We start from the raw sequence: 115,343 nt of genomic DNA on the forward strand, positions 1-115,343 counted from the left end.
TGAAACTGCGTGACTACTACACCGGCATCAGCTGTGGTGGTCAGAGCCTGATCCGCACAGCGATGCTGAACAATGCGGTAGAGACAGGTGAACTGATGATTAAAAAGATGCCTAAGTCAGATTTGTCAGCGCCGGAAAAAGACGGCAAGACACTGGTGGCTTGGGTACAGGAAAACGGCCTGGCCGATTCACCGATTGCGCAAGTACTGAACGAGCGCATCTAAGTAAGGATTCAACGGGGGCAACCCCATTTAGTTGAAAGGATTTCAACATGGTTGCAGACGTGCGCTGTCTGCATTCGGAAAAACGGTACCCAATGGGTGCCGTTTTTTCTTGTTGGCGCCGTTGACGGGGCGTAGTGTCCCCGCGACGGGGTCTTGCGATTCCAACCCATAGATGCCCCATCGTCGGTCCTCGGCGCTTCCAATCAATGAGTGTTTTGTCCCAGCAATGAGCGCAAGGTGAGTTTGGCTGTCTGACTACGCTGACGACATAGTGCTTTTCAGGCTTTTTGGTCTTGCTGAATATAACTCACAGATACCGTCTCGTTAGCGCTTGCGGTTTTTTATCAAAGCGAGCGGTGTCGCGAAGATTTATCGGCGCCGTTGACGGGGCGTAGTATCCCCGCGACGGCGTCTCTCTGAACTTAACCTCCAGGCTCAGCAGGCCATGAGCCTGTTCGCGACGGCGTCTTACTGAGCTGAACCTTCAGATGCCGCATCGTCGATCCTCGGCGCTTCCAATCAATGAGTGTTTTGTCCCAGCAATGAGCGCAAGGGTGAGGCTCCGGTCTTTGTAGAAGACGCCGAGCAATAGGTAATTGCTCGGCGAGGAACGAACGACGCGACAGGACGTCGCGGCTGGAAACAAGCCACAGGGACGTGTTGATACATCTACGGTGCTCATTGACTGGGCGATGTATCCCAGCAATGAGCGCAAAAGAGTCTCGACCAATCTGACCAATTCAACAGCGCAGCTCTCAATGGGTATGCAGAGACCCGGCCTACGCCAGTAAACGACTGGACCACAGGGTAAAATCAACCCACCATTGTGCGTAAGGTAACGTGAGATAGAGGCCCACATTTATTATCCAGGCTATCGCAAAAAGGTATATTGGCGCGGTCAATTTGCGTTGCTGAGGGACTTTCCAAAGCAAGATGACGGCAATCAATGCGGGTATAGACATGGTAATCACAAACGGAGGTGATGATATGCCAATCATTTCTGTCGCGCTACCGACCGCCCGGCCAAGTCCGGGAATGAGAAAGACCATCGCCGTACAAACCATATAGCTGGCATGAAGCCGAGCATTTTTACGGTGTCTGAGCGCTTGAAAAAATAGCCATGTAAATAACACGGCCAGGAAAAGGCCGAACCAGTGAATGGCCAAAGCGCGTTCGGAAAATGGCTGTTTAACTTTCGCGATAAAATCAAAAGCCACATAGAAGGCAGCAATACTGACCAGCGGCCCTAACACAAATGCTATCTTTCCAACGCTGCGGTGGTATCGATTTCTACCCGTTTTCATTAACCACGCCTGGATAATCAACAACAGACACCAAAGGGTCATTGTTACGCCGTGAAAATGTTGACCGAACGTGATATCAGCAAAAAACTTTGAATAGTAACTGGGCCAGAAGCCGACGACCAGCACGGCCATCAACGCAATAAAATAGTAGACCGCATTCTTGTACATTGGGCACTCCCGACAAGGGTCTGAAAAGTGTAGGCCCCAGCCGGGAAAGTGTCGAGGAATGAGGCTATCCTCTCTCAGCATGTCACTGGTGAACTCAACCCTGCACTTTAACCCATCAAACACATAATCAGGTTGAAGCCTGACGTTCAAACCGCCATAGTAGTGACTTCGGAGATTTTTTACCCGCGGGTTAATACCCGTCAAGCGTGCAGCAGAGGATGATTTCGTGGCGATATTCAGGTGTTTGGCGTTTTTGCTGATATCGTTTTCCAGTGCAGCGCAAGGCCAACAAAAGCCGATCATTTACCTCTATACCTACCATGACAAACCGCCGTTTGTGGTGGATCTTGCCGCCCGCACGGGGTTGTATTTTGATTTGGCACAACGGTTCAACCAGTTGAGCGAGCACTATCAGTTTGTTACTGCCTACGTGCCCCGCAAGCGTCTGGACGTCATGATTGAACAGGGACGCATTGATGGGGTAGTGCTGGGGGCAAATCCGCTGTGGTTTGGTGACGCCGATCAAACCCGTTTCTTCTGGTTACCCCCGTATTTCGCAGACCAGGATGAGTTTGTCTCGTTAGCCCGGCAACCTTTTGAGTATCAGGGCCCGGAATCCTTCGTCAATACAACGGTCGCCGCAGTTGCCGGTTACTATTACAAAGGTGTCAATGAAGCGGTCAGTCGCGGCGCAGCGTTGCGGATTGATACGGTCAGTGAAGAAAGCGTCTTAACACTGGTCAAAAAAGGTCGTGCCGATGTCGGCCTGGTCAGTCGCTCGGTGTTCAAGTACCTGCGTCGACATGACAGGGTTGACGACATTTACCATTTCTCAGCCATCCCCCATGACCGCTTTGAACGCCAGGCATTTATGCCACGAGAGGACGTCATCCGCTGTGAAGCGCTGAACAGATTGTTTAGCCGCGTGTTGCAGGATGGCAGTTGGTCTGCCCTGGTCGCCCGCTACCAGTAGGGTTATTCAACCTTTATGATGTTTCAACAGGTGGAGATTGTGGCAGGTACTTGCTGAGCAATGCTTCGAGTTGCACCAGTTTAATCGGCTTGGTCAGGTAGTCATTCATGCCGGCAGCCAAGGCCTTGTCTTTGTCTTCCTGCATGGCATTGGCCGACAGGCCACAAATCAATAAGTCGGGGAAACCCCGTTCCCTGATCATGCGTGTGGCTTGATAACCGTCCATGTTTGGCATCTGAATGTCCATCAGCACGATGGAGTAGTGCGGAGAATTGACGATCTTTGTTACCGCTTGCTGACCATCCTCTGCCACATCAAAGGTCAGTCCCAGGCGGGTTAACATCTGCCCGGCGACCAGTTGATTGATGGCATTGTCCTCCACGAGTAACACGTGTCCTTCCAGTTGCTTGCTTGGGCGCTCAATGATGGCCAGCTCTGCACTGCTGTCGGTCTGCAGATTACGATCCAGCGCCTGTACCAGTTGGTTGGGAGTGAAGGGATGGCTGAGGACCGCCGTGTGCCATTTTTTGGCCAGCAGTTGACCAAGGTTGAGTGGTTGGGTGTCGGTGACAAACAAAAAATGAATGCTGCGTTGTTGCAGGGTTTCAATCTGGGCCTTCAGGGCCAGGTGTTGCTCCAAATCCTGTATATCGATGATGACCTCATCCCGCTCATCAATGTCCTCACACCGGTTGCCTAATTCGGCTTGCGGGAACTGTTTCACCTCAACAGGCAGTGCATCAAGATAACGTGTATCGAGCAATGCGTCGGGTTGCTTGCAAAAATACCACAGTGTCTTTTTATCCGTCGGTTTCCATTGCAGGACGGCGGGGCTCTTATCGGGGCGGGAGAGTGAAAACGTGACACTGAACGTGCTACCCACGTTTGGTGTGGATGTCACTGCCACACCACCACCCATCAATTCGGTCAGGTTTTTCACTATTGCCAAACCCAGGCCCGTCCCGCCATAGGTACGACTGGTCGAACCGTCTGCCTGGGTAAAGCTATCAAAGATAGTTGCCAGTTGTGTTTCGTTCATGCCGATGCCGGTGTCAGTGACATCGACGCGTATTTGGACACCATGCTCGGTGTCAGGGATAGGCTGGTGTTCCAGTCGAATATCGATAGCGCCGTTGCGGGTGAACTTGATCGCATTGGTACATAGGTTGAGCAATACCTGATTGATCCGTAAAGGGTCGCCGTTGAGCAGGCTTGGCAGGGTCGGTTCAACAAAGAAATGCACATTGAGGTTTTTCTCCCGCGCCCGGGTGGTGATGTTGGCTAACAGGTTGTCAAACAGTGACTGCACGGAAAACTCAATGGTTTCAATGTGTAGTTTGCCGGCTTCAATCTTGGAAAAGTCCAGGATGTCATTGATCAGGCTCATCAATATCTGACTGGACAGAGACAGCTTTTTCAAAAATTCCCGCTGTTCATCATTCAGCGGGGTGTTGCCCAGTAAGTCGAGTAGGCCGATGATGCCGTTCATCGGTGTGCGGATTTCGTGACTCATGTTGGCCAGGAACATGCTTTTGGATTGTGTTGCTTGCTCGGCTTTACGTTTGGCCAGACTCAATTCCTGGTTCATGGCGATTTGGCGCGAATTGAGCTCCTGAGCCCGACTCAGTAGCTCTTCTGTCTGCTGATTCTTATGGTGAAAAACCGCTGCAGCACGTGACAGTTCGCCTATTTCATCCTGACGGGAGCGGCCGGGAATCTTGTCAATATTTTCATCGTCGGCGAGTTTGTTGAACACCGAGGTGATGCGCTTGATCGGCAGCATTACCCGGTAACCAAAAAACAGCGCAATCAAAGCGGCGATGGTAATGGACAGTACCGAAGACCACAGCATCTGCCGATTGGTTTTTTCCAGCCCTTGCTTGATATGGGTGTTAGCCTCAATTAGCCGCTGTGTTTCCAGGCTATTAAGCTGTTTGGCGAGGTACAAAAACTCATTGGCCGAACCGGCCATTACCACGTTGACCAGATAAAGGTAGCCCCGGGTGATTTGGGTCAGTTGGAAAAAGTCATTTTCCACATCTTCAAAGGTGTGATCAATTGTGTCGCGTAGTTCAGCACTCCAGGCCAGTTCGGAAGTCTGTTGGCGGGCTACAGAAATGGCTTGCTGAAACGCTTCAACATACTGGTTTTCAGGCGACAGGACATAGCGAAACGCCGATGTCTTGGCCCTCGACAGGTAGAATTTGGCTTCGGTTAAGGTCAGTTGCTGTTGCGGCGTCTTCCACTGATAACGCTCCAATAACCGAAACAACTCATCCATCTCGAGTAACAGGTCATCTTCAAACACTTCTTTACGACGACTTCGGTCCATCACCACGGCGCTGAAATTGACCTGATAGTCATTCAGGTGACTTTGCATGTTAGCGATCCGTTGCAACTCTTCGTTGTCGTTGTTGTCGACCATTTGCGTGAGGGCGGCCAGGTTTGCTTTGATATTGGCCATGATCAGATCGAATCTGGACACCACCGAAGGGCTGGCGGTTTCCTTAAAGATCAGCACGTTGCGTTGTAGATCCAGGACATCACGCTCAAGCTCACGAACCAGGTTGACTTTCAGCACCGCTTGTTGCCCCTGACTCAGGCTCTGCTGGTATTCGTTTTGTGCCTGTCGTGCCAGGAAGCCTTGCCAAATCAACAAGCCAACCAGTACACCCAGCACCAAAAAGACCTGCACCCGCAAGGAACGAATGACAAGCAAGAACCAGTCTGGCATTGATTTCCTCCGTTGGTCAGGAACTGATAAATTCGTACCACTTTTGCAAGCTGTACTCGTAGGTAGGCATCACGGAGTTCCATACCGCGACATTGCTGAAACGTTTTTGGTAGCTTCCGCCGGTACGCCGCTGACCCCGCTTCACCACGATTTGACCATCGGTGCCTTTGAGATCGGTTTGGGCCGGTTCACCGCCGTACCAATAGTCCCATTCTGCATCACTCAGATAATCAGCTGAACGGGCCGGATTTGATATGTAATAACCCTGGCGAGCAATGAAGGCGCCTGGCCAGCCGGATAACCACCAGTTCATGTATTCATAGGCCGCATCGCGGTGACGACCTTCTGTGGCTGATGACAGGCACATCACACCGTGCCAGCCACGATAACCCTCTTTCGGCGCGGCGAAGCGGGCCGGTATACCTTCGCCGTTCAACTGGGTAATCCCCGGGCTGAACATGCTTTGAATGATTGTCCGGCCGCTACGCATGTAGTCAACAGACTCAGGAACCGAGGTCCAGAAACCGTTGAAGTGGCCAGCCTGCTTGAGTGCTATCAGCGTATTAAACATGGCGTCCAGCTCGTCTTTACGCAGCGAACCTACATCATCAAAGGTATGTAGACCCTTGGCTTGCAGTGCCAGCGCCAAATCAAACAGACCAATGGTCGGGGCATTGACGATAGCCACCTTGCCGCGGTATTGCTCATCGAGTAACCAGCCCCAACTTTCGGTAAGGTAGTCTTCACCCGCCGGTATGACGTCGGTGTTGTAGCCAAAAGAGTCCACATTATGCACGTAGGGCAAAAAGCTGATTTGACCGGTATGGTCTGGGCCGAGAGTACGTTTTTTTTGTACATGCAATAGCTTGAAGGGGGCGTCGCCGAAGCCAACCCGGGCGTCTGTAGTTAACTTGCCGGTTTTGGTCAGGTTATTGATTTCATCCCAGTAACGGATGCGCTTTTTATCGATGGGCTGAATTGCGCCACTACGCCAAAGTACCTGGATGCTGTTCGACCATTGTTCATACAAATCAAACGATTGAGGACGCATGGAGGCTTGCTGCAATACCGCTGCGCTACCACCAGGACTGAATTGTAAATCAATACCCAGGTCATGCATGGCACGCTGTCGCAATGACTCCTGCAGCGTAACGTGGGTGCCGAGTACCCGCAGCGTCACCGGGCGCTGACGGGCAAACACATACGGAGCCTTGATACAGGCTGTGGCGCTAATGCCTGCGCAGGCGATGTTCTTGATCAGTGTTCTTCGGCGGTTGTCCATAGCGTCCCATCATGGCCCAACAGGGCGTGCTTCACCTCTTCAAAGTAGGTGAATTCCCGCCGTTGCGCAACGCCATCGGGGGCGGCTTATTCGGCAAACAGCTTTTGTTCGAACTTCAACGTTTGTTGCTGGTTGCCTTGTTGGATGTCGATAGCGAAGCGGTAGTGTTCACGGTTGTCAATGTCCATCACCGCCAGATAGTAAATCGCATCTCCGTCGTTGACCTGCTTAAATGTCAGCGGGATCGTTGCGCCCATCAGGGTACGTGCCTGACCACTCACGCTCACATCCTGGGCAGCACTGCTGCGATGATCGAGAACGGAAATGTTGATCAGTACCTTATTTTTACTGCGCGTTATGTCGTAGGCTCGCGCCACTTCTGGGGTCAAAAAGGTGGTATTGACCGCCATGTAGTGCACATCCCACTTGCCCAGTTGTTTCATTTGTTCGGCATGCGCCGCTGATACAGTCAGCAGGCAGGCTACCAGGCCGATCAAAAGTGCTTTCATGATTTCTCCGTTGAGATAAAAGGCTTATGTAAGCATAGCTGAAGGGGGAAGGTTTTTCGTCCGCGCTAAGCCCAGTAAAGGCGCAGGCGTTGGCAATGAAAGCTGCCAACGCACTGTGGGATTACATGTAGCCGAGCAGGTCGCCAATCAGTTTTTGCAGGAAGATCAGCGCGATGATCGCCACCATGACGGACAGGTCTAATCCGCCCATTGGCGGCAGTATGCGTCTGATTGGCGCCAGGAAGGGCTCTGTCAGCTGGTGCATGACATACTCCAGCGGGTTTTGGCCCTGACTGACCCAGCTCAGGATGGCGCGGATGATCAATACCCACATGATCAACTGCAGTCCTTCACGCACCACTTCAACCGCCGACGCGATCAATAGCCCGACGGGGTTGGTGTAGACACTCCCTGCAATGGCACTGAGGGCGAGAATCTTAACCACACACACGGCCAACGCCAGCAGCAGGGTTGCGGTGTCCAGGCGTCCGATCGATGGGATCACCCGGCGCAGAGGTCCGACGATTGGGTGGGTTGCCTTGACGACAAACTGGCTAAAAGGGTTGTAGAAATCGGCTTGTGCCAATTGCAGCCACAGGCGCAATAGCACGACCATCAAATACAACCCGAACAAGGTATCGACAAGGAACATGGTGGAATTCATCAACGGTTTCCCTTAAAACAAATCTGACATTTCTTCGGCTCGGGCGATAGCGGCAGCCATCGCACCAGCGACCAGTTTATCTAAACCGTTTTTCTGGAAATGTTCAACGGCCTGTGCGGTTGTTCCGCCCTTGGATGTAACTTGGGCGCGCAACTCACTTAATTCAAGGTCTGGATTGTGACAAACCATTTCGGCGCTACCCAGCATGGCTTGTTGAACCATGCGTCGTGCGGTGTCTTTGTCAAATCCCTGGGTCATGGTGAATTCCTGCATGGCTTGCAAAAACAGGAAGAAATACGCCGGTGAACTGCCTGCCGCGGCAATAACGCCGTTGATCTGGGCTTCATCCTCAACCCAGACAATGTCGCCCACCTGTCCCATCAAGTCGCCAGCATAGGTTTTATCCTGTGCATCCAGGCTCGCGTCTGCGTAAAGTCCGGTCATTCCTTTGCCCAGCGCACTGGGGGTGTTCGGCATGGTGCGAACCACGTCGTACTCGCCACCTAACATTTGTTGCAAGCGTTTGTGTGGAATGCCTGCTGCAATTGAGACAAACAGTTTTCCTGATAAATCGCAGTGTTTTGCAAGGTCCTGACAGACCTGTTCCATCAGCTGAGGCTTGACCGCCAGCACCACCACCTCAGCATCGTTGACGGCGGCATGGTTGTCGTGGGTGATGTTAATGCCAAAGTGTTGCTGCAAATCGTCGAGTTTTGGGCGCGAAGGATTACTGGCGGTGATGCGGTCACTTGGATAACCGCTGCTGACCATGCCTGAAATGATCGATTTGGTCATGTTACCGGCGCCAATAAAGGCAATGTTGCGATGTTGCATAAAGCTCCCGTTTATCTATTCGTTACGATGGTTTAAGGGCGTGCACGCGGACCAAACAGCGCGGTGCCTAATCTCACCATGGTTGAGCCGGCTTTTATCGCCTGTTCCATATCGCCGCTCATGCCCATCGACAGTGTATCAACCTGAGGATAGCTTGCCTTCAAGTCGGTAAACGCCTGGTGCATGTGGGCAAAGCTTTGCTGTAGTTGCTGTTCACTTTGTGCGGCGGCAGGAATGGTCATCAACCCTCGCAGGATGAGATTGGGCAGCGCATCGATGTCTGCCGCCAAAGCCGCTATCTCTGTGGGGGCGACACCACTTTTGCTGTCTTCGTCGTTAATGTTGACCTGGATCAGCACGTTCAAGGGCTTGAACGGACTGCGTTGTTCGCTGAGTCGTCGGGCAATCTTCACCCGATCGATGCTTTGCACCCAATCGAAATGCTCCGCCACCAGGCGAGTTTTGTTTGACTGTAATGGGCCGATGAAATGCCATTCAATGTCTTTAAAATCCTGAAGTTGCTGGACTTTTTCGACACCTTCCTGGACATAGTTTTCACCAAACTTTCGTTGTCCCGCCTCATACGCAAGAACAATATCGGATACCGGTTTGGTTTTGCTCACCGCTAGCAATTGTACTGAATTTGGCGCACGATGAGCATCTACAGCAGATTGCTGCAGGCTTAAGAGTGCGCTTTTAAGTCGTTCTGCTATTGTTTCCATTACGCTAATACATAGACGGAGAAAGTGGCTGTGGATATTACCGAACTTTTGGCCTTCAGTGTTAAAAACAAAGCCTCGGATTTGCACTTGTCGGCCGGATTGCCACCGATCATTCGCGTTGACGGTGAGATGCGCCGACTCAACGTGGATTCCTTGGATCACAAACAGGTTCACGCGCTGGTGTATGAAATCATGAATGACCAGCAACGTAAAGAGTACGAAGAAAACCTCGAAGTGGATTTCTCGTTCGAGGTTAAAGATCTGTCCCGCTTCCGGGTAAATGCTTTTGTGCAGAACCGCGGTGCTGCGGCGGTGCTGCGTACCATTCCCAGCGAAGTATTGACCCTTGACGATCTGGGTGCTCCTGCGATCTTCAAAGACATCATCAATCAACCGACCGGGATCGTACTGGTAACCGGAGCCACCGGTTCGGGTAAGAGTACTACCCTGGCGGCGATGATTGACCATATCAATACCAACAAGCGTGAACACATCCTGACCATCGAAGACCCGATCGAATTCGTGCACGACAACAAGCTGTCGGTGATCAACCAGCGGGAAGTACACCGGGATACGCACAGTTTTAACAATGCACTGCGTAGTGCATTACGTGAAGACCCCGATGTCATCCTGGTGGGTGAGCTTCGTGACCTCGAAACCATTCGCCTGGCGATATCGGCGGCAGAAACAGGCCATTTGGTGTTTGGCACCCTGCACACCAACTCGGCACCGAAAACCATTGACCGGATCATTGACGTGTTCCCGGCTGAGGAAAAGTCGATGGTGCGTTCGATGTTGTCAGAGTCCTTGCGGGCGGTTATTTCCCAGACGCTGTTGAAAAAGGTCGGCGGTGGTCGGATTGCTGCCCATGAAATCATGGTGGGTATCCCGGCGATTCGAAACCTGATCCGTGAAGACAAGGTGCCGCAAATGTACTCCGTGATCCAGACCGGTCAGGCCCATGGCATGCAGACCATGGATCAGTGTTTGCAAAAACTGGTGGCCATGGGGGTTATTACTGCCCAGGATGCCGCTGCCAAGTCAATTGACAAGCAGCCCAAGCCTGGTTTTTAAGGAGGCATTATGGACATCAACCCGTTTTTACAGAAGATGGCCGATGAAGGGGCCTCGGATTTGTTCATCACCGCCGGCTTTCCGGTCAGTGCCAAAATTAATGGCCAGATGACGCCCATCAGCGAAGAATCACTGACGGATGAAATGGCGCTGGCATTGGTGCACAGCACCATGAATGAAAAGCAGCGCACGGAATTTGACGAAACCAAAGAGTGTAACTTTGCCATCGCCCGTGATCACATCGGTCGCTTCCGTTGCAGTGCCTTCTGGCAGCGCGATCAGGCCGGGATGGTTATCCGTCGGATTGTGACCCAGATCCCCAAAGTTGACAGCCTGGGACTGCCGTCCGTATTGAAAGACGTGATCATGTCCAAACGGGGCCTGGTATTGTTTGTGGGTGCCACCGGCACGGGTAAATCAACTTCTCTGGCGGCATTGATGGGCCATCGAAACCAGAATTCCCGTGGCCACATCCTGACCATTGAAGACCCGATTGAATTTGTCCATGAACACGCCGGCTGTGTGGTCACCCAGCGGGAAGTGGGGATTGATACCCGGACCTTTGATGATGCGCTGAAAAGCTCTCTGCGTCAGGCTCCGGATGTGATTCTGATTGGTGAGATCCGTTCGATGGAAACCATGGAATATGCCATGTCCTTTGCGGATACCGGTCACCTGTGTGTTGCCACCCTGCACGCCAACAACGCCAACCAGGCGATTGAACGGATCATGCACCTAGCACCGCCGGAGCAGCATGAAAAGCTGCGCTACGATCTGAGTCTTAACCTGCGCGCATTGGTGGCACAGCAACTGGTGCCGACCATTGATGGCAATGGCCGGGTGGCGGCAATCGAAATTTTGCTCAATTCACCGTTGGTCGCCGACATGATCCAGAAAGGCAATATCGGTGGCCTCAAAGAAGCGATGAAAAAGGGCAAAGAGGCGGGAATGCAAACCTTCGATATGGCGCTTTATGAGCATTATAAGAACGGCAAGATCAGTCTCGATCAGGCGCTGCACCATGCAGACTCGCCCAACGATCTGCGCCTGATGATCAAGCTGGATACCGATGAGGGCAGCAGCCTGGGCTCGTTGTCCAACGTCTCTATCGATATGGACTGATGGTACATCTTTTTTCTCACCAGGATCCGTTTTTGATCCAGCAAGTGTGCGATGCCCTGGAAAGCCGGGGCATCCCGTTCTGGGTTAAGAACCGCTATGCCGGTGGTGCCGTCGGTGAGCTGTCACCGCTGGATAGCTGGCCGGAAGTGTGGCTGACTGACGATGAGTGGTTACAGCGTGCTCAGCGGCTGGTGGACGATCTGAATACCGCGTCGCCACTGGCCCCTTGGGTCTGTGATGAATGTGGTGAAGAAAATGGCGGTGCGTTCGAGGTGTGCTGGCAATGTGCCCATGTCATCGGGGCTGACCCTTCCTGAGTCTGTCAGTCGTACAGAGTGTCCAGGTAGCTTTCAACGATTAAGCAGGCGGAAGCGCTGTCCACCAGGCCTTTTTGCAGCTTTTTGTAGCCGCCCATATCAAACAAACGGGCTTTTGCATCCACCGTGGTCAAGCGCTCATCGCAGGTTTCTACCGGTAGCCCCAGACGGCTGTGCAGACGATTAGCAAATTTGCGCGCTGCGTGAGTGAGGTGCTGGTCGCTGCCGTCCATGTTCAGCGGCAATCCCACTACGATGCGCTGAGGTTGCCATTCAGACGCCAGTTGTTCGATGACTGTCCAGTCAGGAATACCGTCCCGAGCCTTGAGCGCTGGCAGAGGGGCTGCCGTGCCTGTGATGGCTTGTCCGACGGCCACGCCGATACTCTTCATGCCAAAGTCAAAACCCAGTACGGTCAGGTTGTTGTCCATCAGGCGTGACCTGCATCCGGGCCCAGTTGCCAGGTATCGATACCGAGTTTGTGCACTGCGGCTTGCCATTTTTTATGGATCGGGACGTCAAACAGAATGTCGAGGTCTGCTTCAATGGTAAGCCAGGCGTTGTTTTGCAGTTCTTCTTCCAACTGACCGGCGGTCCATCCCGCATAGCCCAGTGTTACCAGTGATTTGTCCGGGGCTTTCTCGTTGCCCAATACCGACAGGATATCCCGCGAAGTGGTCACCATAATCTCGGGCGTCAGTGCTAGACTGGCGCTCCAACCCGGTTGAGTGGTGTGCAGAATGAAGCCTCGGTCGGTGTTCACCGGCCCACCGGCCAATACGATATTGTCGGCCTTTTCATCCAACACGATGGCGTCTTTGTCGGCCTGGTTGATCAGTTCTTTTAAGCTCATGCCCACGGGTTGATTGATCACCAGTCCCATTGCACCGTTCTCGTTGTGCTCGCACAAATAGGTCACGGAGCGATTAAAAAACGGGTCTTCCATGCTGGGCATGGCAATCAGAAAGTGATTTTCTAAGCTTTGCATGGTCCTGGTTTACTCCTGTCGGTTGGCGTGCAGTCGCTTTTCGATGGCATCCATCAGCATTGCACAGATGTTGACCGGGTAGGCGGCTTCAAGTTCCTGTACACAGGTTGGACTGGTGACATTGATTTCGGTGACCTTATCGCCAATCACGTCCAGCCCCACAAACAACAGGCCTTTTTCTTTCAGTGTCGGGGCAATTTCGCGGGCAATGGCAAGGTCGCTGTCGCTCAGCGGTTGCGGACGCCCGGTACCGCCTGCGGCCAGATTGCCGCGGGTCTCCGTGCCGGTGGGTAGGCGGGCGAGGGCATACGGCACCACCTCGCCATCGACAATCAGTATCCGCTTGTCGCCGTCTTTAATGGCCGGCTGGTACTGCTGTACCATGGCATATTGTTGCCCTCTGGCGGTCAGGGTTTCGATCACCACGCCGAGGTTATTGGCGTCTTCCTTAACCCGGAAGATGGATGTGCCACCCATGCCATCAAGGGGTTTACAGATGATGTCTTTGTGTTGCTGATGAAACGCCCTGATCAAGTCATCACGGCGGGTGACGAGGGTCGGCGGGATTAAATCCGGGAACCAGGAGGTAAACAGTTTCTCATTAAAATCGCGCAGACTCTGGGCCTTGTTGACCACCAGCGTGCCAGCTTGTTCCGCCAGCTCAAACATCTGGGTCGCATACAAAAACTCGCCATCGAAGGGGGGATCCTTACGCATCAGTAAGACATCCAACTCAGCCAGGCTGCGTTCTTCGGCATCGTCTAGGTCAAACCAGTGTTCGGCGTCCCGCTGCACCGACAACGGACGCATCCGTGCCATGGGTTGGCCATTGTTCAGATACAGGTCGGCCATTTCCATGTACATCAGCTGATAGCCACGATGCTGGGCCTCCAGCAGCATTGCAAAACTGGTGTCTTTTTTGATGTTGATGTCCCGGATTGGGTCCATCACGATGCCTAAAGTAATCTTCAATGCGGCAGTCCTTGTGTAATCGATACAGGGTGATATCCCCAATCAGTATACAAGGTAAGTGGTGGTGGTTTGACACTTTTCAAGGCAAGTGCGCCCCATGCTGCGACGAAAAAGGCGTCTTAGGAAACGTTTGATTCCGCTAACGGTTCAATCGATTGAGCAACATGGCGCGCAAGGTTCTGGCCTGGCGTTCGTCCATGTCACCCAGCGGGCCGAGCAGGTGGTCAGGCAGATGTGCAGTGGCCAGATCGTTGTCAGCAAAAATGTAATAGTCAAACAGTGCCAGCCAGCTTTGTCGTTGTGAGGCTGGCAGTTGGCGCAAACTTAACAACGCATGTTCCAAAGCCGCCATCGGCTGGCCAAGATAAGCGGGTTCGTCCCGCCACCAGTAGTTGATCAGCCCATTGACGGTGCTCAACCCTTCCACATGGTGCCACCACATTGACGGTACATACAGCGCATCTCCGGGCGATAAGTCGGCAATCAGACCGTGCTTGAGGGCCTCTTCAAAGCGCGGGAATCGCTCAAGATCCGGAGCGTGAAAATCCACCAGACTGATGGTTTGGCCTGCAGGCGTCAGGTGCACCGGGCCGGGATACAAATTGGCAATTTGTTCGGGCGGAAACAGGGTGAAGCGTCGTTGCCCTGCTACGCAACAGGCAAGGTTGCTGGGCGCATCAAAATGACAGGCGATGCGAGATTGATTACCCAGCCACAGGCTGACCAGAGGATTGGTTGTTGTCAGTGCCACATCATTGTTGTCACGAATGCCAGGTAAGCAGCTGTCCAGTGTCGTCGAACCGACATAAAAATGGGCCGGTTCATCTTCTTCAGGTGCCCGGCCCAACCGTTCCAAGACATCGGTAAAAGGCAAAGAGACGGAGTTGAAATTGAATCCGCTCATGTCGTCATTGTAGAAATAGCGTCCTTGCATACTGGCGTCACCACCAAATGCCTTGACCATTTTGCCGACATCGAAACGGCGCAGGTAGTCAAGCAATGCCGCATCACTGTCTCGGGCCGCACTGACCATCGGCCAGTCTGCCACCAACTGCTCGAGGACTACCGGGCCGGACTGTTGTTGTAACACTGACAGTAACGCCTGAGGATCGTCGAGAGAGATGCGCGGAACGGGTTGAGGCATGGTGCTAATCCTGTCACTGTAAAGGGCTGAACATGGTCATTTGTGTCGCGATTGTGGCAATTTAACGTGTGCAGCCGCATTCGTATTCATGTCGGCAACACTGGTGATCAATATCGACAAGGGCTAGATTAGCATGGAGTTGTGATCTGTTCACGAGCTGCAGCCGAACGCGCTTGTTGCCTTGGCACGCTGATCTTTTTAAGGAGAACCATTTTGCAATCGAATCAGGAAAACCTCGGATTGATCGTTCTGATCAGCTGTGTCGCCACCATCGGTGGTTTTTTGTTTGGCTTTGACAGCGGCGTAATCAATGGCACTGTCGACGGTCTGCAACAAGCATTCGGATCGGACAGCATCGGTACCGGATTTAACGTCGCCAGCATGCTGTTAGGTTGTGCGGTCGGAGCGTTCATGGCCGGTCGATTAGCGGATTGGTATGGCCGTAAGACCTTGCTGATCGTTACTGCGATGTTGTTCATTATCAGTGCATGGGGTTCGGGCGCCGCAGATACGTCATTTGGTTTTGTGGTGTATCGGATCCTGGGCGGTCTGGCGGTAGGGGCCGCGTCGGTCATGGCGCCGGCCTACATCAGCGAGATAGCCCCCGCGCGGATCCGGGGGACGCTGGCAACCGTGCAACAGATTGCCATCATTGGGGGCTTGTTCTGTGCGTTTGTGAGCAATTATCTGTTGGCCAACACGGCGGGGGTGTCGACGGCCGAATTCTGGTTGGGCTTTGAAGCCTGGCGCTGGATGTTCTGGATGGAACTGGTGCCGGCAGTGATTTTTCTGCTGGCGTTGATTGGGATCCCGGAAAGTCCCCGTTACCTGATGATCAAAAAGCGCCGCCAGGACGCCATGGCAGTGTTGCACCGACTGTACGGTGAGGCCGATGCCACACGCAAAATTGAGGACATTGAAGACTCGCTGGCAGACGACCATCAACCCACCTTTGCCGATTTGCTGGACCGCAACAGCGGCAAAGTCCGCAAGATTGTGTGGGTGGGGATAGGGCTGGCCACTTTTCAACAACTGGTCGGTATCAATGTGGTGTTTTACTACGGCGCGGTGCTGTGGCAGGCAGTCGGGTTTTCCGAAGGCGATGCATTGTTGATCAACGTGATCAGTGGTGCCGTGAGTATCGCCGCGTGTTTAATCACCCTGTACCTGATTGATAAGGTGGGACGTAAACCTTTCCTGATGTTGGGCTCTGTCGGTATGTCAATTACGCTGGGTTTGATGGTGGTGGCATTTCTCAGTGCTGATCTGGATGCAGCAGGTAAATTGCAGCTTGGGGATATGGGGCCGTTGGCGCTGGTGGCGGCGAATGCCTATGTGTTTTTCTTTAACATGTCATGGGGACCGGTGATGTGGGTGATGTTGGGAGAGATGTTCCCCAATCAGATCCGGGGATCAGGATTGGCCGTCAGCGGTCTGTTCCAGTGGGGCGCAAATTTTGCCATCACCATGACCTTCCCGATCATGCTGGGCGGCATTGGTCTGGCGGGAGCCTATGGTTTTTATACCGTTTGTGCGGTGTTGTCGATTGGTTTCGTCGGCCTGTTGGTGCATGAAACCAAAGGCAAGGAATTGGAGGAGATGGAAGGTTAGCGCGGTGAGTCCTGAATGGCGTCACTACGCACTCGCATCGTAACGCCCGGCAGTATTTGCCGGGCGCAGTCGTTCCACGTTCAGGACACTGCGGCAGCTGACGGCGATTGTTCACGCAATACGCCGCGGCGAAAAGCGACCAACAATACTCCCAGCAACCCCATGGGGAGCAGCATAAACAGAAACGCGGTATGGCCATCGGCGTACTCGAAAATCATGCCGGTGATGATGCTGCCAAGTGTGCCCCCCAGTGCTGAAAAGATAACGATCAACCCGGTCATGGCGGCTTGCTGTTGCTGCTTCAGTGCGCTGAGTACGACAGAATTGATGGCCGGATAAATCGGTGCCATAAACAATCCGATGGCCGGTAATACGAAGGCTGCCATCGGCACATCCTGCCAACCTTTAACACTGCCCACCTGTTGGCTGGGTTCAAGCAACGGCATGACGACCAGCAGCAGTACTGCCATGACAGTCAGACACACCAGCAACAGTGGAAACCAGCTTATCCAGCGCAGCACAGCACCGGCGCTTAGCCTGCCAATTGCAAGGCAGGCGGCAAACACACTGGTGATCTGCACACTGATGTTGGCGGGTAGGCCCAGCACTTCATTGTTAAACGTGGGTAGCCAGGTGCCCAGTCCCTGTTCAATCAGCACATACAGAAACGCACACAGCACAAAGGTGACCACAAACGGCAAGGTGGCCAGTTTCAGCATGTCGACAAAGCCACCTTCGGCATTGTCGCTTGTCTGTTGAGTGCGAATATCCGGCATACTGGTGAGAATAAAGATCAGATTAAGGCCACATGCCAGCGCCAATACCCAGTAGACATTCAACCAACTCAACGACGCCGGGGTGTGCTGATCAATAAAGGCGCCGAACAGCCAGTAGCCCGCCAGCACCCCGAGCATGAAGCAACCCTCCAGCACATTCATGTTGGCGGCGTGTTTGTCGGCACCGGTATTCACATACGACAACAACGAGTACACCGACACTTTTACCAGCGCGAAACTCACACCGACGGTCAGAAATAACACCTTGGTCATCCAGAAGCTACTGAGCAATGGCATTGCTACGCAAGCGGTTGCGACCAACACCATGGCCAGTACCAATGCCCGCCGGTAGCCCCAACGGGGAAGGTAGGCCGCAAACAGGAATGACACGACGGCAATTGGGATGTCTTTAAACCCTTCCAATACGCTTGCCTGTGGCTTGCTGACATCAAAGGACAGAATGCTCTGCAAAATGACACTGCCGACACTGTTGAGCAAAACCGCAAAGATCAGATAGGTGCTGACCAGAAGCAGCAGCAGACGAGGGCCATTGATGTGAGTGTGTTTTGTCATAGGGCGCCAAATGCTTGATGTTGATGAAATGTTAATGGAGGGCAGTGTACACCACAAATTTTGTTTTGCAAACGATTGCATAAGTTGTATGATGCCGACATTGTTACTGCCAAATGGGGAGAGATTCTGTGACCCTTGAGACCACTGAACGGCCATCAGACGAGGCCTGGCAACTGCGCCAATCGCTGCACGAGGACACCAACTGGCGTCACGTCGAAACCTTGTTTGCGCAGGCCAACGGCTACATTGGTACCCGTGGGACGCTGGAAGAGGGCGATCTTATCGGGACGACTGGCTGTGAAGGGGTTTATCTCAATGGTGTATTCAGTCAATCGCCGATCCCGTATGGCGAATCGGCGTACGGTTTTGCCACGCACAATCAGAAGCTGTTGCAGGTGCCCAATCCCAAAGCCATCTGGCTGGATAATATGCAGGCGGTCAGTGATCACAGCCGCTCGCTGGATTTCAGAAACGGCGTACTGACCCGGCAATTCACCGTGCAACTGGGCGGCGGAGGACGGGTTCAGGTCTGTATTGAGCGGTTAGTCAGTGTGGCACATCCACAACTGATGGCGTTGCAATACACCGTGACATCTGTGGACTATGACGGCCCGGTATCCTTGCTCACTGCCCTTGATGCCCGCTACGCCGAGTCTGGGGTAGATGCCAACGATCCCCGTGCCGGAGACTTGTCCATTCAACAGGCTTTGCACCCCGTCGCCTGCGATATCGATGCCTCGGCGTCCAGTATTACCCTGACCCATCAGGTCAAAGGTACGGACTTCTGGGTCAGGTCTCAGTGTCTGGATAGCTGCTCGGTGTCGACCCAGGTGGCAGCGGATCAGCAAACGGAGCAGCGCCCAGGGCTGGGCTATCAGTGGCACATGGTGGCAGGGCAGACCATTCGCTGGACCCGAAAGGTGGTGTACACCCATAGCCGTGATCCCGAAGCGCTCGACACACAACATGTAGCACGGGTGGACGCTGTTCGTTCATTGTCGTGGGACAATCTCATGGCGCAGCAACAGCAGGCGTTTGATGACTTTTGGCGCAATGCAACCCTGTCCATCGAAGGTGATGAAGCGACTCAGCAAGGGCTGCGCTTTTCCCAGTTTCATCTGTTTCAATCGGTGGGGCGGGACGGTCACAGTGCCATTGCGGCCAAAGGGCTGACCGGACCCGGCTATGACGGCCACTATTTCTGGGATACCGAAGTGTATATCATCCCGTTCTTTGCCCTGACCCAGCCGGACATCGCCCGCCAGTTGTTAATGTACCGCTACAATACTCTCGATGCGGCTCGCCAGAGAGCCCGCCAGATGTCTCATGACAGTGGCGCGCTATATGCCTGGCGAACCATCGGTGGTCAGGAATGCTCGGCCTACTACCCAGCCAGCACCGCGCAATACCACATCAATGCCGCGGTCGCTCATGCGATCAAAACCTACTGGCACAGCACCGGCGATTGGCAGTTTGTGGTGGACTATGGCGCCGAGATGCTGGTGGAGACCGCGCGACTGTGGCTGCAACTGGGTCACTTTACTGACACGGGGGACTTTTGCATTGACGGTGTGACCGGACCCGATGAATACACTGCGGTGGTAAACAACAATTTTTACACCAACTTCATGGCGCAGCAGCACCTGCGGTTTGCGATAGAGGTTTGTGAGCAATTACTCAAGTCAAACCCTTCATCGTTAAACGATTTGAAAGCCAGGGTTGGGCTGACTGAAGATGAACTTATGGCCTGGCAAAAGATCGCAGATGCGATGTATTTGCCCTATGATCAACAGCGCCAGATCCACCCTCAGGACGATACTTTCCTGAACAAAGCGCGCTGGGACCTGGCTAACCACCCGGCAGAGAAGCGTCCCTTACTGCTGCACTACCATCCGCTGGTGATCTATCGCCATCAGGTGATCAAGCAGGCCGATGTGGTGCTGGCCATGTACCTGGGTGACGATGCCTTCAGTCAGGCGCAGAAAGCCCGTAACCTGGCCTATTATGAACCGTTGACCACCCACGACTCGACGTTGTCGAGTTGTATCCACAGCATTGAATACTGTGAAACCGGTCAGTCAGAGGCCGCCTATCGCTATTTTGTCGATTCGGCGCGGATGGATCTGGACAATCTGCACCACAATACTGAATACGGTATCCACACCGCGTGCATGGCCGGAAGCTGGAGCTGTGTGGCGTTTGGTTTTCTTGGTATGCGGGTACGCGCGGATGGCTTGCACCTGGCCCCAAACATTCCTTCCTCCTGGGGGAATGTGTCGTTGAACTGTTGTGTTCGTCAGACGCGCATCAACATCAGTGCCAACAGTACAAACCGCGTAACACTGACGTGGCTGGAAGGCCCCCAAGCTGAAGTATTCTGTGCCGGCAAGCAACTCCACATCAGCGCCCAGCAGCCATCAGTGACGGTCGAGGTGGTGGCATGAACCGGGCGGTGATATTTGATTTGGATGGCGTGATCACCGATACCGCAGAGTTTCATTTCCAGGCCTGGTTGCAGTTGGCCCGGGAGGTTGATGCACCCTTTGACCGGCAGATGAACGAGGATCTGAAAGGCATCGACCGGATGACCTCGTTGGCGCGGATCCTGGCGCACAGCCCTCACAGGTTTGATGCGCAACAACGGGATGGGTTGGCGGCACGCAAGAATACTCACTATCAGCATCTGATCGAGGGGATAACGCCACAGGACGTGTTCCCCGGCGTCCCGGCGTTATTGTCGACCTTGCAAACCTCAGGTTATCGCCTGGGGGTTGCTTCGGTGAGCAAGAATGCCGCTGTTGTGCTAGAACGCCTTGCGCTGACCAGCCAATTTGATTTCATTGCCGATGCCAATCGTATCCAGAACCCTAAGCCGGATCCGGAAATCTTTCTCACCGTGGCCAAAGCATTGGGGGTTGAACCCCGCCATTGCGTCGGTGTTGAGGACGCCGCAGCCGGGGTTGAGGCGATTCGCGCGGCCGGTATGCCAGCCATTGGCGTGGGTCCGCGTTCGGCATTGCCGTTGGCGAACCACTGGGTGGACCGCACCGGTGATATCCGCATCAATGATATTGAGCGTTTACTGGTGTGATTGACCTCCGCGCTGACTCGACTGGCGAACAATTAACGGCGTATCCAGTAATGTGGACTGCACCGATTCGCCCGCCAGTTGCGCCAGCAGGGTATTGACCAGGCACGTGCCACCGGCACGGGTATCCTGGCGAATGGTGGTCAGAGACGGCTGCATGTACGCAGCCACGGCGATATCGTCGTAACCGGTGATCGCGACATCTTCAGGCACCCGTTTGCCGGCTTCAGACAAGGCGCGGATCATGCCCAGCGCAATGCTGTCACTGGCTGCCACCACGCCGTCGTAACTAAACTCATTATTGTCCAGTAGGGTTTTGGTCACCTGATAGGCGTCTTCGTAACTGAAATGAATGTCCAGGTGGTGGCTATTGCGTAAACCTGCGGCTTCTAATGCCTGTCGATAGCCCTGGTAACGTTGTGCCGTTTCGAACGACAGGTGACCGGCAAACGCAATGCGCTGACAACCCTGCTCGCGCAGGTGCTCTGTTACCCGGCGTCCACCCAGGACGTTGTCAGTACCGACGGTGACATAACTCGCTGCTGGTGTCTGCGCGCCCCACACCACCACGGGCAGGTTCTGGTTCAATAGTGCGGACAAATGTTCGCCACTGTCACCCTGGCCGAACACGATCAGGCCGTCTGCCCGTTTGGTGTCCAGGTACTGACGTATGTTCTTTGCATCCTTGGTCCGGTGTGACACCAGCAAGACATCATAACGGTGCTGACTGAGTTCATCGGCAATCACGCCGAGAATACTCAAAATAAACGGATCGCTGACGGATTGATCAGCATCCGAGTCAATCAACAACACCACGGCAATGGTATTGGATTTTTGCAGGCGTAAATTCCGCGCCGCGGTATTGAGTGTAAAATTATGCTCGTGCGCCAATGCCTGGATCCGATCGCGGGTCTTCTGACTGATCAGCGTGTTGTTGCTCAGGGCACGGGAGACCGTTGATTCTGAGACGCCGGCTTCACGGGCCAGGTCTGCCAGGGTTGAGAGTTTTTTGGTCATTGCCATCCTGCTTGGTAAACCTGAGGCTAGCGTATCGAAAAAGTGTTCACAGCGACAGTAAAAAAAGCACGTTAATGAAAAATTGCAATCGTTTGCAAAAAGGTATTGCAATCGATTGCATCTTTACATAGAGTTAACATAAACCACACAAACAAGTCCTCGGCTTTTTGCCGGTCGGGGAGCAGAACAGGACGAACACTATGAACACATCAGCTTTTAATCCGCTGCGTGCCAAGAACCCTGTGGCGCATTGCATCGCTTTGGCCCTGGCGTTGCCCGGTGCAGCCCTGGCGCAGGATGCTGACAATCAGAACAGCAAAGCCGAACAAGACTATTTTGAACAGATCATTGTGACCGGTACCGCCAGCGGTACGGCAATGCGCAAAGTGGATGCCAGCTATGCGTCCACCTCACTGAGCGAAGATCAAATTAAAAAGCTGGCACCCAAAGCAACGGTTGATTTGTTCAAAGCGGTTCCTGGTGTTTGGGCAGAAAGTTCCGGTGGCGTGTCCGGCGCGAACGTTTTCGTGCGTGGCTTCCCCGGTGGTGGCGATGCCCCTTTTCTGACCGTGCAGTTGCAAGGCGTGCCGGTATTCCAGCCTCCTACGTTATCATTTCTGGAAAATTCGACCCTGTTCCGGGTTGATGAGACGGTGTCTTTCATGGATGCCCTGCGTGGTGGCCCCAATGCCGTGGTCTCCAATGGCCAGCCTGGACTAACCACCAACTTCCTGCTCAAGGAAGGGGGCGAAAGTCTGGAAGGTAAGATCAAATACACCACCTCTGATTATGACTTGCAGCGCATCGACGGCGTACTCAGTGGCAAGCTGGCAGATGATCTGTATTTTATGGCCGGCGGTTATGTGCAGCAGAGCTCTGGATTGCGTGACGCAGGCTTCAACTCGGAAAAAGGCCAACAGTTCACCCTTAATATCACCAAAGTGCTCGACAACGGCAAAATCAATCTGTTTACCCGTATCACTGATGATCACGGTGCCTGGTACTTGCCGACCCCACTGGTTGACGGTGTGGACAACAGCTTCACCCAATTGGGCACACTGAACCGACAGGGCACCATCCAGTATGGCGCCGATGGCAAGTCTGAATCCTTTGACTTTGGCGAGGGCCGTGGCTGGGACGGCGCGATTACCGGGGGCAGTATCAATCTGGAACTGGGCAATGGCTGGACCTTTGTCGACCGCTTTGCGTATACCTCCGGTGATGCCGACACCTTGGGATTGGTGCCACAAGGCAGTCCGGTCAGTCTGTCTTCGGTGGCGGACAACGGCAGTTCTGCCACCGGTGCGGTGACCGGTGAAACCTATGCCGGAGACACGCTGGTACAACAAATCGGCCGTTGGGTGGTGCGCAAGGACATTGAAGCCTTTACCAATGATCTTGCGTTCACCAAAACCGGCGACCGTTTCGAAGCCACATTAGGCCTGTACACCTCGGACTATTCGGCCAACGACTGGTGGTCGCTGGGCAATCAGGCCTACCATGTGGTTGCTCAGGGGGGCGAGGCACTGACCGGCATTGATTGTAATGACAATGCCGACAGCTGCAGCTGGAACTACGACATTAATTCCACCGGTGACGGACAGACCCAGGCGTTCTACGGCGCGTTTGAGTACCAGTTTACTGATGCATTGAGCGGTGACATCGGGATCCGACGGGAAAACCATGAAATTCACTACACGGTGGATGAAGGACTGGACGGTGTGATCACCAAAGCCGTGGATTACGACAAGAGCGACACCGCCTGGACCGTCGGCATCAACTGGCAGTTTGAGCGTGACATGGGGCTCTTTGCCCGTGCCAGTGAAGGTTCAAAAATGCCTTACTTTGATGATTTCCGGGATAACTGGGGCGCCTATCAATCTGGCGAAGATCTGATTGCCGAAGTGACCCAATATGAGCTGGGCTACAAACTGGCACGCGCCAATTTTAATGTCTATGCGACCGGCTTTTTCAATGAAGTGAAAGGTGACACCTTTGTACGTCGCCCCGGTGACCCGGCAGAAATCCTTACCAATGAAGCGTATGGGGTGGAAATCGATGCGGCCTACTTCAATGACAGTGGTTTCTCAATCAACCTGAATGCCACTATTCAGGACACCGAAATCACCGAAAGTCCGGCCAACGAAGGCAATGAAGCCCAGCGTCAGCCCGGTTGGCAGTTGCGTCTGACCCCCAGTTACGACTTCGATGTGGGCGAGTATTACGCCACCTTGTATGGCACCTTGTCGGCAGTGGATGACCGATTTGCCAACAACGAAAATACCGTTGTACTGGACGGTTATGAAAAGCTTGATGTGGGCTTTGTGATCAGTAACGGTGATGGCCTGAAACTGGAGTTGGCGGTACAGAATCTGACCGACGAAGATGCACTGACCGAAGGGGATCCCCGTAACCCGACGGCACCGAACGGTCGGTTCATCATGCCCCGCAATGCAACCTTGAGTGTCAGCTACGAGTTCTACTGATCATCTCATCGGGCTGCTGTTAGCGGCCCAATCCTCTTTTCCTGACACTGTGTGTCGTGTGTACCTTTGGCGTCCTGATGGACGCCTTTTTTGTGCCTCTGGCTGGCCAACAACGCTCAGTTGTGGGCGATCACATAAAATTGCCAGGCATGGGCAAAGTGATAAATGCCTTTACGGCGATCCGAATGGGCAAAGTGGCCTTCCACAGACGTAAAATCCTCGTCATACAGGGCATCGATGGCACGAGCCGGAGTATGCCCTTTGACCGTCAGTACTAGCATGCCTCTGCCATTGGCAGGTTGAACTTGGCCCTGGTAGTCTCCGTTAATGATCAGGGTGGTGGACGGCTTACCACTTTCGACGCGGCCAGTGAAATTGTGACCAATCACGATGTTCGTGCTACTGCTGAGTCTGAGCGCCCCCTGCATATCTCCACCAATGTAGATATCGGCCATTCCCAGCGCTTGCACACGAACATTAGCTGCAATGTCGCCAGCAACCACCAGTTGTGCCATGGGTTCCAGTACAATGTCGTGGGTCAGGTTGCCTCTCACAATGAGAAATTGGCCGTCAGGAAAATAATCGCCATCTGCAGGTATATCATGTACTTGCGCAGTGTCAGGAATAGATTGACCGGAGAGGTAGCGCAGAACGATGTGGTAGCCTCTTCCATGCGCCATGGCAGCCTGACCGACCTCCATCGCCAGCGATTGTTGCGTGGAAAACTGGGTCGCGAACAGCGGTTTGGCAAGTACGCTGATGCAAAGGGACAGGAACAACGGTGCGATACGCATGACTAAAGGGACAATTGATTGGATATGCCGTATTCGTCGCGCGGCCAGTGACGAAGGTTTAAATCCAGCTTTTTGACTGGCGCTTTGCACAAACCGGACTGTCTGTCTCAGACAGCCCGAGCGGTTGAACTTGTGCAGCACAAAACAGCGGTACTAGTTGTTGTTGTTCACGCGCCCTGTGCTGAAGCGTTTGATGATAGAGCGAACGTTGAGCACCAGGGCCTGCAACTCTGTGCTGGCCTGCAGGGAATGTTCCGCCGCCTCTTTGGTGGTTTGGGCACTGTCAGCAATCTCCACGATTTGCTGATTGATGTGTTCTGCAACGTTGCTTTGTTGTTCCACTGCCGCCGACATATCCACGGTCAGGTGGGTTATGGTGGAAACCGCCTGATGGATGTCTTCAAGGGCGGTACTGGTGCGCTGTACAATGTCGACTCCCTGTGCAGCTGACGTTTCCCCCTGTTTGGAGACGGCAACGGCGTTTTCTGCCCGCTGGGTCAGCACATCCACAATTTCATGTATACGGTCGGTGGACTCGCGAGTTTTCGATGCCAGGGAACGCACTTCGTCGGCAACGACACTAAAGCCGCGGCCCTGTTCTCCAGCCCTGGCCGCTTCAATGGCGGCGTTCAATGCCAGCAGGTTGGTTTGTTCCGCGATGGTGGAGATAAGGCTGGCAGCCTGGCCGATTTCATGGGTCGACTCGGCCAGTTCTGCTACCGTTTTTGCGATAGAACTGACCGCGTTGTTTAGCTGATCAATCGCCAGCCGGGCTTCTTTGGCCCGGGCAGTGCCGGCATCGGTATTTTCCAGTGCGTCTCTGGCATTTTCGGCATTTTGCTCCACATTTCCAGCGACTTCCTGGATCGCGGCCGACATTTGTGTAATCGCCGAGGCGATTTGCTGGGTGGCCTGATTTTGCTGTTCTACCGCTGCGGCCGTGGACTCAGCCTGTTGATGGGTATTTTGCACGATGCCGTCAAGCTGGCGGGCAGCATCCTCAATACGGGTCAACGCGGTGCTTGAACGGGCCAGTGCACTGGCCATGGCAAGTTTGGCGCGGGCCTGCAGACCGCTGTCGGTGAAGTAGGTTTCTGCCACCACGGGGTCGGAAAAACTGTCTGTGCTGAAGTTGATCAGGCTCAGCCAGTCCTTGCGTTGACGATGCATAACCCAGCCCGTTGTTGCCAGCGTCATCAGCAGTCCGATGATGGCCGCAGTGCTATCGACAAACGCACCAAGGGCAACACTTCCGAGCAGTCCGGGCAGCAGGCTGGGGCCGACGGTGCGAAAAGCATGTCGCACACGGGTTGCCAGGTTGCGAGGGCCTTCACCGGCGAGTAGCCGCTGATAGATGTTTTCTGCCCGCTGTTTCTCTGCGCCAGATGCGGGCACTCTCACCGACTCGTAACCCACGATGCGGTTATCTTCAAACACGGGCGTCACGAAGGCACTGACCCAGTAGTGGTCGCCGTTTTTGCGTCGGTTTTTGACCAATCCCATCCATACCTTGCCCTGTGACAGGGTGTCCCACATGGCCTTGAACACGGCGGGGGGCATATCCGGATGACGGACGATATTGTGGTTTTTACCAATCAGTTCTTGTTGGGAAAATCCGCTGACTTCAACGAATGCCTTGTTGCAATAGGTAATGACGCCGCGGGTATCGGTACCGGAAATCAGGCGATAATCGCCGGGAAAGGTAAATTCTCTGTGGGTTACCGGTTGATTGTTTCTCATCAGCGACTCCTTTTGTGTTGTATCCTTACTCCAAGACAAACGTTGGCTTGCTGTACTGTTAAATAAAGTGCAGTCGGCGGCGCCTTGCAAGCCATGTCAGTAAGAATGGTGTGCGACGTTAGTGGTAGTCGAAAGTCGCATAGCAGGGGAATAGATTTTGGCGCATACTACACCTTGGTTTGATGAGCAGGCAACCAATGGGACAATTTTTTCTCGTGATCGCGTTATGGCTGGTAAGTGCTACCGCCATGGGACAACCACAGTCCGAACAAAGTTGGCTGGTCAGCTATGTGCCTCACCCTCAAGCCAAGCCCTTTAACGACCTGATTGCTCGCACCTATTCACGTCTTGGCATTGACATCCGTCTGGTGGAAGTCTCAGCAGACCGCCGTCTGCTGATGCTCAACCGTGGTATGACGGATGCTGATGTGTTGGGCAGGGCGGGTCTATCGTCATCATACCCGAACTTATTGCGCGTTGACCCTGCCATTGTCGAAGCTACCTTGTATTTGCTGTGCCATTCCGCCAAACCGTGCACCCCTGATATTCTCACTGATGAAAAGGTTCAGGTTTTCGGTATCAGAGGGGCGGTGGAAGAGATTCGTCAGCGCTTGTCGGTAAAAGCCACACTTTCGGTGGTGGATGTTTACCACGCGCCAACCGCGATGATCCAACAAGGGCGCGCTGACTATGTGTTGCTGATAGGGCGCTCCGAAGGCCTGCCTCCGGCCTTGCAACAGGAGACACGACACATTGCCCTGTATCCGGTTCCCCTGTACCACCATATCCACCGTCGGCACGCCCAGTGGCAGGAACGGATTTCCAATGCACTCAAGCAACAGTTGGCTACATTACCGGGTTACTCTTCAGACACCCGCTGAGCGTTACTAACCAGGCTATCCACTTGCTGCTGAACACTCGCGTGTATGGCTTTCCATTGCTCATCTCTCGTTTCCTGATACTCAATGAGTAGCTGTTGGGCTTGTCTTACGTGCCTTAGCTGTAGCTGAAGTTGGGCAAGTCTGAGGGCTGCCCAGGCTTTTGACGGCAAACGGCTGTCCTGTGGCGCGTGGACGATGTAGTGCCGCAAGGCGCTTGCCCCTTCTTCAACCGCTTGTTTACCGAGTACCGCATTCCGGCCGGTTTGATAGGTGGCTTGCCACAGCTCAAACCTCTGATTGCTGTTGTTACAATACCTCTTGGCGTCAGTAAATGCCTGATGAGCAGCAACAAAGTTCTCATGACGCTGTTGAAGAAAACCCAGCTCCAGATTGGTTTCACACGCCTTAGGGTATGCGTCAAAGGTTGCACGGATCAGTTGTTGTATGGCGTCGTCATCGTTATCTTGTCGTAACCAGGCGAGCTGGGCACGAAATGCGGTCATTGGTTGGGATAACCACCATGATGTCAGTAATCCACGGGCTCTGCTTTCATCGCCACCGGCAATTGCCGGTGCGTTGATCAGGTACATAAACAAGCCCAGGCGAAACGTCGGGTTTTCGGGGGCCAGGGCCAGGGCCTGTTCAAAATCCTGTTTGGCTTTGGGGGCCAGAAATGGTGCTTTTAACCAGTTCTGCGACGCTTTGCGAGACAGTACCCGTGCCCGCCAGTAGTAAGCATCTGCATTGATGGGAGAGGCATCAATGGCGCTATCCAGTTGGTCTTCCAGGGTATCTAATGCTTTCCCATCAAGGGTATTGAAGCTAGCTGGCAAGGTTTCCAATGGAATGCCTGGCGACGCCCCGTGAGCTGACATCAGACACCCGGCCATCACCATCACGCCGCTCAGAAAAAGAGCCTTTTTCATACGGCCTCCTGATGTTGTTTTGGTGCCGGTGTGTAGCGGCGACTAAGGCGGGCGATGGCTATGCCACCGATAATGCCTGGAGCAACCCAGAACAGGGTTTGCCATTGACCAAATTCACTGATCAGTTGGCGCCCACCGAAAGCCAGAAACGCAGTATGTGCGCCGATCCCTGAACCGATCATTGCGCCAAGGTGCTCTACCAGCCAGGCCTTGGCGTGAACCTGCTTGGCCCAGCAGTAACGTAACATGCCAAAGGCGATGAACAGCCCCAGTCCAGCAAAGATGATCAGTAAGGTGTGCTGACGGGTGATGCCCAGGTAAAGGCTCATCAGGGCGGCACAGGGTAAAACCAGCAACGGCGCCTGATAGTGCCATTGGCGAAGGGCTATACGGTTAGTTTTGTGACGCAACACTGCATTACCCTGACGCACACTGACGAAGGTGATCAATGACAGGTACAATAGAAAATACCAGAATGCCCGAATGGCTTGGGAGAATTGTTCGATGGACGTGTCCGCTCGGCGCAGATGACCTTTGATCGCAATCGGGTCCCACAACACCAGCAGTGCCATCATCGCCCCGCTGAAGGCCACGGTATACATCGCCACACTGTAATAGCGCCCAAAACGTCGATGGTCTAGACTGCCCTTACGGTTCATGGTGGGGATCCAAAACAGCAGCAGTGCCATGCTGCCAACCAGAACGTGCAAGATAAACAAGCCAGAATGTAAATATGTCATGTGTCTTTCCTCTATCAACGGGATAGAGGCAGCTTAATAAAACGGTTAAACAAGCCACAGTGCCAAAAGTCACGTTCGAAAAAATGACTTTTGGCCTATGGGCATGCCATGGTCTTTTCGGCATACTGCGAAACAGATCAGATGCAATGGATGACCTGTCCGCCGTGAAGCTTGCCTCAATCAACCTGGAAACCCTCAGCGCCTGGATTACTGCCTTTCTGGTCGCGGGCACGTCCTTGTACTTTATGTCCACCCAGGATCACATCAGCGACGCACAGACTGCGGCAGCTGGGTTGTCGATGGCGGCCTTTATGGGGCTCTGGCAGCTGTCAGTAACGGACTGGGTGCACCGAAAATCTGAGCGACTATGGGACGCAGTGCTGGTGTTGCAACTGGGCATCATCCTGCTGATTTACTGGTTGGTGCCGTTCACCTATGTGGCAATTTTTACCACCCTGTGGTCTGCGCTAATGCCCTACCGGTTTTCCATGCGAACCTGCTTGCTATTGTCTCCGCTGTGGTCGATGCCGTTGTGGATTATTTTTTCCTTTCACTGGCAGGAGTCGTATGCCTGGCTGTCTGCCCTGTTGTTCTGGGCCTTCAATGTCTTTGCACTGGTAATGGTGAACGCTACCCGTATGGCAAAAAACGCGCAGGAAGAAGCCCAGCGCCTTAACCAGGAACTGTTGGCCACCCAGCATTTGTTGGCCCATGCCAGTAAGGAAGCAGAACGTACCCGTATTGCACGTAATATTCATGATGTGCTGGGCCACCATCTGACGGCGCTGACCATTCACCTGCAAGTTGCGGTCAGGACCAGCGATGAACAGCAGCGCGCCAACCTGGAACAATGTCACAGTCTGGCCAAGCTGTTGCTCAGTGATGTACGCGAAGCGGTCAGTGATATGCGTGAAAACGCCTCATTCGATATACAGGACAGTCTCAGGGCGTTGATAGATAACACGCCACAGTTGACGATTGAGCTGGACTACAGCCCGGATGTTCGTATCGCCGATGTGTCTGAAGCAGAGGCGGTGCTGCGTTGTGTACAGGAAGGGATCACCAATTGCCTCAGGCACAGTTCGGCCCGCCATCTATGGATCACCATGAACCAGGACGGCAAACAAACCCGGTTGGCGTTGCAGGATGACGGAGGGACCACAAAATCTGTTGTAATGGGCAATGGTCTGACGGGAATGAAAGAGCGGTTCCGGGCGTTGGGCGGCGATATTCGTTGGCTGCAAAACGATCGGGGATTCAGGGTTGAAGGCTTTTTTAGTGGAGAGCACGGATGATTCGGGTCATGCTGGTGGATGATCAGGCGTTGGTACGCGGAGGCATATGCAGTTTATTGTCACTGGCTGAATCCATCGATGTGGTTGCCCAGGCCGGCGACGGTCAACAGGCGCTTGAACAACTGGCCGCTGCGGATGTCGATGTGATCCTGATGGATATTCGCATGCCGGTAATGGATGGCATCGAAACGGTTAAAGCTTTGCAGCAACAAGCAGGCGCTCCCCCGGTGATCATGTTGACCACCTTCGACGATCATCAGTTGGTGCTGGATGCTATTCAAGCCGGCGCCAAAGGCTATTTGCTCAAGGATGTGTCGCTGGAAACCCTGGTCGACAGCATCAAGCAGGTGGCCGAAGGGAGTACGTTGATTCAACCGGCCATTACCGAAAGGGTGTTGCAGGGACTGCGTAATCCTGAGGTGACTAGCGCTGCTCCGGCCATCGAACCCTTGTCTGAAAAAGAAAAAGGGGTGCTGCGATTAATGGCGTCAGGTTACAGTAACCGCGAAATCGCTCAGGCGACCTTCAAATCGGAAGGTACAGTGAAAAATCAGGTCTCGACAATCCTGGCCAAGCTAGGTTCTCGGGATCGCACCCAAGCGGTCCTGAAAGCCATAGAGTGGGGCTTACTGGGCTGATTTTACCGGTATGCGCAGGGTAAAGTGGACACCTTTGCCCGGTGTTGATGTACAGTCAATTTCCCCTTCCAGTACCTTGGTCACCAGGTTGTAGCAGATGTGCATGCCCATTCCACTGCCACCTTTATCACGGGCTTGGGTGAAAAAAGGTTTGTACAGGTTATCAATGGCGTGACGGCTCATTCCCTTCCCGTTGTCGCGATACTGCACAATCAGGTGTTCGTTGTCAGCCTGCGTCGACAGATTTGCCTGCAGTGTGATCCTTCCTGGGGCATTTTTTTCAAACCCATGCTGGGCTGAGTTCATGATCAGGTTGATCAGGACCTGACTGATGGCCCCCGGATGACTCAGCATGGTCAAGTCAGGATCGACATCGATGCAGAATTGCAGCCGGGTGCGTTTTAGCCGTGGTTTAAGCGACAACAGAATTTCATCAATGTAGCCACATAAATTGATACTTCGAATGTCTTCGCTGTGTTGGTCCAGGGACAACTGTTTGAACGTTTTGATCAGCTGTGTCGAGCGCTGCAGGTTACGCTCGATGATGTCGCAACTTTCTTCGCACTCCTGGTAATAACGCACCAAATCCGATTTTTTCAGTTGCCCTTGAGAGAACTTTTCATAACAGCGCTGCTGCAGTGTACGCAAGTGACTGATGGCGGTGATCGCCACACCGACCGGTGTGTTGATTTCATGGGTCAGGCTGGACATCATGGTGCCCAGTGACGCCATGTTTTCCAGTTCCAGCAGTTGATTCTGCACTTCATTGCGCTGTTCCAAGGCTTTTTTCAATAACACATTGGCTTGTGTCAGGGCCTTGGTACGCTCTTCAACCCGTGCTTCCAGTTCGTCATTGCTGCGCTTCAGCTGTTCCTGGGTGCGGAACCGCTCAATGATCAAGGCCGCCAGGCTGGCCTCATATTCGAGGGTGTTCAGGTGCTCCGTGGTGGGCGTCGTCGGTTGTGGGAAGTACACTGCAAAGGTGCCGTAGATCTCACCTTCCGGGGATACGATGGGTTGGGACCAGCACGCTTGCATGCCAGACAAAGCGACCAACTCCTGAAGTTCCTGACAGTTGGGATGTGTGGACATGTCGTCGCACACCACGACCTTGCCGGTGTATGCCGCTTCACCACAACTGCCCACTCCTTTGCCGATACTGAGATCATGAATGGCTGCAAGATACGCGTCGGGTAAGCCCGGGGCGATCAGCGGGGACAGGGTTTTGCGCGCCTGGTCCAATAACATGACTGAGCAGACCGCGTGCTCAATGGCGGATTCAACACTGGATACCAAGGCCAGCAGGATGTCCTGCAACGGATAGCCCTTGACCAACAAATCCAGGGCTTTGGCACGCCCCGACTCGATGGTCGCTGCCGGCGTGAGAGCGCCGGTTTTAGGGGGACCTTTTACGACCCGAAGTCTTGTCATTGTGCTCGCTTAATGGCATTGGAGGTGGTGATTATTTGGCCAATTTAGCAGAACCCGGGAGTCAGGGAAACGATAATAATTTTACCGTTATAAATCGCCATAGACCGCTTGCAACGCACTGATGGTGGCAATTGCAGCAGTCTCGGTTCGCATCACCCGGGGACCGAGGCGAACGGACTGAAATCCGCTCTCTTCAGTGGCGTACACTTCATTGTCATCAAAGCCGCCTTCAGGGCCAATCAGCAAGCGAACACCTTGCGGCGGTATGGCCAAATCCGTCATGCGTTTGTCGGCCCTGGGATGCAGGGTCAGGCGCAATTGTTGGGTGGACTCACCCATCCACTGATTCAATGAAACGGGGGAGTGCAGCACCGGCAAACAATTGCGGCCGCTTTGTTCACAGGCGCCTATGATGATTTTCTGCCATTGCTGGGTTTTCTTTTGCCACCGTTCCTGGGAGAGCTTTACTGCACAACGGGCGGTGATCAGCGGTGTAATCTCGGTAACGCCCAGTTCGACGGCTTTTTGTATCACCCATTCCATACGGTCGCCTTTGGAAACGCCCTGGCCCAGATGAATCGATAATGACGACTCCACGCTCAAGCTAAGCTTGGCGTCGACTTCGACGTCTACAGCCCGTTTACTGACCTCACTTAGCTGACCACTGTATTCATTGCCGTCGCCGTTAAACAAAACAACCGGGTGGCCCGGTTTGAGGCGTAACACGGTTGCCACATGATGGGCCGCATCAGGTGTCAGTGATAGCCGTTGTTCGGCGATGATCAGGTCGGGGTGATAAATTCGTGGTATGCGCATGGAAAATCAGACTGAACAAACGTGGCGCAATGATAGCAGGAGTGTGAAGACAGGAGAACCGTACTGAAACCCCGACTCCACCACTGGTTACGTTGATTAAATGCCAGCGGCGGAGCAGGATTTGGTATCAGATGACAAATGCTTGATCAACTGGCCTTAGCGATTTTGGCAGTACTAACATTGGCGGACTCTGAGATTTGGCGCTGGGCCGGGTGTCCGGTTCGTGCCATTGAGCTGCGGGCATGAATGGTGTGCTTACCGGTGTCCTTTGTAAGCGAAAAAATTAACAACACAAGCAATGTCAAAAACAACAAAGAGAGTATGAACATTTTCAATTCCTTTAAAAATATTACGCTGACCCTTTGAATCGGGAGGCGTATTCTATCACTCTGAGTGAGTAAAGTTTACTGTGATTTGTCAAAAAACACAGTTCTGGGTTCCAAGTCGTTGTATTTCGGACGGATACAGTTGTGGCTTTTTCAATGCTCAGGATATTACCGAGGATTGGTGACACAATTATGACTTTACTCACCCACTCAGTGTTGTTGCTGCAGGGGTTCTCCCACTGGGTTTTATCTTTTTTGTTCTCATCATCAAATCATTGGATTATGCTGAAAGCAGCGAGGAAACAAATGCTGTTTGTTGGGGCGCCTGGGTTCCCGCACAACACACATGCGTGATTGGGGAGATGTGAATCACGTTTGCACACTTAACAATAAAATGGAGTACACACCATGTTTGAGGATATCGACGTCTCTCAATTGATTGACACCTACGTGATCCCTTGGGGGATCAACATCGTTATGGCTTTGCTGGTATTTATCATCGGTAAGATGGTGGTCAAAGTGCTGGTCAATGTGTTCGGCAAGATCCTGTCGAAGTCGAAATACGACGACATGCTGGTCGATTTCCTGAAGTCTATCGTCAGCGCCGTGTTGATGCTGTTTGTCATCGTGGCAGCGCTTGATCAGTTGAACGTGGACACCACGTCGCTGGTTGCCATTCTTGGTGCTGCAGGTCTGGCCATCGGTTTGTCGCTGCAGGATTCACTGAAAAACTTTGCTTCAGGTGTGATGTTGTTGGTGTTCAGACCTTTCAAGCAGGGCGATTTTGTTGAAGCTGGCGGCACCGCAGGAACGGTGAAGTCTATCAGTATTTTCAACAGTATCTTCACCACCCCGGATAACAAGGAAATTATCGTACCGAACGGCAAAATTTACGGTGACAACATCGTCAATTTTTCGGCCAAACCCACTCGTCGTGTGGATATGATCGTCGGTATTGCGTATGACAGTGATCTGCTTAAAGCTAAATCCATCCTGGAAGAATTGTGTGCTGCAGATGAGCGTATTCTGAAAGATCCTGCACCGACCATTGCGGTCGCAGAACTGGCCGACAGCAGTGTGAACTTTGTGGTTCGCCCTTGGGTGAATACGCCAGATTTCTGGGCGGTTAAATTTGATTTCACCGAGAAAGTGAAGCTGCGCTTTGATCAGGAAGGCATTGGCATCCCGTTTCCGCAAATGGATGTGCATGTGCACAAAACAGCCGATTAAGGCGAAAACGAACACAAAAATGCCGCGTAAAGCGGCATTTTTTTTGCGGCATTATTTTGCTTTGCAGACAGGACGATGGGGGCTTTTCTGCTGCATGTTGAGTGCTGCGGGCATGTTTTTCTGCAGTTGTGTAATGCGCGTGTCAGGGGCTGGGTGTGTCGATAGAAACTCTGGTTGCGAGCGCTGATTGGCTGCCGCCATGTTGTGCCACAACGCGACGGATTCACGCGGATCAAAACCGGCTTGCGCCATCAGGGTCAAACCGATCAGATCCGCTTCCGACTCGTGGGTGCGACTGAAAGGCAGTTGAACGCCGACCTGAACCCCTAAACCGATGGCCGCCATGATGCTGCTGCTATGGCTGACTTCATTACTTTGTAAAAGCGCATTGGTGGCTTCCAGACCGATACCGATCAAGGCTGAATTCGACATCCGTTCATTGCCGTGTTCAGCAATAACGTGACCGACTTCATGCCCAAGTACGGCGGCCAGCTGGTGTTCATTTTTCGCGACGTTCAGCAATCCGGTGTAGACACCAATCTTACCGCCCGGCAACGCAAACGCATTGACCTGGTCATCTTCAAACACCACGACTTCCCATTCCCCACTGAAAACGGATGGGTTGACCTGGGCGGTGATGGCGCGGGCGACACATTCCACGTAGCTGTTCTGCACGGTTTGTTTGGCGATGGGTTGCTCGGATTTCATGCTGTCAAAGGCCTGACTGCCCATATTGGCCAACTGATCCTTGGAGAACAACTTGAGTTGCGAGCGTCCGGTTGGGGAGGTGGCGCAGCCTTGAATAAACAGACAACAGGTCAGGGCTAACGCACTAAAACGTAAGGATTTCATGCAATACTCGATTCAACTGTGTGAAGGGTATTGTTGAAGAAGTTGAGGTAAAAAGCCAGTGTTACGGAAAACGCCGGCGATGGCCTGCGCCATCGCCGCTCGGTGTTACAGTGCGTCGCGCAATGCGTCGACTTTGTCGGTGGCTTCCCAGGGGAATTCGCTGCGGCCGAAATGGCCATAGGCGGCGGTAGCCTGATAGATGGGCCGCTCCAGATCGAGCATCTGGATCAACCCGTACGGGCGCAGGTCGAACACACGACGTACTGCCTGGGTCAACGCCTCATCGGAGACTTTACCGGTACCGAAGGTTTCGATGTTGATTGACGTAGGCTCGGCAACACCAATGGCATAGGACACCTGGATTTCGCACCGATCCGCCAGTCCCGCTGCAACAATATTTTTGGCCACAAAGCGGCCCGCGTAGGCGGCACTGCGGTCAACTTTGGACGGATCTTTTCCGGAGAATGCCCCACCACCATGACGGGCCATGCCGCCGTAGGTGTCAACGATGATCTTACGTCCGGTCAAACCACAGTCGCCCATTGGGCCACCAATCACAAACCGTCCGGTGGGGTTGATGAAAAACTTGGTGCTTTGGTTCAGCCACTGAGCCGGTAGCACAGGTTTGATGATTTCTTCCATCACCGCTTCCTGCAAATCCGCTGTGCTGATGGAGTCACAATGTTGAGTGGACAATACCACAGCGTCGATACCGACAGGTTGATTGTCTTCGTAAACGAAGGTCACCTGGCTTTTGGCGTCCGGACGTAACCATGACAGTGTGCCGTTCTTGCGCACCTCAGCCTGACGCTTTACCAAGCGGTGGGAGTAGGTCACTGGCGCGGGCATCAGCACGTCGGTTTCGTTGCTGGCGTAGCCGAACATCAGGCCCTGGTCACCGGCACCCTGATCTTCGGGACGAGAACGATCAACCCCTTGGTTGATGTCGGGAGACTGTTTACCAATGGCATTCAGCACCGCACAGGAATCGGCATCAAAGCCCATGTCTGAGTGGGTGTATCCGATATTGCGCACAGTGCTGCGCGTCAGCTCTTCGATATCAACCCACGCTGATGTCGTGACTTCACCACCGACCAGCACCATGCCAGTTTTGACAAAGGTTTCACAGGCAACGCGTGCCTTGGGGTCCTGGGCAAGAATGGCATCCAGTACTGCATCAGAAATCTGATCGGCAATTTTGTCCGGATGGCCTTCAGAGACGGACTCGGAGGTGAATAAATGTTTCGCCATGTAGGTATCCTGTTATCTGTTATAGACCGTAAAAAAAACCTTGCTGGCAAGGTTATCGGTTCAATGGCTACGTAGTTTACCCAATCGGGATCATTTTTGCCAGTCTTTCCATCTAGACGTCCAAATGGCTGGCGTTACGTTTGCTTTCCATCCTGTGCGGTAACCGTCGGGGAATTGAGGTTAGGGGCAAAAACTGACGGTTATGAGATGAAAAAACGCATATGTAAAAACAATTTCATTAAAGATTAACCGTTGAAGTTCCCTGTTTGGTGGGTGAAAATGGCCGGCCTTACGTAACAGCGACACTTATTTTGTGGCTGACAGCTCGTCAGTCTACCCAGGAGAGACTATGCCTTCACGTCGAGAACTTGCCAACGCTATTCGGGCGTTGAGTATGGATGCCGTTCAAAAAGCCAAGTCGGGTCACCCCGGCGCGCCGATGGGGATGGCCGATATTGCCCAGGTGTTATGGGGAGATTTCCTGCAACATAACCCGGTCAACCCGGCGTGGCCAAATCGGGATCGTTTTGTACTGTCCAACGGGCATGGCTCGATGTTGATTTATTCGTTGTTACACCTGACCGGCTATGACTTGCCACTGGAAGAACTAAAGCAGTTCCGTCAATTGCACTCTAAGACACCAGGTCACCCTGAATACGGCTATGCACCGGGTGTAGAGACCACAACCGGCCCCCTGGGACAGGGGATCAGTAATGCCGTCGGTATGGCCATTGCTGAAAAAGCACTGGCCGCACAGTTTAACCGCCCTGGCCATAACATTGTTGATCATTACACCTATGCGTTCCTCGGTGACGGGTGTCTGATGGAAGGGATTTCCCATGAGAGCTGTTCACTGGCCGGTACGTTGGGGCTGGGCAAGTTAATCGCATTTTGGGATGACAATGGTATTTCTATCGACGGCGAAGTCGAAGGTTGGTTTACCGATGACACACCCGCTCGTTTCCGTGCCTACGGCTGGCACGTGATTGAGGCCGTCGATGGCCACGATCCCGAGCAGATCCGCAGTGCTATCGAAGCGGCTCGTGCAGAGTCCGATAAACCGACATTGATTTGCTGCAAGACCATCATTGGCTTTGGTTCCCCAAATAAGCAAGGTAAAGAGGATTGCCATGGTGCGCCGCTGGGTGAGGATGAAATTGCGTTGGCCCGTGAAGCCCTGAATTGGCCACACCCTGCGTTTGAAATACCGCAGGATATCTACGCTGGTTGGGATGCGAAAGCTGACGGTCAGCAACGTGAACAGGATTGGGCTAAGACCTTTGATGCCTACCAGACCGCCTACCCTGAGCTGGCGGCGGAATTCAATCGCCGGATGGGCGGTGAACTGCCTGCCGATTGGGACAGCAAGGCGTCTGCCTATATCCAGCAGTTGCAGGATACGCCTGAGAATGTGGCGACCCGTAAAGCCTCTCAGAATGCGCTCAACGCATTCGGTCCGTTATTGCCGGAATTGATGGGCGGTTCAGCGGATTTGGCCGGTTCAAACCTGACACTGTGGTCTGGCAGTAAGGGCCTGACCGCCGATGATGCCTCAGGTAACTATGTATTTTATGGCGTGCGCGAGTTCGGCATGTCAGCGATGATGAACGGTATCTGCCTGCACGGCGGTTTTAAAGCCTACGGTGCAACGTTCCTGATGTTCATGGAGTATGCCCGCAACGCAGTGCGTATGGCTGCCTTGATGAAGGTGCCGAGCATTTTCGTTTACACCCACGACTCGATTGGATTGGGCGAAGATGGCCCGACCCACCAACCGGTTGAACAACTGGTGGCACTGCGCGCGACGCCAAATCTGGATAACTGGCGCCCCTGTGATCAGGTAGAATCTGCGGTCGCATGGAAGGCCGCGATTGAACGGACCGACGGTCCAACATCGTTGATCTTCACCCGTCAGGGATTACCACAACAGGATAGAAACGCCCAGCAACTGGCGGATATCGCCAAGGGCGGTTACGTGCTCAAAGACTGTGATGGACAACCTGAGTTGTTGTTGATTGCGACCGGTTCTGAAGTGCAACTGGCGGTGGAAGCCTGTGATGCGCTGACGGCACAAGGACGTAAGGTGCGTGTTGTCTCAATGCCTTGTACCGATGTGTTTGAGCAGCAGGATACAGCCTACCAGAACAGTGTGTTGCCGCCGCAGGTGACCCATCGCGTGGCCGTCGAGGCGATGAGCAAAGATTTTTGGTACAAGTATGTTGGCCTGTCAGGTAAAATTATCGGCATGGACTCGTTTGGTGAGTCAGCGCCGGCCGGCGACTTGTTCAAGCACTTTAATATCACCACCGACGCGGTGTTGCAGGCTGCCAACGAACTGCTGGCAAGCTGACAGATAGTGGGCGCCTGAGGGCGCCCTTTTTACTTTGATGGGGTAACAACACAGCTATGTTGCGCATTGCAATTAACGGTTTTGGGCGGATTGGACGCAATGTTCTGCGCGCGTTGTATGAAACCGGACGCAATCAGGGGATAAAGGTGGTGGCCATTAACGAATTGGCCGAACCACAGGGCATCGCCCACCTCCTGAAATATGACACCTCTCATGGCCGGTTTGGCTTCGACGTTAGCTTGCAGGGTGATCAATTGTCGGTTGCAGGCGACCAGATTACGTTGTTGCAGCAGGCACAGATAGAGGACCTACCTTGGGGGGAGTTAGGCGTTGATTTGGTGCTGGAGTGCACCGGTGTCTATGGCGAGCGTCGTTTTGGTCAGCAACACCTGGATCAGGGCGCCCGCAAAGTGTTGTTTTCGCAACCTTGCAGTGCCGATGAAGATGTGGATGCCACGGTGATTTACGGGATCAATGATTGTGCTCTGCGACCCGAACATAAACTGGTCTCCGCCGGCTCCTGCACCACTAACTGTATCGTACCGGTGATTGAGGCGCTCGATAGGGCCTTCACCGTACAAAGTGGTACCATTACCACCATTCACTCGTCGATGCATGATCAGCAGGTGATTGATGCTTACCACAGTGATTTACGTCGCACCCGGGCTGCAAGCCAGTCGATCATCCCGGTGGATACCCGCCTGGCTCGGGGAATAGAGCGTATTTTGCCTAAATTTGCCGGTAAATTTGAAGCCATCGCCGTGCGTGTCCCGACCATCAATGTGACCGCCATGGATCTCAGTGTGACCCTGGCCAGTGAAGTCACCATTGACGAAGTTAATGGTGCCCTGCGGGACAGCCGCGAGGGTCGTCTCAGTGGCATATTGGGGTACACCGAAGAACCCCTGGTATCGATAGATTTTAACCACGATCCCCATTCGTGCATTGTTGATGGCACGCAAACCCGGGTTTCCCACAAGCAACTGGTGAAAACCCTGGTTTGGTGTGACAATGAATGGGGGTTTGCAAACCGTATGATCGACACCGCTATGGCCATGTTTGCCATGGAAAACGTGTCTTGATAACCACACTACGAGGACAGTATGGCCATTATTAATATGACCGATTTGGATCTGGCTGGGAAACGTGTATTGATCCGCCAGGACCTGAATGTGCCGGTGAAGGACGGCAAGGTAACCTCAGACGCGCGCATCAAAGCGTCACTGCCGACCTTACAACGTGCCTTGCAAGCCGGCGCCAAAGTCATGGTGATGTCTCACCTCGGACGTCCCACGGAAGGGCAGGCGGAAGCCGAGTTTTCCTTGCAGCCGGTAGTAGACTACCTCAATGACGCACTGGACTGCCCGGTACGTCTGGCTACGGACTATCTGAACGGCATCGACATCGCAGATGGCGAACTGGTAGTGCTTGAAAATGTCCGCTTCAATGTGGGTGAGAAGAAGGACGATGAAACCCTGTCCAAGCAATATGCAGCACTGTGTGATGTGTATGTAATGGATGCGTTTGGTACTGCTCATCGTGCCCAGGCTTCCACCCATGGCGCAGGGGTGCATGCGCCTGTGGCTTGTGCGGGACCGTTGCTGGCCGCTGAACTGGATGCGCTGGGTAAAGCGCTGGACAACCCCAAACGGCCTTTGCTGGCCATCGTTGGTGGCTCCAAAGTATCGACCAAACTGACGGTGCTGGATTCGTTGTCGACCAAAGTTGATCAACTGATCGTCGGCGGTGGTATCGCCAATACCTTTATCGCGGCTACCGGTCACCCGGTGGGCAAGTCGCTGTATGAAGCTGACTTGCAGGATGAAGCCCTGCGTCTGTTGGCGGCGGCAAAAGCCAATGGCGGCGATATTCCCGTACCGGTGGATGTGGTCACCGGCAAGGTGTTTGCCGAGGATGCCGAAGCAACCCTGAAGGGGGTCGATGCGGTGGCTGATGATGACATGATCTTTGATATCGGTCCTCAGACGGCGGCGCAGTTAGCCACCTACATCAAGAATGCCGGTACCATTGTCTGGAATGGTCCGGTAGGCGTGTTTGAATTTGATCAGTTTGGTGAAGGCACGAAGGCCATCGCACAGGCGATTGCCGACAGTGAGGCCTTCTCGATTGCCGGCGGTGGCGATACACTGGCGGCTGTCGACAAATACCAGATTGCCGACAAGGTATCGTACATTTCCACTGGCGGTGGTGCGTTTCTGGAATTTCTGGAAGGTAAGACCCTGCCAGCGGTGGCCATGCTGGAAAAGCGTGGCGCTTAAGCAGAATACATAAATAACAAGAGGGGCGATAAACGCCTCCCTATGAATAACCCTTTGTAACCTACACAAGCCGACAGGCTTGATCCGACAGTAAGGAATGTTGCCCATGGCATCACAAGCACAACGAGACATGCTGGACAAAGTGAAACAGCAAAATGGTTTCATCGCCGCGCTGGACCAAAGTGGTGGTAGTACACCCAAAGCATTGCGTCTTTACGGCGTGATGGAAAGCGAATACAACGGTGATGAGGAAATGTTCGCCAAAGTGCACGAAATGCGCACGCGGATCATTACCAGCCCGGCGTTTAACGGCGAGCGCGTGTTAGGTGCCATTCTGTTTGAAAACACCCTCGACCGTACGATCAAGGGTAAGTCTTCAGCCCAGTTCCTGTGGCAGGACAAACAGGTAGTGCCGTTTTTGAAAGTGGACAAAGGCCTGGCCGATGAGAGCAATGGCGTCCAGCTGATGAAAGACATGCCAGGCCTGGATGAGTTGCTGGCCAAAGCCAACGCACAGGACGTGTTTGGCACTAAAATGCGCTCGGTGGTCAAGCTCGCCAATGCCGAAGGTATCAACGCTGTGGTTGAGCAACAGTTCGCGGTTGGCAAGCAAATCATGGCTGCTGGTCTGGTGCCCATCATTGAGCCTGAAGTGGACATTCACAGTCCGGAGAAAGCGCAGGCTGAGGCGCTATTGCGTGACGCGTTGATGGCGCAGCTCGACGCCCTGCAACCGGATCAGTTGGTGATGCTGAAACTGACCTTGCCTGAGCAGGCAAATTTCTACAAGTCCTGTGTCGACCACCCCAATGTGTTGAAAGTGGTTGCGCTGTCCGGCGGCTATAGCCGTGATGATGCCAATGCCAAGTTGGCTGAGAACCATGGCATGATTGCCAGCTTCTCCCGTGCGCTGACCGAAGGTGTCAGTGCCCAGCAAAGCGATGACGAATTCAACGCCTCGCTGGATGCTGCGATTGAAAGCATTTATCAGGCGTCGCTGACCTGATAACGGAGCGCCTAAAAAAATAAGAAAGCCGGTGCCGACAGGCACCGGCTTTTTTGTGAGTAACGGCAAAATCCACCTAGATGCTGCCCTCGCCACGATCTTCGGCTATGCTGTCAGACACAACCGGTTTACAACGGATGACAATGACCGCACAACGACTGCCCCTGTATAAAAAACTCACCGTCACTTTTCGGGTAGAGCCCGGTTGTCTGGGACCGGACGGCAAAGATCATATCGAGGCATTCTGCCGCTATGCGAAAAATGCGGTTGCACCCCTACACAATGAGTTCGTGCGTTGGGTGATCACCCCTCGGTATGACAAATCCCTGCCGGAAACGGAATACAAGACCAATGGTAAACGACTCAGTGCCGAGCAGGCGGCCCAGTACCTGGGTATTTTCGAACAGTCGCTGTCTGAGTTTGAGGAGCACCTTGAGGAGCAGTTGTCAGAATTGATTGACGATTTTCACGGCCGCTAGGGTTACTTCACCACCAGTCGCAAATCCATCGCTAACCAGTACTGTTTTTCATAGCTCAGATCGGCGGCCAAGATGGGCTTATTTTTAAGCCAGCCAGTCGGGAAGGTCAGGTATAAGGTGCGCTTATGCGCGCGAATTTCCATCGGCGGCAACCAATCGTCCTGGCGTTTCTGGTTCATCAGTACCGCCAGTCGTAACAGTGCTATAAGGCGTACCACCATGGCGCTGTCATACTCGGAAAAATCCGGGATATCCTCAAGCCTGACTTTCTTGCGGTGAAACCGGGCCAACAGCGCAAGCAGTGTTTGTTGCTCCTGGTTGAAGCCGGGCAATTCGAGGTTTTGCAGGATATACGCGGAGTGGCGCTGCACCCCCCGCGAGTTGATGTGCAGACCGACTTCATGCAACAGCGCAGCCCACCCCAGCATCGGCATGCAATCGGGGTGGTTGAGCCCCCAGCCCTGATTGGCTGCCGTCAGTAGCAACTGCGCACTGGACAATACCCGTTTGGCGTGGGCAGTATCCACATCGTAGCGGGTCGCCAGACTTTCGGCCGTGCGCTCCCGGATATCATGATGTTGCAAGCGATCTTCCATTTCGTACAACACCCCTTCGCGCAAAGCGGCCGGAGAGTATTGCAACATGTCGAGGTTGAGGCTTTCAAAAGCGGCGGTCAGGATCGCCAGACCGGCTGCCAGCACCGGGCGCCGTTCTTCGGTTAACCCCTCTAACTGCAATGCGTCACAGTGGCCGGCTTTTTGTACGGCTTTGACCAGTGCATCCAGCGCGCTGCGAGACAGGGTGTCAGGCGCGAGCCAAGGCTCGAAATGCAATGCCAGTTGGGTGGCTATTTTTATCGTTCCGGAGGTGCCGATGACGTGCTGCCAGCCGACTCTGGGGAAGCGCTTGTCGATGCTTTCAAGCTCTTGTTGGGCGGCAGTAATGGCTTTCTTGAAGTGTTTACGCTGGCATTGGCCGTCAGCGAAAAAACGACGTGTGTAGCTGACACACCCCATCTGCAAACTGGATAACACTTTGGTGTCGAAACCCTTGCCGATGATGAATTCGGTTGAGCCACCGCCGATGTCCATCACCAGTCGCTGACCCTCATCATAATTGGTGTGTGCCACACCGGAATAGATCAATCGGGCTTCTTCACTGCCGGGTATGATCTCAATCGGGTAGGGAAGAATGTCTTTGGCGCCACGAATAAACGCCTTGGCGTTTTTGGCTTTGCGCAAGGTATAAGTGGCTACAATGCGCACCGTATCGGGTTCAAAGCCTTGTAAACTTTCGGCGATGACTCTCAGGGTTTGCCAGCCCCGCTGCATGGCTTCTTCGGATAGCATGCCCTGCTCGTTCAGGCCGTCGGCAAGACTCACCCGCTGTTTGACCCGATGCAGGATTTGCACGCTGCCAGCCACAATACGCGCCACCACCAGGTGAAAACTGTTGGAGCCGATATCCAGGGCGGCAACATTGCTGACTTCCCGGGTTTCTACGTTGTCAAAAGCAGTGGTGAAGGTTGCCATAGGGTTCCATTATCACAGGCAGTGGTTCGGTTATACCATTTACCGCCGAGGGCCTCTACTCCAGTCGTTTCAGGTAGGCATATATCTCTTCCTGAGAACGCAGCTTTTTGCGATTGCCCCGTTTTACATATCGGTTGATCTGGTCTTTGTCGATCACGCGGGCTTTCAGGGTGTCTCTGAATTGCAATTCCATGATGTCGATAATGCGTTGTTTCAACACCTCGTCAAACACCGGACATCCCACTTCAATGCGGTTGTCCATGTTGCGGGTCATCCAGTCCGCGGAGGAAATGAACACTTTTTTCTGCCCAGCGCTTTCAAAGATCATCACCCGCGGATGCTCAAGGAAACGGTCTACAATACTGATAATGCTGATGTTTTCACTCAGCCCTTTGATAGCCGGCACCAGTGAACACATGCCACGCACAATGGCGCGAACTTTCACTCCGGCCTGACTGACACGGTACAGATCGTCGATCAGCTCTTTATCCACCAGGTTGTTCACTTTCAGTGTGATCATGGCCGGCAGGCCTTCATTATAATTCTGGATTTCCTGACGCATCAGCAACTGGATCTTGGTACGTGCGTTTAAGGGCGATACCTGCAGGTGCTGGAATTTTGGCCGTCTGTAGGGCAGTTGGATCAATTCAAACACCGAAATGGCTTCCTGAGCCAACTCCTGATTGCGGGTAAACAAACTGAAGTCAGTATAGATTTTGGCGGTTTTTTCGTTGAAATTGCCGGTACCAAAATGGGCATAATTGATCAGTTCGCCGTTTTCCTCGCGACTGACGACACACAGTTTACTGTGAATTTTGAACGACGGGGAGCCCAAAACCACCCGTATGCCGGCATCGGTCATTTTCTTTGACCATTCGATGTTGGCTTCTTCGTCAAACCGGGCGCGCAGCTCGACAACTACCGTGACGGTTTTGCCGTTGTCGACCGCATCAATCAAAGAGTTGATGATGCGGGACTTGTCGGCGACCCGGTAGATGTTCATGCGGATGTGCTTGACGCTCGGGTCGAAGGCAGCCTGGCGCACAAATTCGGTGAAATGTAAGAAGCGGTGGTACGGATAATAAAGCAGTATGTCACTGTGGCCGATGGCATCAAAAACGGTATCAAAACTGGCAAACTGTGACGAATTGATCGCGGGAAGCGGCGTGTTTTCAAGGTAGTCACGGCCAACATTGGGAAAACCGATAAAGTCCTTGAAGTTACGGTATGCACCGCCGGCAATCAGGGTATCCAGCGAGGTGATTTTCAACCGCCGCTTGAGGTTTTTCAGCATTTCCTCTGGCATTTCAACATCGTGAATGACCCGCACCGGTTCAGCGATAAGGCGCTGTTTCATGCTCTCAGACATCTTCTCCACATAGCTTTCGTCGATTTCGTCATTGATTGAGTATTCCGAATCGCGGGTCATTTTGAAGGAATAGGCTTCAATGTGATCAAACTTCACAAAGCCGCGGAAAATGTCCTCAATGAACTGACGAATGATGTCATCCAGCAGGATGATGTGCTTTTTCTTGCGGCTTTTTTGCGGTGGTATCACCACAAAACGGGACATCGCTGTGGTCGGGATTTCGATGGTGGCGAATTTGCTGATCCGCTCATTACGGTAGATAGCGACGTACAAATACGTGGCGGAATCGTTCAGGCGCGACAATAAATCGACTTTGCTGTCCAGCAGGATCGGCGCGATATGACGGAGGATTTTGTTTTTGAAGTAATCCCGTAACCAGTCCCGTTGATAGTCGTCGAGCTGGTCTTTGGTGATCAGAAACACGTTGTAGCGGGCCAGACGGGCGACAACGTCTTTGTATATCCGGTCGAAATCATCGGTCATGCTGACCACTTTGTGCTGGATTTGCTCCATCAGTGCCATGGTCAGTTCGGCACCGTCTTCATCGCCCTTGTCCATGCACAGGTATATCTGGCGTTTGACCTCTGCGACCCGGACCCGATAGAACTCATCCATGTTGCTGGAAAAAATACCCAGAAAGCGGATCCGTTCGACGATGGGGTTTTTCTTATCGGCGGCCTCTTGTAAGACCCGCTCATTAAACGATAGCCAACTCAGCTCTTTGGGGTAATAGATCCCTTGCTGCAACATTGATAGCCCAGTTTCCAATTTTGACAATGAGGTGCGGGCCCCCATTACGCCATGTTGTTGTGACATTTATATGACACCGTCATTGTTTGATCATGGTTAGCGTTTATTGGTCCGATTCGATTAAGTCCACCATCAGGTCGTTGGCAATGTCTTCGAGCGCAGCGCGCAGTGCGTCGGTGTCGAAATTATCCGGCATGTCGATGCGCGCAGTGGCTTTGAACAGTTGACTGCCCCAGTTCGGCGCACTTTCACAACTGGTGTCGAAGCGTCGGATATTGATGTTGAAGCGGTTCAGGACGTTGGTCAGTTCCTGCACGATACCTGGCTTGTCATTGCCGGTCACTTCGACGATAGCAGTGGCGGGCAAGTGGGTTTGACTCGGTTCACCTTCTACCAGGTGAATGTCCAAATCCGGATGCTTTTCGAAGGTGTCGATCAGGGTCTGATGCTGCTCTGCTGGCAGTTCAATGTGCACAAAGCCTGCAAAATGTCCGGCCATGTGGGAGAAGTTACTGCCCAGCCAGTTGCCTCCCAACTGGTACACGGTGCGGGCTACAGAATCTATCAGGCCGGGTTTATCCTTTCCGACCAGGGTAAATATCAGTGTTTTCATGGTGCGACTTCCAAGGTTGTTTGTACTAAGGATAGTGCAATGCGGTTTAACAGTGCAGCGATTTTTGTAAGGAATTTCAGCAAGTAAGCATCTGCTCGCTGTGCCGGGGCTCGCTGCCGGTGAGGCACAGTTGCAGGTGTTGTTCTACCCTTTTGAAGAGACCGGTCCGAGCCCAGGCGAAGATAGGGGCGATCAATTTGCGTTTTGTCGGTACAGGATCGTTACATCTTGTTGTATGATGCGCGCCACATTGGCGTGTTTTGTCCATTGCACGCCATTAACCAGAGATTAGAAGATTATGCCAACTAACTCATTTTTAGGGGTTTTCGCGAAATCCCCGCTCAAACCTTTAGAGCAACACATCAATGTTGTTCATAAATGCAGCCAGGCTCTGATGCCGTTTTTTGACGCCGTATTTGCCGGCGACTGGAACAAGGCAGGCGAGCATCAAGCTGAAATTTCAAACCTGGAAAAACGTGCCGACGATTTGAAACGTGAATTACGTGTCAGTCTACCCGGTGGCATTTTCATGCCCATTCAACGTCAGGATTTGCTCGACTTGCTGACCCAGCAGGACAAAATCGCCAACAAGGCCAAAGACATTTCTGGTCGCGTGTTGGGGCGTCAGCTGGTGATCCCCGGTGAGTTGCAGGACAGCTTTCTGGCTTACCTGAAACGTTGCCTGGAAGCGACCAAGCAAGCCAAAAAAGTCATCAACGAACTGGATGATTTGCTCGAAACCGGGTTTAAAGGACGGGAAGTTCGTCTGGTCGAAGACATGATTGAACAGCTGGACAAAATCGAAGACGACACGGATAGCATGCAAGTCGACATTCGCAAACGTTTGTTGGATCTGGAGCCTACCCTGAATCCTGTCGACGTTATTTTCTTGTACAGCATCATCGAATGGGTCGGTGAGCTGGCCGATATCTCAGAACGCGTAGGTTCCCGTCTGGAACTGATGCTCGCCAACTAAGAGAACGCAGTATGGATATTTTTTTCGCAGATTACGGGACCATCCTGATCGTCACCGCGGCCATTGTTGGCTTCGTTATGGCGTGGGGTATTGGTGCCAATGATGTGGCAAATGCCATGGGAACGTCGGTGGGCTCAAAAGCCCTGACGATTAAACAAGCCATCATGATCGCCATGGTGTTCGAGTTTGCCGGTGCTTACCTGGCGGGCGGGGAAGTGACGTCCACCATCCGCAAAGGGATCATCGATGCAGCCTACTTTGTCGATGCACCAGACCTGTTGGTGTTTGGCATGATATCCGCGCTGTTAGCGGCGGGGATCTGGCTGGCAGTGGCATCCTACCTGGGCTGGCCAGTGTCGACCACTCACTCGATTGTGGGTGCTATCGTTGGCTTTGCTGCCGTGGGCGTCAGCATGGACTCGGTCGCCTGGGGCAAGGTTGGCGGCATTGTCGGTAGCTGGATCATCACCCCGGCCATTTCCGGTTTTATTGCCTATCTGATCTTCCAAAGTGCACAGAAGCTCATTTTCGATACCGACAAACCTTTTGACAATGCGAAGCGCTTCGTACCGTTTTACATGGGACTGGCCGGTTTTGTCATGGCGCTTGTCACGATCAAAAAAGGTCTGAAACACGTTGGTCTGGAAATTCCTGCCGCCGAAGGTTACTACATTGCGATTGGTCTGGCGGTACTGGTCGGGTTGCTTGGCCGTGTAGCGATCAGTCGGGTCAAATACGATCCCAAAGCCGACAAGAAAACCCATTACGCCAATGTTGAGAAGATCTTTGCCATTCTGATGGTGGTGACCGCCTGTTGTATGGCCTTTGCGCACGGTTCCAACGATGTGGCTAACGCCATCGGCCCCTTGGCCGCTGTAGTCAGTGTGGTCGAAAGTGGCGGTGAAATTGCCAAGAAAGCACCGTTGGTATGGTGGATCCTGCCACTGGGTGGTTTAGGTATCGTTGCCGGTCTGGCGCTGTTTGGTCATCGCGTGATCAAAACCATCGGCAAGGGCATCACACACCTGACGCCGAGCCGCGGTTTTGCCGCTGAACTGGCGGCAGCCTGTACTGTGGTTATTGCCTCCGGTACGGGGTTGCCAATCTCGACCACACAGACCCTGGTGGGGGCTGTACTGGGTGTGGGCATGGCTCGCGGGATTGCCGCGCTTAACCTGGGTGTGGTACGCAACATTGTCGTGTCCTGGGTGGTGACCTTGCCGGCCGGTGCGGGTTTGTCGATCCTGTTCTTCTTTACCATCAAGGGTATTTTTGCTGCCTGAGTGACCCTCTCGTAGTACCGAATCAATCTAAAACGGCACGTGAAAACGTGCCGTTTTTTTATGCCTCAGAGACAGTTATGAAACTTTTGTGACGATTATTTTACTGTAACAAAAGTGTCACTCATGTCGGGTACGCTGCCTGCGTTTTCACTATCCCATAACAATACCCGATTTGGAGAGCACGATGGAACTGAAGAACGTCTTTAAGGCGAGCGCCATTGCAACAGCACTGGTTTTGGCCGGTTGTGGCGGCGATATCAATATCAGCGAAGGCGACATTGACAATAGCGTGACGAATGTCGACAACAGCGTTGATAACGGCGGCGACAACGGTGGCGATAATGGCGGCAGCACTGACACACTGCCAGGCGAGCGTAGCTCGTTCCTGAGCACTCAGGTATCAGAAGCCTTCGGTACCACCATTGACGTGCGCGTGCTCTCCGGTCGATTGACCGATGCCGATGCAGACAGCAGTGGCAAAGTGGTGTTAACCAACGATACCGTCTGGGCCCTGGAAGGTCCGGTATTTGTGGGTGCAGATAAAGCCGACAGCGTCGTGGTTGAAGTCGAAGCGGGTACGGTGATATTTGGTCGTACCGGTGCCGATTACATGGTTGTCAGCCGTGACTCACAACTGGAAGTCAATGGTACTGCCAGCAACCCGGTGATCATGACGTCTTACAATGATGTGATTGGTGATGAAGTTGGTGCCGGACAGTGGGGCGGCCTGGTATTGCTGGGTAATGCGCCATCCACCAAGTGCCCACAAGACGGTTCAGATTGCTCACTGCAAGTTGAAGGTGCCGAAGAAGGTGCCGTATTCGGCGGTACAGACGAAACGGATAGCTCCGGTGTACTGAACTATCTGGTCGTGAAGTACGCAGGTTTTGAAATCGCCCCGGACAATGAATTGAACGGTATTACCTTCGGTGGTGTCGGTTCAGGCACGGTGGTCGACTATGTTCAGGTGCATGCCAATGCCGATGACGGTGTTGAGTTTTTTGGTGGTAACGTAAACGCCAAGCACTTGGTGTTGACCGGCAATCAGGATGACTCGGTTGACTGGGACAACGGCTACAAAGGTAAGCTACAGTATGTCTATATCGAACATGCTGGCGACAACAGTGATGCCAACCGTGGTATTGAAGGTGACGGCGACGGCGGTGATGGCCTGGCGTTCTCTGAGCCCATGGTGGCTAACCTGACAGTCGTTGGTAACAATTTCGCCTCTGCTGATGCGGCGTCTGAAGGGTTGCTGTTGCGCGACCAGACCGGTGGTCACCTGATGAACATTCTGCTGGCTGGCCCGGAAGGAATGGGTGAGTGTCTGGAAATGGACAACGACGATACCGTACAGGCGAACCTGAGCGACGGTGATCTGACCATGACCTATTCCGCTATCGCGTGTAGTGAACCGTTCAAATACGGTGCCAGCGACGTGAACCTGGAAACCTGGTTTACTGGCCAGGAAGGCAACCAGTTGATTGCGTTTGCCGACCGCGCCAACGTGGGTCTTAACCCGGATGGCACCCTGACCGCACAGAGCCCGATGCTGACCGCCGGTGGTGATGCATCAACCATGGACACGTTCTTTGAGGCCAACACCTTTGTCGGTGCGGTCGGTGAAACTGACTGGCGTGAAGGTTGGGCGTTTGGTTTCGGTGGCGGCACCATTGACTTGGTCGCGTCCAAGTCTGGTTGTCCTGCGGGCACAACCACCATCGCATCTGTTGATGGCTCCACGACTACCTGTGAACTGTCTGGCACCTTGACCGCAGACCTGACCCTGACCGCTGGCAACCTGTATGCCCTTTCCGGTCCGGTATTCGTCGGTGGCGACAAAGCCAACAGCGCCACACTGACGGTAGAACCGGGTGTTACCGTGTTTGGTGCATCGGGCAATGACTACCTGGTGGTTAGCCGTGACTCTAAGATTGAAGCCAATGGTACGGCCTCCAACCCAATCACCTTTACCTCTCGTGACCATGTTGTGGGTGGTCTGGAAGCCGGTACTGCAGGTCAGTGGGGCGGCATGATCATTCTGGGTAACGGTTACTCTACCAAGTGCCCCCAGGATAACTCACAGTGTTCACTGCAGGTTGAAGGTGCGCAGGAAGGTGCAGTATTTGGTGGTAACGACAATACTGACAATTCTGGCACCCTTCGCTATGTGCGCGTGATGCACGGTGGTTTCGAAATTGCACCCGACAACGAATTGAACGGCATCACTTTCGGTGGTGTTGGTTCTGGTACCACCGTTGAGTACGTGCAAATCCACAAAAACGCCGATGATGGTGTGGAATTCTTCGGCGGTGCCGTGAATGCCAAATACCTGACCATGACCGGTGTGCAGGACGACTCGGTGGACTGGGATAACGGTTATCAGGGCAAACTGCAGTTTGTACTGGTTAAGCACGCCGATGACAATTCCGATGCCAACCGCGCCATTGAAGGTGACGGTGATGGTGGTGACGGTACTGAGTTCTCCAACCCAATGGTTGCCAACATGACCGTGATTGGTAACACCTTCGACACTGCGGACGCCGACTCTGAAGGTATCCTGCTGCGTGACCAGACTAACGCTCAGTTGTACAACATCATTGTGACCGGTCCTGCCGGCATGGGTGAGTGCTTCGAAGCGGACCTGAGCGACGGTGATACCACACTGGAAGCGAACATGGACGGCAGCAATACACCACAACTGGTGTTCCAAAGCTCTGTTCTGGCCTGTGGCGAAAACATCAAGAACAGCGGTGCGTTTGACCAACAAGCCTGGTTCGCGGGCCAAACCGGTAACAGCCTGCTGGATGAAACCGCCAATGTGCTGAACGGTATCTACACCGTCGATGCTACCACCGCGACTGATGTATCAGCCCTCGACAGCTTCTTTACCCCGGTTGACTTCATCGGTGCCGTAAAAGACGCAGACAACGACTGGACCTCTGGCTGGACCGTAGGCCTGGAGTAAGTCACTGCTGAATCTATCGGCATAAAGCAAGTACGTCGCCTGGTGTGACGTACTTGCTTTCAAGCATATAAGGCGTCGAAAAGACGCTGTGTAGGAAATCGCTTTCAAAGAGGTTAATCATGAACAGACCTGCCAACCGGTTTTTCCTCAAGCCGCTCAGCATGGCCGTACTGACCGGGCTGTGTGTTCAGTCCCTGCCTGCTCTTGCTCAATCGGATGAGGAAAATGTGATTGAGGAAGTTGTTGCCACCGGTACGCGGCTCAAGGGCACCGCATCGGCCGTGATGGAAGAGCGTAAAAACCAGGCGTTCGTGGCAGATATCATGGGTGCAGAGCAAATCGCTCGCACCGGTGACAGTGACGCGGCATCGGCTTTGCGTCGTGTGACCGGCCTGACGCTGGTCGACGGTAAGTTTATCTATGTGCGTGGTCTGGGGGAGCGTTACTCGTCGACCCAGTTAAACGGCTCGATCGTGCCAAGCCCGGATCCCACCCGAAATGTTATCCCGTTGGATTTGTTTCCGTCAGACATCATCGAAAGTCTGTCAGTGCAAAAGTCTTATTCACCTTCCATGCCGGCATCGTTCGGTGGTGGTAATGTCGACATCCGCCTGAAAACCATTCCAACCCAGCAGGTGTTTAACCTGTCTGCCAATGTCGGCTACAACACCGAAAATAGCGGTGATGTGCTCGATTATCAGGGCGGCGGCAATGACTGGCGCGGTCAGGACGATGGAACCCGTGCGGCGCCCGATGCCATTCTGGCGCGCTGGGAAAACAAACAGTTTCTCGACAATCTGGATCCGGCCGAAGCGGTGGCGCTGTTGTCTGAGGTGAATCGCGATTACGGACCCGAGACCGCCAGCGCGGATCCGGACATCGGCCTGAATTTCACCTATGGCAACAGCTATGATCTGGATGATAGCTGGCGTATTGGCTTCCTTGCGGTTGCCGGTTACGACGCCGAGACCCGTGCCTCAGAAGAATATGAGTTGCAGGACCCGGATCGGATTGGTGATGAGATCACCCTGGTGCGCTTTTTTGACGACATTCAAAGTACCGAGCGCACGGTGAAATGGTCGGGCTTACTCAACCTTGGGGTTGACTACAACCGCAATCATCGCCTCGATTACAGCCTGATTGTGCTCAATGATACCCGTGATCAAATCAGCGAAAAGTTTGGTAACACCGAGAACCTGAGCCTGAGTGAAGGGGTACGCATTCGCGACATCGATGTCGAATACGAAGAGCGCACCATGTACACCAACCAGTTCAAGGGTATGCATACCTTCCCTGAACTGAATTTCATGGGCTTCGATTGGCGTTACTCCGAAGGCCGTTCAGTGCGCTACGCGCCGGGCAATATGGAAGCCCGTTTCGTGATCGCCGATGCCAACGAAGACGGTCAGTTCGATGCGTTGAATGAAATCGCCTTGTTGGATGCACAGACAGCAGGCCGCTACACGTTCCAGGACTTGCACGACCGACTGGAAAATTACGGCTATAACCTCAACATGCCTTATTCACTGGGCAAGTGGGAAATGGAATTCAAATTCGGCGCGGATTTTGTGACCAAAACCCGTTCAGCCGAGAACCGCCGGTTTGACGTCAACACCCTGGCGTTTGATGATCGGACCCTGCTAAAAGGCAGTGTGTTCGGTGACATTCTCAGCGACGATGTGTTGGCCAACGGCAGCTTCACCAACCGCGCGATTTTGCGTGATACCACCGTCGCCGGGGATGACTATGTTGCCGGTCAGAAAATCGATGCCTACTACGTTGAGGCTGACTTTTTCTTCGACAACAAATGGCGCTTTACCGGCGGGGTTCGTTGGGAAGATTTTCGTCAGGTGGTTGCACCGCTGGATCCCCGTTCCAATCAGTTTGACCTGAACGACGAGGACGATCGTGCGCAACTGGCGTTCCAGGAGGATGACTTCTACCCGGCTGCCGCGTTGACCTACTTCCTGTCTGACAACATGCAGCTTCGCGCCAGTGTTGGACAGACGGTGGTGCGTCCCGATTTGCGTGAGGTGTCATCGGCGACCTACATCGATCCGCTGACTGACTTCCCGATTGCCGGGACACCGGGTGTACAGACCACCGATATCATCAACTATGACTTGCGCTGGGAATGGTATCGCGAAGCGGGTAACAACCTGTCGGTAGGCGTGTTCTACAAAGACATGGATGCACCGATTGAATCGGTTCAGTCGCCCGCTCAGGATGGCCCGCCACTGATCCGTATTGCCAATGCTGAATCCGGCAAGGTCTATGGTGTTGAGGTTGAATTCCTGCAAGGACTGGAGGTGATTGGCGATGGTATCTGGGACAATCTGTTCTTGTCTGGCAACATTACGCTGAGTGACTCAGAGATTGTTCTGGACCGCCAGAACATTGTTGAGCAGACCGGCGTATCTGCCGCCATCACTAATACGACGCGGCGAATGACCGGCCACTCAGAGTACGTCGTCAATCTTCAGATGGGCTACGATTCTGACAATGGCGAACATTCCGCGTCAGTGGTGTACAACGTGTTTGGTGACCGCATCCTGATCCCGGGCATCGATGGGTTTGATGACAGCTATGAACAGCCGTTCCACTCGCTGGATGTGGTGTACAAGTTCTATCCTGACTTCAATACCACGGTGACCTTCAAAGCCCAGAATATTCTTGATGAAAAGAAACAACTGGAATTTGAAAACACACTGTTGCGTTCACAAACCAAAGGCGCCAGTTTCAGCCTGACCTACAAGTACGACTTCTAGGTTTTTAGCAGGCCGCTTCGGCGGCCTGTGTTTCCTCTTTACGCGGATTTGTCATGAATCTGCAATTAAAATGTCACATTGCACTCCTATCCTGCACGCAGTTTTTTCGGCGTCGGTTTACCGACCAAATACAGCACTCAGGGCCTTATCTATGATGTTTACCAAACGCGCCACTGTTGCTTTAACTGCGGGTGTTCTAGCGGCATCTGTTGCGACAGCTCAGCAAGATCAAGATCTCCAGCCTGTGATCAAATCAGCCAATGAAATTAATCAATCGGCTGAGCAATCTCAGGAAAAAATCAACAGCATTACGGATCAAATTGAAACCAAACTGCAAAAATTCAAGGCGATCAACAAAGAGATAGAAGGGCTGGATGTTTACAACGCGCAACTGCGCAAACAGATTGATAATCAGCAATCTGAAATGGCAGCCCTGAACAAGGCAATCGACGAAGTCAGTGTGGTTGAGCGTCAGATCACGCCATTGATGCTGCGCATGATCGACGGCCTTGCCCAGTTTGTTGAACTGGACGTTCCGTTCCTGCCCGACGAACGGGCTGAGCGTATCGCCGGTTTGCGCACCTTGATGGACCGTGCCGATGTGGCGCCGTCGGAAAAATTCCGTCGTGTGATGGAAGCCTACCAAGTTGAAATGGACTACGGCCGCACCATCGAAGCCTACTCAGGATTGCACACCATCAATGGTGAAGAACGTGAAGTGGACTTCCTGCGCATCGGTCGCACCGCCTTGGTGTATCAGACCCGTGATGCCGGCCTGCAAGGACGTTGGAACAAACAAACCAACCAGTGGGAAGAACTGCCAAGCAGCTACCGCACGCAAATCACCAAAGGGTTACGCATGGCCAAGAAACAGCTGGCCCCAGACCTGTTGATGTTGCCCGTTGCCATTACTGACTAAGTGAGTGAAAACATGAAGAATGCGATGAAAACGTTTTTGGTCACCCTGGCAACAACCCTGTTGTTTGCCCAGTCGGTGACCGCCCAGGAAAAAGCCCTTGATCTGGATGCGCTGTTGCAGCAACTGGAACAAGGTAAGTTTCAACAACGCCAGCAAAACGCTGAGCGTGAACAAGCCTTTATGCAGCAACGTTCAGAACAGGACCGTATTCTGGCAGAAACTGTCGCGCAGCGGGATGCCGCGCTGAAAACCTCTGAGCGTCTGGAAACCCAGTTTGAAGAAAATGAATTCAAGCTGGCGGATCTGAATGATGCATTGACCAAGCGACTGGGCTCGTTGAAAGAGCTGTTTGGCGTGCTTCAGCAGGTGGCCGGTGATACCAAAGGCAAATTCAGCACCTCGTTGATCTCTGCCCAAATCCCTGGCCGTGACCAGTTCCTCGATGAACTGGCTCAGTCGATGGGTTCCAGCTCCAAGCTGGCTTCAATTGCCGAGATCGAGCGTGTCTGGTTCGAAATGCAGCGCGAAATGACCGAGTCCGGCAAGGTCACTACCTTCAACCGTGATGTGGTCGAGGCCGGTGGCGTCAAAGTCACCAAAGACGTTGTACGGGTGGGAGCATTTGCGCTGGTATCCGATGGCAAATACCTCGACTACAACGGTGTAACGGGCACACTGGCCGAATTGGTGCGTCAGCCCGCTGAACGCTACGGTGATTCTGCCCGTGCATTGCAGGCGTCCAACGGTGAGGTGGTCGAATTTGGTCTGGACCCGACCGGAGGCTCAATTCTGGGCTTGCTGGTACAGGCGCCGACATTGCAAGAATATGTCGAACAGGGTGGCCTGGTGGGTTACATCATCCTCGCGGTTGGTGCAGTGGGTCTGTTGCTGGCGCTGGAGCGCATGCTGACCCTGACCATGGTGCGTGGCAAAGTGAACCGTCAGCTCAAATCCGACACCTTCAAAGACGATAATCCGCTGGGACGGGTGATGCAGGCCCGGGACAAGTTCCCTGAAGCCGACACCGAGGCACTGGAGCTGCACCTGACGGAAGCCATTTTGGGTGAAGTGCCGAAGCTGGGACGCAACCTGACGATCATCAAAATCATCTCCGTGGTTGCACCGCTGATGGGATTGCTGGGCACCGTGACCGGCATGATCGTGACGTTCCAGCAAATTACCCTGTTTGGTACGGGTGACCCTAAACTGATGGCCGGCGGTATTTCCACGGCATTGGTCACCACCGTGCTCGGACTGGTTGTCGCCATTCCTACCACCTTGTTGTTCGCGTTTTTGAATACCCAGAACCGCAACATCGTGGCGATTTTGCAAGAGCAGGCATCTGGCGTTATCGCCGAGCGTGCTGAACGTCAGGCAAAAGGCTAATCCCATGGTGTTGGTCGGAATTTTCGAAGCAATTCGGGATTTCATCGAGACCGGCGGCGGTGTGCTGCTGGTCATCGGGTTCCTCATCTTTTGCATGTGGATCCTCATCCTTGAGCGGGTGTTCTATGTGTTCGTGACCCACAAGGCTTATCGCGATGCGCTGCTGGCCAATTGGCGAGCCAGAGCAGATCGATCTTCCTGGAATGCAGAACAAATCCGTCAGGCAATGATTTCCCGGGTATCGCTGCGCATTAACAGCGGACTACCCATCATTCAGGCGCTGGTCGCCCTGTGTCCTCTGCTCGGATTGATGGGCACGGTCACGGGCATGATTGAGGTGTTCGAAGTGATGGCCATTTCCGGCTCCGGTAATGCCCGCTCGATGGCCTCCGGCGTTTCCAAAGCAACCATCCCGACAATGGCGGGCATGGTCGGCGCACTGTCTGGCGTGTTTGCCTCGACCTGGTTGGCGCGTAAAGCTCGACGTGAGCGCCTTCATCTGGAAGACGCGCTGGAATTAAAACGCCACTGATTGGCATAGCCTGACCCGGTGTAAAGGTCAGCAAATAGCATGAAGGTAAACCTGTTATGAAACAGCATTTTCAAAACCTGGTGGAAGAAGAAGAAGCCGCCATCGACATGACGCCCATGTTGGATGTGGTGTTCATCATGTTGATTTTCTTCATCGTGACGGCGTCATTTGTAAAAGAAGCCGGTATTGATGTAAACCGTCCCGAAGCGGCGACGGCGGTGCAAAAAGATCGTGCCAATATCCTGGTCGGGATCAGCGACAAGGGTGAAATCTGGATCAACAAACGTCGCATTGACGTGCGGGCCGTGCAAGCCAACATTGAACGCCTGCATGCTGAGAATCCGCAGGGCACGGTGGTGATCCAGGCCGATAAAAAGGCTACCACTGACACCTTGATCAAAGTGATGGATGCAGCCCGGGCTGCCGGTGTGTTTGACGTTTCCATTGCCGCTGAAGAGCCGTAAGCCATGCAAAGATTCATTGTTGCCATAGTGCTGTCCTTCCTGATCACGGCCGGGTTGTTCTACCTGATGCAGGCGCTGATCAAAAGTGGGGATGGCCAACTGAGCGAGCCACCCCAGGGCAGTGTGCTGGACTTTGTGCGGGTGAAGCAGGAAGAAACGGTACAAAAGAAAGATCGTAAGCCGAAGAAGCCACCCAAGCCGGAGCAGCCACCGCCGCAGATGGAGCAGCCGAGCCTGGACTCCCCCAGTCCCGAGGGCAAGGGCAGTGGTTTTGACTTTTCTGCCGATGCCGCGGCTGATGTTGCTTTGGACGGAGGATTAGCACTCGAGTCCGGCGACGGCGAGTATCTGCCTATCGTTAAGGTCGCACCGGTCTATCCGCGCCGTGCACTGTCGCGGGGCATCGAGGGCTATGTGATCGTTGAGTTTACGGTGACCAAGCAAGGATCGGTACGTGACCCGATGGTTATCGAGGCCGAGCCACAGGGCATTTTTGAACAGGCCGCGATGGATGCAGCAATGAAGTTCAAGTACAAGCCCCGAGTGGTGAACGGCGAAGCGGCCGAAGTGGCTGGTGTGCAGAACCGTATTACGTTTCAGATTGATGGTTGAGGGCAATGACAATGGCTAAAATGATGACTTATCCCGCATTCCTGAGCCTGATTGCAGTGCTCCTGACGACCACCACCGTCAGTGTGGTGCTGCCGTCGGGCCAGGCATTTGCCCAATCGGAGCAGCAGGAGCGTAAAACCCGCCGTACTCCGGCGCTGCGTGCGAAAGTGTATGATCAACTGGCACGGGCACAGGCATTGGCTGACGAAGATAAGACGGATGAAGCCATTGTTGCGCTGGATAACGTAAAAGAGAAAGCCGCATCGATGAACAGCTATGAGCTGGCGATGATGTACAACTTTTACGGGTTTATTTATTACAACATTGAAGACTACAACCAGGCGATTGCGGCCTTTGAACAGGTGGTTGAGCAACAGCCCATCCCCGAGTCTTTCGAACAAAGTACCTTGTTCAGTCTTGCCCAGTTGCACATGATGCAGGGCAACTACGATAAAACCATTCAGTTCCTGGAACGCTGGGAAGGGCTGCAAAAAGGCGACATTCCGGCCAAAAACCTGGTCCTGAAAGCCCAGGCGATGTATCAGAAAAAAGATTATCAGGCCGCATCCGATTATATCAACAAGGCCATCGAGCGGGTTGAAAGCGACCCGGAGAAAGGTGTTGCCGAAGAGAACTGGTATGTGCTGCAGCGGGCGGTTTACTACGAGTTGAAGCAGCCACGCAAGGTCACAGAAGTGTTGGTTAAATTGGTCAAACACTTCAATCAGCCCCAGTACTGGGTCCAGTTAGGCGGCATGTACGGTGAGATTGGTGAAGAAGAGAAGCAATTGGCGATTCTGGAGTCGGCGTATCAGCAAGGGTTTATTACCAGTGCGGGCGACATCTTCAATCTTGCACAACTGTATTACTATCATCAGGTGCCTTACAAAGCCGCTGCGCTGATGGAAAAGGCCATCAATGACGGGGTGCTGGAAGAAAACTTACGCAATCTGCGTTTTCTGGCCAATAGTTGGCAGGCCGCCAAGGAAAAAACACAGGCGATCACCACATTGCGCGCTGCCGCGCAGTTATCTGACGATGGCGAGCTGGATGCCCAGTTGGCTCAACTGTACCTGAATCAGGATGCCCACTCTGAGGCCATTGACGCCGGATTACGAGCATTGGAGAAAGGTGGATTGCGCAACCCCGGCATCACCCATCTGGTGCTGGGCATGGCGTACTTTAACCAGGGCGACTATGTGGATGCCCTGGATCAACTGGCCAGCGCCGAGTCTTTTGAACGCAGCAAAGCCATGGCCCAGCAATGGCGTCGCTACGTCGAAACAGAACGAACGACGCAACAACAGCGCGGGGATTTACTCTCCGCCGCATCAGAATAAGGGGCTCAGGCCCCTTTTTTTACGCCTCCTGCAGAACGAATTTTAACTTTCTTGCTGGCTGTAACATAAGTGTCATAAACCTGTCATATACTGGCCGCGTTTTCAAAGAACAACCGTTGGATATGACTATGAAAAAGCCATTATTGATTTCTGCAATTGCCTTGTCAGGCGTACTGATGAGTGGTGCTGCACAGGCAGCCCGTGACTACATCAACATCGTGGGTTCATCCACTGTATACCCATTTTCTACGGTAGTAGCAGAGCGTTTCGGCAAATCTACCCAGTATAAAACACCCAAGGTAGAGTCTACCGGTTCAGGTGGTGGCCTGAAATTGTTCTGTCAGGGTGTAGGTGTTCAACACCCGGACATCGCTAATGCCTCTCGCCGCATTAAAGCGACTGAAGTTGCGCTGTGTGCTGAGAACGGTGTGGAAGAAATCGTTGAAGTGCTGATTGGTTTTGACGGTATCGTGATTGGTAACTCTGTTGAAGGTACCCGTTTCAACCTGAGCCGTCGTGACCTGTTCCTGGCGTTGGCCAAAGAAGTGCCTAACCCGGATGGCTCTGAAACGCTGGTTGAAAACCCGTACACAACCTGGAAGCAAGTGAATGCTTCTTTACCTGACCTGGAAATTGAAGTGTTGGGTCCTCCTCCGACGTCCGGTACCCGTGATGCTTTCGCTGAGCTGGCACTGGAAGGTGGCTGTAAGACCTATGACTGGATTAAAGCGCTGAAAAAAGCCGACAAGAAGCGTTATAAAGGTATCTGTCATACCGTGCGTGAAGACGGTCCTTTCATCGAAGCCGGTGAGAACGACAACCTGATCGTACAGAAACTGAATGCAAACCCTGATGCATTGGGTATCTTCGGTTTCAGTTTCCTGGACCAGAACGCTGACCAAATTCAGGGTTCAATGATTGATGGCGTTGAGCCAACGTTTGATTCTATCTCTGACGGTGGCTATCCTGTGTCACGCCCGCTGTACTTCTACGTTAAGAAGGCCCATGTTGGCGTTATCCCGGGAATGAAAGAATACCTGGCTGAATTTACCAGTAACAAAGCCTTCGGCGAAGAAGGGTATCTGACTGAAAAAGGCATGATCCCGCTGGGTGATGAAAAACGTGCTGAAGTCAAAGCTAACGTTCAAGCGCTGAAAAAACTGGTACTGTAATCCGCCGCGCGCAGTACCTCGGTACTACGCTGCGAGACCAAGCCGGCCTGATAAACAACAGGCTGGCTTTTTTACACTTAGCCGGTTGCTTTTTTAAAGCGACCTGACCAATAACCAACAGAGAGTTATCATGACGACCTCGATGTTACTACTCGTTGCCCTGCTACTGGCTGCTTCGGCCTTTGTATTTGGTCGACAACGCTCCGTTGCTTTGGCCAAACCGCTGGGCGGACAACGTCATCTGGATTCGCTGCCGTTCTACTACGGCGCCCTGACAGCGTTGTGGTGTGGCGTACCTGCATTGATGCTGTTGAGCCTGTGGATCATGTTTGATGATGTGATCATTCGCCAGGTACTGATCAACGCACTGCCAATGGATGTGCAGGCGTTACCCGCCACTGACCTGAGCCTGGTGCTTAACACCATCAGCAATATTGCCGAAACCGGTTCTGCTGGCTTGCAACCAGAACCTTATGTCGTCGAGGCGGCAGAACGTTTGCGTGCACTGCACGGCATCAACCAGATGGCGATGACCGTCGGCGTTATCAGTGTGGCGTTGATCACCGCGTTATTTGCCTGGCAGCGCATTGGCGTAAAGCTTCAGGCCCGAATTAAGGTCGAAAAGGCGTTCAAAAATGGGCTGCTGGTGTGTGCTTCTATCGCCATTTTTACCACTGCCGGGATTGTTCTGTCGGTATTGTTCGAGTCGATCCGCTTTTTCCAATCGGTGCCCATCACCGAATTCCTGTTTGGACTTGAGTGGAGCCCGCAGATGGCAATCCGTGCCGATCAGGTCGGTGGCTCCGGTGCATTTGGTGCAGTTCCACTGTTTGCCGGTACGGTATTGATTTCAGTGCTTGCAATGCTGATTGCGGTACCTGCCGGTCTGATGGCAGCGATTTATTTGTCGGAATATGCCAGCCCCAAGGTGCGCAGCACGGTGAAGCCGATGCTGGAAGTACTGGCCGGTGTTCCGACCGTTGTTTACGGCTTTTTTGCCGCCCTGACTGTCGCACCGTTTATCCGCGACAGTGGCGGTCTGCTGGGACTGGACGTGTCGTCCGAAAGTGCCCTGGCCGCTGGCCTGGTCATGGGCGTCATGATCATTCCGTTCGTATCGTCTTTGTCAGATGACGTGATCAATGCGGTGCCTCAATCCTTGCGTGACGGTTCTTACGGCTTGGGTGCAACCCAGTCTGAAACCATTAAACAGGTGGTGATCCCTGCGGCGTTGCCAGGCATCGTCGGTGGTGTTTTGCTGGCCGTTTCCCGTGCCATCGGTGAAACCATGATTGTGGTCATGGCCGCCGGTCTGGCCGCCCATCTGACCGCAAATCCATTGGAGTCGGTGACGACTGTAACCGTACAAATTGTGACATTGCTGGTTGGTGACCAAGAGTTCAACAGTCCGAAAACCCTGTCTGCCTTTGCGCTGGGTCTGATGTTGTTCCTGGTGACTCTGGTGTTGAACTACGTGGCCTTGCATGTGGTGAAACGCTACCGCGAGCAGTATGAGTAAGGAGCCTGCAATGACTGATAAGCAAACTGAAATGACCACCATGGACAAGGTCAACCAGAGCCTGGCACGGCGTTACCGTGCTGAGCGTCGGTTCCGTGCCTACGGAATGGCGGCTATCCTGTTTGGACTGGCTTGTCTGGTGGTCTTGTTTACCGACATCATCGGCAAAGGCCACAGCGCCTTCCTGCAGACCTATGTCGCGATGGAGATTACGTACGACAGTGACGTGCTGGAACTGTCGGATCCATCCGACAGCAACGCAGTGGCGCGGGCGGATTTTCAGGGGCTGGTGAAACAGTCCTTGCGCGACACTTTCAGCGATGTCAGCGGCCGCCGCGACAAGCGAGCGTTATATGCGCTGATCAGCAACGGTGCGGGATTTGCGTTGCGTGACCGACTGGCCAACGATCCATCGTTGCTAAACCGTTCGGAGACCGTCTGGTTGCTGGCCGATGACGATGTTGACACCTACGTGAAAAGTCGTGACGACGAAGGTGGTGCGTTTACCGGCCGTCTGAACGAAAAGCAAATCGCCTGGGTTGAGCAACTGATCGCTGACAATGCGGTGGAAAAACGTTTCAACACCACATTGTTTACCGCCGGAGATTCCCGCGAGCCCGAACAGGCCGGTATCCTCGGTGCCATGATGGGTTCGTTGTTCACCTTACTGGTCACCATTGCGCTGTCGTTCCCGATTGGGGTTGCTGCGGCGGTTTACCTGGAAGAGTATGCACCGAAAAATCGTTTTACTGATTTTATCGAAGTGAACATCAATAACCTGGCGGCGGTTCCTTCGATCATCTTTGGTCTGTTGGGGCTGGCGATTTTCATTGGTTTCTTTGAAATGCACCGTTCTATTCCGCTGGTGGGCGGTCTGGTATTGACCCTGATGACATTGCCGACCATTATCATCAGTAGTCGTGCTGCCATTAAGGCTGTTCCTCCGTCGATCCGCGATGCGGCTTATGGTTTGGGTGCCTCGAAAATGCAGGTGGTGATGCACCACGTGCTGCCGCTGGCGATGCCGGGTATGTTGACCGGTGCCATCATTGGTTTCGCCCAGGCATTGGGTGAAACGGCGCCCCTGCTGATGATCGGTATGGTGGCCTTTATTGTGGATATTCCCGGTGGTGTCAGTGATCCTGCTACCGCATTACCGGTACAAATTTTCCTGTGGTCAGATAGCCCTGAACGGGCATTTGTCGAGCGAACGTCAGCTGCCATTATGGTGTTGCTCGCGTTCCTGATTTCAATGAATACCCTGGCCATTTGGCTGCGTAAGCGACTTGAGCGTCGCTGGTAACAGGAGACAAGAATTGTGGAAGCTGTAATGAAAGAGACTCAAACTGAAAACCTGACCGAGCGTGCTGAGCAGAAGGATCATTTGCAACAGGAGCACACGGGTGAAACGGTTGGCACCTCATTTTGCAATGATGCCAAAATGTCGATGCGCAATGTGAATGTGTACTACGGTGACAAGCAGGCGATTCACAATGTCAGCCTGGACATCGGTCGCAACGAAGTGGTAGCGATGATCGGTCCGTCAGGCTGTGGTAAGTCGACCTTCCTGCGTTGCATGAACCGCATGAATGACACCATAGAGTCCTGCCGGATCGACGGTGAATTCATCCTGGATGGCGCAGACATCTATCATGCCAAGCAGGATGTGGTGCCGTTGCGGGCCAAAGTTGGCATGGTATTCCAGAAGCCGAACCCGTTCCCCAAATCGATTTACGATAACGTTGCTTACGGGCCTCGTGTACACGGTCTGGCTGACCGTCGTTCTGATCTGGATGAAATCGTTGAGGTCAGCCTGCGTCGCGCGGGGTTGTGGGAAGAGGTTAAAGATCGACTAAACTCTCCTGGTACAGGGTTGTCAGGTGGTCAGCAGCAACGTCTGTGTATTGCCCGCACCATCGCGGTAAGTCCGGAAGTGATCCTGATGGACGAGCCGTGCTCAGCACTGGACCCTATTGCCACGGCGAAAATTGAAGAATTGATTGCAGAGCTGAGTGAGAACTTCACCATCGCTATCGTAACGCACTCAATGCAACAGGCGGCCCGTGTGTCTGACAGAACCGCTTATTTCCACATGGGTAAGCTGATTGAAGTGAATGACACCAAACGTGTGTTCACCAATCCAGAGCATGATTTGACCGAGGCTTACATTACCGGTCGCTTTGGGTAACAGGAGGAAGTATGGATAAGTTACATTTGGACAAACACATTTCTCAACAGTTTGACTCAGAGCTTGAAGATCTGAAAAGTCAGGTGCTGGAAATGGGTGGCATGGTTGAACAGCAGATCATCGATGCGGTTGAATCGCTGGAGTCTGCCGACAGCAAACTGGCGGAAAAAGTCATGCGTATCGAAGATGAAATCGATTTGCGTGAAGTGGCACTGGACGAAGCTTGTATGACAGTGTTGGCGTGTCGTCAACCGGCTGCCTCCGATTTGCGCATGGTGCTGACCGTGACCAAAATGACCCGCGATTTGGAACGCATGGGTGACGAAGCGCAGAAGATCGCCAAGATGGCCATCTCATTGACCCAGGACGGCGCAGCGCCGGGCGGGTATGAAGAGGTGCGTCACATGGGCACTCAGGTGCAGAACATGGTGCACTCGGTATTGGATGCATTTGCCCGTTTTGACGTAGAAAAGGCCCTGAATGTGGCCAAGGCCGATAAGCAGGTGGATCGTGAATACAAATCCGCGATGCGTGAAATCGTCACCTACATGATGGAAGACCCCCGTTCTATTGGTCGGGTAATGAATATCCTGTGGGCGCTACGTTCGCTGGAGCGCATTGGTGATCATACCCGCAATCTGGCCGAGCACATTATCTTCCTGGTCAAAGGCCTGGATGTTCGCCACGTGACCGTGAGCGAAATTGAGCGCAAAATTCAGAAAAGCCAGTAACAGCGTGATCTGAAATGGATTTAAAAAAGCCACCTTCGGGTGGCTTTTTTATTTCTCATTTTTGTCATATTTAGGCTAGGTTTATGTACGTTTATTGCTGTAAATCAAGGCGTTGCAAAGATTGATTGACACATAAATGTCATTCAATATTCATCTAATTGTCACGTTGTCACACAATTGTAATAAAAGTGCCATATAGTTGCGCGCAACTAGCCAATATGACACGTTTGAGGGCACACACATGAAAGCGACACACACGTTATTGGGCGCAATGATTGCGGCAGGTTCTTTGGTTCCGGCAATGGCTGAGCCATTGACCGTTTACGGTAAAGCCAACCTGTCTGCACAACTGGCCGACGAAGGTGAAGGCAGCTTCACTGAACTGAAAAGTAATGCGTCACGGTTCGGCGTTAAAGGTGAAACCGCACTGGAAAACGGTCTGGAAGTGTTTTACCAGATCGAGTGGCAGGTAGATCTGGCCGATTTGTCCGGTGATGACAACATCAAGTCTCGTGACCAGTATGTGGGTGTTCGTGGCGATTTCGGTTCCCTTTACGCAGGTCGAGCCAACACCGTGCTGAAAAACTGGAGCAAGCCGGTTGATCTGTTCAATGACTACGAAGCCGACCTGAAAGGTTTGTGGAAAGGTGAAAACCGTGTTTCTGACTCGGTGAATTACATCAGCCCGTCTTTTGGTGGATTCACCTTCGGTATCAACTACATGATGGAAGACGACGTTGACGGTGAAGACGGTGTTACTGTTGGTGTTCACTACGGTGATGCAAAGCTGAAGAAATCAGCCTTTTATGCAGCTGTGCTGGTCGAACAGGACATGGGCGGTTATGACACCCAGCGTGTGATTGTCAGCACCAAACTGGACAGCGTTACCCTGGGTGCTGCATTGCACTCTCAGGAGCCTGCTGCCGGTGGCGACAGCAAAAACGGTTATCTGGTCAGCGCCCAGTATGGTCTGGATGCGTGGAAATTCAAACTGCAGTATCAGACCCTGGAAGATGACAACAGTGTCAGCATCGGCGCTGACTACAAACTGGGCAAAAACACCAAAGCGTATGCCTGGTACACCGATCGCAGCCTGGACCAGAGCGAAGACAAGTCCTGGTTGGCGGTTGGACTGGAACACAAGTTCTAATCCATTGTTGATCAGTGAAAAGCCGCCTTTGGGCGGCTTTTTTTATGCCTGCAATGGTGCCTCGAATAATTGCTAATTTTGATGTAAAGTTTCTCAGTTAATCGCTTTTACAAATGAGAAACTTATGAAGTGGCCCAACCTTAAGCACCTCTACTACCTGGTGACTCTGCATCAGGAGCAACATTTCAATCGTGCCGCTCAGCACTGTCACGTCAGTCAATCTACCCTGTCGACCGCGATTCAGAACCTCGAAGAACAGTTTGGCACCCAGTTGTTGGAACGGGATCACAAGACCTTTGTGTTCACCCCTTTCGGTCTCGAATTGGTCGAGCGCAGTCGCAAATTGCTGAATGACGCCAGTGAATTGGTTGATTTTGCCCGTTCTGCAGGGAATTGGCAGGCCGGCACACTCAAGCTGGGGGTGATCCCTACCATTGCCCCGTTCTTATTTGAAGGCTTGATTGCCAAGGTCAACAGTGCCTTGCCGGAATTGAGCCTGCAGCTACAGGAAGATACCACCGCTAATCTGTTGTCACAGTTGAATGAAGGTATGCTGGATGTACTGATCCTGGCCCTGCCGATGGAAACGCCGGGCTGCAAACAGCTGGTGTTGGGCCACGACCCTTTTCACCTGATTGCCCATAGCGATCTGGTCGGTACCCTGCCCCAGCCGATGGATGTCGGTGCCTTGCCCAAACACAGCGTTTTCTTACTGCAGCAGGAACATTGCATGACCGGTCACGCGGTCAGCGCCTGTGGATTGCAGCACAAAGAGCAAGTCAGTTCATTGGCAGCCAGCAGCCTGTATACGCTGGTACAGCTTGCCAACAGCAAGCTGGGCTTTACCTTTATGCCGGAACTGGCGATTAAGCATCACATTCTGGGCAATACGCCACTGGTGTCGATGCCGGCCGAGGACAATGCTTACCGGGAAATCGGCCTGGTGTGGCGCAGCGGTACGACAAGAATGCGATTGTTTCGCTACCTGGCCGAGCTGCTTGCGCCCTTGATGCCGATGCCGACATTGGATAAATAAAAAAATGTGCAAAAAAACCAAACTATTTTTCCCATGCCATCGACTTACTTCACACCTATACACCACAACTGGAACCGTTCGTGTTTGAGAAAAGCGATGAAAAGCTGGTAACCCAAGCCCTGGAAGGCAACAAAAAGGCGTGGTTAAGCTTGCTCAAACGGTATGAAAAGCCGATTTACAACTACGGTGTCAGAATGACCGGTAATCCTGATGATGCGCTGGATCTGATGCAGGAAGTGTTTGTGTCAGTGTTTCGCAACCTCAGCCACTTTCGCGGTGAAGGCAGCTTTAAAAGCTGGTGTTTTAAAATTGCCCATTACCGTTGTATTGAGTTTTACCGCCGTAAGCGTCCAACCCAAGGCATGGATGATACGCCCGAACTGGTCTGTGATAGCGCCACACCGGAGCAAAACCTGTTAGCCGGCGCCGGCAATCAACAATTGGCCGGTGCCATGCAGCAATTACCATTGGCGCAGAAAGCGGTGGTTGAATTGAAATTTTTTGGTCAGTTTACCTTTGAGGAAATCGCCGACCAACTTGGCATTTCTGCCAACACGGCGAAATCCCGTCTGTACACCGGGTTGGCCAAACTGAAAACAATTATGGAGGTGGATTATGCCCAGGCATGACAATGAAACCTTATTGGCGGCATGGCTTGAAGGCCGTCTGGATGACGAGCAGCGCACACAGTTTGAACAGCGTTGCAGTGAAGATGCCGAGTTTGCCGCCCAGGTCGAGATGGCCAATCTGGCCGTGGTTGAGGCGGAGCAGTACAAACCCATGTCGGTGCCGAACTGGGATCGGGACAGCACCTTTGTGGCGCCAGAGCGTAAACGTTGGTGGCATTGGCAGGGGCTGCCGGTCGCGTCAATGGCGATGTCGATGGTGGCGATGGTGATGGTGGTCAGTGGCGCACAATTCACTGTGGATGATGGCAGTGTGACGTTACGGTTTGTATCGCCCATGGACAGCAAGGTGCTGACCGCCATGGTGGATGACAAACTGGCGACCTATCAGCAATCCCAGCAACTGGCATTGAACGACTTTGCGACGTCGATGCGCCAGCAACAGTTGGATGCCAGTACCCAGTTGACCAACTACCTGCTGACCTCGAGTCGACAGGAGCGGCGCGAAGATTTTGCTGAATTTATTAAGTTTATCAATCAACAACGCAGCGATGACCAACTGTTTTACGCACGTCAGTTGAACAAGTTGCAGGAACAGATGTATCAGGACCGTCCCGGCGATTGGGCAGAGCCGTCATCGACTAACAGTATTAACGAGTGAGGAAGTTATCATGAAACGATTCATGTCTATCAGTCTGGCAGCAGCCCTGTGCAGTGCATCCATGGGTCAGGCACAGGCGCAAACCGATTTGAGCACCCTGCATGATGAGCTGCAAATCATGTCCAACATCATGCAAACGGCATTGCAACAAAACAATGAGCGCAAGGGGATACGTTTCCGCAGTATTGAAGCCACATACCTGGCCAATCAGGGGGTTGTGTTTGACGTGTCTTCGGCGGGCAGCGGCTTTCAGTTCAGCTTCAATTTTGCCGAAATGCTCTCCGATCTCGACGTGCCGGTCGCTCCGGAACCGCCGGTACATGTCGGTGGAGATGGCAATACCTGGGTAATCGAATTTGACGAGGACTGGGAACAGCAGGTTGAAGAAGTGGCCGAGAGTGCGCGGGAAGCAATGCGGGAAACCAAACATCGGTTACGGGAATTGCGCGAGCGGGAACGTGAATACAGCTGGGAAATGCGCGAGTATGAACGTCGTCGCCGGGATCTTGAGTTTGAAAAGCGCAGTGCGGATAAAGAGAGCCGGGAGCGTCTCGAACAGCGCAGCACAGAACTGGAAAAAGAGCTGAGTAAGCTTAAAGCAAAACAGGCTGAAGTGGAGAAGTACGCCGCGCAAATCGAGAAAGAACAGGAAGAGAATGCCCGCAAGCAGAATGAAGCCAAGCAGCAGGCCTACAAACGCTATCTGGCCAAGTTCGAAGAAAGCGTTGCCGATGTTCTGTGCAAATATGGTGCGGGTCTGAAAGCCTTGCCGGACGATGAAAATGTCAGTTTTGTATTGTCCCGTCTGGGTGATATGAATGGTGCAACCAAACAGGACAAAGTGTATGTGTTTAAGCACAAGGACATCAAAGCCTGTGTCAAAGACAGCATTAATCCTAACCAGCTGTTAACCAAAGCGCAGACTTATTTGTTCTGAGCCGTTTCATCGAAGAGAAAAGAGCCAGCCAGCGTGCTGGCTTTTTTGTGTTTGTCGGCGACAGGTTTTTTCGCTCGCTTAGGTGATGGCTGTCATGACAATCGGCGCCAAAAGCGCTAAGCTAGCGGGGTTAAGAGGACACAGCTTTATGACAAATCCCGTAGTAATCAGTGGCGTTGGGTTATGGACGCCACCCAATAGTGTTAGCAACCAGGAACTGGTGGATAGCTACAATGCCTATGCCGACGCGTTTAACGCACAGCATCGTGAAGACATTGAAGCAGGCCGTGTCGAGGCCAAGCCCCATTCCAGCGCTGAATTCATCGAAAAAGCGTCCGGCATCAAGAGTCGCCATGTGTATATCAAAGAGGGCATTCTGGATATCGAACGGATGCGTCCGGCCATTCCAGAGCGTTCAGACGATGCGTTGTCGCATCAGGCTGAAATCGCTGTTGCCGCAGCGCGCTCTGCGTTAGCCGCAGCCAACAAGTCAGCCGCAGACGTTGATGCCGTTATCGTGTCCTGTGCCTACACCCAACGGGCGTATCCCGCCATTGCCATTGAAGTGCAGGCAGAGCTGGGAATCCAGGGGTTTGGCTTTGATATGCTGGTGGCGTGCAGTGCAGCAACTTTTGGCGTGCACCGCGCCTATGACATGGTCAAAGCCGGCAGCGCCGGATGTGTATTGGTGATCAATCCTGAACTGGTGTCACCGCAAATTAATTACACTGACCGGGACAGCCACTTCATCTTTGGTGACGTCGCAACTGCGATGCTGGTTGAATCGTCAACTACGGCCAATGCCGAGCACTGTTTTGAAATCCTCAGTACTAAGGCGGTTACCCAGTTTTCCAACAACATTCGTTCCAACTTTGGTTACATGAGCCGGGCCTTTGATGGCGACCCTTATGCGGCGGACAAGTTGTTTCATCAGGAAGGACGTAAGGTGTTCAAGGAGGTGTGTCCGATGGCTGCCGAGCATATCGCCGCCCATCTGGGGCAACATCAGCTTACCCCGGCCGATGTCAGACGTTGGTGGTTGCATCAGGCCAACATCAACATGAATACTCTGATCAGCAAGAAGCTGCTTGGCCGTTTGCCGGACAATAACGAAGCGCCAATTGTGTTGGATCGCTATGCGAATACCGCCTCGGCGGGTTCGATCATTGCCTTTGCATTGCATCATGAAGATTTGCAGGCTGGCGATTATGGGTTACTGTGTTCATTCGGTGCCGGTTATTCCATCGGCAGTCTGGTGTTACAAAAACAGGCATAATCCTTTGCAACAGCCTCAATGGGGTCAGCAGCAAGTGAGGGAAGCACAATGACAGGTATGTTTGCGGACGTAGGCTTTGCCCTGAGTGGTCTTGGCTATGGCCTGCTGCTGTTGCTGCTGTTTACGGTACGCAAATCGGGGCTGGCGAAATACCTGTTATTGCTGGCAACGGCCGCAACCGGCATCTGGGCGGTGCTGCACATCAGTGCATTGGCCGGTTTCCAGACCCTGCACAACATGCTCATCAGTGACAGTGTCAAACAAACCATGTGGATGGTGTTTGTGTTGTCGTGTCTGCGGGATGATTTCCACAACCTGAAACAGGTGATCTGGCGACCGGTTTCGCTGGTCATGCTCAGTATCCCTGTGCTGACCCTGGTGGCGCCGTACGTGGTGGATGTAAAAGACACCTGGCGATTCCTCGGCCAGACCATTATCGCGTTACAAATGCTGATCCTGCTGGAAGTGATTTACCGCCAGGCCGGTGACTCCAAATGGGCGTTCAAGCCACTGGTGCTGTATCTGGGTGCCACCAACCTGTTTGAATTTGTGACCTTCGCTAACGCCACCATGGTGGGTCATGTTGAGCCTGCTTACCTGTCAGCCCGCGGATATATTTACGCGTGTTTATTGCCGCTGTTGGTGCTAGCTATCCGTCGCATCAAACATTGGGGCGTCGACATCTTCATTTCCCGCGAGGTTGTGCTACACAGTTCACTGCTGATGGTGGCCGGCGCCTATCTGTTTGTGATGGCCTTGGTGGGGTATGCGGTTCGATACATCGGCGGCGAATGGGGCAGTACAGTGCAAATTGTGCTGTTTGTGTTGTCGCTGGTGTTGCTCATGACCCTGTTTATGTCGAATGCTTTTCGGGTCAAAATCAAGATATTCATCACCAAGCATTTCTTCGCCAACCAGTTTGACTATCGCATCGAATGGATCAAGCTGACGGAGATCCTGCGCAACCAGCAGGCCAGTTTACCCGAAGTTTATCACACCGCACTGAAAGGCTTTTCGCAGGCGATTGGATACCCGTCTGCGATGTTGGTAAAGCAAAATGGACCACACCTGAACGTGGTCGCCAGTATCGAGCATGAGCCGCTGACCGACGACGAACGGGCATTGCTGGAAAAGATCCACCAATGGTGCGGGCAAAAAAACTGGATCGTGGATATTGAAGAGCTGCGCACCAAGCCTTTTGCCTATGAGGGGTTCAAGGTCAACCACGCGTTGTTAAACGATTGTCGCTTTAAACTGGTGGTGCCCATTTATCAGGGCAAGAACCTGTGGGGCTCAGCCTTATTGCAGACCGATGAACAGGTCCGTCGCCTGAACTGGGAACTGCGTGACTACCTGTCGGCCGTCACCGCCCAGATCGCCAGTTACGTGTTTCATAATGAAGCCAGTCAGCAAGTGGCTGAAAACGCGCAATTTGCGGCGTTTAGCCGTATGTCAGCGTTTGTTCTGCACGACCTGAAAAATGTCATGGCCCAAATCGACCTGATCCTGTGCAACGCGCAGCAGCACAAAGACAATCCCGAATTTATCGCCGATACCTTTGAAACGCTGGAGTACACCAAAGCGCGGATGGACAAAATGCTCAAGCAGTTGACTGAGAAGCACGACAGCCAGGACTCCTCCGAGTCCTTGTGCCAGGTTTCCGACTTGATTGAGCAGGTGCTGGCCCTTAAGTGCGCTGCACTTCTGCCCAAGCCGACGTTGACAGTGATAAGTGAAAAACCCCTGGTGCTGGACGAGGAAAAGTTCAGTAACGTAATATACCATTTGGTAAGCAATGCTCAGCAAGCCACCGCTGATGATGGCAAGGTGACGTTAACGCTGGAACTGACCGTTGACGAGCGCTACCTGCAAGTGAGTATTGAGGACAATGGCAGTGGGATGAGTCGGCAGTTTATTGAACATCGCCTGTTCAAGCCGTTTGATACCACCAAAGGCAATGCCGGAATGGGCATTGGTGCCTATGACGCCAAGAACTACATGGAAAAGATAGGCGGGCGTCTGGACGTTGAAAGTGCTGAACAACAGGGCACGACCTTTACATTGTTGATACCCATAGAATAACAATATAACAAACACACAACAGGATAACGCGCAGTGGAAAAGATACTTGTCGTTGATGATGATCTCGGGATCCAAAAGCAACTGAAATGGAGTTTAAGTGGCTATGACGTTTTGTTTGCGGAAGACCGACAATCTGCCATTGCTCAGTTACGCCGATTTGAACCCAAGGTCGTAACACTGGATCTGGGACTGCCGCCGGACCCGGCCAATGCCAGTGAAGGGTTGATGGCCCTGGAAGAAATACTGGCGTTGGCACCGAAAACCAAAGTGATCGTGGTGACCGGTAACAACGATAAAGAAAATGCGCTGAAGGCTGTCGCACTGGGAGCCTATGACTTTTATCAGAAGCCGATTGATTCCGATACCATCCAAATTCTGATCAACCGCGCGGTCAACCTGTTTAATCTGGAAGAAGAGAACCGTCACCTGGCCATGGCAACCCCGGCGATGGGCAAGATCATCGGTAACTCAGAAAGCATCCAGGTGGCCAGTCGCAGGGCTGAAAAGATTGCCCAAACCGACATCAGTACATTGTTACTGGGCGAAAGTGGCACGGGTAAAGAGGTTTTTGCCCGCAGTATCCACGAGCATAGTCTGCGCCGTGACAAGCCTTTTGTGGCGATCAACTGTGCATCGATCCCTGAAAACCTGCTGGAAAGTGAGCTGTTCGGCTACGAAAAAGGCGCGTTTACCGGCGCTAACAAGACCACGCTGGGCAAGATTGAAACGGCCCAGGGCGGCACCCTGTTCCTGGACGAAATCGGTGATATGCCGCTCGGACTGCAAGCCAAGATGTTGCGTTTTTTGCAGGAGCGCGTGATTGAGCGTGTGGGTGGCCGGTCTGAAATTCCGGTGGATATCCGGGTCATTTGCGCGACCCACCGGGATCTGCAAACCATGGTTGCGGAACAGAGTTTCCGGGAAGATTTGTTTTACCGTATCGGTGAAATTGTGATCACGATACCGCCATTACGGGATCGTGATAACGACATCGTGCTGTTAGCCCGTACCTTCCTGAATCAGTACAACGAAGAGTTCAATACCAAGGTCAAAGGCTTCAGCGACTCTGCCATTCAGGCCATGTTGCAGCATAAATGGCCGGGCAACATCCGTGAACTGCAGAACAAACTCAAATCAGCGGTGATCCTGGCAGAAGGGAACACTATCCAGGCTGAAGACATGAGTCTGATGTACCATGGCGAAGAAGCCTCGATGGACACGCTCAATCTGCGCGAGGTCAGGGAACAGGCCGAAAGTCGCGCCATTCGACGGGCCTATCATCAGTCAGAGAAGAACATGTCACGTACCGCTGAGCTGCTGGGAGTGACACGTCCGACACTGTACTCACTGATTGATAAATACCACCTGGAAGACATCAAGACCGGGTCCTGAATTTCAGTCCGGTCAGTCGCTGGTGTCCCACACCAGTTCTTTGAAGTGTTTGCGGCACATCGACTCATAACTGTCGTTGCCGCCAACCTGAACCTGTTCACCGTGAGTGACCGGCGCACCGTTGGCGTCACGGCGTACCACGAAGTTGGCTTTACGACCGCAGTGGCATACGGTTTTCAGTTCAAACATCTTGTCCGCCCAAGCCAACAAGCTGTGGCTGCCCGCGAAAGTCTTGCCCAAAAAGTCCGTACGTAAGCCATAGGCAAGCACCGGAATGTCCCAGTCATCCACCACGGTGGTCAACTGGCGTACCTGCTGCTCAGTCAGAAACTGGGCTTCGTCGATGAACACACAGTCAATCTTGCCGCTGGCTTTCAGTGCCGCAATGGCATCGAGCATATCGGTTTCAGGATTGTACAGATGGGCTTCAGCCTGCAGGCCAATCCGCGAGGCGACTTTGCCCTGACCAAAACGGTCATCCAGTTCGGCAGTAAAGATTTCAGCGCGCATACCGCGCTCGCGATAGTTGTAGGCTGACTGCAGCAACGCCGTCGATTTACCGGCATTCATCGCCGAATAATAGAAATACAATTGTGCCATGAGGTTCACAACGGTGGCATTTGAAAAAGGTGGGGTATTGTGCCCTGATTGGCGTGGAAATGGAACGCTAAACGGGCTGGCGGGGCCCTTCCTGAAGGTCAGGCCCGCTGGCGTTGGTTGCTGTTGTGCTGGCTTATCCAGGCCGCCAGCTCGGTGTTCTTCATTGGCTTGGCATACAGGAAGCCCTGCAGGTAGTTGACCCCCAACGCGCGCATGTTATCGGCATCGGCTTCGGTTTCGATCCCCTCGGCGACCGTCTGGCTGCCAAACTCCTGGGCAATGAACAAGGTCGCGCGGATGATCGCTTCTCCCCCATCGGCCATGTTCTGTACAAAGGTTTTATCAATCTTGACGGTATCAACATTCAGGGTCTGCAATTGACTCAGGGAAGAATAGCCGGTGCCAAAATCATCGATGGAAACCTGAATGTTACGTTGCTTGATGGCGTCCAGCTGGGCGCGGATTTTTTTCTTGTTGTCGGCAAAAATCGACTCTGTTATCTCAATGTGCAGCCGTTGCGGCGGCAGACCACTGGTGACCAGCGCCCGATCCAGGGTACTGATAAAACCTTCGTCCATGAGCTGGATGACCGACACGTTGACAGACACTGATGCATCATCAACACCCTGCCACTGGCTGGCATCGATACAGGCGCGGTTGAGCACCCAGGCACCGATATCTTTTATGAAGCCGGATTGTTCGGCCAGCGGAATAAAGACGTCGGGGCTGATGAACTGCCCATTGAAGTCCCAGCGCAGCAGCGCTTCAAATGCCCACGGCTTTAAGCTGTTGCTGTCAAGAATGGGCTGATAGCAAAGGTAAAGCTGACGCTGGTTAATGGCTTGCTGCAGGCCATCACGCAGGTCTTGCACGTGTTTCAGGTTAAGGTACAGGTCATGACTGAAAATCCGTGGCTCAACCCGGCCTGATTTTTTCTGCTCAAACATGGCGAAATCGGCCAGCTGGATCAGTTCCAGCTCTTCAACACTGTGTTCCGGCGACATGGCGATACCGACGGAAGCCGTCAGATTTAGCTGGTTGGCCTCGATATCGATGGTCTGTGCAACCCGGGTCTGCAGCGCCGTTGCCACTGACATGGCGGTGGCCTGATCGGCGTAGGGCAGGGCGATGAGAAACTCGTCGCCACCCCATCGACCGGCAGGATAGTCATTGGCAAATGCTTCGATACGCTTGGATACCTCTACCAGCACACCGTCACCGATGCGATGGCCGAGGGTGTCGTTGATTTTTTTGAAACCATTCAGGTCGATGAACAGCAGCGCCAGCGAATGCCCGCGCTCCTGGCTGCGGGTCAATAACATGGCCAGCTGCTGGGTAAATGCTGAGCGGTTGAACAGGCCGGTCAAGGGGTCGCGACTGGACAGCAAGGAAATCTTTTCGGTGCGGCGGTTGACCTCTGCTTCCAGTGAGTCATGGGCGATATTGAGGCGCTTGTTGGCTTCGGATAACTCCTGATTGACCCGGTCGATATCGGCCTTTTCCTGGCGGATTTGCTCCATCAGCGCGCCATGTTCATTGCGCAGTTTGATGGTATCGGTGGTGTAGCTTGCACTGCGCCTGGCGGCGAGGCCAAGGATGCCACTTAACATCAAGGCCAGGCCACCAATCATGTTGTGATAAGGGGAGGGAGAAAACAACGCAATGGCACCAACCGGACAAAGGATCAATAGCACAAAGGCGGTAGCGGTGTTTTTATGTCCGGCCAGCACGGTGGAGGCACCACCTGCCAGTGCGCCGAGAATGATCAGGGTCAGCGCCAGTTCATCGTTGCTCATGTAATGGAACATGAACACCGCGTAACAACTCCACAAAAAGGCGGTACTGAGACTGCCAACGACGAAACGACGAATCGCCGACACGCCGTCGAAATCGCTGTGCCGTAAACGAAACTGCCAGAACAACGCGTCCATAAAGCGATAACCGAGGATACACAGCATGCACACAAACCACAGGTGTTTGGCAGACGCGGTAGATGGGGTGTCAAAGCCGAACACCAGCAACGTCGCTGCCACCAGAGAGCCCAGTACACTGCCGTAACTGTGCTGGTAGAGAATGCCGACGGCATCTCTGTCGTTCTGTTGTGCAATGGTATTTTCTGAACTGCTGATGGCTCTGCCCTCAAAATCCCCAGAGAGTATCCTATGTTATCGCACAGATTGGGGCAATTCGCGACAAAAATTACCGAATTGGTAGCGATTACAACGATGTCGCCAGCGGGACTGACGCTCCTTGGGAACGTCAGTCTACATTGCTTATTTCACCGCACTGTCGATGTAGTCGGCGAGGTCCTGATCCCGTTGCTGTTCCATCAGCCAGATTCGGATCAGGCGTGACTTGGCGATACCGGTTTTTTCCGACAGGTCGTTGAGGGCTCCAATGGCCTGCTCCGACAGGGTGAATGTGGCCCGTTTAAACGGCCCCTGTTCCTGCACTGCGCGGGTTTCGTGCAACACCACCACTTTGTCCAGTCCCCGGGCATACAAGGTAGCCTCGTCGATAAACTCGTCAACGCTGCGGGGTGCACGTTCAACCGATGGCGCGCACTTTTTCAAACTGGCTAACGTCATTGGCCTTACCTCGGGTCAACAGTTCTTCGATAATGCTGCGTATTTCCACGGCGGCCTTGCCATCAGGCTCACTCTCCATCACTGACAATCCGGATTCTTCACTGTCGTCGTACATGTTACGACTGAAGGTGACCGAATTCAGCACCGGCACGTCGAACGACCGGCAGACTTCCTTGGCCTCAATAATGCGGTTAGCCAATGAAGGCAATGACGGGCATTGGGTGATCACAAACGCGGCGTTCATGTGCGGGTTAACCATTTTACAGGTCGACAGAATGTCTTCCATGTGCGGCACTGTTTTCAGGTCCCGGCGTTTGGGGCGTAACGGGATCAGAATATGATCGGCAACCGCCATGGAAGAACGCAGGGCCAGGTTGTCCTGCCCGCCACAGTCTATGATGACGTAGTCATAATGATTTCGCAGTGACAGTAACTCGTTACGAATTTTACCGTACAACTGGACACAATTGATGTCAGGCAGACCGCCGGTGGCGTTACGCTCCTGGATCCAGTCCGAGGTCGTACGTTGGGGATCGCAGTCCACCATCAATACCGACGCCTGCTTTTCAGTTCGCAGGTATACGGCAATGTTTTGTGCCAGGCAGCTTTTACCGCTGCCGCCTTTTTCTCCACCCACCAAAATAATCATCTTTGGTTCCTCAATAACAACAGAGCGCCTGCTCATGATTGAAGTTATCTGCCTGCTTTTTGCGGGCATTACCGTTCGAAAAAGCCGTTGGGTGGCATACGATGTCGCGTACACCCGGCAGCCCCGCTATCCTAGTCAAAAACCGTAGACCGGAGGCTTTGCGTCCCAGGTTTTCACCTGGTTTGCCTTTTTCATTTACTCTGGCAGTGTAGTTCAGTGCTGTGTCGCAAATCCACGACTTGCTGGCATGGTGAATCATCATTGAGGATAAATATTTATACCTTACGAGGTCTTCGTATTGGCGATTTTGGCGGTGGACAAAAGCATGGTCTTTCCCTCGCCAGCCCTTTATAGTAGTGGTTTAGCATCAAGGAATATGAAAGCTTATGTTGCGTGTTTTAACGCTATCACTGTTGCTGCTCCATGGCGCAACCCTGGCTCGGACGCCAGACTGGCTGGCCCCCTTTGTCACTTTGTATGAGCAACAACTGGGGCAGGCAGAGCCCTGTGCGTTAAGTGCTTCAGGCCAACTAACGGTGTGTTCTCCCACCTTGTTGAACAACAGTATCGGTCCTTTCGTGTTACACCATGGGCAGCCACAGGGCCCGGTGGTGGTCTTGCTGCATGGTCTGAGTGACTCGCCGTTTTTCCTGCGCTCGATTGCCCCGGCGATACACCAGCAAGGCATGACGGTGATCGTCGGCCTGTTGCCTGGTCATGGCAAGCATGATGCAGATGCCGATATGGAGGATGAGCACCTTTCTGATCGATGGCGCACCCACCTTTCAGCACTGGTTGGGTATGCCAAGACATTGGGACAACCCGTGTTGTTGGGCGGATTCTCGACCGGCGGCGCGCTAGTGACCGAATATACCCTGCAGCATCCCGGCGAGATCTCGGGACTATTGTTGTTTTCCGGAGCGTTGGCATTGGATGATAGTGCTGAAAGCCTATCCCATTTCTGGGGGATGGGTTGGTTGGCCAGGTTGCTGGATGGCGAGTATCAGACCCGGGGACCGAATCCGTACAAATACCCCTCGGTATCGTCCTATTCTGCTATCGAACTAATGGAAGTGATTGATCACATTCGTGAATTGCAAAGCAACGAGGTACCATTGAACGTCCCCATCTTTGCTGCACACTCATTGGCAGATACGACCACACCTTACCATGGCGTGGCTTCCTTGCTGGACTACAACCGAGGCGACAACCTGACCTACCTGGTGGATGAAAGTGTCGGCGTGTGTCACGCCGATCTGGTGATCAACCCCTGGCATCTGGAGCAGATGGATTATAACGCGACCAAGGTCGACAGCACCGCATCATGCAAGGTACCGAGGGCGAACCCTGAGCACGATGACATGCTTAATGCGCTGGCGCTGTTTCTGCAGCGCTTTGCATCCACACACTGATAAGGTGGGTGACAACGATAACAAATTTTGTAACCAATCATGTGTACCTGGTGCGTTTGCATCCGGGCTTTGGCATAGTGGATAAAATAACAACGATAAGTGGGAGACGACATGAAAGCGTTTTTTAAAGGCCTGGGATACACTGTTCTGGCCATCCTCATCGCGGGGGGCGGTTTGGCAGCCCATGAGTGGTACGCGGAAAAACCGTTCTTTTTCCGGGTTTTACTTGACCGGGCAATGGTTAAATCGGCGCTGGATAAGCCCGAAGTGCTGACTTCATTGGGCGTGCTGGAACAATTCGGTATCAAAGGACACAACGCCGAACTGAATGATGACAGCCTGGCCGAAGGCGATCGCATGTACGAGGAGTTGAAGGGACTGCGCGAGACCCTGATGAGTTATGCCGATGAAGACCTCGATGCCGATCAGCGATTGTCGAAAGAAATCGCCATGTATCTGCTGGATACCGTGATTGAGGCGGAGCCCTATCGCTATCATGATTACCCGGTGAATCAGCTGTTTGGTCTGCAAAACGGGTTCCCCAGTTTCATGGACAGCCAGCACCGCATTGCAGAGCCTGAGGACGTGGAAAACTACATTTCACGTTTGCAAAAAATGCGCGTCAAGTTTGCGCAGAATATGGAAGGGCTGAAGCTACGCGAAGCGCGTAACATTATCCCGCCCCGTTTTGTGATTGAGCGTGTGCTGGATGAAATGCGCGGCTTTGTTGGTACGCCCGCCAAAGAAAACATTCTTTACACGTCCCTTGAAAAGCGGATTAACGACGCTGAAGATTTTCCGGTGGAAGAAAAAGCCCGTCTGCTGGCATTGGCCGAAGCGGAAATCAACGACACGGTTTATCCAACCTATCAGACCTACATTGACTATTTTGATGGCCTGAAAGCCAAAGCCGGTACCGATGACGGCCTGTGGCATCTGGAAGGTGGCGATATTGCCTATGAACAAGCGCTGCGTTTCTTCACCACCACCGATTACACTGCCGATCAGATCCATCGTATGGGTTTGTCTGAGGTGGCTCGTATCCAGGAAGAGATCCTGACCATTCTGGCAGAGCAAGGTTACGACATCAGCGAAGGCTTTACCGCTGCCATCGAAGCCATGAAAGCCGATCCGCGTTTTTACTATGAAGACAGCGACGCTGGACGGGAGCAGATCCTGGCAGATTATCAGACCATCCTGGATGAAATTGATGCCGGTCTGGATGATGCCTTCAATATTCGTCCTAAAGCGGGCATGGAAGTTGTGCGTATTCCTCTGTTCAAAGAGAAGACAGCACCGGGCGCCTACTATCAGCAACCGTCCATGGATGGCACCCGTCCGGGACGTTTCTTTGCCAACCTGTATGATATTCAGGCGACACCGAAGTACGGTATGCGTACGTTGGCTTACCACGAAGGTATCCCTGGCCACCACTTCCAGATTGCGATTTCGATGGAACTGGAAGGGTTACCTATCTTCCGCAAAATCCCGATGTTCACCGCCTACACCGAAGGTTGGGCACTGTATGCCGAGCGTCTGGCATGGGAGCTGGGTTTCCAGGACGATCCATTTGACAACATCGGTCGCTTGCAAGCCGAACTGTTCCGCGCTGTACGCCTGGTGGTCGATACCGGTATCCACGCCAAGCGCTGGACCCGTGAAGAAGCCATCGATTACATGCTGAAGAATACCGGCATGGCAGAGTCTGACGTGGTATCTGAAATCGAGCGCTACATCGTTATGCCCGGACAGGCGACGTCTTACAAAGTGGGTATGATGAAAATTCTCGAAGTGCGTGAAAAGGCCATGCAAGCACTGGGCGACGACTTCAGTCTGGCGGAATTCCATGATGTGGTGCTGAAAAACGGCGCTGTTCCGCTGGATGTACTGGAGCGGCTGGTGGATGAGTACATCGCCGAGAAGCAATCCTAACTCGCATGTTGTTGCGCTGAATTGAACCAAGCCCGTTGCTCTGCAGCGGGCTTTTTTCTTGTTGGTCTGCGTGCATTGCTCTACGCTTTATAAGCGTCCTTAGAAAACGGAAGCGTTAACCTGGACGCAGAGAATCTGTCTGAGTCTGTGCCGCTGTCAGGGAATTCGCGCCGTGCAACATCTTCAATCCGTTACCCATCGTCTACGTTTCCGCTATTTGCTCGCGCTGGGTATGATTGCGCTGGTGATCGGTATCTCTGTATTGGCCAGCCATTACGTCACCTATTTGCAGGCCAGTGACGCCAAAACCATCAATATTGCCGGTATGCAGCGAATGCTGTCGCAAAAGATCGCATTGAATGTTCATCGCCTGCAAGCACCGCAACAACCCACCAGTGTGGCATCAACCGCTGATGCGTTGCGTTTGGCCATCAATCGCTTTGAACAGAACCACCAGTTTTTGCTTGCCTCATTGTCCAGTGGTGAGGCCCGCTATGACAGTCAACATCCTGCCTACCCGTTGTATTTTGTTGGTGATCCCGACCCGCTGGAACAGCGTGTCAGGGATTACATTTCGGCTGCCCGTCGATGGGCGAGCGGTGATCCGCTTCCTCAGGACAGGGGTATGTTCATGCCCCGTCATACCGAAAAATTGCTCGGCGATCTCGACAGTGTGGTGTCGGCGTTTGAACACCAGGCCCAATTGCGGGTCAAGCTGTTATCCTGGGGGCAGTGGGCGTTGTTGCTGGTGGCATTGATGGTGTTGAGCGGCCAATACCTGTACCTGTTTCGGCCGATTGAGCGGCAAATCAGCGACAATCTGGCTTCGTTGGACAAGCAGCGTCAGGAAGCACTGGAACTGGAGCAGCAAGCTAACCAGGCGAGCATTGCCAAGTCACAGTTTCTGGCCACCATGAGCCATGAATTACGCACGCCGCTAAACGGTATCTTTGGCATGGTCGAGCTGGCGCAGTTGGAATCTCGTACCGGTACCCGCCAGCGCTACCTGAACCAGGCGTTAAAATCCGGACGGGAATTGTTGCATCTGATCGAAGAGATACTCGACATCGCACATATCGAGTCGGGCAAATTAGTGCTGAAAAATAATGACTTTAACTTGCCGTCGTTGTTGGATGAATGCCTGGCGCCACACTCGGTGGAAGCGCATAAAAAGGGCTTACAGTTTACTTCGCAACAATCGGACAACGTGCCGGAATGGGTGTACGGTGATCCAATCCGGATTAAACAGGTGCTCAACAACCTGCTCAGCAATGCGGTGAAATTTACCCCACAGGGCAGTGTTGATGTGGATATCCAATACCGTACCGACGAGGGCCGGGACTGGTTGCACATCGAGGTGACCGATACCGGTATTGGTATTGATAAAGCGAACCTGACGCGGATTTTTGAGCGCTTTACCCAGGTAGATGAACGTAGCCAGCGCAATTATCAGGGCGCGGGGCTGGGCCTGGCCATTTGCAAAGAGTGGGTGGATGTTATGGGGGGCAAATTGTCCGCCACCAGCATTGCCGGCAAAGGGAGCCGCTTTACCTGTCAGATCCCGTTGGGCAGTCCAAAAGCAGAGCACCTTGAGGGCATCATTGCCCGTGAGGGACGCATTGCCATCGTCGATGATCTGGACAGCAGTCGACGTTATCTGGGCCTTATTGTCGAGCAACTGGGCTTTCAGTGTGAGTGTTTTGGCAGCGCCAAAGCACTACTTGGCGCACTGGCGTCGGGTAGCCGCTTTGACGCGGTGTTGATTGATCAGCACATGCCCGATGTCGATGGCATATCCCTGGCCGAGCGTTTGCGCGATCAATACCATGGTCAGTGCCCACTGCGTATCCTTGTGTCAGCCAGTGATACCGCACTGAGCGCGTATGCCGAAGATGAAACGCTGTTCTGGCGGCGCTACCTTAAACCGGTCGACACCGCACAACTGGAACAGGACCTGCGGCTGCTACGTCGCGAAGATAAAGAGCCGGCAACGGCTAAAACAAGGTCTAGCGAGCCCCGCATACTGTTGGTGGAAGACAACGACATCAATGCCGAGGTGGTGTTGAATATGTTGCAAGTGGCTGGTTTTTTCTGTCAACGGGTGGACAATGGCGAGGAGGCGCTGAGCGCGCTGGAAAAAGCGTCCTTTGATTTGGTGCTGATGGACATCAATATGCCGGTCATGGATGGGCTACAAGCCTGTAAAGCAATGCGTGGCCGTGGCGACACGACACCGGTCGTGGCATTGACCGCCAATGCCTATGATGAAGACATTGAGCGTTCGCGTAGCGTGGGGATGCAAGCCCACCTGGTAAAACCTGTGAACCGTGAACACCTGATTAAAACCGTGAACCGTCTGATTGAACGGTCTTGACGCCGAATCGAAATTGCCGTCCGCGGACGTCAATTACGATTGAGTGTGGGATAGCCTCATGGCATGCTAACCCGGTCATCATTCAGGGAGCCTTGCCGTGCCGAAATACGTGCTTTATGGAACACCATTTTCGTTTTATACCGCCAAAGCGCGCGCCTATTTCCAGGTCAAAGGGATCCCGTTTGAGGAAGTGTTTGCCACCGCCAAAGTGTACAAATCGGTGATAAAACCGCGAACCGGCGTACAGATGATCCCGGTGGTTGCCACCCCTGACGGGGAATATTTACAGGATACGGCGGCGATTATCGATGCGTTGGAACAACGCCACCCTGAGCCGGCAATTTTGCCGTCAACGCCCCGTCAACGCATGCTGTGTCTTTTACTGGAAGCCTGGGCTGACGAATGGCTGTTGTTGCCTGCCATGCATTACCGTTGGAACCATGACAACACGCCCTACATATACGAGCAGTTTGGCCAGGTTGCCGGACCCTGGTTACCGGCTTTCATCAGGCGTCGCCTGGGCAAAAAACTGGCTGCCCGTTTCGCGGGGTTTGTGCCTAAGCTGGGTATCCATGGTCATGTTCCCCGCGCCTTGGAACATTGGTTTGAAAATACCATTCTGCCGGCCTTGCAACAGCACTTCAGTGACCATGATTTCGTGCTGGGTGAACGGCCAAGCCTCGCCGATGTCAGCTTGATGGGACCCTTTTACGCGCACCTGTATTCAGATCCTGCACCGGGTAAACTGTTGCGCGAGAAAGCTCCCGCATTGTGTGATTGGATTGAGCGTATGCGCAACGTTCAGCCGGATGAACAGTTGCAATGGTTGCCCGATGACGCCATACCCAACACGCTGGCACCGCTGGTGGCCGATGTTTTTGAACATTTGTGGCCGATGCTGGCAAATACCGTCGTTGCGGTGGAGGAATGGGCGCTGACCTATGCGGATGAGCGCGCGCTGCCAAGGGGGATTGGTGAGCACCAATTTCGTTTCGGTACCACCCAGGCCAATCGCGTCGTGTTACCGTTTCAGCAATGGAAAATGCAGCGCATACTCGACGCCTGGGCGCAGCTGTCCGAAGCGCAACAACGGGATGTTCAGGACTGGTTGCAACCCTACGTCGGCGAACAGGGACTGGCCTTTGCTATCCATCGGCCGGTCACCCGGCGGGACAACCGCATTTGGTTGCAATAGACAGCACAATTGCAGTGCAACTGCGGCAAGTTGCGCAGACTTGGACTATGGTTATTCCGTACAGGAAAGGGAAAGCCAATGGTCAGCATGTCTTCATTATCTTCACTTCTGCAATCGTCAACGGGACTCAGCTTACTGCGATCCATCGTTGACGGACGTTCGTATGGATTGGTGTTAGTCGACACCAAGGGTGACATTTTATTCGCCAATGCCTGGTTCAATGATGTGATGGGGTCATCGGGGCCGGCGTTACGCGGCAGGCGTTTGTATGACTTCTTTTGCGAAATGAGTCATGCCGAGTTGGATACCTTGCTGGACAATTGTCAACGGGGCGACGCTCACCACAGTGAGAGCGGTGAAATGTTCCTGATGACGCCACAGGGTGATAAACGTTGCGTCAAAATGACCGCTGATGGTGTGTTTAACGCCACTGCCCAGGGGAATGAATTGTTGTATATCGAGTGTCATTTGTCGGTCAGTTAGCCCAAACAGGCATTGCATTGCGTTTAACTTTAGGCTTTGATGAACACAGTGTTTTTATTGGGGCTTTATTTGTCGTTGGCAGCGCCGTTGGATAAGCATGAATAATTCGTCGCCTTCAGTACCGCGTCAAAACCTGGCCATCCGGCTGCTTCGGGTATTGCGCTACAACAAGGTGCGCAGTGAGCGCGCCATAGAACTGCTGGCACCTGAAAAGCGCCCTCTGTTTCATGCATTGCCGTTTTTGCTGCACATCAATCATCCACAATTTCCAGGCTTCGTCGACGACCCAGCTGTGCCCCACGGCCTGAGTAACTACTCCCTGCGCACCACGTTACAAGAAGCCCTGTACTTACTGTTTCCCGAGCAACGCAATCTGCTGGAAGACATGAAAAGGGTTTGGCCAAAGCAACGTAGCATCGATGCGCTGTTGTTGATGGGCAGCGTCGGTACGATTGCCCAGAGTGAAAAGTCGGATTTTGATTTTTGGGCCTGCGTGGATGCCGAGTCATTGGGCCCAGAGGGCATGAAGTTGTTGCAGATAAAGCTGCAGCGTATTGAACAATGGGCATGGCGTGAGTATCAGTTGGAAGTGCATTTTTTCCTGTCGGACATTACCCGGGTGCAACGCAATGACTTTGGTGAGGCCGATGGTGAGAGTGCCGGCTCCGCGCAGGCGTTGTTTCTCAAAGCGGAGTTTTACACCACCCATATCGTGGTCGCCGGTAAGGCACCCTTTTGGTGGTTGATGCCGGACGATATCGACGAGCAGGGGTATCAGCAACAGATCCACCAACTCAAACTGGGTACAACACCGGACCCGTCGTGGTTTATGGATTTGGGGCATCTGCAACAGCTGGATGCCGGCGAGTTATTCGGTGCCGCCATCTGGCAAATCGTCAAAGCCATGGACTCACCGTTCAAATCGGTGTTGAAGATGGCCAAGCTGGAAGTGTTTCTGCACAACATTGAACACGGTCAGCCGCTGTGCAATGTATTGCGCAGTAAAGTGCATAATGGCGCCAAAGCACCCGGCGATCTGGAACATGTCGACCCTTATGCGCTGATGTTTGACGAATTGATCAATCATTATCAGCACAGTGAACACAAAGACATCGTACAGTTACTGCGGATGTGCCTGTATATCAAGTGTGATACCAAGCTCAGTACCCCCGCAGATGCCAGTGAAAACACCTTTAAACGCACTATCATGAGCAGCTACGTGGCGCAGTGGGGCTGGAGCAAAGAGACGGTTCGTCGTCTGGATCGGATCAAATACTGGGATTTTCATGACAAGTCCCGCCTCAGCAAGCAGATACATCAATTCCTGATTGCGTGTTATCGACGCATTTCGACTCAGTTGAGTGAACATGAGCAGCAGGTCAGTCAGCAGGATATGACGGTGATTGGGCGTAAAATTGAAGCGTTCTACGCCAAAAAGCCGAATAAAGTCGACTATCTTCGCAGTGTTTTTGATAACGAACTTTACAGCAAGCGGGTGACCATCAAAGCCGACGTGGGCGCCAGTGATGATCGCTTGTGGCATTTGTACGATGGCGATCAGTTGCAGGGCAAAGAACACGAAATCCAGCGTTCAAAACTGCTGAGTCATCCGGATCCGATCCAGCTCATTGCCTGGGCGGTGTGGAACAAACTGATGGATCCCAAAACCCGTGTGTTGCTGGATTATCACACAGAGCCGGTCAATGAGAGTGAGTTGCAGACACTGACCCGGCACATTCACCAGATTTTCCCGCCGGTCAAAGTGGCTGATCTACCACGGGAGGTATTGCTTGAACCCAGCCGTATCGTCAACTGTCTGGTGGTTCTCAACTTTGAGTCTCGTCGCACCAGTACCGACATAAAATCGGTCACGGTGTTGTATTCCACCAGTTGGGGAGAGCTTTACATCACCCGAGGGCTGGATGCTGTCAAGGCATTGCAGTTCGATTTACTTGAGGTCAGCCCACGTCCCGGTACCTACCTGTATGCGCCGGCCGATGGCCATAAGCAGCGTCTGTATCAGGGCTTCGCGAATAAAACCGGATTGGATTTTCAGACCAAGTTGTAATTCACGCCCGTTGCTGCCCGTCGGCGATCGGATTGCGCGCTATGCCATGCCTTGATACTGTACTTTTTTTCCAACCGGGAAGCACTGGATGAAAGCTTTACTAATTGCGTGTGCGCTGTTGTGTGCCAGTCAGGTGATGGCCCAGAGCCATCCGTTACCAATGCGTGAACGTGCGGCAGTGATGGATGACATTCTGGATGATCGACTGACCAACCTTCTACCGACCCTGATGCGCCGTGAAGGGATTGAAATGTGGTTGCTGATTTCCCGTGAATACAATGAAGATCCGGTGCTGAAAACCCTGCTACCCAGCACCTGGCTGTCCGCTCGCCGACGCACCATATTAGCAATCTATACGCCTGCTGAAGGTCCCAGCGAGTACTATGCGATTGCCCGATACAAGGTCGGTGAACGGTTTGAAAAAGCCTGGGATAAGGAGCAACAGCCGGATCAGTGGCTGGCACTGGTGGACCTGATCAAGGCGAAAAATCCGACGTCTATCGGCATCAACCGCTCGGCGCAAACAGGTCTGGCCGACGGCATCACCGCCACCGAACATGACGAGCTGCTGGCCGCATTGGGTCCGATGCAGCAACGTATCGTGTCGGCCCATGGGCTGGCGATCGGATGGCTGGAAACCCGCAGCGCTAAAGAGTTGGCCCTATACCCGGACATTGTCGCGATGGGGCACCGGATCATTGCCGAAGCGTTTTCCAATGCGGTGGTCAGGCCCGGACAAACCACCACCGATGATGTGGTCTGGTGGCTGCGGGAGAAAACCCGTTCGATGAAGCTGACCAACTGGTTTCATCCCACGGTATCGATCCAGCGGGCTGACGCGGACAAGTTTGATCACCTGCAAGCCTTCAGTGAACGTCCCGGTGAGCAGGTGATCCTGCCCGGCGATTTGCTGCACGTGGATTTTGGTATCACCTATTTGCGCCTTAATACGGACCAGCAACAGCATGCCTACGTACTGCGCAGTGGCGAGACCCAGGTGCCGGCTTACCTGCAACAGGCGCTGGCGAATGCCAATCAGGTACAGGACATCTTTACTGCCAACTTTACCCCCGGGCGCAGCGGCAATGAGGTGTTGGCAATGTCGTTGGCGCAGGGGCGTGAAGCCGGTCTCAGACCACACATCTACACCCACCCCATCGGGTACCACGGTCATGCCGCCGGTACGACGCTGGGGATGTGGGATGCTCAGGAGGGCGTGCCGGGAGACGGCGATCATCCTTTGCACATCAATACGGCCTATTCCATTGAGCTGAATGCTGCCACGCACTTGCCACAGTGGGGCAAGGACATTCGCATCATGCTGGAAGAAAATGCCGTGTTTGAGGCGTCGGGTGTGCGCTACCTCGACGGGCGCCAGACCCGTTTTCATGTGATCAACAGCGATTGAGGTTTTTTTCATCATTTGCGCCAACTGTCGGGTGAATGTCGGGGCGTTGTCGTGCCTGACAGGGCAGGATGAACGGCACACTAACGACCAGGGATTGCAGGAGAGGCCCGCTATGAAACTCAAACAGTTGCGGCTCAGCCGACATTTGTCGCAGGAGCAGCTCGCTCAGATGGCAGGTCTGAATGTCAGAACCATTCAGCGTATCGAAAGTGGGCAAACCGCCAGTCTTGAGTCTCAGAAGTGCCTCGCTGCTGCCCTTGATATTGATATCAACACATTGAATCAAGAGGTCGTTATGTTGGATAAGCACTCTGAGGCATGGACATCATTGCCGCTGTTTGTGAAGTTGTGGTTTGCGGTCAACTTTCTGAACGTTCGCCCATTACGCCGTACCGCGGTGCGGGTTGAATATACCTGTCATGGATTTGGTTTCGTGTTTTGTGCGCTCGGCTGGTTCAGCGAGGCGGCACTGGCCGGAGGCCTGATATTGCTGGCAAGCGCCTACCTGTATCGCCTGTTGACGTGGCAGGGAGACAAATATGGCATCTGGTTTGACGATCCCGGCAGTGATCAGTCCCAGACCTGACCGCTATTCAGGCCGCTCAATTGGCCGGATGGCAACAAAGTCACTGACCAAGTCGGCTTTGTAGGCGCCGTTATGCTGATAGCGTTTGATCCTAGCCTGCCACACACTGTCGGGGTGTTGCTCAATCTGTGCTGTCAGCAGGTTGATGTGCGGGAAGGTCATGGTCTTAAGGGCATCCTCGACTGACAACCAACGGACCTCGCTGATGGCTTCGGGTAGTGTCGTTGTGCCACCTTGCACCACGGCCCGGTAAAAATAACGGGTGGAATCTGGGGTGTCGTTGGTAAACTGCAACACAAATTCACCGTGCAGTACCGGCGCGTTGATGGTTAACCCGTATTCCCCCGCGAGTGTGTGCAACCGGGACGGGGAGAAGTCCTCATCCGTGCTGTAAAGGCCGGGGGTCACCCAGAAATCAGTGCCTTTTATCTTAACTACCATCAGTTGCCCTTGCTGATTGAACATCAGCAGGCGATGAAAGGCTTTTTGTGGTGCGGCCCAAGCGGATGACATCAGCAGGATGACAAGGGCAATGTAACAGCGGGGCATGGCGAATTCCTTTTGCGGTAATGTGGCGTCAGTGTAGCCGCTGGTTGGCCTGTACTGTCAATGGACATTCGTTCGGTCAGCCAATTTGTTGGTTCAAAAGCCCGCACTGCGTATGAATTTTACCGCAGCCGGTTAGTCATCGGTCTGACATCGGCTTTCTATTTTCACCTTAGGGTGTAAAGTGGTGTGTTCAAGGTCGCTATGACGGGGGTTGTGGCGTATCGACACTGCCAACAAGGAATTCAGACCCGTGAAACCATTGCCCATCCTGCTGTTCACCCTGCTGGGTGTTTTGATTGCTCCTGCCATCCAGGCCAGAACCTACGATAAGGACAAGCCGCCGCGAACCCTGACCGCTGAACAGGCCGCGCGTGCCGAGGCCAATTACAACCGCTATTGTACCCTGTGCCATGGTGAAAACCGCGAGGGACACAAGAATGATCATGCGCCGTCACTGCGCAGCAAAAGTCTGTTTGAGTCCGGTGTTCCTCACGCCATTCTGCGTCCGCTGTCCTATGGCCGCGAGGGTACCGCGATGGGAGGGTACCTTGATGAAGTAGGCGGCCCACTGACACTGGATGAAACCTGGGACTTGACCTACTGGCTGTTCTGGCAGTCCGGTGCCGAGCGCATCAAGCTGAGCGAAGAACCGGTACTGGGGGATGTGGTGCGTGGCGAACAGGTCTATCAACAACACTGTGCCAGTTGTCACGGCAAGAACGGAGAGGGGGTGACCGCCCCGGCGCTGGGTAATCAGTCGGCGTTGGCGCACAACAAAGATGAATTTATTCGCTACGCCATTGAGAAAGGTCGCCAGGATACGCCAATGAAGGCGTTTGAAGACATACTGTCAGCCGAGGACATCGATAATGTCACGGCGTTTATTCGCAGCAAGGCCAGTGGCTGGACCCAGGAGAAGATGCCACTGCGTCCCATTCCCACTCCCGACCAGTACGTGATCAACCCGGACAGCGATAATCCACAGTGGACCCTGAGCGAAGACAAATTCATTACCTCTGAACAGTTGTTTGAGGCGATGCAGGCCAACAAGAAAATGGTCATTCTGGATACCCGGGTGACGTCAGTATGGCAGCGGGCCCACATAGAGGGCTCGATCCCTTTTCCTTATTACAGCAATCTGGATGAGCGAGTGAAAGACCTGCCGCGGGATGTGCAGATTGTGGCGTATTGTTCCTGTCCACGGGCGGCGGCGGTGTACATCACTGATCAGCTCCGTGACATGGGGTTTGACAATACGGCGGTATTGTACGAGGGGATTTTTGGTTGGATGAACCAGGGATTCCCAGTCACCCGCTCAGAATGAGCTGTGTTTAAGGGGCGATACCGGTTTATCACACTGGACGAATGGCGCGCAGTGGTTTTAACTGTGCAACATGATGCCTTTCAGTGACCCGCCATGCACGAACTTGTCGCCTTACTGCTTCTGACCGCCGCCGCAGGGGTGTGTATCCCCGTCGGTGGCCTGTTTGCGCGGGTAAAGCTGCTGTTCCCATCCTGGCTGGAGCGGGAATTCCGCCACTTTATCATCGCCTTTGGTGGCGGCATTTTACTCGGTGCGGTGTCGGTGGTACTGGTTCCCCAGGGGCTAAAAAGCATGCACAACTCCCTGTGGGCCATCCCGGTGATGCTCACCGGAGCATTGGTGTTTTTCGCCCTGGAGCGCTGGCTGGGCCTGCGCCGCCGGGCATCTCCACAATTGATGGGCATGGTCCTGGACTACATTCCCGAAGCCATTGCCCTTGGCGGGCTGGTGGCGGTTAACCTGCCGATGGCCACATTACTGGCCTGCCTGATTGGACTACAGAACATCCCCGAAGGGTTCAACGCCTACCGTGAGTTGCACAAGCTCAATCACAACAATGCCCGGCGCACATTGCTGACCATGTGCCTGTTAGTGCCGTTGGGCCCGGTGGCCGGGCTGATAGGGTACTTTTTCCTGTCCGCCCATGAAGCCATTCTGGGTGCCATCATGCTGTTTGCCTCTGGCGGTGTTATCTATCTGATCTTTCAGGACATCGCGCCCCAGTCTCGCTTGAGTAAACACTGGGCCCCGCCCATCGGTGCGGTGCTGGGGTTCTGTCTGGCCCTGTTCAGCGAGATGGTGGTGAGCCACGGGTGACTGCATTCAGCGGTCGCTCAGAAGGAGAAGTGGGAGGCTGCCTCTGTTTTAGCAACTTAAGGATTTTTCTTCCATACTGAACCTGATTGACGGTAACGACGGGATGATCCATTTGCGTATATTTCTGTTCCTTTGTTTCTACATGGTAGCGCAGGCTTGTTTTGGTACGACCCTTCATTTTGTTTCAATTGAAAATCTTGCTGAACAGAAAATCGGCAAAATTGTCCTGTCCCATATCTACCGCAAGCTTGGGATCGAGGTCACGATAACGCCATTACCGGGCCAAAGAGCACAGCGTCAAGCCGCTACGGGAAAAGACGATGGCGACATCATGAGGATTTATGCCTATGGCAAGGATAATCCCAATGTCATCCGCATACCGACACCCTACTTTCAATTAGAAACCATGGCCTTTACCAAAGCCGACAGCGGCATTCAGATCAACAGCAAGGCAGATTTGTTAAACTACGCCGTCGCCAAGGTTCGGGGCGTAAAACATACCGATAACCTTACAGCCAGCCTTAACAATGTGACCGATGTGAACAATACCCAAACGCTCATCAGGCTCGTTAATGAGGGGTTAGTTGATGTTGCCCTGACCAATACCATCGATGGTTTGCTGGCGATCCATCACCTCAATCTGGATACCGTTGTTGTGCCTGGCCCGCAGCCATTGGCGACATTTGACTTGTATCATTACCTTCATCAAGACCACCGAGACCTGGTTGAAAAAGTGGATGCCGTTATCCGTGAAATGAAAGCCAGCGGCGAATTGGAAAGGGTGATCCAACATGCCACACTCAGCGTCGTAAAAGGCTATCAGTAACGTCAGCTCCTACGTGTTTTACGTCAACATCGTCACCGCCGACTCAATGCTTCCGATTGTGATCTGCAAAGCGCCCGACGGGGTATAACTGAGCAGTCTTTCATTGTCTTAGCGAACAATCATCATGAGTTTTATGGCGTGGTACAACGCACTGGAAAAGCCATCCTGGACCCCGGAACCTGCATTCATTGGTCTGATGTGGCAGATCCTGTACCCGATCATTCTGGTCACCTTTGGCTATGTTTTCGTGCAGGCTATCCGGGGCAAGTTACCCCGTTATGTGGCCCTGCCGTTTGCCATCAATCTGGTGGCCAACCTGATCTTCACACCCATCCAGTTTGGCCTGCGTAATCTGCCACTGGCGACCCTCGACATCCTGTTGGTGTGGGGCACCATCGTGTGGATGATGGTGGCGGTATGGCGCTATTCACGGGTGATTGCGCTGGCGCAGATCCCCTATCTGGGTTGGGTGTCGGTGGCCACGGTACTGCAAATCGCCATCACGGTGATGAACCTGTAGCGATGAACGTTGGTTTGTGCCGCTTACGCCGTGCGGTTACCCGTCTTTGCCCTGGCCTTTGTTTTCCAGCGCAATGATGTCTGCCCACAGCGCTTCGGCTTTTTCGGTCAATGCCGCGTAGGCGCGCATGTCGCCGTTGCGTTGTGCGTGCATGCCCTGTTCCAGTAGTCGATTGTATTCAGCACGCAGTTTCTTTGCAGGGTCGGATTTGAGCCAGCCAAACATGGTGTCACTCCTTGTGTTTGTTAGTGAATTTCCTTACGTGTGATACAGGGTTTGAGACCACTCTTACCTGTTTTTTCATTCAACAGACGGTTGCGCTCATCTCATCCGACCAGTATCCTTCGGTGCAGTGTTTTGCCGCAGGACAAGTTATGCAGTTTCATCAGTTAGACGGTTATATCCAGAACATTTACCTGGTCGAGTACGATCACGGGTTGATGTTGTTGGACGGTTGCTGTCGTGCCGATGTTGCGCTGCTCAAGTCCTATATAACCGAGAACCTGGGGCGGCCGTTCAGCGATCTGAAGCTGGTGGTGGTGACCCATATGCACCCGGACCATGCTGGCGCTGCCCACCGGCTGCGGGAACTGACCGGTTGTCGCATTGCTTCGGCGGACAAAGACCAGCCCTGGTATCGGGGCTTTTCAGGCGCGCTGATGCATTGGACTGACATGCTGTTGGCCGGCTGGGTTGCCGGACGGTTGGGTAAACCGCGACGCAATTTGTGGTACAGCCCGGTGTTAAAACCCGATATTCGCTTGCGCGACGGGGCAACCTTGCCGGGATTTGAACAGTGGCAGGCATTGGAAACCCCCGGTCACACCGATCGGGATTTGTCGTTGTTGCACGTTCCGTCGGGGCGGGTATACGTGGCCGATCTGGTGGTGCGGGTCAAAGGGCATTACATTGCCCCGTTTCCGGTATTCCACCCGAATAAATACCGCGCATCCATCCAACGGATCATCGACATGGCGCCGCCCAGTATCTGGCTGGCCCACGGGGGGGAAGTCAGCCTGAGCGACAATGAATATGCCCATCTGCAGGCCAGTGCGCCGGCCAAGCCGAAAACCCACTGGCGTTCCACCAAAGGTAAGATCAAGCGGATCCTGTTGACCCGCCGTAAAGCGACACGTTAACTGGCCAGCGAGGCCTGCTGGGTCGGCTGATCGTTGGCCGGGGAGAGGCTCTTGGCCAACACCCTGTTTTGCAGATGATCGAGAATTTCCACTTCTTCGTCGGCCATGTCGCCATCGATATGGGAAATGCCCTGTGCCACTGCCAGGGCACGCTTGGCGTCCACACTCAGGGCGTCACGCAGGGCACTGACATAGGCTTTTTGCTCGCCCTGGCGCAGCACGTCGCGCACTTCCAGAATGGCCCGGCGTTGAAAATCTTCCAGGTCTTCTTCACCCTGCCAGTCAATCTTCTGTTGCAGGGCGTAAAAGTAGTCTTGTTCTTTGAGGGTAATCTTGCCATCTGCCTGATACAGCAGAATACAGAGTTTCATTAGCGCTTCGTTGAAAGCTTGTTGGTCCACCGTAGACTCCTTATTGTTGTTATGATGGATATGGGGACTGCCATACCCATCACAACTCGGAGCAGTGATCAGGCTTTGGGCAGTGCCACGGTTTCGCCAGGCTGCAGACCGCGCAGGATGACGACATATTCACCATCGGTGTTTCCAGTTCTGACCATGCGGCGGCTCAACAGTTCATTTTCAACCACCCAAACCATGTCCAATTGACCGTATTCCTGCACCAGCTTACGCGGAATTCTGATCACCGAGCGGGTGTCGACCGGCACATTGACATGGGCGCTCATGCCTTGTTTCAGCTGGCTTTGCTCTGGCAGCGACAGCTTGATCAGAAAACTGCGTGCGGCCAAATCGGCGGCCGGCACAATTTCCACAATATCCGCGTTAATGGTCTGAGCAATGGCGTCCACATGGACCTCCAGTGTCTGACCTTTTTGTAGCTGAACCGCCAACGATTCGCGCACGTTGGCCTGCACCTGCAAAGAACGGGGGTTGTACAAGGACAACAACGGATTGCCCGGGGTTGCCATGTTGCCCGGCTCGGCCAGACGGTCAATCACCACGCCGGCAATCGGTGCACGAATTTGACTGTACTCCAGCGCATTGTCCACTTCGCTGAGTTGCTGGCGGGCAGCATCCAGCTCGGCGCTGAGGCGCGACGCGGTAGCATTGACGCTGTCCTGTTCACTGGCAGAAGCCAGGCCCTGTTCGCGCAAACGACTGATGCGCTGTTGGTTGGCCTGGGCCTCCTGCAATGATGATTGGACGGCTTCAATACGGGCACTGGCCTGGGCTTTTTGTGCCAGCAGGCCGTCGTTCTCCAGCGTGATCAGCACATCCCCGGCATTGACACGGTCACCAGCGCGCACATTGATGGCGGTGATCCGTGCCAGCAATTGGCTGGAAATGCGGGTGATGTCTCTTGCTTCGATGCTGGCGACCACGGCTTCGGTGTGCAATGCCTCATCGGCCACCACGGTGAAGGTGTCGGTGTATTCGCTGGTGGGCAGGCTGTCAGTGCCCGGCGCCTGGGTGTCGCTGAACATGCCAGCCATCCAGGCCACCATTAACAACAAACCGACGATGGCCGCAACGGGAATAGCAGCTGGATGGAAGCGGGAAGTACTCATGACGCGTCTCCTTGTAACGCAGATTCGGGTGTGAACGGTCGGTTGCGGAATACCAGGTAGTACACCACAGGGACCACAAACAGGGTAAAGGCGGTAGAGGCCACGATGCCGAAGATGATCGCCAGCGCCAGGCCGGAGAACACCGGATCGAGGATGATCACCAGGTTGCCCAACAGGGTGGTGCCGGCGGTCAGCAGTACTGGCCGCATACGCACACTGCCGGCCTGCAACAAGGCTTCAACCATGTCCATGCCTTGTTGGCGGGCCAGGGTAATGAACTCCACCAGGATCAGGGCGTTACGCACCACGATGCCGGCCAGTGCGATCATGCCGATCATGGCGGTGGCGGTGAACAGCACCGGCTCGGGCGCGCCGGCTATCCAGCGCTCACCGAATTGGTTAAGCAACCAGAAGCCCGGCATAATTCCGATGATGGTCAGCGGTATGGCTGACATGATGATCAGTGCCAGTGCGGTGCTGCGGGTCTGGTATTTGAGCACCACGAAGATGGCTGCCAGGGCAAAGGCAAAGGCGATCCCCATGTCGCGGAACACTTTGACGGTGATGCGCCATTCCCCTTCACCGGAGAACACCAGCGAGGTGCCCTCGGGCATTGACCATGACTGGGTGCCGCCGGAGCTCAGGAAGGTTCTTGACTGCCAGTCGGACGCTTGAACGTCAGGGTTGTCCATGTCGGCCAGAATGTCGGCGATGACTTCGCCGGGTGGACGACCGGACAGCTCGGCAGTGACATAAATCACCTCTTGCAGATCTTTGCGCATGATTGGCTGGGATTGCACGGTCGATTGCCAGTGCCCCAATTCTGCCAGGCTGACCAGGGGTACTGGCGCGTTGGTCAGGCCGTCTGCGCTGCTTTGCTGACGGGCGCCTACCGGGCCGGTGATCATCAGGCTGTCCAGGGTGCTGGGATCCTGACGTTCGGTAAACGGCAGTTTGACCATCAGCGGAACCGGCTCAATGTCCTGCTCCTGCTGGAACACCCCTGCCATCAGACCATCGACCAGAAAGGCCAGCGATTGGTTGATGTCGTCAGTACTGACGCCAGAGGCAGCCGCTTTGGCTTTATCCAGTACAAAGCGCTTCACCGGTTGCTCGGCGGTCATGCTGGTATCCACTTCCACCACCAGGGGTTCGGCTTCAAAGCGTTGTTTCACTGCCAGCGCCGCTGCACGGTGCTCGCTGGCATCGACGTAAGGCTCGGCGTACACCTCGGCGACCAGTGTGCTCAACACCGGCGGCCCTGGCGGCACTTCAACCACCCGGATCACCGTGCCGTCACGGTTGTAGGGTGCCAGCAGTTCGCGCAGGCGCAGTACCACACCATGGGATTGGTGTTCGCGCTCGGTTTTGTCCATCAGCAGCAGGCGTAACTCACCCAGATACGGTGCCTGACGCTGATAATACTGACGCACCATGCCGTTAAAATCGATTGGCGAGGGCTGGCCCACGTAGGCCGCCACGGTTTCGACTTCGGGCAGGCGCTGGACCTGGTTGGCCAGGGTTCTGGCCAGTGCAGCGGTGTCTTCCAGTGATGCCGTTTCAGGCAAATCAATCAGCACCTGTACTTCGTTCTTGTTGTCGAACGGCAGCAGCTTGAGGGGGACCAGGCGGAACAGCGGCAAGGCGGCCGATAGCATGAACAGCACCAACATGATCCAGAGGACCTTTTTGGCCTGACGGGGTGACGACAGCATCGGTTGTAACAACCGGGTATACAGGTTGGTGCCACTGGCTTTGGCCAGTTCATCGTCGTTGGCCTTGAGCAATCGCCCCGCCAGCCAGGGGGTGACGGTAAACGCTACAACCGTTGACAGGATCACGCTGACCGGCACGTTAAATGCCATGGGCGCCATGTAAGGTCCCATCATGCCGGTGATAAAAGCCAATGGAATAAAGGCCAGAATGATGGTCAGGGTCGACATCAGCAGCGCCGGCCGTATCTCGGCCATGGCGGCGACGATGCGTTCGGACTTGTCTTTGCCGGGCATGCCAAGGAAGCGGGCGATGTTGTCGATGCCGGTGATGGGATCATCCACCAACAGACCCAGTGACAGGATCAGGGCAAACAGGGTCACCCGGTTAATGGTGTAGCCGAAGGTCAAATCCAGCAGCAGGGTCAGTCCGTAACATACCGGTACCGCCAGTGCGACGATGACAGCCGGGCGCCAGCCCAGAAACACACCGATAAACACCACCACGGTAAACACCGCAAAGGCCAGGCTGGAAGTCAGGTTGTTGACTTTTTCATTGGCGGTTTCGCCGTAATTTCGGATCACCTGCACACCCACATCGTCCGGCAACAAGGTGCTTTGCAATGTCTGCATGCGGTCAAGCACATCGTTGGCCACCGTCACGGCATTGCTGCCGCGCTGCTTGGCAATGCTCAGGGTGACCAGTGGCAGCTGACTGTCGGCATTATCACCGGTATTGTGGCTCAGCCACTGGTAATGGTCCGGCTCGGCAGGGCCATCGACAACCTCTGCGATGTCACGTATGTACACCAGCTTGCCATTGATGCTGGCGACCGCGAGGTTTTTGACATCCTCAGGGGTGCGTAAGACATCCCCCGACTCAATCTGAATTTGCTGATCGCCAAAACCCAGATGACCATGTTTGTGCAACAGGTTACTGCGTTGTAAGGCCTGCACAATTTGTGGCGCAGTGATCTGGCGGGCATTCATGGCCTGGCGGTCAAGCAGGATCTGCAATTGTCGCTCACGTCCGCCGACAATGTTCACTTCACTGGTATTTTCGATACGCTGCAACAGCGGCGCGATTTCCAGTGCCATTCGACGGAGCTCATAGTCGCTGTAACGATCCGGTACTTTGCTGTACAGCCCCAGCAGTACAATGGGTACATCATCCACTTCCACCGGGCGTACCATCCAGTTGTCCACCACCGCGGGGATCCGGTGCTGATTGGAAAACAGTTTGTTGTAGGTGTTGACCAGTGCTCGCTGGCGATCTTCACCCACGTAGAAGCGTAATGTGACGGTCAGTCGGGAGTCATGGCTGGCGGAATACACATGCTCGACACCGGGCAGTTGGGTGAGTAACTGCTCAAGGGGCTGGGTCACCTGACGGGCCACCTGTTGGGCCGACAGGTTGGGGGCCTGCACGTGAACGTCGATCATCGGTACCACGATTTGAGGTTCTTCCTCACGGGGGGTCATCACCAGCGCGAGGGCGCCCAGTAGCAGCGACGCGATAAACAACAGCTTGGGCAGCCCACCTTCCAGGGCACGCGCGACCACACGGTCCAAAGGATGGCTATGGGACGGGTGGCTCATTCGGCATCTCCATTACAGAACAGTGAGTACAGGGTATCGATCACCCGTTTTACCCGGGGATCGTTGATAGAATAGTAGATTGTCTGGGCTTCGCGACGGGTGGTCACCAGTCCGGCACTGCGCAGAGCGGCCAGATGCTGTGACAATGCTGACTGGGTCAGAGGAACGGTTTCGTTCAGTTCACTGACGGCACATTCTTTTTCCATCATTGCACACAGCACCATCAGGCGGTTTTTGTTCGCCAATAGTTTGAGGAATTGCTCTGCCTCTGTGGCATTGCGCTGCATTTCCTGCATGTCCATGTCACCCTCCGGTGTCATCTTGATTGATAAAAACTTGACCGATTATAACTTATATATTAGATTTGTCTAATATTAGTATTTTCTAATTTACTGTTTTGAGGTGTGTATGACTGTTGAACGTTTGCTGCGCTTAATTGCCGGTTTCTTCATTTTGGTGTCGATAGCGCTTACCGTGTGGGTTGACCAGCGCTGGATGTACTTTACCGCGTTCATTGGCCTGAACCTGTTACAATCGGCCTTCACCAACTGGTGTCCGATGATGACCATTTTGCGCAAACTGGGCGTGAAGGAGAGTGGCGCATGTTAAAAACCATTCCCGAACTGATGCAGGAAGTGAGTCCTCACGTGCGCTGTGTAGAGGGTGCTGTCGGTGCCGCTGAGCGTGCCCAGAACAATGGTTTATTGGTGGATGTGCGTGAAACCAGTGAGCATCTGGCCAAGCCGGTTGCCGGTGCGATCAACATGCCCCGCGGCGTGGTGGAAATGAAAATGCTCGAGCTGGAAAAAGATCCTGCCCGACCCATCTACCTGCATTGTGCGTCGGCAGTCCGCGCGCGTCTGGCTGCGGAGCAGTTGCAACGGATTGGCTACACCAATGTTACCGTACTGACCTGCGGTGTCGACACGCTGCAACAGTGCTTCTGATCGAGCTCACTCGGGGTCCGGCGTGATCCCGAGTTGCTCACACACCTGTGCCAGCTGGCGTTGTAAGCGCGCGACCTGTTGCTCCAGTGCATCGATGCGTTGTTGATCACTGCTTTCATCGTTCGCAGATGGCATTGCTGCCTGTGGCGCAGCAACCTGCGCCGCGGTATCAGCAAAACAATGGGCATAGCGCGACTCCCGCTTGCCCGGTTCCCGGGCCAGACAGACCACCACCGGGTCGGGCATGTGCTGTAACCCATCGAGGGCTTTTTCGACCTCAGCGACGCTGGTGAATTCAGCCATACGCTGACATCGGGTGCGTAACTCGCCAGGCGTCTGAGGGCCCCGCAATAACAACAGACATACGATTGCCCGTTGTTGCTCGGTCAGTTTCAGGTCGCCGAATTCGGTATTGCAGAAGCGTTGCTGGTATTTCACCACGCGGCTGCCAAATCCGGTTTCTTCGCGGATTTGTTTCTTGTCCCGCAAGCTGTCGAGTGCGTCCTGCACCTCGCCTTCACTGAGTGACATGACCGGTTCTCGGTTGCTTTTCTGGTTGCAACCGGTGGTCAGGCCATTCAACGACAGCGGGTATTGATCCGGGGTGGTGGTCTGTTTCTCCAGCATCACACCGATGATGCGCTGTTCGATGGGGGTCAGTGTTACAAGCATGGGCATTCCTATGATGATTGGGGGGTTACCAGCACTGCAACCGTCAGTGCGGGGACTTGTATGCTGTCGGCGCTGATCTGGGTGTCTTTTACCACCTCGTCACTGCCGTTCTGTAGCGCCGGGTGCAGCTGATACTGACTGGCTTCTGGTAACGCCAGGGAAATGGGATTCAGCGACTGGTTAAACAATAGCAGCATGGCGCTGACATTCGGATCAATATTGTCGTCGCTGTCCTTGATGTGCAACGCAATCATGCCTGGCTGATGCTGTTGACCGGTATTCAAAAAGCGCAGCGCTTGCTGGATCTGCTGTGCGTCGGTCAAGCGCAACAACGGACTCTGACTGCGCACCCGCAGCATATCCATAAACATAGCAGCCGATTGGCGGATGAGTGCCGGGCTGACCTGATCCCGTCCCTGATTGTCTTTCAACAGTCGCTGGATCAGTGGCCAATTCCTGCTGTCCTGATCGGCCGGTGGCAGACCGACATGGTAATTGTTGTGGGTCATACTGAAATCAACCCGGTTAAACCAGTCGCCATAATCAAAACTGTCGCGCAGGAATGATTTGGAGCGCAATAGCTCACTGCCCATGTGGAAAAACGGGATCCCCTGAGCATACATGGGGTACGCCAGTGACAGCAGTTGGGCGCGCATCCGCTGTTCTGGACTCAGTTCGGCCGGCAGGCGGTACTGATGATTGTCCCACAGGGTCTGATTGTCATGTTTCGACACGTAATTAATGGTATCGGCCGGATCAGCCGCGTAGGCCGTGGGTTCGCCACCAAAATCAACCTCCAGGCCCTGCATTTCCTCACCACTCTGCGCAGTGAAGGTAAAGGACGTCAGGTTACCGGCAAGGCCAACACGAAGCTGGTCCATCGACAGCTCGTATTCCTGTTGCATGTCATGGTTGTCTGCCCCTTGTTGTAATTCGTTAGGAAACACCTTGAGGCCATTCCCTATTCCCTGGCTGCGGCGAATGTCGTCGGCAAACAGGAAGGATGATCCACCGCGTACGGCGTCTCGCAATCGGTCGCTGAAGGTCCCGATCTGGGTGCCCGCCAGGGCGCGCTGACTGGCCTGTTCAAAACGCTGGTGGTCGGCAACTTCGCCGAAATTCCAGCCTTCACCGTAGAAATAGGTATCCGGGTCAACCGCTTGAACGGCCTCTCGGGCGGCAAGCATCAGGGCTTTGGGCTGATGGCCCATCAGGTCAAAACGAAAACCGTCGATGTGGTAGTCACGGGCCCAGGTGACCAGCGAGTCGACCATCAGTTTGCCCATCATCACCCGCTCGGTGGCGGTGTTTTCGCAGCAGGTGGAGCGCTCAATGTCGCCACTGATGGGGTTGCGGCGATGGTAATAGCCCGGTACCACTTTATCGAGCACCGATTTCTCATCCAATCCAGACGCAAACGTGTGGTTGTAGACCACATCCATGATCACCCGAAGGCCCATAGCGTGCAGGGATTGCACCATGCTGCGAAACTCTTTTAGCCGTGACATGCCTTCGGGGTCAAGGGCATAACTGCCTTCCGGGACGGTGTAGTGGTACGGATCATAACCCCAGTTAAACGCATCAAAGCCACGCAATGCATCGACCAATGCCTGAGCATCGTCACTGTCCGGCGACAGCGAGGCGAGGGCATCTCCGACGGTCATAGTCATCGGCCAAGCGGGTTCATCACAAATGGTGTTTACTGCGTAGCGTTCACACACGTCGGCAAAGGTAGTGTCCAGCGTGACGGGCCAGCCAGGGCGCTCATCCACGGTACTCATGTCGTAGGTCGGCAGCAGGTGAATGGTGTTCAGGCCGGCAGCCTGTAAGCGTTGCAGGTGTTGCATCGGGGCACTGTCCAGATCCGAGAATGCGGCATACTTGCCCCGCCATGATGGGTCCGAGAGGCTGGCATCGGTGGCACTGAAGTCGCGAATATGCACTTCATAAAGGATCTGATCTTCCAGGTTGGTAAGGGACGGGGATGCATCCTGCGACCAGCCATCGGGTTGGGTTTGGGGGTCATTGAGGTTCACAACCTGGCTGAAGTGGCTGTTGGTCGACAAGCTGAGGGAGTACGGGTCGGTGACCTGAACAGTGACCACTTCCTTTGGACGGTAGTGATAAGTCCTGATGCTGTATTGATAGTAAGTACCAACACTGGCGTTGCTGCTGGTGTGCCAGATACCGGTAACCGTGTCCTGGTTCAGCGGGATGGGATCCGACAGACTCTGTTTATCATTGTCGAACAGCCTCACCGACACCGCTTGGGCCGTGGGTGCCCATAGCGAAAACTGTGTTTGCTGGCCGTCGTTGCGTGCACCCAGTATGTCGTTTTCGTCAGCATCATTATCGCCGCTGGTGTACACATCGTCGATCACGCCGGCCGTTTGCAGGTAAGACAATCCCCTGGCTTCGCCGTGGCGATCCAATTGCAATACCGCGAGTTGGTGCTTGAGCAGTTCCTTACCGAGGTCTTCATCAACAGAGACTTCAAACGCATAAAAGTCTTTCAGGTGTGGCCAACGTGAGGCAACAAAAGGCGGCTGGTCGATAGGTTGCAAGGGAATGATCTGATCGGGCAGGGCGCCGTCATCGAGCTGTCCCGCGGCATTGCTGAGCAGATAAGCATCCGGCGTGGCACTGCGGGTCAGTATCAGTCGTCTGGAAACCCAATGGGCTGCGCTATCGTGTTGCAGCTCATCCAGTTCATAAACGGGCAATGGTGAACGGGGGGCTGATTTTTCACAACCACTGAGCAGGCACGCAGCGCCCACCAACGTCCAGGCAATCACAGATCTCAACATATTATCGTCAGTATTTAACGGGCAGGTCGATAGGCTAGAGCATCGATTGGCAGTCTGTCCAGTCCGTCAACAGGTCGGAGTTCAGGTTAAATCACTGTCTTGGCGAAAAATATTTGTGGTATTGGTTAAGTATCGTGCTATAGTGCAATCGTCGCGAAGAGCAGACCGAATACTACATTGTACTTAAGAAACCTTAGCTCCATCTGTTTTACCAGTTCGTTTTAAGTCATTCCTTTAGTAACATGCGTCGTACACTTCGATCCGCGCGACAACACTGGCGTGCATGCGCTGTTTATTAAAGAAATACTTAGGAGACATTTCATGTCTAAAACTACTGGCACAGTAAAATGGTTCAACGCGGACAAAGGTTTTGGTTTCATCACTCCAGACAATGGCGGTGCTGACGTATTCGTACACTTCCGTGCGATCCAAATCGAAGGTTACAAAACCCTGAATGAAGGCCAGCAAGTGTCTTTCGACATCGAGCAAGGTCAAAAGGGTCCTCAAGCTGCGAACGTTACTATCTAATCGCGCTTTGAATACCTGAAGAACGCCGGCTTATGCCGGCGTTTTTTTTTGCCACCTCACCATCCTCAGTGCCTTGTTACCAGAGCACATAGGGACTAAAATCCCGCCCACTTTTGATCAACGAGAATTGGCCCTTGTCTCAACAGCCCGTCGGCGTATTTGATTCCGGTGTCGGTGGCTTGTCCATCACCACTCGCCTGCACCAATGCCTGCCCCGGGAGTCGCTGTTGTATGTGGCTGACAATGCCCATGCGCCCTATGGCGAGAAGACGCCCCAGGCCATTTTGCAGCGCTGCCAGCGAGTGATTGACCATTTGTTGGCGGCGGGAGCGAAAGCGGTCGTGGTCGCGTGCAATACGGCGACGGTGTCATGCATTGCCCAATTGCGTGAGCAATATTCGATTCCGATCATTGGTGTTGAGCCGGGTATCAAGCCGGCCCTTACCGCCTCCCGAAGCGGTAAGGTGGGTGTGTTGGTGACCCAAAGGACCAGTGAGAGTGAGCGCTTTCTGCGCCTGGTTAACGCCCTGGCCGGTGATCGCAGTGTGTGGATCCAGCCTTGTCCAGGACTGGTGGAGCACATTGAAGCGCTGAACCTCGGCGGCAGTGCGGTGCGGGAGTGTTTGTCTGCATGGTTAACGCCCATGCTGGCGGAGGGCATCGATCAACTGGTGCTGGGGTGCACCCATTATGCATTGGTGACCGATGTGATCCGGGAACTGACCGGACCATCGGTGTCGATTGTGGACACCGGCGCCGCGGTTGCCCGTCAGACGGCGCGACGCCTTAAAGACGCCGGCCTGCTCAATACCACCCCCCGTGCCACGACGCTGACAGCATATACAAGCGGCGACAATGGCACCTTGCAGACGTTAGTACAGCAACTGGGTACCTTTGATGATATGACGGTGTGCTACCAGCCTCTGCCTGACTGAGTTCAGGACGCGGTGGCGACTTTGTTGCTACGGTTAAAGGCTTCCAGCGTGCTTTCCAGGGCCGCCATTCCGGCCGGTAAGTCAACATGCATACCCAATGAATCGCAGCTCGAACCCAGCGCGTGCAGGGTTCTGAACAGATTGTGGGTGCGGCATTGTTCGCCCATCTGACCAATTCGCACAATGTTGCGATTGCCAAAGGAGCCGGAGATTTCCACCCGGTGACGTTGTGACATGGTGCGCAGCAGATCGCTGGCCTGGATGTGCAACGGCACATCGATCCCGACCACCGAATTGAGCCGCGCCGGCGGCGCCACACAGAGTTTCAGTCCCATCGCTTCAATGCCCGCTTGCAACGCGGAAGAACAGCGCAAATGGCGCTCAAATCGTACCGGTAGTGTTTCAGTGCACACCAGTCGCAACGCTTCGTGAATGGCCAGAATACCACTGACCGGAGCAGTGTAATGATAGGATTTTTTGTACCAGAACTGCTCAGCCAGCTTGGCATCAAGGCACCAGTGGCGCAGCGTGTCTTTACGTTGGTGAATGTGTTGCCAGGCCGCCTCAGAGAAGGCCACCAAAGACACACCGGGAATACAGGACAAGCCTTTTTGCCCACCGGTGATCACCGCATCAATCCCCCACTCATCCATGTTCAGCGGCATGGTGCTCAAGGTACATACGGCATCCACTACCACCAGACAGCCACGGGATTTTGCCAACTGCGCAATCGCAGCAAGTTCGCCATTGCACACGGTGTTTGACGTTTCGCCCTGAACAATGGTCAGCACATCCGGGGTATAGGCATCCAAAGCTGCCGCGACTGCGTCGAGATCAGCGCTGTGTCCATCTGCCACTTCCAGGCGTTGGACGTTGGCTTCCAGGCGCTCGCTCATCTGCGCCAGGCGCTGACTGAAAAAGCCGTTCACCACGCTCAGCACCCGGCTACCGGGCACCACCAGATTCGCAATGGCCATTTCCATCGCTGCTGACCCCGGACCGGCAACCCCAAGAATGGTGCCTTTGTCGGTCTGGAACACGTAGCGGGACATGTTTTTCACCTGATCGATGATTTGCGCCATGGTATCGCCCAGGTGGTTGATCACGATGCCATTGGCGGCCGCGACTTTGGCAGGAATGGGCACAGGGCCGGCTCCCATCATCAGTAACGGTTCGTCGGGTAAAATGGCATCAAGGGGCATGATCTGCGGGGGCAAGTCAACGTGCACGGGGGCTCCTGCTTCGGGGTTGATAAGTGTTCGGGATTGCTTGCACTGTACTTGCGCGCCGTCTGCTGTGCAACCGCTGCGGCATCGGTGTCACGACTTTTTCGCGCTAAGGTATAAAAAAACCGGGCCGAAGCCCGGTTAAAACGGACGGCAACACCCGTCTAGGAAAGTGAAAACAGTTCGGTACTGAAGTAGCGTTCGGCGGTATCGGCCAGAATGGTGACGATGGATTTACCGGCAAACTGTGGTCGCTGGGCGATTTGTACGGCTGCACAGGCGGCAGCGCCGGATGAAATGCCCACCGGCAGTGCTTCGACCCGGGCCAGTTGGCGGGCCCAGTCAATGGCTTGCTGATCTTCGATACACAGCACTTCATCCAGTAAATCGCGATCCAGTACATCGGGCACATGGCCGGAGCTCAGGCCTTGGATCTTGTGCACACCGGCACGTCCCTGGCTCAGTACCGGGCATGAGGCTGGCTCTACCGCGACCACGTGCAGGTTGGGGTTACGGGCTTTGAGGGCGCCGGCAATACCGGTGATGGTACCACCAGTGCCGATCCCTGCCACCAGGACGTCAACGTGGCCGTCTGTGTCTCGCCAGATTTCCTGTGCCGTGCTGTTGAAATGCATGGTCGGGTTCGCGGGATTGGCAAACTGGTCGAGCATGACCGCATGGGGGTTGTCGGCCAGCATGGCTTTGGCTTTGTCGATAGCCCCTTTGGTGCCCAGCTCTTTGGGGGTGGTCACCACTGTGGCGCCGTAGTGGCTGATCAGTTTGCGGCGCTCGATGGACATGTGTTCCGGAATGACAATGGTCAGTGGGATCCCGCGAATGGCGCAAATCCACGCGCAGGCTACGCCATTGTTGCCGGAGGTGGCTTCGATAATTTCGGTTTTCTCGTTGAATGCATCAGAGCGCATCAATGCGTCGATCATTGCCAATGCCGGGCGGTCTTTGATAGAGCCGGCGGGATTGAAGTATTCCACTTTGGCCAGAATATCGCCCTTGCACTGGTGCAATTGCGCCAACCGTGACAAACGTACCAGCGGCGTATTACCGATGGTCTGGGTGATGTCGTCAAAAATGCGACCACGGGGTGCAGATGTGGGTACAACAGAGACGTTAGCGGTTGTCATGATGGCTCCTCCAGAAAGTGACACCATCATGCCAAGGGTTGACGAGAAAAGTATTTTAAAAAAATTGTTAAAAAGCGGTTAGAATAGAAAAATATTCTAACTTCTAATCTTACTGTGGATTATTTAACCATGGATAAAAAAGATAAAGAAATACTGTATTTGCTGCAACGGGATGCCACGTTGTCCGTCAATGACGTTGCCGAGCGGGTGGGCCTGAGTACCACACCCTGTTGGCGGCGTATCCAGAGTCTGGAAAAAAGCGGTGTCCTCACTCGTCGGGTGGCGCTGGCTGATCCGGAAAAGCTCGGCCTGGGAATGACCGTGTTTGTGCAGGTTAAGGCTGGTCGCCATGACAGTTCCTGGCTGGCGGCTTTTGCTGCCCATGCAGAGCAACTTGAAGAGGTGTTGGAGTTTTACCGCATGAGCGGTGAATACGACTACATGTTAAAAGTGGTGGTGGCCGACATGAAGGCGTTCGACGTGTTCTATAAAAAGCTGGTCAATGGCATTGCCCTGTCGGACGTGACGTCCAGTTTTGCGATGGAACAAATCAAATACACCACGGCGTTGCCGGTGTCTCAGATCGCCTGACGGGCATCGTCCTGCTGGCTCAGCCAGTGAAGGGCTTCATTTCGGTCGTCAAAAAAGGCATAGGTGATCCCGGTCTTGTCATAGCAGCGGCCGAGTTGCTGCTTTAACACCGCCTTGCCCTGAACATCGTCAATTAACACCGCGTTGTACCAGGGCAGCCGTTTCCAGCGCAGCAGACACTCCACCAGTGCTTGTTCGGCATCAGGGGTGAACAGACTCATGCCGTGCAGGGTGAGGAGCCCCTTGCACAGGCTTGTAGGCATGCGATCGGCGAACCGTTGCAGCTGTTGGTCATAATCCGCGATGACTTCACGGTTGAACGGGCCAACCGCGTCAATGTCCAATCTGTTGTCGTTGATCGCCAGGCTGAACTCGCCATGTTCATAAAACGCCATAACCGTCTATGCTCTGTCGTTGGTCTTTTAACCCTAGGCCGTAATTGAAACGGCGACAATTTTTTGCATGACTTTTTACGCCCGTTTTCCGGCGTTGGATCAGATGGTGGTTATTCGCCGAATGCCCCCGCCGGACCGGGAAACACCACCGGACTTTCCAGGCCGTTGTGACTGACGCTGGCAACACCGAAAAAGTAGTTGTCGATGACCACATTTTTCAGCGTGGCGTGAGTCACATTGCCGACCCAGCGGCTGAACTCCCATTGCGGCGCATCGGTGTTTCGCCAGTAAATTTTATAGCCCTTTAACTGCGGATTCTGGCTTGCATCCAGCGCCTGCCAGCGCAACGTGGTGTCCGGACTGACAGCACCTTCAATGGTCACGTCAGTGGGCGGATTGGGCGCCCAGGCCATGCTCGCAAGGGCAACCGCATTGAGGGCGGTCAGCTTGGCGGCATAGTCGAAATCCACACCGTCAAGGGTATCGCCGTAGGCGATGCCGTCTTCGGTACGTATATCCTGGTGTTGCCGGTGATAGTTCTCGTTGGTTTCCATGATGCGGATACCCGGATAACCCAAATCATTGAACGGACGATGGTGACCACCGCGGCGAAAACGATCCAGTCGGTAGATCACCCGAGTGTCCAGGTTATCGATGTAGCGGTCTGCCAGTTGGTCGATGTAGCGTGCCAGATTTCTGCTCGGTGAATCGACCTCTCCGCCGGTGAAGCGACGCAAGCGTGCATCATCGGCACTTTCGGTCATGCGAGTACCTTCCGCGAACAAGCGCGCGGTGGTGTTATTGATAACCCCGTTGATGCCTTCGATGTTACCGATCATGTCGTTATTGAGTACGGCTTTTAAGCGCCAGCCCTGTTGCTGGGCGTGACGAGCCAGAATTTTGCCGCCAAACAGGCCCTGTTCCTCACCGGCCAGTGCCGCATAGACGATACTGCCATTAAAGCGGTACTGACTCAGGATCCGTGCCGCTTCGAGCGTGCCTGCCACCCCGGATGCGTTATCATTCGCACCCGGTGCATCAGATGTGGCATCCATCACATCCGATACGCGGGAGTCGATGTCGCCTGACATCAGCACATAGCGACCCGGATCGGTGCTGCCACGTTGAATGGCGATCACACTGACCACCTCGGTAGGCTCCGGAATGCGCGGCTCGCCTTCAATCACCTCGGATTGAAAGAACACCTCAATGCAACCACCACAGTCAGCCGAAATACGCTCAAACTCAGCCTTGATCCAGCGCCGTGCAGCCCCGATACCCCGGGTGTCGGAGGTGGTGTCTGACAACGTATGCCGGGTGCCGAAACTGACCAGCGTCTCAATGTCCTGCTGAATGCGTTGGGGCGATGCCTGTGCAGCAATGGCATGCAAATCTTCGGCGCTGCCGACGGTATTGGCGACGGCCAGGTAAGGGGCGGCACAAAGGCCGACTGCTGCGGTCAGTAGGGTGGCTTTCATAACAACGGTTCCTGGTTCAGTGAAACGTTCAGCATGACAGTATTGTAGCGGATTGATAAGCACATCACGGTCAACGGTCAACGTGCGTCGACCAATGTCGTTGCCCGGTTGCCATTTTCAGCCTGACAAGGCATGGTGCTGACTGGTCATCGCTGTGAGAGAGAGTCGTTGTGGTTCCGCTGGTTTTCCACCCCATTTACAGTCAACTGTCGTTGCCGGTCAGGCATCGTTTTCCCATTCAGAAGTACCAGGCGTTGCGGGATGCGATGATCTCTGCAGGGGCGGTACAGCAGCAGTTCCATCAACCCCAGCCGCTGGTGGCTGAGCAATTAAAAAAGGTGTTTTCTCCTGCCTACATTGATGGGTTGGTGAGTGGCACGCTGGATCCCAAGGCCATGCGCAGAATTGGTTTTCCCTGGTCAGAGCAACTGATTGCACGGACACTGACCGCAGCCGGTGGCACAGTTCTGGCGGCGCAACTGGCCGTTGAGCAAGGAATGGCCATTAATCTGACCGGCGGTTATCACCATGCGTTTGCCCATTTTGGTTCGGGCTTTTGCATGGTCAATGATCTCTACCTGGCGGCGTTGAAAATGCTGACCTATCCGGGCATTGACCGGGTCCTGGTGTTTGATCTGGATGTGCATCAGGGCGACGGAACCGCGCAACTGGCGCAACACCGACAGGACATCGTCACCGTGTCGGTGCATGGCGAGAAAAACTTTCCCCACCGCAAACAACGCTCGGATCTGGATTTCGGTCTGGCCAAAGGCACCCAGGATGAAGAGTATCTGGACACGGTTGAGCATGCCCTTGATCTGGCGTTGCGTTATTACGCGCCGGACGCGGTGATTTACGACGCCGGTGTTGATGTGCATTGCAACGATGATTTGGGCCATCTGGAATTGACCACTGCAGGGGTGTTTGCCCGCGACTGTCGAGTGCTTGATGGTTGTAAACAGGCCGGCATACCGGTTGTCGCCGTGATCGGTGGTGGCTATCAGCGCGACATTGCCGCACTGGTGGACGTGCATCTGCAATTGTTTCGGGCCGCCGGTGTGATCCCGTAACGTTATGTGGGTTGATACCCGGATGGTACATCACGCCATTCGCAATGGTTTGTGATAAATCACTGTCAGGCTTTGGATTTTAGCGGCGAGTCAGGTCTTGAACGGGCTGGCATTTTAGGTATTTTTTACAATACTCAGGATAGATTTTGCTGCTGGCTAGGTCAGCTTGGCTGCTGTAGGCTATGCTCAGCATTCACAGGTTAACCTTTTAAACGTGGACATGGAAACGGTGCATTCTCTCTTTCGTCGCGCATGGGCGCTTGTCGCCACCCTTATACTCTTTTCAGTAAGCCACAGTGCCTTTGCTCAGGGAATGTTAAACCTTGACGCTGAAGCCGCCAACCTTGGCCTGGTTGCAGCGCTGGTCGCTGTGCTGGTGTGTGTCATCATGCTGGTGGTGTTCAAGCTTAAATTGAACGGTGCGGATAAACAGCGTGCAGCCAGTGATGACCAGGCACAACACAACCAGCAATTGCTGGACGGTTTCGATCAGGGCATGTTGCACCTCGACGACGAAGGACAGGTGCTCTATGCCAACAAAGTGGCAGCGGTTCTGCTGGGCAGCAGTCAGGGCGCCCTGCAGGGTAAGAGCCTGTCTTCCTTGTTGCCCGAGGATGCCCACAAGGTGGTTGCGCAGGCGATGTCGTCAAACATTCCGGCCGGTTTCCAGACCTCTCTCAAAGGCCAGCAAACCCTGTGGATGACCATTACACCAAAAGGCAAATCGAAAACCATGGCGGCGGTGATGTCGCTGGTTGATGTGTCCCGTTTCCAACGGAAAATTGATGATGCCCGTGGCAGTATCGCGACGTACAAGGGATTGTGTGACGCCGCCAGCATTGGTCAGTTTGACCTTGTACTGGCTGACGATAGCCTGACCCACAATGCCGTGGTGAGTGAATGGCTGGGTACAGACATTGCCGACTGGACAGGTTTGCAACAGCAGGTTCGCCATCAGGACTGGCACGAGTTTGTGCAGGCCCGCGCGGTGCTGGAGCAGGGCGAACAGGTTTCTTTTGTTGCCCAAATAGGCGAGCAGGAACACTGGCACAAGGTGCAGGTCGTGGGGCTGGTGAGTACCGTCGGTGATGACGGTAAGCCGGCCACCGTGCGCTGGCTACTGACGGACATTTCCGAGCAGCATACCCTCGAACGGCACAAGCAGGTCATTCAGCAGCGTATGCGAGGAGTACTGCATGCCATCAATACGGCCTGCTATCTGGTGGATGAAAACACGACAGTGGTGGACGTTAACCCTGCCTTTGACCGCTTATTTGGTACTAACGCCATGGCGTTGCGAGGGCAACCGGTAGACAGCATCGAAGCGTTGCCGGAAGCGATATTGGCGCTGCACCAGGGCAGTGATTTGATGGCCGCCAGCAGTGGCCCGAAAGAAATCACCGTGACCCTGGCCGATCAGCAGGAACACATTTTATCGCAGCGTTTGCTGCCGCTGAAAAGTGCTGAAGGGCAGCGGGTCGGCAGCATCGTCATGATTGAAGATGTGACCGAAAAGCGGGCCCAGGAAGCCGCCATGGAAGCCGAGCGACAACGCTTCACCCACATACTGGATATGGCGCCGTTGGCGATTGCGCTTATCGACAAAGACGATCACATCATTCAGGCCAACCAGGTAACTACCGAACGGTTGGGGCTGTCTGAGCAGGAATTGCAGTCGGTTTCCTTTTATGATCTGTTCAACGATGGCCACAATGCCGCCCGGGCTGCCAAACAACTGCAGCAGGATGGTCAGCTGCGCAATTATGCGGTGAAACTCAAAGGCAAAGACGGTCATCTGTTCCCCAGTGAACTGCATGTGGATGAATTTGACAGGAATGCCGGCCAGCATCTGGTGTGGATTGCTGATGTCAGCGACAAACAGCTGCATCAGGACAAGTTTGACAGTCTGCTGCAGCACTCCAGTATCCCGATGGCGGTGTTGTCAGAGCAGGGCTTCGAACACCTTAACCCGGCGGCGCTGGAATTCTTCCATGCCGATAGCGGTGAAGAGCTGGCCGGGTTGTTCCCGTATGATGAATCCCTCAACGTGGATGAGCAATCGGCCCAGCGCCTGCGCCAGAAAATCACCCAGATCCGCACCGACGGCCGCGCCCAGAGCATGCCGTGGCAGCACCAGCGCAAGGATCAAATCCTGCCGTGTCACGCTACCTTCGTGCCGATGTTCAAAGGCCGGCAACTGGAATCAATCCTGTGCATGTGGCTCGATATGCGCGCGGTCAAACAGGCCGATGCGGCTCGTCAGGAAGCCATCTCCCGACAAGCAGAAGCTGAACGCATTGCTCAGGAAAAACAACAGCAACTGGAGTCCAGCCAGGATCAGCTGGC

At 53.8% G+C, this 115,343-nt stretch carries 101 protein-coding genes and 1 riboswitch (1 of these 102 running past the window's edge); of the genes, 61 read left to right on the top strand and 40 right to left on the bottom strand.

The genetic code is table 11. The annotated features are described in order from the left end of the window. Nucleotides 1-224, top strand: a 224-nt coding sequence (locus LJ739_RS17265) for a DUF3718 domain-containing protein (RefSeq protein WP_229162503.1), incomplete at its 5' end; no start/stop codon positions are given. 779 nt (nt 225-1,003) lie between these two features. On the opposite strand, the gene LJ739_RS17270 is transcribed toward LJ739_RS17265, so the two are convergent. Continuing rightward, nucleotides 1,004-1,696, bottom strand: coding sequence for a hypothetical protein (locus tag LJ739_RS17270; protein WP_229162505.1), 693 nt, complete (start codon nt 1,694-1,696; stop codon nt 1,004-1,006). 226 nt (nt 1,697-1,922) lie between these two features. Here LJ739_RS17270 and LJ739_RS17275 point away from each other — a divergent pair, with 226 nt between their 5' ends. Continuing rightward, the gene (locus tag LJ739_RS17275; protein ID WP_229162506.1) at nt 1,923-2,669 is read left to right on the top strand and encodes a substrate-binding periplasmic protein; all 747 of its coding nucleotides are present in this window, start codon (nt 1,923-1,925) and stop codon (nt 2,667-2,669) included. A gap of 13 nt (nt 2,670-2,682) precedes the next feature. Here the strand turns inward: LJ739_RS17275 and LJ739_RS17280 are convergent, their stop codons facing one another. The 6 genes from LJ739_RS17280 to LJ739_RS17305 all read right to left on the bottom strand — a co-directional run bounded on the left by LJ739_RS17280 (nt 2,683) and on the right by LJ739_RS17305 (nt 9,414). After that, complete coding sequence (locus tag LJ739_RS17280) at nt 2,683-5,403, bottom strand: ATP-binding protein (protein WP_229162507.1); 2,721 nt, start codon at nt 5,401-5,403, stop codon at nt 2,683-2,685. A 16-nt stretch (nt 5,404-5,419) separates the two neighbouring features. After that, nucleotides 5,420-6,685: an ABC transporter substrate-binding protein gene (locus tag LJ739_RS17285; protein WP_229162508.1), complete on the bottom strand. Its 1,266-nt coding sequence runs from the start codon at nt 6,683-6,685 to the stop codon at nt 5,420-5,422. 86 nt (nt 6,686-6,771) lie between these two features. After that, nucleotides 6,772-7,194: a DUF4426 domain-containing protein gene (locus LJ739_RS17290; protein WP_229162509.1), complete on the bottom strand. Its 423-nt coding sequence runs from the start codon at nt 7,192-7,194 to the stop codon at nt 6,772-6,774. A gap of 121 nt (nt 7,195-7,315) precedes the next feature. Beyond that, nucleotides 7,316-7,858 (bottom strand): YggT family protein, encoded by a 543-nt coding sequence (locus tag LJ739_RS17295; protein ID WP_229162510.1) that lies wholly within the window; start codon nt 7,856-7,858, stop codon nt 7,316-7,318. Nucleotides 7,859-7,870: 12 nt separating this feature from the next. Next, nucleotides 7,871-8,692, bottom strand: a complete 822-nt coding sequence (proC, locus tag LJ739_RS17300; RefSeq protein WP_229162511.1) for a pyrroline-5-carboxylate reductase — start codon at nt 8,690-8,692, stop codon at nt 7,871-7,873. Between the two features lie 32 nt (nt 8,693-8,724). After that, nucleotides 8,725-9,414, bottom strand: coding sequence for a YggS family pyridoxal phosphate-dependent enzyme (locus LJ739_RS17305; protein ID WP_229162512.1), 690 nt, complete (start codon nt 9,412-9,414; stop codon nt 8,725-8,727). A 30-nt stretch (nt 9,415-9,444) separates the two neighbouring features. Between LJ739_RS17305 and LJ739_RS17310 the strand changes: the two genes are divergently transcribed. Genes LJ739_RS17310 through LJ739_RS17320 form a run of 3 tightly spaced genes read left to right on the top strand, consistent with a single transcriptional unit; the run spans nt 9,445 to nt 11,927 of the window. After that, nucleotides 9,445-10,488, top strand: coding sequence for a type IV pilus twitching motility protein PilT (locus LJ739_RS17310; RefSeq protein ID WP_229162513.1), 1,044 nt, complete (start codon nt 9,445-9,447; stop codon nt 10,486-10,488). Nucleotides 10,489-10,497: 9 nt separating this feature from the next. Beyond that, the gene (locus LJ739_RS17315; RefSeq protein ID WP_229162514.1) at nt 10,498-11,610 is read left to right on the top strand and encodes a PilT/PilU family type 4a pilus ATPase; all 1,113 of its coding nucleotides are present in this window, start codon (nt 10,498-10,500) and stop codon (nt 11,608-11,610) included. Continuing rightward, on the top strand, nt 11,610-11,927 hold the full coding sequence (locus LJ739_RS17320; RefSeq protein ID WP_229162515.1) for a putative signal transducing protein: 318 nt from the start codon (nt 11,610-11,612) through the stop codon (nt 11,925-11,927). The genes LJ739_RS17315 and LJ739_RS17320 overlap by 1 nt, the downstream gene beginning before the upstream one ends. Nucleotides 11,928-11,932: 5 nt before the next feature. On the opposite strand, the gene ruvX is transcribed toward LJ739_RS17320, so the two are convergent. The 4 genes from ruvX to LJ739_RS17340 form a co-directional block, all read right to left on the bottom strand. After that, the gene (gene ruvX, locus LJ739_RS17325) at nt 11,933-12,358 is read right to left on the bottom strand and encodes a Holliday junction resolvase RuvX (protein WP_229162516.1); all 426 of its coding nucleotides are present in this window, start codon (nt 12,356-12,358) and stop codon (nt 11,933-11,935) included. After that, on the bottom strand, nt 12,358-12,915 hold the full coding sequence (locus LJ739_RS17330) for a YqgE/AlgH family protein (RefSeq protein ID WP_229162518.1): 558 nt from the start codon (nt 12,913-12,915) through the stop codon (nt 12,358-12,360). Before LJ739_RS17330 ends, ruvX begins: the two co-directional genes overlap by 1 nt. Nucleotides 12,916-12,924: 9 nt before the next feature. After that, complete coding sequence (gshB, locus tag LJ739_RS17335) at nt 12,925-13,887, bottom strand: glutathione synthase (protein ID WP_229162520.1); 963 nt, start codon at nt 13,885-13,887, stop codon at nt 12,925-12,927. A 139-nt stretch (nt 13,888-14,026) separates the two neighbouring features. Continuing rightward, complete coding sequence (locus tag LJ739_RS17340; RefSeq protein ID WP_229162522.1) at nt 14,027-15,031, bottom strand: cupin-like domain-containing protein; 1,005 nt, start codon at nt 15,029-15,031, stop codon at nt 14,027-14,029. Between the two features lie 213 nt (nt 15,032-15,244). Between LJ739_RS17340 and LJ739_RS17345 the strand changes: the two genes are divergently transcribed. Next, the gene (locus LJ739_RS17345; protein WP_267494471.1) at nt 15,245-16,642 is read left to right on the top strand and encodes a sugar porter family MFS transporter; all 1,398 of its coding nucleotides are present in this window, start codon (nt 15,245-15,247) and stop codon (nt 16,640-16,642) included. A gap of 80 nt (nt 16,643-16,722) precedes the next feature. Here the strand turns inward: LJ739_RS17345 and LJ739_RS17350 are convergent, their stop codons facing one another. Further along, nucleotides 16,723-17,991 (bottom strand): MFS transporter, encoded by a 1,269-nt coding sequence (locus tag LJ739_RS17350; protein WP_229162524.1) that lies wholly within the window; start codon nt 17,989-17,991, stop codon nt 16,723-16,725. A gap of 128 nt (nt 17,992-18,119) precedes the next feature. On the opposite strand from LJ739_RS17350, the gene LJ739_RS17355 reads away from it, so the two are divergent. After that, on the top strand, nt 18,120-20,435 hold the full coding sequence (locus LJ739_RS17355) for a glycoside hydrolase family 65 protein (protein WP_229162525.1): 2,316 nt from the start codon (nt 18,120-18,122) through the stop codon (nt 20,433-20,435). Beyond that, nucleotides 20,432-21,082: a beta-phosphoglucomutase gene (gene pgmB, locus LJ739_RS17360; RefSeq protein ID WP_229162526.1), complete on the top strand. Its 651-nt coding sequence runs from the start codon at nt 20,432-20,434 to the stop codon at nt 21,080-21,082. Before LJ739_RS17355 ends, pgmB begins: the two co-directional genes overlap by 4 nt. Here the strand turns inward: pgmB and LJ739_RS17365 are convergent. Next, complete coding sequence (locus LJ739_RS17365) at nt 21,071-22,096, bottom strand: LacI family DNA-binding transcriptional regulator (protein ID WP_229162527.1); 1,026 nt, start codon at nt 22,094-22,096, stop codon at nt 21,071-21,073. The genes pgmB and LJ739_RS17365 overlap by 12 nt on opposite strands. Nucleotides 22,097-22,296: 200 nt before the next feature. On the opposite strand from LJ739_RS17365, the gene LJ739_RS17370 reads away from it, so the two are divergent. Continuing rightward, nucleotides 22,297-24,582, top strand: coding sequence for a TonB-dependent receptor (locus tag LJ739_RS17370; RefSeq protein ID WP_229162528.1), 2,286 nt, complete (start codon nt 22,297-22,299; stop codon nt 24,580-24,582). A gap of 116 nt (nt 24,583-24,698) precedes the next feature. Here LJ739_RS17370 and LJ739_RS17375 read toward each other — a convergent pair whose 3' ends face one another. Both LJ739_RS17375 and LJ739_RS17380 read right to left on the bottom strand, forming a co-directional pair. Beyond that, nucleotides 24,699-25,376 (bottom strand): hypothetical protein, encoded by a 678-nt coding sequence (locus tag LJ739_RS17375; RefSeq protein ID WP_229162531.1) that lies wholly within the window; start codon nt 25,374-25,376, stop codon nt 24,699-24,701. A gap of 153 nt (nt 25,377-25,529) precedes the next feature. After that, nucleotides 25,530-27,116, bottom strand: coding sequence for a methyl-accepting chemotaxis protein (locus LJ739_RS17380; protein WP_229162533.1), 1,587 nt, complete (start codon nt 27,114-27,116; stop codon nt 25,530-25,532). A 197-nt stretch (nt 27,117-27,313) separates the two neighbouring features. Here LJ739_RS17380 and LJ739_RS17385 point away from each other — a divergent pair, with 197 nt between their 5' ends. Next, nucleotides 27,314-27,997, top strand: coding sequence for a type 2 periplasmic-binding domain-containing protein (locus tag LJ739_RS17385; protein WP_229162535.1), 684 nt, complete (start codon nt 27,314-27,316; stop codon nt 27,995-27,997). Here the strand turns inward: LJ739_RS17385 and LJ739_RS17390 are convergent. Continuing rightward, entirely contained in the window at nt 27,976-28,923 is a 948-nt protein-coding gene (locus LJ739_RS17390; RefSeq protein ID WP_229162537.1) for a hypothetical protein, read from the bottom strand. The two genes, LJ739_RS17385 and LJ739_RS17390, sit on opposite strands and share 22 nt — an antisense overlap. Further along, nucleotides 28,920-29,663: a hypothetical protein gene (locus tag LJ739_RS17395; RefSeq protein WP_229162545.1), complete on the bottom strand. Its 744-nt coding sequence runs from the start codon at nt 29,661-29,663 to the stop codon at nt 28,920-28,922. Before LJ739_RS17395 ends, LJ739_RS17390 begins: the two co-directional genes overlap by 4 nt. Before the next feature lie 146 nt (nt 29,664-29,809). Here LJ739_RS17395 and LJ739_RS17400 point away from each other — a divergent pair, with 146 nt between their 5' ends. After that, nucleotides 29,810-30,958, top strand: coding sequence for a sensor histidine kinase (locus tag LJ739_RS17400; protein WP_229162547.1), 1,149 nt, complete (start codon nt 29,810-29,812; stop codon nt 30,956-30,958). Beyond that, nucleotides 30,955-31,596 (top strand): response regulator, encoded by a 642-nt coding sequence (locus LJ739_RS17405; RefSeq protein ID WP_229162548.1) that lies wholly within the window; start codon nt 30,955-30,957, stop codon nt 31,594-31,596. Before LJ739_RS17400 ends, LJ739_RS17405 begins: the two co-directional genes overlap by 4 nt. On the opposite strand, the gene LJ739_RS17410 is transcribed toward LJ739_RS17405, so the two are convergent. Together LJ739_RS17410 and LJ739_RS17415 are read right to left on the bottom strand one after the other, a co-directional pair. Continuing rightward, complete coding sequence (locus LJ739_RS17410; RefSeq protein ID WP_229162550.1) at nt 31,585-33,027, bottom strand: GAF domain-containing sensor histidine kinase; 1,443 nt, start codon at nt 33,025-33,027, stop codon at nt 31,585-31,587. The two genes, LJ739_RS17405 and LJ739_RS17410, sit on opposite strands and share 12 nt — an antisense overlap. An 87-nt stretch (nt 33,028-33,114) precedes the next feature. Then, on the bottom strand, nt 33,115-33,843 hold the full coding sequence (locus tag LJ739_RS17415; RefSeq protein WP_229162552.1) for a 16S rRNA (uracil(1498)-N(3))-methyltransferase: 729 nt from the start codon (nt 33,841-33,843) through the stop codon (nt 33,115-33,117). Between the two features lie 734 nt (nt 33,844-34,577). Here LJ739_RS17415 and LJ739_RS17420 point away from each other — a divergent pair. Then, entirely contained in the window at nt 34,578-35,399 is an 822-nt protein-coding gene (locus tag LJ739_RS17420) for a mechanosensitive ion channel family protein (RefSeq protein ID WP_229162556.1), read from the top strand. 51 nt (nt 35,400-35,450) lie between these two features. On the opposite strand, the gene LJ739_RS17425 is transcribed toward LJ739_RS17420, so the two are convergent. Together LJ739_RS17425 and metK are read right to left on the bottom strand one after the other, a co-directional pair. Next, nucleotides 35,451-36,251, bottom strand: a complete 801-nt coding sequence (locus LJ739_RS17425) for a M48 family metallopeptidase (RefSeq protein WP_229162563.1) — start codon at nt 36,249-36,251, stop codon at nt 35,451-35,453. Nucleotides 36,252-36,356: 105 nt separating this feature from the next. After that, entirely contained in the window at nt 36,357-37,502 is a 1,146-nt protein-coding gene (metK, locus tag LJ739_RS17430) for a methionine adenosyltransferase (protein WP_229162565.1), read from the bottom strand. 349 nt (nt 37,503-37,851) lie between these two features. Here metK and tkt point away from each other — a divergent pair, with 349 nt between their 5' ends. From tkt to LJ739_RS17455, 5 genes are all read left to right on the top strand, one after another. Further along, nucleotides 37,852-39,852, top strand: coding sequence for a transketolase (gene tkt, locus LJ739_RS17435; protein ID WP_229162566.1), 2,001 nt, complete (start codon nt 37,852-37,854; stop codon nt 39,850-39,852). 56 nt (nt 39,853-39,908) lie between these two features. Next, complete coding sequence (epd, locus tag LJ739_RS17440) at nt 39,909-40,934, top strand: erythrose-4-phosphate dehydrogenase (protein WP_229162567.1); 1,026 nt, start codon at nt 39,909-39,911, stop codon at nt 40,932-40,934. 21 nt (nt 40,935-40,955) lie between these two features. Next, nucleotides 40,956-42,131 carry a phosphoglycerate kinase gene (locus LJ739_RS17445; RefSeq protein ID WP_229162569.1) on the top strand — a complete coding sequence of 392 codons (1,176 nt, stop codon included), beginning with the start codon at nt 40,956-40,958 and terminating at the stop codon, nt 42,129-42,131. Between the two features lie 106 nt (nt 42,132-42,237). Next, nucleotides 42,238-43,137: a fructose bisphosphate aldolase gene (locus tag LJ739_RS17450; RefSeq protein WP_229162570.1), complete on the top strand. Its 900-nt coding sequence runs from the start codon at nt 42,238-42,240 to the stop codon at nt 43,135-43,137. Between the two features lie 143 nt (nt 43,138-43,280). Beyond that, entirely contained in the window at nt 43,281-43,616 is a 336-nt protein-coding gene (locus LJ739_RS17455) for a hypothetical protein (RefSeq protein ID WP_229162574.1), read from the top strand. A gap of 2 nt (nt 43,617-43,618) precedes the next feature. On the opposite strand, the gene ppx is transcribed toward LJ739_RS17455, so the two are convergent. The 3 genes from ppx to LJ739_RS17470 all read right to left on the bottom strand — a co-directional run bounded on the left by ppx (nt 43,619) and on the right by LJ739_RS17470 (nt 47,880). Continuing rightward, entirely contained in the window at nt 43,619-45,148 is a 1,530-nt protein-coding gene (gene ppx, locus LJ739_RS17460; RefSeq protein WP_229162576.1) for an exopolyphosphatase, read from the bottom strand. 55 nt (nt 45,149-45,203) lie between these two features. Further along, nucleotides 45,204-47,267 carry a polyphosphate kinase 1 gene (gene ppk1 / locus LJ739_RS17465; protein WP_229162849.1) on the bottom strand — a complete coding sequence of 688 codons (2,064 nt, stop codon included), beginning with the start codon at nt 47,265-47,267 and terminating at the stop codon, nt 45,204-45,206. 103 nt (nt 47,268-47,370) lie between these two features. Next, nucleotides 47,371-47,880 carry a glycine cleavage system protein R gene (locus tag LJ739_RS17470; RefSeq protein WP_229162578.1) on the bottom strand — a complete coding sequence of 170 codons (510 nt, stop codon included), beginning with the start codon at nt 47,878-47,880 and terminating at the stop codon, nt 47,371-47,373. Nucleotides 47,881-48,178: 298 nt separating this feature from the next. Between LJ739_RS17470 and LJ739_RS17475 the strand changes: the two genes are divergently transcribed. From LJ739_RS17475 to prsR, 23 genes are all read left to right on the top strand, one after another. Further along, on the top strand, nt 48,179-48,856 hold the full coding sequence (locus LJ739_RS17475; protein ID WP_229162580.1) for a TIGR00153 family protein: 678 nt from the start codon (nt 48,179-48,181) through the stop codon (nt 48,854-48,856). 11 nt (nt 48,857-48,867) lie between these two features. After that, on the top strand, nt 48,868-50,139 hold the full coding sequence (locus tag LJ739_RS17480) for an inorganic phosphate transporter (RefSeq protein ID WP_229162582.1): 1,272 nt from the start codon (nt 48,868-48,870) through the stop codon (nt 50,137-50,139). Between the two features lie 184 nt (nt 50,140-50,323). Further along, entirely contained in the window at nt 50,324-53,107 is a 2,784-nt protein-coding gene (locus tag LJ739_RS17485) for a hypothetical protein (protein ID WP_229162585.1), read from the top strand. A gap of 119 nt (nt 53,108-53,226) precedes the next feature. Next, nucleotides 53,227-55,875 carry a TonB-dependent receptor domain-containing protein gene (locus LJ739_RS17490; protein WP_229162586.1) on the top strand — a complete coding sequence of 883 codons (2,649 nt, stop codon included), beginning with the start codon at nt 53,227-53,229 and terminating at the stop codon, nt 55,873-55,875. A gap of 151 nt (nt 55,876-56,026) precedes the next feature. Then, complete coding sequence (locus tag LJ739_RS17495; RefSeq protein WP_229162588.1) at nt 56,027-56,794, top strand: DUF3450 domain-containing protein; 768 nt, start codon at nt 56,027-56,029, stop codon at nt 56,792-56,794. A gap of 24 nt (nt 56,795-56,818) precedes the next feature. Next, nucleotides 56,819-58,180 (top strand): MotA/TolQ/ExbB proton channel family protein, encoded by a 1,362-nt coding sequence (locus tag LJ739_RS17500; RefSeq protein ID WP_229162590.1) that lies wholly within the window; start codon nt 56,819-56,821, stop codon nt 58,178-58,180. Nucleotides 58,181-58,190: 10 nt separating this feature from the next. Then, a complete protein-coding gene (locus LJ739_RS17505) occupies nt 58,191-58,712 on the top strand; it encodes a MotA/TolQ/ExbB proton channel family protein (RefSeq protein ID WP_229162851.1) in 522 nt (173 codons plus the stop codon). 56 nt (nt 58,713-58,768) lie between these two features. Next, nucleotides 58,769-59,176: an ExbD/TolR family protein gene (locus tag LJ739_RS17510; RefSeq protein ID WP_229162593.1), complete on the top strand. Its 408-nt coding sequence runs from the start codon at nt 58,769-58,771 to the stop codon at nt 59,174-59,176. A gap of 3 nt (nt 59,177-59,179) precedes the next feature. Beyond that, nucleotides 59,180-59,788, top strand: coding sequence for an energy transducer TonB (locus LJ739_RS17515; RefSeq protein ID WP_229162595.1), 609 nt, complete (start codon nt 59,180-59,182; stop codon nt 59,786-59,788). 11 nt (nt 59,789-59,799) lie between these two features. Further along, on the top strand, nt 59,800-61,128 hold the full coding sequence (locus LJ739_RS17520) for a tetratricopeptide repeat protein (RefSeq protein ID WP_407646808.1): 1,329 nt from the start codon (nt 59,800-59,802) through the stop codon (nt 61,126-61,128). A gap of 128 nt (nt 61,129-61,256) precedes the next feature. Further along, nucleotides 61,257-62,300, top strand: coding sequence for a PstS family phosphate ABC transporter substrate-binding protein (locus LJ739_RS17525; RefSeq protein ID WP_229162597.1), 1,044 nt, complete (start codon nt 61,257-61,259; stop codon nt 62,298-62,300). 130 nt (nt 62,301-62,430) lie between these two features. Next, entirely contained in the window at nt 62,431-63,819 is a 1,389-nt protein-coding gene (gene pstC, locus LJ739_RS17530; RefSeq protein WP_229162600.1) for a phosphate ABC transporter permease subunit PstC, read from the top strand. 10 nt (nt 63,820-63,829) lie between these two features. Beyond that, on the top strand, nt 63,830-65,122 hold the full coding sequence (gene pstA / locus LJ739_RS17535; RefSeq protein ID WP_229162602.1) for a phosphate ABC transporter permease PstA: 1,293 nt from the start codon (nt 63,830-63,832) through the stop codon (nt 65,120-65,122). Between the two features lie 138 nt (nt 65,123-65,260). Further along, nucleotides 65,261-66,007 (top strand): phosphate ABC transporter ATP-binding protein PstB, encoded by a 747-nt coding sequence (gene pstB, locus LJ739_RS17540; protein ID WP_229162855.1) that lies wholly within the window; start codon nt 65,261-65,263, stop codon nt 66,005-66,007. Between the two features lie 11 nt (nt 66,008-66,018). Further along, on the top strand, nt 66,019-66,738 hold the full coding sequence (gene phoU, locus LJ739_RS17545; protein ID WP_229162604.1) for a phosphate signaling complex protein PhoU: 720 nt from the start codon (nt 66,019-66,021) through the stop codon (nt 66,736-66,738). Nucleotides 66,739-66,979: 241 nt separating this feature from the next. Next, on the top strand, nt 66,980-67,888 hold the full coding sequence (locus LJ739_RS17550) for a porin (RefSeq protein WP_229162607.1): 909 nt from the start codon (nt 66,980-66,982) through the stop codon (nt 67,886-67,888). A 124-nt stretch (nt 67,889-68,012) separates the two neighbouring features. After that, the gene (locus LJ739_RS17555) at nt 68,013-68,924 is read left to right on the top strand and encodes a hydrogen peroxide-inducible genes activator (protein ID WP_229162611.1); all 912 of its coding nucleotides are present in this window, start codon (nt 68,013-68,015) and stop codon (nt 68,922-68,924) included. Between the two features lie 80 nt (nt 68,925-69,004). Continuing rightward, nucleotides 69,005-69,553 (top strand): RNA polymerase sigma factor, encoded by a 549-nt coding sequence (locus tag LJ739_RS17560; RefSeq protein ID WP_229162613.1) that lies wholly within the window; start codon nt 69,005-69,007, stop codon nt 69,551-69,553. Beyond that, nucleotides 69,540-70,211 carry a hypothetical protein gene (locus tag LJ739_RS17565; protein ID WP_229162616.1) on the top strand — a complete coding sequence of 224 codons (672 nt, stop codon included), beginning with the start codon at nt 69,540-69,542 and terminating at the stop codon, nt 70,209-70,211. Before LJ739_RS17560 ends, LJ739_RS17565 begins: the two co-directional genes overlap by 14 nt. 10 nt (nt 70,212-70,221) lie before the next feature. Beyond that, entirely contained in the window at nt 70,222-71,148 is a 927-nt protein-coding gene (locus tag LJ739_RS17570) for a hypothetical protein (RefSeq protein ID WP_229162618.1), read from the top strand. Between the two features lie 148 nt (nt 71,149-71,296). Then, nucleotides 71,297-72,424 (top strand): beta-ketoacyl-ACP synthase III, encoded by a 1,128-nt coding sequence (locus LJ739_RS17575; protein ID WP_229162620.1) that lies wholly within the window; start codon nt 71,297-71,299, stop codon nt 72,422-72,424. Nucleotides 72,425-72,481: 57 nt separating this feature from the next. Further along, on the top strand, nt 72,482-74,506 hold the full coding sequence (gene prsK / locus LJ739_RS17580; protein WP_229162857.1) for an XrtA/PEP-CTERM system histidine kinase PrsK: 2,025 nt from the start codon (nt 72,482-72,484) through the stop codon (nt 74,504-74,506). A gap of 33 nt (nt 74,507-74,539) precedes the next feature. After that, nucleotides 74,540-75,898 (top strand): PEP-CTERM-box response regulator transcription factor, encoded by a 1,359-nt coding sequence (prsR, locus tag LJ739_RS17585; protein ID WP_229162621.1) that lies wholly within the window; start codon nt 74,540-74,542, stop codon nt 75,896-75,898. A 12-nt stretch (nt 75,899-75,910) separates the two neighbouring features. Here the strand turns inward: prsR and LJ739_RS17590 are convergent, their stop codons facing one another. From LJ739_RS17590 to LJ739_RS17605, 4 genes are all read right to left on the bottom strand, one after another. Continuing rightward, entirely contained in the window at nt 75,911-76,498 is a 588-nt protein-coding gene (locus LJ739_RS17590) for a thymidine kinase (RefSeq protein ID WP_229162622.1), read from the bottom strand. A 98-nt stretch (nt 76,499-76,596) separates the two neighbouring features. Then, the gene (locus LJ739_RS17595) at nt 76,597-78,531 is read right to left on the bottom strand and encodes a putative bifunctional diguanylate cyclase/phosphodiesterase (protein ID WP_229162623.1); all 1,935 of its coding nucleotides are present in this window, start codon (nt 78,529-78,531) and stop codon (nt 76,597-76,599) included. Nucleotides 78,532-78,771: 240 nt separating this feature from the next. Continuing rightward, a complete protein-coding gene (locus LJ739_RS17600; protein ID WP_229162624.1) occupies nt 78,772-79,086 on the bottom strand; it encodes a ribbon-helix-helix domain-containing protein in 315 nt (104 codons plus the stop codon). Then, nucleotides 79,046-79,735, bottom strand: a complete 690-nt coding sequence (locus LJ739_RS17605; protein ID WP_229162625.1) for an AAA family ATPase — start codon at nt 79,733-79,735, stop codon at nt 79,046-79,048. Before LJ739_RS17605 ends, LJ739_RS17600 begins: the two co-directional genes overlap by 41 nt. Nucleotides 79,736-79,848: 113 nt before the next feature. Further along, nucleotides 79,849-79,932, bottom strand: a riboswitch (cyclic di-GMP riboswitch). Between the two features lie 189 nt (nt 79,933-80,121). On the opposite strand from LJ739_RS17605, the gene LJ739_RS17610 reads away from it, so the two are divergent. From LJ739_RS17610 to LJ739_RS17645, 8 genes are all read left to right on the top strand, one after another. Then, a complete protein-coding gene (locus LJ739_RS17610; RefSeq protein WP_229162626.1) occupies nt 80,122-81,147 on the top strand; it encodes an alpha/beta hydrolase in 1,026 nt (341 codons plus the stop codon). 111 nt (nt 81,148-81,258) lie between these two features. Continuing rightward, on the top strand, nt 81,259-83,079 hold the full coding sequence (locus tag LJ739_RS17615; protein ID WP_229162627.1) for a DUF885 domain-containing protein: 1,821 nt from the start codon (nt 81,259-81,261) through the stop codon (nt 83,077-83,079). A gap of 172 nt (nt 83,080-83,251) precedes the next feature. Continuing rightward, entirely contained in the window at nt 83,252-85,453 is a 2,202-nt protein-coding gene (locus LJ739_RS17620) for a response regulator (RefSeq protein ID WP_229162628.1), read from the top strand. A 97-nt stretch (nt 85,454-85,550) separates the two neighbouring features. Continuing rightward, complete coding sequence (locus LJ739_RS17625; protein ID WP_229162629.1) at nt 85,551-86,648, top strand: glutathione S-transferase family protein; 1,098 nt, start codon at nt 85,551-85,553, stop codon at nt 86,646-86,648. Nucleotides 86,649-86,735: 87 nt separating this feature from the next. Then, nucleotides 86,736-87,131 (top strand): PAS domain-containing protein, encoded by a 396-nt coding sequence (locus LJ739_RS17630; RefSeq protein WP_229162631.1) that lies wholly within the window; start codon nt 86,736-86,738, stop codon nt 87,129-87,131. Between the two features lie 97 nt (nt 87,132-87,228). Further along, a complete protein-coding gene (locus LJ739_RS17635) occupies nt 87,229-89,199 on the top strand; it encodes a class I adenylate cyclase (protein ID WP_229162633.1) in 1,971 nt (656 codons plus the stop codon). An 88-nt stretch (nt 89,200-89,287) separates the two neighbouring features. Continuing rightward, a complete protein-coding gene (locus LJ739_RS17640) occupies nt 89,288-90,607 on the top strand; it encodes a M24 family metallopeptidase (protein WP_229162635.1) in 1,320 nt (439 codons plus the stop codon). Nucleotides 90,608-90,719: 112 nt separating this feature from the next. After that, nucleotides 90,720-91,193 carry a helix-turn-helix domain-containing protein gene (locus LJ739_RS17645; RefSeq protein ID WP_229162637.1) on the top strand — a complete coding sequence of 158 codons (474 nt, stop codon included), beginning with the start codon at nt 90,720-90,722 and terminating at the stop codon, nt 91,191-91,193. A 3-nt stretch (nt 91,194-91,196) separates the two neighbouring features. On the opposite strand, the gene LJ739_RS17650 is transcribed toward LJ739_RS17645, so the two are convergent. Continuing rightward, nucleotides 91,197-91,742, bottom strand: coding sequence for an NUDIX hydrolase (locus LJ739_RS17650; protein ID WP_229162639.1), 546 nt, complete (start codon nt 91,740-91,742; stop codon nt 91,197-91,199). Nucleotides 91,743-91,992: 250 nt separating this feature from the next. On the opposite strand from LJ739_RS17650, the gene LJ739_RS17655 reads away from it, so the two are divergent. The 4 genes from LJ739_RS17655 (at nt 91,993) to LJ739_RS17670 (ending at nt 95,228) form a co-directional block, all read left to right on the top strand. Then, complete coding sequence (locus LJ739_RS17655) at nt 91,993-93,066, top strand: c-type cytochrome (protein WP_229162641.1); 1,074 nt, start codon at nt 91,993-91,995, stop codon at nt 93,064-93,066. Between the two features lie 93 nt (nt 93,067-93,159). Further along, the gene (locus LJ739_RS17660) at nt 93,160-93,882 is read left to right on the top strand and encodes a ZIP family metal transporter (RefSeq protein ID WP_229162642.1); all 723 of its coding nucleotides are present in this window, start codon (nt 93,160-93,162) and stop codon (nt 93,880-93,882) included. A 142-nt stretch (nt 93,883-94,024) separates the two neighbouring features. After that, nucleotides 94,025-94,708: a substrate-binding periplasmic protein gene (locus LJ739_RS17665; RefSeq protein ID WP_324254916.1), complete on the top strand. Its 684-nt coding sequence runs from the start codon at nt 94,025-94,027 to the stop codon at nt 94,706-94,708. Between the two features lie 133 nt (nt 94,709-94,841). After that, complete coding sequence (locus tag LJ739_RS17670) at nt 94,842-95,228, top strand: TspO/MBR family protein (RefSeq protein WP_229162646.1); 387 nt, start codon at nt 94,842-94,844, stop codon at nt 95,226-95,228. A gap of 36 nt (nt 95,229-95,264) precedes the next feature. Here LJ739_RS17670 and LJ739_RS17675 read toward each other — a convergent pair whose 3' ends face one another. Continuing rightward, nucleotides 95,265-95,453 (bottom strand): DUF6435 family protein, encoded by a 189-nt coding sequence (locus LJ739_RS17675; protein WP_229162647.1) that lies wholly within the window; start codon nt 95,451-95,453, stop codon nt 95,265-95,267. A 149-nt stretch (nt 95,454-95,602) separates the two neighbouring features. Here LJ739_RS17675 and LJ739_RS17680 point away from each other — a divergent pair, with 149 nt between their 5' ends. Beyond that, nucleotides 95,603-96,367, top strand: a complete 765-nt coding sequence (locus LJ739_RS17680; protein ID WP_229162648.1) for an MBL fold metallo-hydrolase — start codon at nt 95,603-95,605, stop codon at nt 96,365-96,367. On the opposite strand, the gene LJ739_RS17685 is transcribed toward LJ739_RS17680, so the two are convergent. The 4 genes from LJ739_RS17685 to LJ739_RS17700 all read right to left on the bottom strand — a co-directional run bounded on the left by LJ739_RS17685 (nt 96,364) and on the right by LJ739_RS17700 (nt 101,508). Beyond that, on the bottom strand, nt 96,364-96,768 hold the full coding sequence (locus LJ739_RS17685) for a tellurite resistance TerB family protein (protein WP_229162649.1): 405 nt from the start codon (nt 96,766-96,768) through the stop codon (nt 96,364-96,366). The two genes, LJ739_RS17680 and LJ739_RS17685, sit on opposite strands and share 4 nt — an antisense overlap. 68 nt (nt 96,769-96,836) lie before the next feature. Further along, nucleotides 96,837-97,895, bottom strand: coding sequence for an efflux RND transporter periplasmic adaptor subunit (locus LJ739_RS17690; protein ID WP_229162652.1), 1,059 nt, complete (start codon nt 97,893-97,895; stop codon nt 96,837-96,839). Further along, nucleotides 97,892-101,206: an efflux RND transporter permease subunit gene (locus LJ739_RS17695; protein WP_229162653.1), complete on the bottom strand. Its 3,315-nt coding sequence runs from the start codon at nt 101,204-101,206 to the stop codon at nt 97,892-97,894. Before LJ739_RS17695 ends, LJ739_RS17690 begins: the two co-directional genes overlap by 4 nt. Further along, the gene (locus LJ739_RS17700) at nt 101,203-101,508 is read right to left on the bottom strand and encodes an ArsR/SmtB family transcription factor (RefSeq protein ID WP_229162654.1); all 306 of its coding nucleotides are present in this window, start codon (nt 101,506-101,508) and stop codon (nt 101,203-101,205) included. Before LJ739_RS17700 ends, LJ739_RS17695 begins: the two co-directional genes overlap by 4 nt. Before the next feature lie 106 nt (nt 101,509-101,614). On the opposite strand from LJ739_RS17700, the gene LJ739_RS17705 reads away from it, so the two are divergent. After that, complete coding sequence (locus tag LJ739_RS17705; protein WP_229162655.1) at nt 101,615-101,815, top strand: YgaP family membrane protein; 201 nt, start codon at nt 101,615-101,617, stop codon at nt 101,813-101,815. Beyond that, nucleotides 101,809-102,153, top strand: a complete 345-nt coding sequence (locus LJ739_RS17710) for a rhodanese-like domain-containing protein (protein WP_229162656.1) — start codon at nt 101,809-101,811, stop codon at nt 102,151-102,153. The genes LJ739_RS17705 and LJ739_RS17710 overlap by 7 nt, the downstream gene beginning before the upstream one ends. 6 nt (nt 102,154-102,159) lie before the next feature. Here LJ739_RS17710 and LJ739_RS17715 read toward each other — a convergent pair whose 3' ends face one another. Together LJ739_RS17715 and pulA are read right to left on the bottom strand one after the other, a co-directional pair. After that, a complete protein-coding gene (locus tag LJ739_RS17715; protein WP_229162657.1) occupies nt 102,160-102,825 on the bottom strand; it encodes a YceH family protein in 666 nt (221 codons plus the stop codon). 8 nt (nt 102,826-102,833) lie between these two features. Further along, the gene (gene pulA / locus LJ739_RS17720) at nt 102,834-105,632 is read right to left on the bottom strand and encodes a pullulanase-type alpha-1,6-glucosidase (protein WP_229162659.1); all 2,799 of its coding nucleotides are present in this window, start codon (nt 105,630-105,632) and stop codon (nt 102,834-102,836) included. A 321-nt stretch (nt 105,633-105,953) separates the two neighbouring features. On the opposite strand from pulA, the gene cspE reads away from it, so the two are divergent. Beyond that, the gene (gene cspE, locus LJ739_RS17725; protein WP_229162661.1) at nt 105,954-106,160 is read left to right on the top strand and encodes a transcription antiterminator/RNA stability regulator CspE; all 207 of its coding nucleotides are present in this window, start codon (nt 105,954-105,956) and stop codon (nt 106,158-106,160) included. Between the two features lie 134 nt (nt 106,161-106,294). Beyond that, entirely contained in the window at nt 106,295-107,095 is an 801-nt protein-coding gene (gene murI, locus LJ739_RS17730; protein WP_229162669.1) for a glutamate racemase, read from the top strand. Nucleotides 107,096-107,097: 2 nt separating this feature from the next. Here murI and LJ739_RS17735 read toward each other — a convergent pair whose 3' ends face one another. Beyond that, nucleotides 107,098-108,297 (bottom strand): pyridoxal-phosphate-dependent aminotransferase family protein, encoded by a 1,200-nt coding sequence (locus LJ739_RS17735; RefSeq protein ID WP_267494493.1) that lies wholly within the window; start codon nt 108,295-108,297, stop codon nt 107,098-107,100. Between the two features lie 188 nt (nt 108,298-108,485). After that, the gene (gene cysK / locus LJ739_RS17740) at nt 108,486-109,463 is read right to left on the bottom strand and encodes a cysteine synthase A (protein ID WP_229162672.1); all 978 of its coding nucleotides are present in this window, start codon (nt 109,461-109,463) and stop codon (nt 108,486-108,488) included. A 129-nt stretch (nt 109,464-109,592) separates the two neighbouring features. Here cysK and LJ739_RS17745 point away from each other — a divergent pair, with 129 nt between their 5' ends. Then, entirely contained in the window at nt 109,593-110,054 is a 462-nt protein-coding gene (locus LJ739_RS17745) for an Lrp/AsnC family transcriptional regulator (protein ID WP_229162674.1), read from the top strand. Here LJ739_RS17745 and LJ739_RS17750 read toward each other — a convergent pair. Together LJ739_RS17750 and LJ739_RS17755 are read right to left on the bottom strand one after the other, a co-directional pair. After that, nucleotides 110,042-110,449 carry a hypothetical protein gene (locus LJ739_RS17750; protein ID WP_229162676.1) on the bottom strand — a complete coding sequence of 136 codons (408 nt, stop codon included), beginning with the start codon at nt 110,447-110,449 and terminating at the stop codon, nt 110,042-110,044. The two genes, LJ739_RS17745 and LJ739_RS17750, sit on opposite strands and share 13 nt — an antisense overlap. 110 nt (nt 110,450-110,559) lie before the next feature. After that, nucleotides 110,560-111,927 (bottom strand): M28 family metallopeptidase, encoded by a 1,368-nt coding sequence (locus tag LJ739_RS17755; protein ID WP_229162678.1) that lies wholly within the window; start codon nt 111,925-111,927, stop codon nt 110,560-110,562. 170 nt (nt 111,928-112,097) lie between these two features. Between LJ739_RS17755 and LJ739_RS17760 the strand changes: the two genes are divergently transcribed. Together LJ739_RS17760 and LJ739_RS17765 are read left to right on the top strand one after the other, a co-directional pair. Continuing rightward, nucleotides 112,098-112,997 carry a histone deacetylase family protein gene (locus LJ739_RS17760; RefSeq protein WP_229162681.1) on the top strand — a complete coding sequence of 300 codons (900 nt, stop codon included), beginning with the start codon at nt 112,098-112,100 and terminating at the stop codon, nt 112,995-112,997. 313 nt (nt 112,998-113,310) lie between these two features. After that, nucleotides 113,311-115,343, top strand: partial view of a PAS domain S-box protein gene (locus LJ739_RS17765; RefSeq protein ID WP_229162683.1) — the beginning only. It continues 2,356 nt past the right edge of the window; only the first 2,033 of its 4,389 coding nucleotides appear in the window; the start codon lies at nt 113,311-113,313; its stop codon lies off the right edge, out of view.

The sequence above is a fragment of the Fluctibacter halophilus genome (genome assembly GCF_020687825.1).
GTDB lineage: Bacteria > Pseudomonadota > Gammaproteobacteria > Enterobacterales > Alteromonadaceae > Fluctibacter > Fluctibacter halophilus.

What these genes read in the sequence shown, in the direction of transcription:
- LJ739_RS17710 (WP_229162656.1), top strand. Translation starts at nt 101,809, where the DNA reads ATGTTAAAAACCATTCCCGAACTGATGCAGGAAGTGAGTCCTCACGTG.
- LJ739_RS17610 (WP_229162626.1), top strand. Translation starts at nt 80,122, where the DNA reads ATGTTGCGTGTTTTAACGCTATCACTGTTGCTGCTCCATGGCGCAACC.
- LJ739_RS17695 (WP_229162653.1), bottom strand. Translation starts at nt 101,206, where the DNA reads ATGAGCCACCCGTCCCATAGCCATCCTTTGGACCGTGTGGTCGCGCGT.
- LJ739_RS17485 (WP_229162585.1), top strand. Translation starts at nt 50,324, where the DNA reads ATGGAACTGAAGAACGTCTTTAAGGCGAGCGCCATTGCAACAGCACTG.
- LJ739_RS17475 (WP_229162580.1), top strand. Translation starts at nt 48,179, where the DNA reads ATGCCAACTAACTCATTTTTAGGGGTTTTCGCGAAATCCCCGCTCAAA.
- LJ739_RS17605 (WP_229162625.1), bottom strand. Translation starts at nt 79,735, where the DNA reads ATGATTATTTTGGTGGGTGGAGAAAAAGGCGGCAGCGGTAAAAGCTGC.
- LJ739_RS17700 (WP_229162654.1), bottom strand. Translation starts at nt 101,508, where the DNA reads ATGGACATGCAGGAAATGCAGCGCAATGCCACAGAGGCAGAGCAATTC.
- LJ739_RS17480 (WP_229162582.1), top strand. Translation starts at nt 48,868, where the DNA reads ATGGATATTTTTTTCGCAGATTACGGGACCATCCTGATCGTCACCGCG.
- proC (WP_229162511.1), bottom strand. Translation starts at nt 8,692, where the DNA reads ATGCAACATCGCAACATTGCCTTTATTGGCGCCGGTAACATGACCAAA.
- LJ739_RS17420 (WP_229162556.1), top strand. Translation starts at nt 34,578, where the DNA reads ATGTTTGAGGATATCGACGTCTCTCAATTGATTGACACCTACGTGATC.
- LJ739_RS17650 (WP_229162639.1), bottom strand. Translation starts at nt 91,742, where the DNA reads ATGCCCCGCTGTTACATTGCCCTTGTCATCCTGCTGATGTCATCCGCT.
- LJ739_RS17670 (WP_229162646.1), top strand. Translation starts at nt 94,842, where the DNA reads ATGGCGTGGTACAACGCACTGGAAAAGCCATCCTGGACCCCGGAACCT.
- LJ739_RS17410 (WP_229162550.1), bottom strand. Translation starts at nt 33,027, where the DNA reads ATGACAAGACTTCGGGTCGTAAAAGGTCCCCCTAAAACCGGCGCTCTC.
- ruvX (WP_229162516.1), bottom strand. Translation starts at nt 12,358, where the DNA reads ATGGACAACAACCTGACCGTACTGGGTTTTGACTTTGGCATGAAGAGT.
- LJ739_RS17510 (WP_229162593.1), top strand. Translation starts at nt 58,769, where the DNA reads ATGAAACAGCATTTTCAAAACCTGGTGGAAGAAGAAGAAGCCGCCATC.
- cspE (WP_229162661.1), top strand. Translation starts at nt 105,954, where the DNA reads ATGTCTAAAACTACTGGCACAGTAAAATGGTTCAACGCGGACAAAGGT.
- LJ739_RS17550 (WP_229162607.1), top strand. Translation starts at nt 66,980, where the DNA reads ATGAAAGCGACACACACGTTATTGGGCGCAATGATTGCGGCAGGTTCT.
- LJ739_RS17665 (WP_324254916.1), top strand. Translation starts at nt 94,025, where the DNA reads ATGGTAGCGCAGGCTTGTTTTGGTACGACCCTTCATTTTGTTTCAATT.
- LJ739_RS17520 (WP_407646808.1), top strand. Translation starts at nt 59,800, where the DNA reads ATGGCTAAAATGATGACTTATCCCGCATTCCTGAGCCTGATTGCAGTG.
- pstC (WP_229162600.1), top strand. Translation starts at nt 62,431, where the DNA reads ATGACGACCTCGATGTTACTACTCGTTGCCCTGCTACTGGCTGCTTCG.
- LJ739_RS17750 (WP_229162676.1), bottom strand. Translation starts at nt 110,449, where the DNA reads ATGGCGTTTTATGAACATGGCGAGTTCAGCCTGGCGATCAACGACAAC.
- LJ739_RS17555 (WP_229162611.1), top strand. Translation starts at nt 68,013, where the DNA reads ATGAAGTGGCCCAACCTTAAGCACCTCTACTACCTGGTGACTCTGCAT.
- LJ739_RS17400 (WP_229162547.1), top strand. Translation starts at nt 29,810, where the DNA reads ATGGATGACCTGTCCGCCGTGAAGCTTGCCTCAATCAACCTGGAAACC.
- LJ739_RS17295 (WP_229162510.1), bottom strand. Translation starts at nt 7,858, where the DNA reads ATGAATTCCACCATGTTCCTTGTCGATACCTTGTTCGGGTTGTATTTG.
- LJ739_RS17600 (WP_229162624.1), bottom strand. Translation starts at nt 79,086, where the DNA reads ATGACGTTAGCCAGTTTGAAAAAGTGCGCGCCATCGGTTGAACGTGCA.
- LJ739_RS17305 (WP_229162512.1), bottom strand. Translation starts at nt 9,414, where the DNA reads ATGGAAACAATAGCAGAACGACTTAAAAGCGCACTCTTAAGCCTGCAG.
- LJ739_RS17525 (WP_229162597.1), top strand. Translation starts at nt 61,257, where the DNA reads ATGAAAAAGCCATTATTGATTTCTGCAATTGCCTTGTCAGGCGTACTG.
- LJ739_RS17290 (WP_229162509.1), bottom strand. Translation starts at nt 7,194, where the DNA reads ATGAAAGCACTTTTGATCGGCCTGGTAGCCTGCCTGCTGACTGTATCA.
- LJ739_RS17330 (WP_229162518.1), bottom strand. Translation starts at nt 12,915, where the DNA reads ATGCAAAGCTTAGAAAATCACTTTCTGATTGCCATGCCCAGCATGGAA.
- metK (WP_229162565.1), bottom strand. Translation starts at nt 37,502, where the DNA reads ATGGCGAAACATTTATTCACCTCCGAGTCCGTCTCTGAAGGCCATCCG.
- LJ739_RS17365 (WP_229162527.1), bottom strand. Translation starts at nt 22,096, where the DNA reads ATGACCAAAAAACTCTCAACCCTGGCAGACCTGGCCCGTGAAGCCGGC.
- pstA (WP_229162602.1), top strand. Translation starts at nt 63,830, where the DNA reads ATGACTGATAAGCAAACTGAAATGACCACCATGGACAAGGTCAACCAG.
- tkt (WP_229162566.1), top strand. Translation starts at nt 37,852, where the DNA reads ATGCCTTCACGTCGAGAACTTGCCAACGCTATTCGGGCGTTGAGTATG.
- LJ739_RS17315 (WP_229162514.1), top strand. Translation starts at nt 10,498, where the DNA reads ATGGACATCAACCCGTTTTTACAGAAGATGGCCGATGAAGGGGCCTCG.
- LJ739_RS17590 (WP_229162622.1), bottom strand. Translation starts at nt 76,498, where the DNA reads ATGGCACAATTGTATTTCTATTATTCGGCGATGAATGCCGGTAAATCG.
- LJ739_RS17680 (WP_229162648.1), top strand. Translation starts at nt 95,603, where the DNA reads ATGCAGTTTCATCAGTTAGACGGTTATATCCAGAACATTTACCTGGTC.
- LJ739_RS17415 (WP_229162552.1), bottom strand. Translation starts at nt 33,843, where the DNA reads ATGCGCATACCACGAATTTATCACCCCGACCTGATCATCGCCGAACAA.
- LJ739_RS17370 (WP_229162528.1), top strand. Translation starts at nt 22,297, where the DNA reads ATGAACACATCAGCTTTTAATCCGCTGCGTGCCAAGAACCCTGTGGCG.
- pgmB (WP_229162526.1), top strand. Translation starts at nt 20,432, where the DNA reads ATGAACCGGGCGGTGATATTTGATTTGGATGGCGTGATCACCGATACC.
- pulA (WP_229162659.1), bottom strand. Translation starts at nt 105,632, where the DNA reads ATGTTGAGATCTGTGATTGCCTGGACGTTGGTGGGCGCTGCGTGCCTG.
- LJ739_RS17660 (WP_229162642.1), top strand. Translation starts at nt 93,160, where the DNA reads ATGCACGAACTTGTCGCCTTACTGCTTCTGACCGCCGCCGCAGGGGTG.
- LJ739_RS17455 (WP_229162574.1), top strand. Translation starts at nt 43,281, where the DNA reads ATGACCGCACAACGACTGCCCCTGTATAAAAAACTCACCGTCACTTTT.
- epd (WP_229162567.1), top strand. Translation starts at nt 39,909, where the DNA reads ATGTTGCGCATTGCAATTAACGGTTTTGGGCGGATTGGACGCAATGTT.
- LJ739_RS17340 (WP_229162522.1), bottom strand. Translation starts at nt 15,031, where the DNA reads ATGCCTCAACCCGTTCCGCGCATCTCTCTCGACGATCCTCAGGCGTTA.
- LJ739_RS17405 (WP_229162548.1), top strand. Translation starts at nt 30,955, where the DNA reads ATGATTCGGGTCATGCTGGTGGATGATCAGGCGTTGGTACGCGGAGGC.
- LJ739_RS17320 (WP_229162515.1), top strand. Translation starts at nt 11,610, where the DNA reads ATGGTACATCTTTTTTCTCACCAGGATCCGTTTTTGATCCAGCAAGTG.
- LJ739_RS17380 (WP_229162533.1), bottom strand. Translation starts at nt 27,116, where the DNA reads ATGAGAAACAATCAACCGGTAACCCACAGAGAATTTACCTTTCCCGGC.
- LJ739_RS17490 (WP_229162586.1), top strand. Translation starts at nt 53,227, where the DNA reads ATGAACAGACCTGCCAACCGGTTTTTCCTCAAGCCGCTCAGCATGGCC.
- phoU (WP_229162604.1), top strand. Translation starts at nt 66,019, where the DNA reads ATGGATAAGTTACATTTGGACAAACACATTTCTCAACAGTTTGACTCA.
- LJ739_RS17705 (WP_229162655.1), top strand. Translation starts at nt 101,615, where the DNA reads ATGACTGTTGAACGTTTGCTGCGCTTAATTGCCGGTTTCTTCATTTTG.
- LJ739_RS17755 (WP_229162678.1), bottom strand. Translation starts at nt 111,927, where the DNA reads ATGAAAGCCACCCTACTGACCGCAGCAGTCGGCCTTTGTGCCGCCCCT.
- LJ739_RS17390 (WP_229162537.1), bottom strand. Translation starts at nt 28,923, where the DNA reads ATGAAAAAGGCTCTTTTTCTGAGCGGCGTGATGGTGATGGCCGGGTGT.
- LJ739_RS17635 (WP_229162633.1), top strand. Translation starts at nt 87,229, where the DNA reads ATGAATAATTCGTCGCCTTCAGTACCGCGTCAAAACCTGGCCATCCGG.
- LJ739_RS17570 (WP_229162618.1), top strand. Translation starts at nt 70,222, where the DNA reads ATGAAACGATTCATGTCTATCAGTCTGGCAGCAGCCCTGTGCAGTGCA.
- ppx (WP_229162576.1), bottom strand. Translation starts at nt 45,148, where the DNA reads ATGGCAACCTTCACCACTGCTTTTGACAACGTAGAAACCCGGGAAGTC.
- LJ739_RS17630 (WP_229162631.1), top strand. Translation starts at nt 86,736, where the DNA reads ATGTCTTCATTATCTTCACTTCTGCAATCGTCAACGGGACTCAGCTTA.
- LJ739_RS17445 (WP_229162569.1), top strand. Translation starts at nt 40,956, where the DNA reads ATGGCCATTATTAATATGACCGATTTGGATCTGGCTGGGAAACGTGTA.
- LJ739_RS17715 (WP_229162657.1), bottom strand. Translation starts at nt 102,825, where the DNA reads ATGCTTGTAACACTGACCCCCATCGAACAGCGCATCATCGGTGTGATG.
- LJ739_RS17450 (WP_229162570.1), top strand. Translation starts at nt 42,238, where the DNA reads ATGGCATCACAAGCACAACGAGACATGCTGGACAAAGTGAAACAGCAA.
- LJ739_RS17645 (WP_229162637.1), top strand. Translation starts at nt 90,720, where the DNA reads ATGAAACTCAAACAGTTGCGGCTCAGCCGACATTTGTCGCAGGAGCAG.
- LJ739_RS17470 (WP_229162578.1), bottom strand. Translation starts at nt 47,880, where the DNA reads ATGAAAACACTGATATTTACCCTGGTCGGAAAGGATAAACCCGGCCTG.
- ppk1 (WP_229162849.1), bottom strand. Translation starts at nt 47,267, where the DNA reads ATGTTGCAGCAAGGGATCTATTACCCCAAAGAGCTGAGTTGGCTATCG.
- LJ739_RS17395 (WP_229162545.1), bottom strand. Translation starts at nt 29,663, where the DNA reads ATGACATATTTACATTCTGGCTTGTTTATCTTGCACGTTCTGGTTGGC.
- LJ739_RS17350 (WP_229162524.1), bottom strand. Translation starts at nt 17,991, where the DNA reads ATGACAAAACACACTCACATCAATGGCCCTCGTCTGCTGCTGCTTCTG.
- LJ739_RS17515 (WP_229162595.1), top strand. Translation starts at nt 59,180, where the DNA reads ATGCAAAGATTCATTGTTGCCATAGTGCTGTCCTTCCTGATCACGGCC.
- LJ739_RS17285 (WP_229162508.1), bottom strand. Translation starts at nt 6,685, where the DNA reads ATGGACAACCGCCGAAGAACACTGATCAAGAACATCGCCTGCGCAGGC.
- LJ739_RS17675 (WP_229162647.1), bottom strand. Translation starts at nt 95,453, where the DNA reads ATGTTTGGCTGGCTCAAATCCGACCCTGCAAAGAAACTGCGTGCTGAA.
- LJ739_RS17375 (WP_229162531.1), bottom strand. Translation starts at nt 25,376, where the DNA reads ATGCGTATCGCACCGTTGTTCCTGTCCCTTTGCATCAGCGTACTTGCC.
- LJ739_RS17280 (WP_229162507.1), bottom strand. Translation starts at nt 5,403, where the DNA reads ATGCCAGACTGGTTCTTGCTTGTCATTCGTTCCTTGCGGGTGCAGGTC.
- LJ739_RS17500 (WP_229162590.1), top strand. Translation starts at nt 56,819, where the DNA reads ATGAAAACGTTTTTGGTCACCCTGGCAACAACCCTGTTGTTTGCCCAG.
- cysK (WP_229162672.1), bottom strand. Translation starts at nt 109,463, where the DNA reads ATGACAACCGCTAACGTCTCTGTTGTACCCACATCTGCACCCCGTGGT.
- LJ739_RS17270 (WP_229162505.1), bottom strand. Translation starts at nt 1,696, where the DNA reads ATGTACAAGAATGCGGTCTACTATTTTATTGCGTTGATGGCCGTGCTG.
- LJ739_RS17745 (WP_229162674.1), top strand. Translation starts at nt 109,593, where the DNA reads ATGGATAAAAAAGATAAAGAAATACTGTATTTGCTGCAACGGGATGCC.
- LJ739_RS17425 (WP_229162563.1), bottom strand. Translation starts at nt 36,251, where the DNA reads ATGAAATCCTTACGTTTTAGTGCGTTAGCCCTGACCTGTTGTCTGTTT.
- prsK (WP_229162857.1), top strand. Translation starts at nt 72,482, where the DNA reads ATGTTTGCGGACGTAGGCTTTGCCCTGAGTGGTCTTGGCTATGGCCTG.
- pstB (WP_229162855.1), top strand. Translation starts at nt 65,261, where the DNA reads ATGTCGATGCGCAATGTGAATGTGTACTACGGTGACAAGCAGGCGATT.
- LJ739_RS17690 (WP_229162652.1), bottom strand. Translation starts at nt 97,895, where the DNA reads ATGAGTACTTCCCGCTTCCATCCAGCTGCTATTCCCGTTGCGGCCATC.
- LJ739_RS17385 (WP_229162535.1), top strand. Translation starts at nt 27,314, where the DNA reads ATGGGACAATTTTTTCTCGTGATCGCGTTATGGCTGGTAAGTGCTACC.
- LJ739_RS17735 (WP_267494493.1), bottom strand. Translation starts at nt 108,297, where the DNA reads ATGCCCCTTGATGCCATTTTACCCGACGAACCGTTACTGATGATGGGA.
- LJ739_RS17565 (WP_229162616.1), top strand. Translation starts at nt 69,540, where the DNA reads ATGCCCAGGCATGACAATGAAACCTTATTGGCGGCATGGCTTGAAGGC.
- LJ739_RS17640 (WP_229162635.1), top strand. Translation starts at nt 89,288, where the DNA reads ATGAAAGCTTTACTAATTGCGTGTGCGCTGTTGTGTGCCAGTCAGGTG.
- LJ739_RS17495 (WP_229162588.1), top strand. Translation starts at nt 56,027, where the DNA reads ATGATGTTTACCAAACGCGCCACTGTTGCTTTAACTGCGGGTGTTCTA.
- LJ739_RS17615 (WP_229162627.1), top strand. Translation starts at nt 81,259, where the DNA reads ATGAAAGCGTTTTTTAAAGGCCTGGGATACACTGTTCTGGCCATCCTC.
- LJ739_RS17575 (WP_229162620.1), top strand. Translation starts at nt 71,297, where the DNA reads ATGACAAATCCCGTAGTAATCAGTGGCGTTGGGTTATGGACGCCACCC.